The following is a 98,499-nucleotide window of genomic DNA, read 5'->3' as shown; positions in this document are numbered from 1 at the left end:
ATATAGAACCTCGCGCCGATCGATAACGTGGGTGTTCTGGCGTTCAGTTGTACAATCACCGCCGTCCACACGCGGCGGCCCTTGGCGGCAGACCACCGGCCGTGCTCTACTCACTGCAAATCGAAGTCACACAACCCGATCAGCAGGAGAAAAGAAGAGCTTAGAAAGCCCCAGATCATGTCCAAAGAATGGGGACCACCTCTAATACCACAGACGCGCTTGCCACGACCGCAGCTTACTTCAACCGCCCCGCACGCCCCCCGCGGCGTTTCGTGATCTGGCCTGCCCGCGCGGGCAGGTCCGCCATCACCGCAGACCGCGCCTCTGGCGTCATCCGCGACCAGGCACCGATTTCGTCGATGCTGCGCAAACAGCCGGTGCACAGGCGGCTTTCCGGCTGGATCACGCAGATTTTGATGCAGGGGCTTTCGATTTCGGCGCGGGCCCAGACATGATCGGTGTTTTCAGGTTTTGTCACGGGTTGTTCCTCAGATGCGCCAGCCGGTCCAGCATACCTTGCAAGATATAGCTGGCTGCGACGTGGTCGATGACCTCTGCGCGACGTTTGCGTGACGTATCCGCCTCTAGCAGGGCGCGTTCGGCGGCGACGGTGGACAGGCGTTCATCCCAATAGGTGATCGGCAGCGGCGTCAGCCGTTCCAGATTGCGCGCGAATGCGCGGGTCGCCTGACAGCGCGGCCCCTCTGATCCGTCCATATTGCGCGGCAGGCCCAGCACAAGGCCGGCGATCTGGCGCGCGCCGGTAATCTCAAACAGGCGGACGGCATCAAGGCCGAATTTCTTGCGTTTGATCGTCTCGAGCGGGGTTGCGACCGACCGCGTCAGGTCCGACACCGCCACACCGATGGTGACCGTCCCCAGATCCAGACCCGCCACCGCGCCAAATGCCGGAATGGCAGCGGCGAAATCCTGCGGTGTTTCGCAGATCATTCCAGCACGCCCGCCGATTCGGCCGCATCGGTCAGCGCGGCCATCGCGGCGGGATCGGCGCCAAAGACATCGGCCGCCTCGACCCAGACCGTACGCGCCGAAACCGTATCCCCCAAGACACCGTAAGCGGTGATCAGGCGCGCCCAATCGGACGCCGGGCCGCCTTCGTTGGCCAGCCGGTCCGCAAGGCCCGCGATCATATTGCCGATCATCGCCTGCCGGTCTTCGGGGGTCATGTCCTGGGCGTTTTCGATGTCTGCGGCCGATGGGCCGCGCAGCGGGGGCAGGCTGTATTCGATCCCGGCGCGGAACGCCGCATTCTCGATTTGCGCGCGCGCGGTGGTCACATGAAAATTCTGCGGATCGCCGTTTTCGACAATCGCACGCCACAGTCGAAACGCGAAGTCAGGCCGGTCCGTCTGGTCGTAAAGTGCGCCAAGGTAATAGCGGGCCGCGATATTGTTTTCGTCGCGGTTCAGCATGTCACGGATCACCAGTTCGGCCTCGGGGGACACAAATCCACCGGCGGCGATGACCATCAGGTCCAGTAGGCGGCGGCTGTCTTCGATCGTGGCGGCGTCACCCTTAAGCGCGATCACCCGTGCCTGCGCCTGCGACGCAGCACCAAAGTTGCGCAACTCTGATTCGTGAAAGGCCAGCAATTCCCATGCCTGCAAATCGTCGGGGCGGGTCGGGGCAATGGTGCGCAGCTGATCAATCGCGGTGGTATAGGTTTCAGGCGCGTCCACGGGCGGCGGCAGCGGTGCGGCCGTTTCCAACGCGGCCTGCGATGGCCGGTTCGCACGCGCTTGCGCGCTGGCGTCCAGCCGTGCCTGCAACGGCAGATCGCCATAGCCGGGCGCGCCAAGCTCCCGATAGACCGCAAAACTGACGCCCAGCACCACAACGCCAATAATCAGCGACAGCGCAATGGTATGCGCCCCCTTAGCGGTGGGCGTGTCGGTTATCTTGCTGGCGGCCAGCAGCCTGCGGGCGACTTCGGTGCGGGCTTGTGCGGCCTCTTCGGGGGGCAGCAGCTCGCGGGCGATATCGCGGTCGATCTCATCCAGTTGCGCGCGGTATAGCGCCACATCGGGATTCGCCATCGCCGGGGCCGCAGGGCGCAACAAGGGCGCGGCCAGCATGGCCGCCACCGCAAGGGTCAAAACAATACAAACCAGCCAGAACAACATGCGCAATCCATCTTACTTCTCCAGACCGACATAACCATCCCGGCCCCGGGTTGAAAGACCCTGCGACGACCTGCCATTTGCATCTGCACGGCCATGTCGTAAAAGACAGGCCAGACGCCGCTGGCAGTATCCACAGGCGATGGCAAAGGGTCCAGACAGGGCACCAAAGCCAAGACCATGACCAAACAGGGAATCGGGAACTGATGAAACGTTATTCCGCCTTTGCCGTCGCCCGCGAGGCCCTGCGCAATCACACCGGTTGGGACCGGGCATGGGCCAAAGCGGCGCCCAAGAAGAAATACGATGTGATCATCGTGGGGGCTGGCGGGCACGGGCTGGCCACAGCCTATTATCTGGGCAGGAATTTCGGGATTACCAATGTGGCGATTCTGGAAAAAGGCTGGCTGGGCGGCGGCAATACGGGCCGGAATACAACGATCATCCGCTCCAACTACCTGCAGGACCCGTCGGCGGCGATTTATGAAAAATCCCGCAGCTTGTATGAAACGATGTCGCAGGACCTGAACTATAACGTGATGTTCAGCCCCCGTGGCCTGATCATGCTGGCGCAGACCCAGCACGAAATGCGCGGCTATCAACGCACCGCACACGCCAATGCCCTGCAAGGTGTGCAGACCGAATGGATCGGCCCGGACCGGGTCAAGGAACTGTGCCCGATCATGAACATCGACGGGCCGCGCTATCCGGTGCTTGGCGGGTTGTATCAGGCGCGCGGCGGCACCGCCCGGCATGATGCGGTCGCGTGGGGCTATGCCCGCGCCTGTTCGGACATGGGCATGGACGTGATCCAGCAATGCGAAGTCACCGCCCTGCGGCAGGAAAGCGGCAAGGTGGTCGGTGTCACCACGACCAAGGGCGACATCGGTTGCGACAAGCTGGCGATGGTGGTTGCGGGACATTCCGGCGTGCTGGCCCAAATGGCCGGCTTTCGGCTGCCTATCGAATCGGTGGCCTTGCAGGCGCTGGTCAGCGAACCGATCAAACCCTGCATGGATGTGGTCGTGATGGCCAACACCGTCCACGGCTATATGTCGCAGTCAGACAAAGGCGAGATGGTCATCGGCGGCGGCACCGATGGCTATAACAACTACACCCAGCGCGGATCGTTCCACCACATCGAAGAAACAGTGCGCGCATTGGTCGAAACATTCCCGATGATTTCCCGGCTCAAGATGCTGCGCCAATGGGGCGGTATCGTGGATGTGACCGGCGATCGGTCCCCGATCTTGTCAAAAACCCCGGTCGAGGGTGTCTTTGTCAACTGCGGTTGGGGCACCGGCGGCTTCAAGGCGATTCCCGGCTCTGGTTGGGCGATGGCCGAACTGATGGCCAAAGGTCATTCCCCCCTGACCGAAGAATTCAGCATGTACCGCTTCCGCGAGGGTAAATTCATCGACGAAAGCGTGGCCGCCGGGGTGGCGCATTGATGCCTGCGCTTTCGGCCCGTTCCGTCCCGGCTGTCGGCCTAGCCGTGGTTGCCGTCGCCATGCGGGCTGGCGTGGTCATCGTCGCCGGGCCGCGTGGCGGTTTCATCGGTTTCCGCAAAAGGTCCGCTGCGGATACGTTGCACGATCATCGCAATGATCGCCGCGACCAGAACGCACCCGATGATGATCAGTATCAGCTCCATGGCGCGACACTAGCAACTCCGCGTGCGAATAATACCTCGGCGGGCGGTAGCGCATCAATAGTGGGGAAATTGGCTGCGATTGGCCCAAAATCGCCGGGGATTTCCGCTTATCTTCCACTGCAGGCTGAATCTGTTTTGATAGGTGCGTCTGCAAAGGAGGACAAACCATGGTTGACTACACATCACCCAAAACAGGCAGCGGTCGCGGAATCGGATGGCTCATTGCTGGTGCCGTCGTTGTTCTGGTCCTGCTCTACGCGCTTTTCGCCGGTGGCGGCGTCAGCACGACACAGGACGCAACTGGCGTCGGGACGGTTCAGGACACAGCGCCAGCCGCGCCTGTCGCACCTGAAACCGCGCCACCGCTCCCCGATCCGGGGCCTGCACTGCCGCAATGATACCACTCACGCTCTGACGACCAAAGGCGGGTGCCGCACAGCACCCGCCTTTGGCATGCGTCCATGCGCCGTACGTACGCGATCTGTACGCGCGCCATACGCCATAAATATCCCCGAAATTGAGGTGACCCCATGCTGATCCTGCACTGCCCCTATTGTGGCGTGGACGCCGATGAAACGGACCTGCACGCCGGTGGTCAGGCCCATCTCAAGCGCAAGGGCCCGGACTCGTCGGATGCCGATTTTGAAGATTATCTGTTCATGCGCGAGAATCCCAAGGGCGTTCATTTCGAACGCTGGCGCCACGTTTACGGCTGCGGTAAATGGTTTCTGGCCGCCCGCTGCACCAACACGCTTGAGGTGTTCGGGACCTATGCGGCACAAACAACCGCGCCCCCAAAGGACCTCCTCGACACGATTTCTGAAAAACGACCGGGCTGGTCATGGGGGATATCGAAATGAGTACCCGTTTGGTAGATCATGGTCGTTTGATAAATAAAAACAATGCTGTATCTTTTACATTTAATGGAAAACACTTGCGTGGATTCGCAGGTGATACGCTCGCATCCGCCTTGCTGGCCAATGATCAGTTGCTGGTGGGACGGTCGTTCAAATACCATCGGCCACGCGGCGTGATTGCCAGCGGTGCCGAGGAACCCAACGGGCTTGTCAATCTTGGCGCGGGGGCAACATTTGAACCCAATCAGCGCGTCACCACGACGGAGCTGTTCGACGGTCTGACCGCCACATCGCAAAATCACTGGCCCAGTCTTGAGTTCGATGTCGGTGCCATCAACACGCACCTGTCGCGGTTTTTGCCCGCTGGCTTCTACTACAAGACGTTCATGTACCCGCAGGCATTCTGGAAACACGTCTACGAACCCATCATCCGCCACTCCGCCGGCCTCGGCCGCGCCCCCAAAGCCCGCGACCAGGACACCTACGAACATTTCCATGCCCACGTCGATGTGCTGATCGTTGGCGGCGGTATCGCAGGCATTGCCGCAGCACAGGCCGCAGGCGCGCGTGGCGCGCGCGTAATGTTGATTGAACAGACCGCCGATTGGGGTGGTCGCGCCGTTGTTGACATGCCCGAAATTGATGGGTTGCCCGCGCAGGAATGGGTGAATAATGCTATTCAAGCACTTGAAAAAATGAATAATATTGACCTTCGTTTGCGTTGCATGGGCGCGGGTGTGTATGACCACGGCTATGCGCTGGCCTATGAACGTCTGACCGATCACGCGCCAGATCAGGACGGCCCGCGTCACCGGCTTTGGCGGGTGCGCGCCAAGCAGATTGTGACCGCGACTGGCGCGATCGAGCGGCCGTTGTCATTTGCCGGCAACGATGTGCCCGGCGTCCTGCTGGCCTCGGCGGTGCGCGATTACGTCGTGAATTTCGGCGTTTCGCTGGGTGACCGCACGGTGATCGTGACCAACAATGACGACGCGTATCGCACCGCGATCATTCTCAAACAGGCCGGTCTCGATATCCCGTGCATCGTCGATGCGCGGGCCGACGCGGACGGACCGTTGATTTATCAGGCGCGCGATCTGGGTATCCGCGTCGAACTCGGCAAGGGCATTGCAAAGGTCAAAGGCGGCAAACGGGTCACCGGCGTCGCGATTTGCGCCCAGGCGGGCGAGGGCGCGGTGCTGGAAGAACTGGCGTGTGATTGTGTCGCCATGTCGGGTGGCTGGTCGCCGGTGGTCCACCTGTGGTCCCATTGCGGCGGCAAGTTGATCTGGGACGCCGATCAGGTGATGTTCCGGCCCGATCATGCCAAGGCACCGACTGGCGCGGATGGTCAGCCCTTTGTGATCGCCGCAGGCACTGCGAACGGGCATTTGTTCACAGCCGAAACCGTCGGCGATGGTTGGGCGGCGGGACGCGCGGCTGCGCAGGCGGCAGGGTATGCCAAACGCGGTGGGCAGGCCCCGCTGGGTGCCGATACAGACGAAGGGCCAATCGCGCCGGTCTGGCTGATGCCGCAGGGCGCCAGTCAGGCGTTGCGCGCCAAGGCGTGGCTGGATTTCCAGAACGACGTCAAGGTCACAGATGTGCAACTGGCCGCGCAAGAAGGTTTCGAAAGCGTTGAGCATGCCAAGAGGTATACGACGCTTGGTATGGCGACGGATCAAGGTAAGTTGAGTAATATCAATGGTCTGGCGGTGCTTTCGCAAGCGTTGAACGCCGATATTCCAAATGTCGGCACGACGACGTTCCGCCCGCCTTATACACCGATTTCGATGGGCGCGATTGCTGGCGTGGCAAAAGACGCGCTGTTCCAGCCGATCCGCAAAACACCAATCTCGGACTGGCACAACGCCAATGGGGCCGACAATGAACCTGTGGGCCAGTGGCGCAGGCCCTATGCCTATGTGCGGTCCGGTGAAACGGTGCATGACGCCGTCAACCGCGAAGTGCGCAACGTGCGCGAGAACGTCGGGCTGCTGGATGCATCAACCCTTGGAAAGCTGATTGTCAAAGGGCCGGATGCGGGCAAGTTCCTTGATCTGATGTATACCAACATGATGTCGACCCTGCCCGTCGGCAAATGCCGCTACGGGCTGATGTGTTCCGAAAACGGGTTCTTGATGGACGATGGTGTTGTCGCCCGGATAGCTGAAGACACCTGGCTGTGCCACACGACGACAGGTGGCGCGGAACGCATCCATGCCCATATGGAAGACTGGCTGCAATGCGAATGGTGGGACATGCAGGTCTATGTCGCCAATGTGACCGAACAATATGCGCAGATCGCTGTTGTGGGTCCGAACGCGCGTCAGGTGCTGCAAACGCTGGGCGGCATGGACCTGTCCCGCGATGCGCTGCCGTTTATGCAATGGGCGGATGGCAAGATCGGCGATTTTGATGCGCGGGTGTTCCGGATCAGTTTTTCGGGTGAATTGAGCTATGAAGTTGCGGTGCCAGCAGGGCAGGGCCGCGCGTTCTGGGATGCGCTGCTGGTGGCGGGCGAGACGCTTGGCGTGATGCCTTATGGGACCGAGGCGCTGCATATCATGCGCGCTGAAAAGGGGTTCATCATGATCGGCGACGAAACCGACGGCACGGTAATCCCGCAAGACCTGAACCTGCAATGGGCGTTGTCCAAGAAGAAGGATGATTATCTTGGCAAGCGCGCCCATGACCGGTCACACATGGCCGATCCAGAGCGCTGGAAGCTGGTCGGGCTGGAGACGGTGGATGGTTCGGTCCTGCCTGACGGCTCCTATGCTATCGCGGCTGGCGTAAATCCCAACGGGCAGCGCAGCACGCAGGGCCGTGTGACATCGACATATTATTCGCCGACCCTGAACAAGGGGATCGCCATGGGGCTGGTTCACAACGGGCCCGACCGCACGGGCGAGGTGATCGCGTTCAACAAGGTTGATGGCACAACGGTAGATGCGAAAATCGTTGATCCGGTATTCTATGACAAAGCGGGGGAAAAGCAAAATGTCTAATTCTGTCAGCGCATTGCAAGGCAAAGTGGCCACCGCCAAGGTAATGGTCCGCGACGCAGGCTTGCGCGGGATGATCACCCTGCGCGGAGATATTACCAATACGAAACTCAAAGCAGCCTGCGCCGGGTTGACGGGCGTTGATTGGCCGGCTCCCGGTCAAGCGAACTGTGTTGGCGACAAAGGTCTGGCGTGGATGTCGCCGGATGAAATACTGTTGCTGGTCCCCTATGCGGAGGTTCCTGCCGCGCTCGGGTTGGTCGCAAAGGCGCTCAAGGGGCAGCACTATCTGGCCGAAAACGTGTCGGACGCACGCGCGCTGATACAGATCGAAGGGCCTTTTGCCGCCGAAGTATTGGCGAAACTGGCCCCCGTCGATCTGCACCCCGCCAACTTCAAGCCGGGCAATTTCCGCCGGACCCGGTTGGGGCAGGTAGCTGCGGCGTTTTGGATGCGTGATGTCGATACAATCGACGTGATCTGTTTCAGATCGGTTGCCGATTATACCTTTGATCTGTTGGCAACAAGCGCAGCGGCTGGCCCTGTCGGCTATTTCTAAACCCCGCGCTTTGCCCCGTTCATGCGGGCAGGCTGATACCAATCCCGCCTGATGAGGTCCGCCCACCTGAACAGTGGGCGGGCCTCATGCGTGTCAGCCATGCCCGGCAAGCACGGCAATCCGCACGGCCTCGGCATCTTGTGCCAAATCTTCGGCGGCATCGCCGACAATGGGATAGCCAAGGATCGTCGTGATGGCGATCACCGTATCGGTCGTGATCGGCACAGTCTTGTCTGACGCCACGCCAAGGAAGACCGCGAGCAATGTGTCAGAGTCATTGTTGATCGGCAGTTGACTGTCACCATCGGCCAGAATGTCTTTCATCAACGCAAGGTTCTGCAGCGGTGAATCGTAGATCGTCAGGTTGTCCCAGTTCAGGCTAAGCTCTGACAAGATGGTCGTCGTGTCCGGATCGGTGCTGTCCAATGGCAAGCTATAGAAATCCACCATTGCGTCTGTCCATGTGGCCAAGGCTTCGGCCAGTGAACGATCAAGAACCTGATCGGGTGAACGCGCCACGCTCAGGCGGCCAAGTTCGACCTCGGGGATGCCTTCTTTTGCCCAGACGGGGCGACCGCCGCCATCATTTGTGCTGGCTGGGCCACCAGCTTGCGGGCCTTTGGAGTCCGAATCTGGATCAGGGCCGCCCTGACCTGCGCCGGATCCGCCTTGGTTGCTCTGACCACCCTGTGACCCCTGAGAGCCTTCACCCTGACCACCTTGGTTGCCTTGGCCGCGATCCTGTCCACCGCTGCTGTCTTGCGCCCATGCGGTCCCGACCAAACCTGGGCTTGATGCAGAATTAATGCCGCCAACAAGGACAAGACTGAATGCGCAGGCGCAAACAGATGCGAGAAGGATCTTTCGCTGGACTGTAGATTTCTTTTGCATGGGATTCTCCATTTAACAAACACATTGCAATAACTGTATATGTTGTGGAGATCGTGTGCGATTGATCCTGATCAATTCGGCGCGTGACGCCTGATTGCATCGGTACCGCAGTCTGACGCCTTGCGGTTTGCAGCGACGCTGGGGTTGACGTTGCGACCCTATGTGACATGTATCGAAACATCCTTTCACAAACTCAGAAAGATATTAAAATGGCTTTTACACTTCCAGATCTTCCGTATGCGCATGATGCTCTTGCGGGCAAAGGCATGTCAGCTGAAACGCTCGAGTATCACCACGACCTGCACCACAATGCCTATGTGACCAACGGCAACAAGGCGATTGAGGGCACAGAGTGGGAAGGCAAATCTCTTGAAGAGATCATCAAGGGCACATACGACCCAAGCGCGGTTGCCCAGAACGGTATCTTCAACAACATCAGCCAGCTATGGAACCACAACCAGTTTTGGGAAATGATGTCGCCCGACGACAGCAAGATGCCAAGCGAGCTGGAAAGTGCGCTGAACATCAGCTTCGGCTCTGTTGAAAAGTTCAAAGACGCATTCAGCGCGGCAGGTGCGGGCCAGTTCGGTTCGGGCTGGGCGTGGTTGGTCAAAGACACCGACGGCAGCCTGCGCGTAACCAAGACTGAAAACGGCGTGAACCCGATCTGTTTTGGGCAAACTGCGCTGCTTGGCTGTGATGTGTGGGAACATTCCTACTACATCGACTTCCGCAATAAACGTCCGGCGTACCTGACGAACTTCCTTGATCATCTGGTCAATTGGGAAAACGTCGCCAGCCGTATGTAACACGATCAAGCGGCCCCTGATGGCATTGCCTTTGGTGGCCGCTTGCTTTTCTGTTCGACGTTGCGATGGTTTCCCGGGGGGTCGCGCAAATCATCGGATATCGACGGGCTTGCCCCCCCGATTGGGTCCAGGTTTTGATTTAAGCCTGCGTTTTCCAAGTATCCCGCACGGTGGCCATGCCCACGCAGCACCGCGCCACATTTGCATAGTAGACAAAACACCCCCAGCATGTGAAATGCGGCACAGCTATGGGATGGAGAGACGACTATGGTCGGACCGGAATTGCCGGAAATCGCTGCGGCTGCAGATGCGCTGCACGGGGCTATACTGCAGACGCCGATCTTGCCGCTGACCTCGGCACGATGGGACGGAATTCTGCCCGACTGTGCCAGCGTCACCGTCAAGCTAGAGCTGTTTCAGCAGGCAGGATCGTTCAAGGCCCGCGGTGTGCTGCTTGCGGTGCGCGCGTTATCTGCGGAACAGCGGGCGGCGGGGGTTGTCGCCGCCAGCGGTGGCAATCATGCGCTTGCCGTGTGCTGGGCGGCGAAAGAGGCGGGGGTCGATGCCCTGATCACCATGCCCCGCGCCGTTGACCCGGCCCGCATCGAAGGTTGCGAGGCGCTGGGCGCGACGGTGCGTCTTTATGATGATATGGCCGGGGCGTTTGCGGCGATGGACGCATTCGCGCAAGAAGGGCGCACGATGCTCCACCCGTTTGAAGGGCCGTCGATGACCCTTGGCGCGGCCACATGTGGCCGGGAATATCACCAGCAGGCACCGCAGATTGATACGTTCGTGGTGCCCGTGGGTGGCGGTGGCCTGATCAGTGGCATGGCCTGTGCGATCAGGCAATTGCGCCCCGATGCGACGGTGATCGGGGTCGAACCGTTTGGCGCCGACGGTCTGTATCGCAGCTTTGCCGCTGGCCATCCGGTACGTCTTGATCGGGTCGATACGATCGCCGACAGCCTGAGCGCGCCGCTGGCCATGCCGTATTCATTTGCCGTCGCACACGCGCACGTCGACCGGATTGTACGCATTGAAGACGCTGAAATGCTCAGGGCGATGGAACATTATCAGCGGGTTCTGCGTATCATGGCAGAACCTGCCTGTGCCGCGTCTTTGGCGGCCATTCTTGGACCGTTACGCGATGAATTGGCGGGGCGGCACGTGGGCATTATTGCCTGTGGTTCAAATATCAGCCTTGCCCGCTTCAGTCGCCTGATGCCATCATGACCGATGGGGCCAAGGGCGTGTTGGCGATGGTGCTGACCTGCACGGTTTGGGGCCTGTCACCGCTTTACTACGCGTTGCTGAAGCATGTGCCCCCCCTCGAGGTGCTGTCGTATCGTAGCCTTTGGTCGCTTGGGTTTTTTGCCGTCATTCTGACAGCGCAGGGTCGGTTGCACCTTGTTGGTCACGCCATTGCCCAGCGGCAGGTCTGGCTGATCGGTCTGGCTGCAGTGTTCATTTCGGCCAATTGGTTCGGCTTTATCTTTGCCATTCAGGCCGGACAGGGCATGGCGGCGTCGCTTGGATACTACATCTTTCCGCTGGTGGCGGTGGTGATGGGCCGGGTCTTATTTGGTGAAACGCTGGGCCGCGCACAATGGGTCGCGGTGCTGCTTGCCGGTTTGGCGGTGCTTGGCCTGACCGTTGGGCTGGGCGTGCCGCCGTGGATTGCATTGGCTTTGGCGGGCACGTTCGGGGCCTATGGGGTGATCAAAAAGCAACTGTCGCTTGGCCCGGTTGTCTCGGTCACGGCAGAGGTGGCATTGATGGCACCTTTGGCCATCTTTTGGCTGCTGTGGGCGGGAACCCAGGGTGATGCCACATGGCAGACCCATGCATTGCTGGCGCTGTCGGGACCGCTGACCGCGATGCCGTTGGTGCTGTTCAGCTATGCAGCGCGGCGTACGCGGATGTCGACCGTCGGGTTGTTGCAGTACATCAATCCGACACTGCAATTTGCCTGCGCGGTCTTTGCCTTTGGCGAACCGTTCACACAATGGCACGCGATTGCGTTCCCGCTGATCTGGATTGCCTTGGTGATCTATTCTATCGCTGCAATCCGTCAGGAAAGGGCATCGCGCAGGGCGGCCTCGAGCGTGGTGACATCCGTGGCCGTGGTGACGTAGGACAAGATATCATCGCCGGCAAAGCCTTGGTCAACGACGTGTTTCAGCAGGGCTGACAAGGGGTCCCAAAACCCATCAATATTGAGCAGGATGATCGGTTTGGCATGCAGGCCCAACTGTCGCCAGGTGAGGGCCTCAAAGAATTCATCCAGCGATCCCGCGCCGCCGGGCAGCACGACCACGGCGTCAGCGTTCATGAACATGACTTTCTTGCGTTCGTGCATCGTTTCGGTAATCACGAATTGGTTCAGGTCGCGTTTGCCGGCTTCGCGATCCAATAAATGCGTGGGGATAACACCGAACGTCTGGCCGCCTGCACCCTGAACTGCGCGCGCGACCTGGCCCATCAGCCCGACATCGCCCGCGCCATAGACCAACCGCCAGCCATTGGCCGCCAGCATTTGACCAGTTGCAAGGGCCGCCGCAGCGTAAACGGGGCGCGCGCCATCGCGAGAGCCGCAGTAGATGCAGACGGATTTGGGGAATGTGGACATGGGGCACCTTTTCATGAACCTTGGCTTTGACCGCTCATAGCGGCATTGCTATGCTGTCTCAACCGTATGCGGTTGGGCTTTTACCGCATACGGTGCCGCAAAGGGGACGAAACGTGTCTGAAGAAGCGAAATCGAACGTCGGGCGGATTGCCCTGGGCGCATTATGTGCGGTTTGTCTTGGCCTTGCGGTCTTGATGTTCCTGCCGCCTTCCAAACCGGCCCCAACGGCCCTGACTGCGGTGTTGGAGCCAGCGCCCATCATCGTGACCCAGGCACCAACGGTGCCAGAACCGGCCCCAGTGGTCGGGCCGCAGTTTGATACGTTTCGTGTAGAACCCAATGGCGTGATGGTGATTGCGGGGCGCGCCAAGCCGGGGCAGGTGGTCGATATTATTTTGGCAGGTGAGGCGATTGATCGTGTAACGGCGAACGGATCTGGCAGCTTTGTGGCTTTCCCGCTTGCGGGCCCATCGCAAGAGCCGCGCCGGCTGTCGCTTTTGGGTGACCCTGATGGCGCGGCGGTCGCTTCGGACACCAGTTATATGGTTGCGCCGATCGTTGTGGCGCAGGCAGGGGCGCCGGGGGGCGCGATAATTGCGCCGCTTCAGGCCGCCGCGACAACAGAGCCCATTGTGACCGCGCCTGCACCGCCGATATCGCCGGATGTCGATGCGGCCATCGGCCTTGCGCCGGCTGCCCCTGTTGCGCCCATGGTTCTGCAGGCGGATGCCGACGGTATCCGTGTGATCCAATCAGGGTCATCTGCGCCCCGGGTTGCGGCAAATGTAGCGCTTGATGCAATCACCTATGATCCTGCGGGTGAGGTTTTGCTTTCGGGGCGCGCGACGGCAAACGGAGCGGTGCGCATTTATCTTGATAACCGACCGATCACAACGTCACCTGTCCAGCAAGGTGGCGATTGGCGCGTTGATTTGCCGGGCGTCGATACCGGCGTTTACACGTTGCGCATTGATGAGGTGGACACCGACGGCACCGTTGTGTCCCGCATTGAGACGCCGTTCAAACGCGAGGAGGCGGGCGATGTTGCGGCCGTGCTGGCCGAGGAAACATCCCTTGACGGTTTCGAAGTCGCTGTCAAAACAGTGCAGCCGGGGGCAACGCTTTGGGCGATTGCGCAGGAAAACATGGGCAGCGGCGTTTTCTATGTTGAGGTGTTCGAGGCGAACCGCGATTTGATCAAGGACCCTGATCTGATCTATCCAGGCCAGATTTTTCGTATTCCGACACAAACGCAATAACACGCCGGGTCTGGTCATCTGCGGGTCGGCACCCTAATTAAAGGGGCCGTTACCCGGAGACATAAATGCGCCGCCTTGCCAAGACAGATGCTAATCTTGAAAATACCAAAGTGCAGGGCTGGACCGTCATCCAGCGCGTTGTGCCCTATTTGTGGCCCGAAGGGCAGACATGGGTCAAACGGCGCGTCGTTATCGCGCTTGCCGTGCTGTTGCTGTCCAAAGTAATCGCTGTCGGCACGCCGATCTTTTACAAACAGGCCGTCGATGCGTTGGCCCCCGACGGTGCGTCAGCGGCGACGGTGCTGGGTCTGGGCGCGGTTGGTTTGACACTTGCCTATGGCTTGGCCCGGCTTGCGACTGTCGCGTTTCAGCAACTGCGCGATGTGGTATTTACCCGCGTGGGCCAGCGCGCCCTGCGGCAACTGGCGCTTGAGACATTTACCCACATCCACCGCCTGTCCATGCGATATCACATCACCCGCAAGACCGGCGGGCTGAGCCGCGTGATCGAGCGCGGTGTGAAAGGCGTCGATTTTCTGCTGCGGTTCTTGTTGTTCTCAATGGGTCCGCTCGTTCTTGAACTGGCGATGATCTCGGTCATCTTGTTCTTCCTTTTTGATGTTTGGTATCTGGCCACCGTTGTGCTGACCATCGGGCTGTATGTCTGGTTCACGTTCACCGTGACAGAATGGCGCGTGAAAATCCGCAAGGAGATGAACGATCAGGACACGGACGCCAACCAAAAGGCGATCGACAGTCTGTTGAACTTTGAGACCGTCAAATATTTCGGCGCTGAAAAGTGGGAGGCCGACCGCTATGACAGCGCGATGGCACAATATGAAAATGCCGCGATTCGCACGAATTATTCATTGGCATTTCTGAACTTCGGCCAGTCTCTCTTGATCACGGGCGGTTTGGTCGCGGTGATGGTGATGGCCGCGATGGGCGTGCAGCGCGGTGACTTGACGGTCGGCGATTTTGTGATGGTCAATGCCTATATGATCCAGATTACGATGCCGCTTAATTTCCTAGGCACCGTCTACCGCGAAATTCGGCAGGCGCTGATCGACATGGGTGACATGTTTGACCTTCTGGGCCAGCCCGCAGAGGTGATGGACAAACCCAATGCGACCGGGTTGCAGGTCACGGGTGGTCAGGTCACGCTGGACAATGTGGCCTTTGGCTATGACGCGGCACGTCCGATCCTGAAGGGGATCAACCTAAAGGTGGAGCCGGGCCAGACCGTGGCGATCGTTGGCTCATCGGGGTCTGGGAAATCTACGATCGGGCGGCTGCTGTTTCGCTTTTATGATGTCAGCGGCGGCGCCTTGCGGATTGATGGGCAAGATGTCCGCGATGTGACTCAGGAAAGCCTGCATGCCCAAATTGGGGTGGTGCCGCAGGATACGGTGCTGTTCAACGACACCGTGCATTACAACATCGCCTATGGCCGCCCTGATGCGACCGAGGCGGATATCATCGCGGCAGCAAAGGCCGCCAAGATCCACGACTTCATCGTCAGCTTGCCAGACGGTTACAGCACCACGGTCGGCGAGCGCGGGTTAAAGTTGTCAGGTGGGGAAAAACAGCGGGTCGGGATTGCCCGGACGCTGCTGAAAAACCCGCCGATCTTGTTGCTGGACGAAGCGACCAGCGCGCTGGATACGCAGACCGAGCGCGAAATTCAGGCCGAACTCAAGGCGATGGGCGAGGGGCGCACCGTGATCACGATTGCGCATCGGCTTTCTACCATTGCCGATGCCGACCGGATCGTGGTGCTGGAAAATGGCGTGATCATAGAAGAGGGCAAGCATGATGATCTGCTGGCCAGCGAAGGGCGCTATGCGCATCTGTGGAACCGCCAGTCCGAAGAGGAAACGGTCTGAGCGGTGCCCGCGTCGGGTGATCATCACGCAGCTTGCTTTGGCCCGGACTTTAATGTGCGGTGTTTGTACCGGGCCTTCGCGTAGGTGCGATAAGACACTCCACTAAAACCATCTTGGCGCGTTGCCCGTCGCCCCGGATTGCGGACAGAGCACAACTGCGCGATCCATTGGTCGGTTACTCTGCCGCCTGCAACGGTGTCTTCAATTGCAACGGTGGCAGCGCATTGTCCTCTGTCCAGATGAACTCTGGCATTTTGATCCGGCGGGCCTGCCGTTGCAGCGCCCAATCGCGCGCGGCGCGGCTGCTACGGCCCATGGACAGCTTTGCCAAAAGCTGTGCGAACCACTGCACGTAGGTCACGAACCAGACCCGAAGCGCCAGCATGGATGGTGTAAAGATCAGTGTCAGGATCGTTGCAATGCCAAGGCCAAAGACCACGGCTGTCGCCAGTTGTTTCCACCAAAGCGCCGTCGGGCTGTCAACGGAGAAGCCGCCGTTCATGAAATCAAGGCTGAGGCCGAACATCATCGGGGCCAGACCGGCCATCGTGGTGATAGTGGTCAGCAGCACGGGGCGTATGCGATCCTCGGCGGTACGGGTGATCGCCTCTGATCTTGGCATATACTGGCTGTATTCCTGATAGGTGTCGATCAGGATGATATTGTTGTTCACCACGATCCCGGCAAGCGCCACGATCCCGGTGCCCGTCATGATGATCGAGAACGCCTGATCCATAACCAGCATACCAACCAGCGACCCGGCTGTGGACATGATCACAGCCATCAAAACAAGGATCGCGTTATAAAAGCTGTTAAACTGCGCCAACAGGATGATGAACATCAGGCCCAACGCACCGGCAAATGCCTTCATCAGGAAGGCGCCCGATTCGGCCTGGTCCTCTTGGTCGCCAGTCCATTCCCAATCAATCGACGCGGGCAGGGGGGCGGTGTTCAACCACGCGGTCAGCATTTCGATCCGCTCGTTTGCGTTAATGGGTGCAATTGTCGCGGTATCTTTGCTATCGTGTGCCAGCACGTCGTCACGCGACACACCGTCGGTCAGGGAAACGATCAGATAGGCGGTGTCGCCGATCATCAGCGTCTGTTCATCTGTCGGTGTCGTAACTTCACGCAGCACGGCCAGAGTGTTGCCGCTGTCAGTATCTGTCAGTCCAACGATATTTGCCTCCACGCCAGCCTTCACATCGAAGTAGCGCTTTTGATCAATCCGGTCGATCTGTGCGAGCTTTTCTACAGGCGTACGCGAAATGAAGTTCGAGAGCGGGATCAATCCCGATGACGTGCGCACCCGCAGACTGTCCAACGTAGACAAGACGCGGTCCTTCTCGGGCAGGCGCACCCGGATTTCAATTTCCTCGTCCGAACTGTCAACGCGCATGGTATCAAGCAGAATGCCGCGGGTCACCAACTGCACCATCGCACCGACTGCGGCCACGTTTGCGCCATAGCGGCCAGCCTTTTCGACATCGACGTCGATCTGCCAGTCGATACCGGGCAAGGGCAGCGAATCCTCGATAGTGATCAAACCTGCGGTCTGTTCAAAGTGGTTGCGCACGGTCGCCGTCGCGGCCAGCAATTCGTCCCAATTGTCACTTTTCAGGCGTAAATGCACCGGCTTGGCGGATGCGGGGCCACGTGCTTGCGCCAAAATTTCAGTACGGATTCCGGGGATTTTGTTCAGCTCGGCCTGAATCTGAGCAATCACAAGATCTCCGTCGAGTTCGGCAATGCCTGCACGCTCTTCCCATGGGATCGTTTCCAGTTGGATTTGCCCGATTGTGTCACCGGGCGTGCTGGTCCCGCTTGCATCGGTATTCAGGCCGCCGTCACCGGCAAACGAAAAGGCAGTTATCACACCGGGGTGGGCCAAAACGACAAGCTCGGCCTGACGGACAAGCGCATCCTTTTCCTGCAGTGACAGGTTGCCGCGCGCCTGCACGTAAACAATCGCCTGCTCGGGTTCGGATTCGACAAAGAACTCAACACCATTGTTGTTGGCGCCATAATAGCCGAATATCGAGACCACCAAAAACACGACACCCGCCACCGATACCAAGGGCATGATCGGATTGCCGGTAATGAAATGGATCACGCGCCCGAAAACTGTACGGCGATAGCCCGCCGTAATCTGTGTCGCCTTACGCTCGACCGTGGCCGCGCCGATGGAAATCGACAGGAGCATTGCACCCGCAAGGAACAAAATCATACCGGGCAGTGACGCGATCAAACCATCGGTTTGCACGGCATCGCCCGTCAGATAGCCGGGGTTCAGCGTCAGCATAGCACCGGCAAAAACAATCATAATCGCCGGTACTACAAGCACGGCGCGCACCGCCCATGGCAAATGGGCACGCAAAAAGTCCGATGTGTTGCCGAATACCCGGCTCATCCGGCCTGTCACACCGCCCATGACCGGCAGATAGATCAGCGCGACGACAAGCGATGCGCACAGCACGAAGATCAGCGTGACAGGCAGCATGCCCATGAATTGCCCCGGCACACCGGGCCAGAACAGCATTGGCAGAAACGCGCAAAGCGTGGTCGCGGTGGATGAAATGATCGGCCAGAACATCCGCTTTGCAGCTTCTGTATAGGCGTGCATCGGCCCAGAGCCTTCGCGGATTCGCTTGTCGGCATATTCAACGACGACAATGGCGCCATCCACCAACATCCCAACGGCAAGGATCAGGCCGAACATGACAATATTCGAAATTGTGATCTCCATGACGGCGAGCAATGCAAAGCACAGCAAGAATGACGTCGGGATCGCAAAACCGACCAGCAAGGCGGGCCGCGTCCCAAGTGCTGCAAGCACAACGATCATCACCAGTGCAATCGCCGTCAGAACCGAGCCTTCCAACTGGCTGACCATCGAGGCCACGTTGCGCGACTGGTCGTTGGATGTGCCAACCTGAATGGCGGCCTGCAACTCTGGCGACCAGCTGGCGCGTTCTTGTTCAACGACATCTTTGACCAAAGCGGTCGTGTCGATCAGGTTGTAACCTTTGCGTTTGACCACTTGCAGGGCGACTGTGTTCACCCCGTTAAAGCGCGCGGTCCCGGCGCGGTCCTCGAATGTCAGGCGGATCGTGGCCAGATCGCCCAGTGTAATGACACGGTCGCCGTTGGTCTTCACCGGCAGGCTATAGACGTCTTGTGGTTCATTGAATGATGACGGAATCTTGACCGAGAACGTACCTTGTGCTGTCTCTACTTCGCCCGCAGCAATCAGCAGGTTATTGTTGGTGACCACGCCGATCAGCTCGCCTGCGGTGACGTTGTACGCCTCAAGCCGCAAGGGATCGATCACGACTTCCAGCATCTCATCGCGCTGACCGGCCAGACCGGCCTCCAATACCGCATCAATACCTTCAATGCGATCCTGCAACTCCTTGGCGACGCGGATCAGAGTGCGTTCGGGGACGTCGCCAGTCAGGTTGACGATGATGATTGGGAATTCGGAAAAGTTGATTTCGTTGATAGAATATTGGTCAGCCCCATTGGGAAACTGCCCTTCGGCGTTGTTCATAGCCGAGCGGATGTCAGCGAGAATCTTGGTCTTGTCCCAGCCGAATTCGAATTCAAGCGCGACCCCGGCGTAGCCTTCGGCGGCGGTCGAAGACATAGATTTCAGACCATCCAGATCGGACAGTTCTGTTTCCATCGGCTTGACCAGCAATGTCTCGCTGTCCTCGGCTGAAATGCCCGGGAAGGGGACCGACACGAAAATCGCAGGGATTTCGATGTCCGGCTCGCCCTCTTTGGGAAGGCTGACATAGGCCATGCCCCCCGCCAAAAGCGAGAGGGCGATAAACGCCAGTACCATCCGGGCCCGAGAAGCGGCCCAGTCAACTAATCCGGTCATCCCTTGGCCTCTTGATACGTGGGCGCGACACGCACGCCGTCTATGACAAATTCCTGGCCGATTGTGATGATATCCACCATTTCTGGAAGATCGGACACCCAAACGCCCTGCGCTGTGTCGCGCAGCAGTGTGACGGGCATGAACGTCGCGATATTGTCTGCGTCGATGGTCCGCACACCCAATACGCCGTCGTCGTCCAACGTCAGCGTGGACTGCGCGATCAGATGTGCTGTGCGCCCCTCTGAGGCGACGACGATTTCCGCTGTTTGCCCGTCGCTGATCGACATGTCATCATTCGCGACGGTCACTTCGACGCGGAACGTGCGGGTCAGCTCATCTGCACTGCGCGACAGGAACGTCACCTGGCCTTGCACCTGCACGCCAGTCGCCAGACGGGCACCGGCGATTGCGCCCAGGCTGACCTTGCTGACGTCCGTTTCAGGCACGTAGCCCACCAGTTTGATGGGGTTCAGTTGAATGATCGTCGCACAGGGGCTGCCGGGCTGCATCAGCGAGCCAAGCTCTGCTGTGTCGGTTTCCAGCAGGCCAGCAAAGGGCGCCACAATCGAAAGCTGATCAATCTGACGTTCTGCGGTGGCCACGGCGGCCTGTGCTGCCTCGATCCCGGCTTGTGCAGACGACACGGCGGAATTGGCGCGTTGCACGCCAGCGGATGCAGAATCCATTGCGGCCTGCGCGCTGACCAGCCGGGTTTCAGAGGCGTATCCATCCTGCGACAATTGCCGCGCAACGTTCAGGTTGATTTCTGCCTCGCGGACCCGCGCAAGCGCTTCGGTGACGCTGGCTTGTGCCTCGGGGACGCGGCCCCGTGCTTCGGCCAGCCGGGCTTTGGTTTCGGCCAGTTGTGCCTGCCGTGCGCCGGGGTCAAGTTGGCAAAGCTGTTCACCTGCATTGACGTATCCGCCCTTGCGCAGTGGCTCGGAAATCATCAGACCGGATGTTTCCGCAGCGACGGTCACCTGACGGGCAGCCTCGGTGCGGCCACGCAAAATCACGGCGCTCTCAATTCTCTGCGAGACAGAGTGGATCGCGACAACACCGACGCCGCCCGATGTGGGAGCATCTTGGTCCACTACTGCGGCTTCGAGCGACGCCACGGTATCATCTGCTGGCGAGGATGATTGCGCGAAGTCCAACAGGCTGTCGCGTTCGAAAACCAGCAGATAAAGGAATGCTGACACCAAAATTGCGGTGATCACAGGAATGATTTTCATAACACGGCCTTTTGAGGGAATCACACCGATGTGATGCCGATTGACATAGATACTCATTTTTACGTTGCAACCAGCTAAACGGATCAGCCACTAACTAAACTGCTCAGTTCAGATTATACAATTTGCGGCAGTGCCGCAAGTTCACTTTTCTGCGTCGCCGCATGGGGCTTACAGCCAAAGGGCCGCAGGGGCCTTGTCCATCAGGCAAGCTTCGCGATATGAACGCGCTGATAGCGTTTCGCATCCTGCGAGTATTGGGGGCCAAAATGAGCAACTCGGACAGTTTCATCGAGGAAGTCACAGAGGAAGTGCGGCGCGAAAAGCTGTTTGGCTACCTGCAGCGGTATGGCTGGATTGCGGCGGTCGCTGTTGTGGCGCTTGTGGGTGGGGCGGCATTCAATGAATATCGCACGGCCCAGACCCGTGCCGCGGCCGAAGCGACTGGCGATGCGTTGCTTGCAGCACTTAACCAAGATGATCTCGCGGCGCGCGCAGACGCGATTGCGCAAGTGGATGCGGCCGGGTCCGCAGTTGCGGTCACGGGTCTTTTGACTGCAGCGACGCAGCAAGAAGCCGGTGACAACGCCGGTGCGGCTGCAACGCTCAATGCGCTGGCTGCAAATGGTGATATTCCACAAATGTACCGTGATATTGCAACGTTCAAGGCGGCGCTGCTGCCGACTGATGATTCCGCCGGTCGTCTGGCCGCGCTGGAACAGCTCGCGCAACCCGGTCAACCGTATCATCTTCTGGCGTTAGAACAGATGGCCTATGCGCTTTTGGAAATGGGCGATACAGATGCGGCCATCGTAACACTGCGTCGGATCGAAGAGGACGCGGCCGTGTCACGCGGCTTGCGAGAGCGGGCACAAACATTGATGGTGGCATTGGGCGAGCCGCTGCCTGAGCCCGTTACGCAATAACAGTCGGATTGGACCGGATTTTGACAGCCAGAATTTTCATCGTTTCGACTTGCCTGTTTAGCCTGTTAGCGGCCTGCGGCGAAAAAGACGTGATCCTGCCCGGCGACCGCTTTGATCTGCGTGATCGGCCGGTGATGGTGAACGAAGTCCGCGCGATCGATTTGCCTGCCGCGCGTGCGAACGCCGACTGGACACATCGCAACGGTGGGCCGACCCACCAAATCACGCATCCCGCCCTTGGCGCGACATTGCAGCCCGCTTTTGTGGCTGAAATTGGCGATGGTGACAGCCGCCGCGCCCGCATCACTGCCGACCCTGTTGTGGCGGGCGGTGTGATCTACACTTTGGACGCCCGTGCCACCGTAACGGCGACGACGACAGCCGGTCAGTTGCTGTGGTCGCGCGATATTACACCGCGCCGGGACAACCAAAATGATGCCTCTGGCGGCGGGGTATCGGTCAGCAGCGGGCAGGTCTATGTGACCACCGGCTTTGGTGAAATCACGGCACTGGATGCGGCATCGGGCCGGGTTGTGTGGGTGCAAGGCCTTGATGCGCCAGCGATTGCCGCGCCAACGGTGCTTGGCGATTTGGTTTATGTTGTGGCCCGCGACAGCACTGCCTGGGCGCTGGAGATTACCACGGGCCGTATGCGCTGGCAGCAAACCGGCACGCCATCGACCGCAAATTTCGCGAGCAGTGCCGCGCCAGCTGCATCGGATGACCTTGTGATATTTCCCTTCCCATCCGGCGAAGTTGTCGCCACATTTCCCGAGGGCGGCCTGCGCCGTTGGTCCAGCGTGGTGTCCGGTGACCGGTTGGGCCGTGCGGTATCGCTTGTGACTGATATCGGGGGCGATCCTGTCATTGACGGCAACCGCGTGTATGTCGGTAATCTCGGCGGGCGTGTCGTCGCGCTTGATATCATTAATGGCGAACGGTTGTGGACGGCCTCCGAAGGTGCGGTCAGCCCGGTATGGCCGGTTGGTGACGCAGTGTTCTTGATCAACGACCTGAACGAGCTTGTGCGGCTGAATGCCGACACGGGCGTTCCTGTTTGGCGGGTGGCCCTGCCGGTCTTCGGCGACAAACCCAGCGCGCGTCGAAAGGCGGTTTTCGCCCATCGCGGCCCGGTTTTGGCCGGTGGTCGTCTGATTGTGGCATCGTCCGACGGTTTAATCCGACAGTTTGATCCGGCATCTGGCGCGGCGCTGGCGACACTGGATATCCCCGGTGGCGCCGCCTCAAACCCTGTTGTTGCGGGCCAAACGTTGTATGTGGTCAGCAAGACCGGGCAATTGCACGCTTTCCGTTAGGCGATAATTGGTGTATTGGCGGATTTCAAATCCGTCAGGAGCCGTTTGATGACCTTTACCCTTGCCATTGTGGGGCGTCCCAATGTGGGCAAATCCACGCTGTTCAACCGTCTGGTTGGCAAAAAACTGGCGTTGGTCGATGACCAGCCCGGGGTCACGCGTGACCTGCGCGAAGGCGAGGGGCGGCTGGCTGACATTCGGTTTACCGTCATCGATTCGGCGGGCCTGGAAGAGGCGACCGATGACAGTTTACAGGGGCGCATGCGCCGCCTGACCGAACGCGCGGTGGAAATGGCCGATGTGTGCCTGTTTATGATTGACGCACGTGTCGGGGTTCTGCCTGCCGATCAAGTGTTTGCCGATATCCTGCGCAAGAAAAATGCCAATGTCATTCTGGCGGCCAACAAAGGCGAGGGCAAAGCGGCCGATGCCACGATCCTTGAGGCCTATGCCTTGGGTCTGGGTGAGCCGATCCGCATGTCCGCCGAACACGGTGAAGGCATGGGCGAGCTGATGGATGTGCTGCGCCCCATTGCGATCGAACACGAAGAACGCGCAGCACTGGACGCGCCCGAAGTCGACGTTGATGTCGGCGACGATGATGAAGACGCGCCGCGTATCCCGACCCTGTCCAAGCCTCTGCAAATCGCCGTTGTGGGCCGCCCCAATGCCGGTAAGTCCACGCTGATTAATAAGATCATCGGCGAAGAGCGTCTTTTGACTGGACCCGAGGCCGGGATCACCCGCGATGCGATTTCCGTCAAGCAGGTCTGGGATGGCGTGCCGATGCGGATTTTCGACACGGCAGGTATGCGCAGAAAAGCCAAGGTGCAGGAAAAGCTTGAAAAGCTGTCGGTATCGGATGGCCTGCGGGCTGTTAAATTTGCCGAAGTCGTGGTTGTTCTTCTTGATGTTGAAATCCCGTTTGAACAGCAGGACCTGCGCATCGCCGACCTGGCAGAGCGCGAAGGCCGCGCGGTCGTAATTGCCGTCAATAAATGGGATACCGAGGACGACAAGCAGGACAAGCTCAAAGAACTACGCGAATCGTTTGAACGCCTGTTGCCGCAGCTGCGGGGCGCGCCTTTGGTCACCGTATCGGCCAAGACCGGCAAGGGTCTGGATCGTTTGCAGCAGGCAATCATGCGGGCGCATGGCGTGTGGAACCGCCGTGTGACGACGGCCCAACTGAACCGTTGGCTGATCGGTATGCTCGAGCAGCACCCACCACCCGCACCGGGCGGCAAGCGGATCAAGATGCGCTATGCGACGCAGGTTAAAACGCGTCCGCCTGCGTTTGTTGTGATGACATCACACCCGGATTTGATGCCAGAAAGCTATAAACGCTATTTGGTCAACGGGTTGCGGCAAGATTTTGATATGCCCGGCACACCGATCAGGCTGTATCTGCGCGATCAGGGGGATAAAAACCCGTACAAGGACAAAAAGTCCTCGCAGCCGTCGCGCCTGTCAAAGCACCTCAAGAAGGGACCGTCGGACCGTTAGGTCGCAGGCTTAGTCCCAGCACCGCGATGATCCCGGCAGCCGCCAGACCGCTGACCCCGATTTGCGCGGTGCCATTTGCGATGATGATGCCAATCAGGGCCCAAATCACAGTCAGGCCGTAGGCCCGCGAACGGCTTTGCCAGATGACGAAAACAGCCATCAACAGTGCGCCGCTGATCCCGATATAGGCCCACCCAAGCGCGCCTGTGATGATCCCATATCCAGCCGCCGTACTGCCCAGTGATACAAACGATGCCGCCGTCAACCAGCCCGCATAAATGCCGACCGGCACAGCCAACAGCCAGCGGTCGGCAGCGGGCGCACGCAAGAGTGCCGCGACGGCACTGATGGCCATGACAAAGATCAGCACCGTTGCCCAAACCGCGCTGGCGTTGGCGACGGCCAGCCATGGTGTCCCCGCTGCCAGACTGATGATAAGCGGCACGCGGGCCTTGTCCCATCCGGGGTCAGCGCCACGTTTCCAGATGCCGAATAGCGCGGAAACCACGAGCCACCCGTAAATCAGCCCCCAAATCGCAAAGGCATAACCCGCTGGCTGAACCGGGGGATTGATCTGTGGGACGGGCAATTGGTCGGCCCGGAACCCGCTGAACGGATCGGTCAGGGCGGGGGACACGACAAATGTGACTGTGAAAAGAAGGGTAAAGGCTGCGCGTGAAATATTCATACCGATTGATTTAGCACGACGTGGCAAAGATCAACACAGAGTCTGGAAAAGCAGACTTGTCTGCGCGGCTTCTGTGGACCACCATAGCGTTATTTCAAGGGGGTTTTATATGAAGCGCATTGCTATCTGCATCGACGGGACATGGAATCGGCCTGATGCCGCAAATCCGACCAATGTGGTTCGCCTGTCGCGCTGTATCTTGCCCAATGATGTCGATGGTAACGTCCAGGAGGTGATCTATTGTCCGGGCGTTGGGTGCGGGCGGGGCAACAATTGGTTGAACCGGAGGCTGGACCGTCTGTTCGGTGGTGCGCTTGGCTGGGGGCTGACCGATATCATTGAGGAGGCCTATCGCAATTTGATCTTTGCCTATGAACCCGGTGATGAGATCTATATTTTCGGATTTTCGCGGGGCGGTTTTGCGGCCCGGTCACTGGCGGGGTTGATCCGCTGCTGCGGGATTCCGCCGCGCCGCTTTGTCGGGCGCATCCCCGAGGCGATGGCGCGCTATATCAGCCGTGATCCGTCAACCCACCCCGAGGACCCGTCCAGCTATCAGTTCCGTGAAGAATTTGCGCCTGACACAGCGACAAGCGGGAAAGATTTCAAATGGCGTATCGACCGGCAGGATACGCGGGCCATTCGGCTGACACTGGCGTATTTGGGCATTTGGGACACGGTGAAGGCATTGGGAATACCAGCCTTTTTACCCTATTCGGACCGTTTCAATATGCAGTACGTTTTCCATGATGCTGACCTGAGCTCATCTGTGACTGCTGCCCGGCATGCCATGGCAATTGATGAGCAGCGGATCACGTTTCCTGCGGCGCCGTGGGGCAATCTGGACAAGCTGAATGCCGATACCCCCGACGATCAGGTGCAGCCCTATGCGCAGCAATGGTTTCCCGGCAACCACGGATCGGTTGGCGGTGGCGGATCGCGCGAGGGGCTGTCGTCGGTCGCGCTGCATTGGATTACACAGGGCGCCGAACGGGCCGGTCTGGCGATATCTTGGGAGGAGTTCGACCGCGTCGCAGGACGTTTCGCGCCGCACAAAGACCCTTTGATCAATAAATTCGGGCCTGTCGGTCTATCGGGGGCATTTCTGAACACGATCAAAGCCCACCGTGATGGTCCAAAAGAGCTGGAAAACCTGTCGGTGGCGGCGCTTGACCGGGTTCAGCATGATCCGTCGTATCGGCCACAGACGTTGAACTTTGTTCTTGATGATTTGCGCGACAAACCCGCCAGTGAAATTGCTGCACTGCGTGACTGGCTTGTTGCGCGGGATGGGGGGGGGACGCATGAGGTTGATGGGACCTTGCGGCCGCGTGGCTGGGAACCGCCACGCGACGCGGCGGCGCACGGTGGGTTAAAACCCACCTTACGTCAGATCATCTGACCGGCTGCCGAAATCCGCGTTTTGCCGCGCAGATAGGGGTGCAGCGCGGCGGGCAAATCGACCGATCCATCCTGCGCCTGTCCATTCTCGACGACGGCAATCAAAGTCCGGCCAACCGCGAGGCCGGAGCCGTTGAGCGTGTGCACAAACGCGGGTTTGCCGCCTTCGGTGGGTTTGTAGCGCGCATTCATGCGCCGCGCCTGATAATCACCTGCAACCGAGACCGAACTGATCTCGCGGTAGGCGTTCTGACCGGGGAGCCAGACCTCGATATCGTGGGTCTTGCGCATCCCGGCACCAAGATCGCCGGTGCAAAGCACGACGGTCCGATAGGGCAGGCCCAATTTATCGAGGATCGCCTCGGCGCGTCTGGTCATTGCGTCATGTTCGGCGGCGCTGTCTTCGGGCCGCGTCACGCTGACCATTTCGACCTTTTCGAACTGGTGCTGGCGCAACATGCCAGAGGTGTCGCGCCCGGCTGATCCAGCTTCGGAGCGGAAACATAGCGTATGGGCGACATAGCGCAAAGGCAGGTTATTTTCGTCTAAAGTCAAGCCATTAACGATATTTGTCAATGTTACTTCCGCCGTCGGGATAAGCCACCAGCCGTTTGTTGTCTGGTAGCTGTCTTCGCCGAATTTGGGCAATTGGCCGGTGCCGTACATCATTTCTTCGCGCACCAGAACGGGCGTGATGGTTTCCGTCAGCCCGTGGTCTTCGACATGCACGTCGAGCATGAATTGCGCCAATGCGCGGTGCAGGCGGGCCACGGCGCCGGACAGCAGCACAAAGCGGCTGCCCGAGAGCTTTGCTGCGGTTTCAAAATCCATGCCGGGGCGGATGCCTGCGATCTCGAAATGCTCGACCGGGGTGAAGCTGAAAGCGCGCGGGGTGCCGTGGCGATGCAATTCGACATTATCAGTTTCGTCTGCACCATCGGGAATTGTGGGGTCGGGCAGGTTGGGAATAGCCAACAAGAGATCGTTCAGGGCCGCATCCTGTGCCTTGGCTTCGTCATTGAGGCGGGCGATTTCCGCTTTCTTTTCAGCAACTAAGGCGCGCAGGCGTTCGAATTCTGCATCGTCGCCGCCGGCCTTGGCGGCGCCCACTTCCCTGGCGGCCTTGTTGGCTTCGGCCTGAGCGGTTTCGGCGGCAAGAATTTTTGCGCGGCGCGCTTCGTCCATGGCCAGAATTTGCGGGGACATGGGCGCGATCCCACGACGCGACAGGGCCGCATCAAAGGCGGTGGGGTCGTCACGGATGGCGCGGATATCGTGCATGGGATCGGTCCTTATCGGCGTTTCAAGTGGGCGCAGATATGCCCGATTGTGCGGGGCAAGTGAACCGGAAAATGGGCGGCCGTCCGGGCGCGCGCGGTGCGGTGACAAAGCGTTAGGATCGCCCCTGCAAACATGGCCGTACCGCGCCGGAACCGTCGCTTTTCCACAGCTTGATTGCGTACAGACCGCGTACATAGCGCGTACGTACACCGTGCGGCGATGGTCCGCGCGGTTCAGACGGCCAGCGCCGGTGCCTCTTTTGCGCCGGTCATGAAGGCGACGGCATCGGACATGGTATAGTCTTTGGGGTCGATCACACACAGACGTTTGCCAAGGCGGTGGACGTGGATGCGGTCTGCGACCTCGAACACATGGGGCATGTTGTGGCTGATCAGGATGATCGGAATCCCCCGCGAGCGGACATCAAGGATCAGTTCCAGCACACGGCGGGATTCCTTGACGCCCAGAGCGGCGGTCGGTTCGTCGAGGATGATCACCTTGGAGCCGAAAGCGGCGGCACGGGCCACGGCGACACCCTGACGCTGACCACCCGAAAGGGTTTCGACGGCCTGATTGATGTTCTGAATGGTCATCAGCCCGAGTTCGGTCAGTTTGTCACGGGCCAATTGTTCCATCCGGGGACGGTCCAGCTGGCGCAGGAATTTGCCGCGAAATCCCGGTTTGCGCAGCTCGCGGCCCATGAACATATTGTCGGCAATCGACAGCGCGGGGGACATGGCGAGCGTTTGGTAGACGGTTTCGATACCTTCCTTGCGGGCGTCGGTGGGGGAGGTGAAATTGACCTTTTTACCTTCGAGGAACACATCGCCTTCGTCGGCGATGACAGCGCCCGACACGGCCTTGATCAGGGAGGATTTACCGGCACCGTTGTCGCCGATAACAGCCAGAATTTCGCCCGGATACAGATCAAAATCACAGTAGTCCAGTGCGGTGACTTTGCCGTAACGTTTGACAAGGCCGCGCCCTTTGAGAATGGGTTCCATTATGCCGATACCTTTCTGATCCATTGGTCCACGGCGACAGCGCCGATGATAAGTGCGCCGATCAACAAGAACGTCCATTGTGCGTCGGCCCCGGCAAGGCGCAGGCCCAGCGTAAACACGCCCACGATCAGCGCGCCGAACAGTGCGCCCAAGATCGAGCCACGCCCGCCAAACAGCGAGATGCCACCGATCACAACGGCTGTGATGCTTTCGATATTGGCCAGTTGCCCGGAGGTTGGCGAGACGGAACCGATCCGTCCAATCAAGGCCCAGCCCGCGAAGGCGCAAATCAGGCCGGACAGAACATAGACCGAAATCAGCACGCCCTTGACGTTGACACCTGACAGCTGTGCCGCCTCTGGGTCATCGCCCACCGCGTAGACGTGGCGGCCCCATGCCGTTTGTTTGAGAACGTAGGCCAGAAACAGCATCAGCGCGACCATGAAGACGACGCCGACGGTGAATACGGCCCCGCCAACGGTGAATTTGGTGGCGAAGAGTTGCAGCAGGGGGGCGTTTGCCTCGATCTCCTGGGCGCGGATGGTTTCATTGGCGGAGTAGAGGAAATTCGTGGCAAGCACGATTTGCCACATGCCGAGCGTGACAATGAAGGGCGGCAGTTTCATGACGGCAATCAGCCAGCCGTTGATAAAGCCGCAGAACATGCCGACGAGCAAGCCGCAGACAATCGCGATTTCGACGGGCATGCCGTAGCGGAAGGTGAATTGCCCCATAACCACCGATGACAGCACCATGATTGCGCCGACCGACAGGTCAATGCCGGCGGTCATGATCACGAGGCTTTGGGCGGCGGCGACGATGCCGACGATCTGGACCTGTTGCAGGATGAGCGTCAGGGCGAAGGGCGAGAAGAATTTGCTGCCCAGCAACAGCCCGAAGACGGTAATCGACGCCAAGAGAACAAACAGCGGGACGAGCGCGGGCTGGACGTGCAGCGCGTGTTGCAGGCGGGGTATGAAGCCCTTTTTATGTGCGGCGAACGCGGCAACGGCTTCGGTGTTCTTGGACTTTACGATGGCTTCAAAGTCGTCAGCATTGCCGGACATTTGGCGTTCCCCTTGGATTGTACGGATTGGATCACGTTACCAGATTTTAGCAAAGGGGCGGGAAAAACCCGCCCCGATCTGATGATGTGAGCGATCAGGCGAGGGTGATCAGCCCCAGCAGAGGTCAGTGCCTTCGGCGACCGAGATGCTGGTCACGCCATCGACAGGCTGGTCAGTGACCAGTGCGACGCCTGTGTCGAAGAAGCTCTTGCCGGGGGTGTTTTCCGGCAAGGAACCGTCAGCGGCATAGGCGGCGATGGCTTCGATACCCAATGCGGCCATGCGCAGCGGATACTGCTGCGACGTCGCACCAATCACGCCATCCGCGATGTTCTGAATGCCGGGGCAACCGCCGTCGACGGATACGATCAGAACGTCATTTTCACGGCCGATCGCTTTGAGTGCCTCGTAGGCACCGGCGGCTGCGGGCTCGTTGATGGTGTAGACCACGTTGATCATCGGATCGACAGCGAGAAGGTTTTCCATCGCCTTGCGGCCACCCTCTTCGTTGCCGGCTGTGACGTCGTGGCCGACGATGCGGGAGTCATCTTCGTCGCCCCATTTGTTTGGGTCGCCAAGTTCAATGCCAAAGCCCTGCAAGAAACCCTGATCGCGCAGCACGCCGACGGTCGGCTGGCTAACGGCAAGGTCCAGCATCGCGATGCGTGCGTTTGCAGCGTCATCGCCCAGCTTGGCTGCGGCCCACTGACCGATCAGCTCACCGGCAAGGAAGTTGTCGGTGGCGAATGTGGCGTCGGCGGCGTCAATCGGATCAAGCGGTGTGTCCAGGGCGATGACCAAAAGGCCCGCCTCGCGGGCCTGGGAGACGGCGCTGACGATGGACGATGTGTCCGATGCGGTCAGCAGGATGCCGGATGCACCGTCGGCGATGCATGTTTCAATCGCTGCAACCTGTGTTTCATGGTCGCCATCGACCCGTCCGGCGTAGGAGCGGAGTGTAATACCAGCGGCCTCGGCTGCGGCTTCGGCGCCTTCGCGCATCTTGACGAAGAAGGGGTTGGTGTCGGTTTTCGTGATCAAGCACGCCGATGGTGCATGGCTTTCAGCCATCGCCATGCCAGCGGTTGTGATGGCTGCAAGCGCAGTCCCGATAAGCAGTTTCTTCATGATATCCTCCCAGATAATCCGTGGGTCGGGGTCTTTGTCCCAACAATGCAACGGCCAGCTACAGCCTGCCGCTTGGCGATATGGAACTGCGATTCGGGGGCGGCTGTCAATTAATTAATTAACTTTCCTAATTAATTAAGTTCGCCTATGTATTACAGGCGAGGAGGCGGCTAGGTAGTGCGGGATGGATAACCGGTTAGTCAGATCAATCAGCACAGGGCTGAGTCAAAAAGGTGTGCGCGACCACAACGAGCGCCTGCTGCTGTCGCTTGTCCAGCGGCACGGCGCGCTGCCGGGCAGTGACCTTGCGCGGCTTGCGGGCTTGTCGGCGCCGACGGTGTCGGGGATATTGCGCCGCCTTGAAGCCGACGGGTTGCTGGTGCGCGGCGCCCCGGTACGCGGCAAGGTTGGCAAGCCGTCGATACCGATGCGTCTTGATCCGTGCGGGGTTTCGTCATTTGGCCTGAAAATCGGGCGCAGGTCGGCGGATTTGGTGTTGATGGATTTCACCGGCGGTATCCACGATCAATGCAAGATGACCTATGACTATCCGATCCCGACGGCGGTGCTGGCGTTTCTAAAAGACAGCATGGATCAGATGACGGCCAGCATGGCGGCACGCGATATCGCGCGGATTTGCGGCATCGGTGTTGCCGCCCCGTTCGAGCTGTGGAACTGGCACGATCTGGACGGTGCGCCAGCGCAGAATTTCTTGTCCTGGAAAGATCTGGATATCGCGATCGAGATCAAGCAGTTTTCCGATTTGCCGGTGCAGGTTCTGAATGACGCGACGGCGGCCTGTCAGGCAGAACACACTTACGGGCGCGGCAAAGAGTTTCGCGATTACGCCTATTTCTTCATTGGGGCGTTCATCGGGGGCGGGGTCGTCTTGAACAATTCAGTGTTCGAGGGGCGACAGGGTAACGCCGGTGCGCTGGGGTCATTGCGCAGTATCGGCCCCAATGGCGAAAGTATGCAACTGATTGATATGGCGTCCATTCATCAGCTTGAGGCGCGTCTGTTGGAGGTGGATATCGATCCGCGTCAACTGTGGGAAAATCCGCGATGTTGGATGGAGCTGCCGCGCTATGTCGATCCGTGGCTTGGCCAGACGGCACAGGAATTGGCAAAGGCCAGCCTTTCGATCTGTTCGGTGATAGATTTTGAAGCGGTTTTGATCGACGGGGCCTTTCCGGCTGAAATTCGTGATGAACTGGTCGAGCGGACCCGCCGCTATGTGGCGACGCAAGACACCCGTGGCCTGATCCCGCCGCAGATCGAAGCGGGCAGCATCGGCGCCAACGCGCGTGCGCTGGGCGCGGCATGTGGGCCGATCCGTGCGCAGTTTCTGTTAAATACGCATATCGGTGGAACCGACATGTGAGGCCTGCGATTTGTGCGGGGCAGGGAACGCGCCATTATCCGGCTTTGATTGCGCCCATACGGGTGCATTTACGCCCTTCGCAATTGCTTTCGGCAATTGCTGGCCCCATATGGCGCTAACGGGGGCGGTTGCGATCCATTATTCCGGGATGATCGCGGTTGCCATTCGTCCGGGCGGGACCTAATGTGCCGCGACTTTTATGCAGGGTTTTCCTGCAGTATAGATAAAGATAAGGGGCTACCATGCAGGGCGTGCAATCATTTATTCCACTGCTGTTGATCTTCGGCATCATGTATTTATTCCTGATCCGTCCACAGCAGACGAAGCTGAAAGAGCATCAAAAGATGCTGGGTGCATTGCGTCGCGGCGATCAGGTAATCACCCAAGGCGGCATCATGGGCAAGGTCACCAAGGTCAAGGACGACAATGAGGTGGAGGTCGAGATTGCATCCGGTGTGCAGGTCCGTCTGGTCAAATCGACGATCGTGACTGTTGTGAACAAGACAGAACCGGCGAAATCCTAAACCCGCCGAAGGGTCTTATCAAATGCTCAATATCTCTTTTGCCAAGCAGGTGATGATCTGGCTGACGGTCATCATTGGCCTGACGTTCGCGTTGCCGAATGGGTTCTATAGCCGGGTTGAGGCGCATAACGATGCGGTGGCGGTCATTGACGCCGGGCAAAGTGACGCGACGCTGGCCGCGGCGGCAGCGGGGTGGCCACGTTTTTTGCCATCGGGTCTGGTGAACCTTGGTCTTGATCTGCGCGGCGGTGCGCATCTGCTGGTCGAGGTGAAGGTTGAGGACGTGCATGCGTCTTTCCTCGAAGGGTTCTGGCCGGAGGTGCGCGATGTTCTGGCCGCCGAGCGGCAGACCGTTGGTTTTGTCACGCGCGAAGACAGCCCGGTGACCGCGCTGCGGGTGCGGATTTCTGAAAGCGCGGGTGCGGCCCGCGCGCTGGAGCTGGTGCGTGGTCTGGGCCGTCCGGTGACCACATTGACGGGGGCAGGGGCCAGCAACATTGATGTCAGCATTGACGGCACAGTTCTGACGATCACGCTGAGTGATGCGGAAAAGCTGGCGATGAATGATCGCACCATGTCGCAATCGCTTGAGATTATCCGCCGCCGGATCGACGAGGTGGGCACCCGTGAGCCAACGATCCAGCGGCAGGGTGCCGTGCGGATTTTGGTGCAGGTGCCCGGTGTGGGGTCTGCGGATGAGATCATTCAGCTATTGGGCACCACGGCGCAGTTGACGTTCAATCCGGTTGTGGGCCGCACGAGCGACCCCGCGCAATCGCCCGGCAGCGGGAACATGCTGGTGCCTGACGCAGAGCAGCCGGAGGTGTTTTACATCCTTGAGCGGCGTCCGGTTGTGACGGGCGAAGACCTTGAGAATGCTCAGCTGGATTTCGACCAAAACGGGCGACCTGCGGTGGCGTTCCGGTTCGACACCGCGGCGGCGCGGAAATTCGGCGACTATACGCTGGAAAACATCGGATCGCCGTTTGCGATCGTGTTGGACAGCAAAGTGATTTCGGCCCCCACGATCCAGAGTCACATTCCGGGCGGGTCGGGCATTATCACCGGCAATTTCACCACCGAAGAGGCGACCAATCTTGCGGTGCTGCTGCGCGCGGGCGCATTGCCTGCGGAGCTGACGTTTCTGGAAGAACGCACGATTGGCCCGGAGTTGGGCCAAGATAGCATCGACGCGGGCAAGGTGGCCTGTGTCGTCGCGGGGCTGGCCGTACTGATTTACATGGTGCTGAGTTATGGTTTGTTTGGCTTTTTTGCCAATATCGCGCTGACCGTCAATGTCGGGCTGATCTTTGGCCTTTTATCGATTGTGGGGGCCACGCTGACGCTGCCGGGGATCGCGGGGATCGTGCTGACCATCGGCATGGCGGTCGACGCCAATGTGATCATCTTTGAGCGGATCCGCGAAGAGTTGAAGACGGCCAAAGGGCCGGCGCGCGCGATCGAACTGGGGTATGAAAAGGCGATGTCGTCGATTGTAGACGCCAATATCACCACGTTCATGACGGCGGTGATTTTGTTCTTTGTCGGCTCTGGCCCGGTCAGCGGTTTTGCCGTGACCCTTGGGTTCGGCATCGCCACATCGGTTTTCACGGCGATTTTCGTCACACGTGCGTTGATTGCGATTTGGTTCGCGCGCACCCGTCCCAAAACGATTGAGGTTTAAGATGCGCCTGAGATTAGTCCGCGACGATACCAAGATCGACTTTTTCGCGCGCTCGCGCCTGTGGCTGGGGATATCGCTGGTCATGATGGTGGTGGCCTTTGGGTCATTCATGTTGCAGGGCCTGAATTATGGCATCGACTTTCAGGGCGGCACCAGCATTCGGACCCAATCGGAGGTGCCGGTTGATGTAGCGGCCTATCGCGATGTCCTGGCGCCGCTGAACCTTGGCGATGTGTCGATCGCAGAAGTGTTCGATCCATCATTCGACGCGAACCAGCATGTGGCCATGGTGCGGATTCAGGCACAGGAGGGCGACGAGCGGATTGCAACCGAAACAATCGACGCGATCCAGACCGCGCTGCAAACCATTGATCCGGCCATCACGTTTCCGTCGGTCGAATCGGTTGGCCCCAAGGTTTCCGGTGAGCTGATCAACACCGCCGTTCTGGCTGTTTCATTGGCTGTCTGCGCGATTTTGTTGTATGTCTGGATGCGGTTCGAGTGGCAGTTTGCCGTCGGTGCCGTGCTGGCGCTGCTGCATGACGTGCTGCTGACGATCGGCATCTTTTCGGAGCTTCAGATCAAGTTCGATCTGGCGATCATCGCGGCGCTGCTGACCATTGTGGGCTATTCGATCAACGATACCGTGATCGTGTTTGACCGGGTCCGAGAGAACCTGCGCAAGTACAAGCAGATGGACCTGAAAGAGGTTCTGAACTTGTCGATCAACGAAACCTTGAGCCGGACGTTGATGACATCGGGCACCACAATGCTGGCGCTTTTTGCGTTGTTCGTGCTGGGTGGTGATGTGATCCGGGGGTTTGTGTTTGCGATGATGTGGGGCGTCGTTATCGGGACCTATTCGTCAATCTTTGTCGCCTCTGCTATCCTGCTGGTGCTGGGGGTCAAACGCGACTGGTCCAAAAAGGACATCAACGCGGGCACACGCTATGGCCATTTGGACAGCTGACGGGGGACAGCAATGCGCCTGAACGAGATCAGATATAACGATTCGGTGCCGATTGACGGCTACGGCCCCGGATTTTTCCGTATTGGTGGCAAGCTGGTGCATGGGCCGGTTGCGGTGTTCCCATCTGGGGTGACCGCCTGGGGCGGATTTGACGATATTGACGTGATCCTTGCGCAGGCGGAAACGCTTGATGTGGTGTTCGTCGGCACCGGGGCCGAGATTGCGCACCCGCCTGCGGGCTTCCGTCAGGCGCTGGAAGATGCGGGTATCGGGGTGGAAACAATGGCGTCGCCTGCGGCCTGTCGCACCTATAATGTGCTTTTGTCCGAGGGGCGGCGGGTCGCCGTTGCCCTGATCCCGGTCTGAATGCTGCGGGTTCAAAACCTGACCTGCGCCCGCGGCGGTGTCCCGGTTCTGAGCGGGGTCAGTTTTGACGTGGCCGCCGGGCAGGCGCTGATCTTGCGCGGACCCAATGGGGTTGGCAAGACCACGCTGCTGCGCACGCTTGCGGGGTTACAGCCCGCGCTGGCCGGGGCGGCCGATTATCCTCAGGATCAGGGCGCATATGCCAGCCACGCCGATGGCATCAAAACCGCGCTGACCGTGACCGAGAACCTTGCGTTCTGGGCCGATGTGCATGGTACGATCCTGTCGGACGGGATTTTTGCGACCTTTGATCTGGTTGATTTGCGCGACCGCATGGCTGGCACGTTGTCGGCGGGACAAAAGCGCCGATTGGGGCTGGCCCGGTTGGGTGTGATTGGTCGCAAAGTGCTGTTTCTGGATGAGCCGACCGTGTCGCTGGACGGGTTTTCGGTCAGGCTGTTTGCGGATTGGTTGCAGAATACGCATCTGGCGGGGGGTGGCATTTCGGTGATCGCGACGCATATTGATCTGGGTCTGGCTGCACCTGAACTGGACCTGACACCGTTCAAGGCGGCGCCCGATGTGGGCGGCGGATCTGACGAGGCGTTCCTGTGATTGCCCTGCTGTTACGCGATCTGCGGCTGGCGGTGCGGGCCGGTGGGGGCTTTGGGCTTGGGCTGGCATTTTTTCTGATCGTGGTGGTGCTGGTGCCGTTTGGAGTTGGCCCCGAGACTGCGGTGCTGACGCGTATCGCGCCCGGAATTTTGTGGGTCGCGTCATTGCTGGCGGCGCTTTTGTCGCTGGATCGGATTTTTGCGCTGGATTTTGAGGATGGGTCCCTGGCGTTGCTGGCGACATCGCCGTTGCCATTGGAAGGTGCGGCATTGATGAAAGCGCTGGCGCATTGGATCACCACGGGGTTGCCGCTGACCATTGCTGCGCCCGCGCTGGGGTTTCTGCTGAGCCTCGCACCGGAGGCTTATGTTTATTTGCTGGTCTCGCTATTGCTGGGCACGCCCGCGCTGTCGATGATCGGGACCTTTGGTGCGGCGCTGACGGTGGGATTGCGCCGGGGCGGGCTGTTGTTGTCGCTGCTGGTGTTGCCGCTCTATGTTCCCACGTTGATTTTTGGCGCGGAGGCGGTGCGGCGCGGCGCCGATGGGTTGGACCCGACGGGCGCGCTTTTGTTGCTGGGCGCGATTACGGCGGGCACATTCGCCTTGCTGCCCTTTGCCACTGCGGCGACATTGCGCATCAACCTGCGGTGATGGGGGATTGAGGGTGGTCATGAGGCAGGGTAGGTAATGCGGATGTCGCTATGGGAATACGCCAATCCGAAACGGTTCATGGGATGGACAGCACCGGTGCTGCCCGTTGTCTTTGGGCTGGCAGGGGTGTGTCTGGTCGTCGGGCTGGTCTGGGGTTTCTTTTTCACGCCAGATGATTACCGCCAAGGATCGACCGTCAAGATCATCTATCTGCATGTGCCCGCCGCCCTGATGGCGATCAACGCGTGGATCATGATGTTGGTTGCCTCGTTGATCTGGATCGTGCGGCGACATCATGTTTCGGCGCTTGCGGCCAAGGCGGCGGCATCCGTGGGCCTGACGATGACGTTGATTGCGCTGTTTACCGGGGCTATCTGGGGCCAGCCGATGTGGGGCACCTATTGGGCCTGGGACCCGCGGCTGACATCGTTCCTGATCCTGTTCCTGTTCTATCTGGGCTACATCGCCCTGTGGGAAGCGATCGAGGACCCCGATACCGCCGCTGACCTGACATCGGTGTTGTGCATGGTGGGGTCAATTTTTGCGATCCTGTCGCGCTATGCGGTGTTGTTCTGGAATCAGGGGCTGCATCAAGGCGCGTCGCTGTCGCTGGACCCGGAAGAGAACGTGGCGGATGTGTTCTGGCTGCCGCTGGTGGTCTGCATCGCGGGGTTTGCGCTGCTTTTTATCGCGCTGGTCCTGCTGCGCACCCGTACTGAAATCCGTGCCCGCCGTATTCGGGCGCTAGAGGCGAGGGTGCGGCGTGCCTGATCTGGGACAATATGCAAACGCGGTTCTGGCCGCCTATGGGGTCAGCATCGTGTTGCTGGTCGTGCTTGTCGGGTTAAGCTGGTGGCGGTCGGCGCGCGTGCGTGCGGCATTGGAGCGGGTGGAAAAGAATGGCTAGGATATCGCCGCTAGTGATCATTCCGCCGGTGATTTTTGCGGCCCTTGCAGGGCTGTTTGCCGCCGGTATGTTGCGCGACAACGCCGATGAGCTGCCGTCGACCTTTGTGGGGCAACAGGCGCCACCGGTGCCGATTGAGGCGGTGCAAGGCACGCAGCAAATCACCGACGCGGACTTACGCAGTGGCGAGATCACGATTGTGAACTTCTGGGCCAGCTGGTGCCCGCCGTGCCGGGCCGAGCATCCCACCTTGCTTGCGCTTGCAGGGCAGGGGTATCGCATTGCGGGCGTGAATTTCCGCGATCAGCAGGCACAGGCCGTTGAATATCTGACCGACGAGGGCGATCCGTTCTTTGCCACCGGGTTCGATCTGCGGGGCAGGGTCGCGATTGACTGGGGTGTCACTGCGCCGCCCGAGACGTTCATCGTGGATGGCGACGGCACGGTGCTGTTCCGGTTTATCGGACCGCTGGTCGGGTCGGATTACGAGCAGCGGTTTTTGCCGGAGTTGGCAAAGGCGGTGGAGTGAACTTTCCGGGGTGCCGGGGTAAACCCCGGCCTACGATTGGTTGATATTTCAGGCGCGTGTCGAGCCCGGTCACTGTGACCGGGCTTTTTCGTTTTTTTGTCGGCTCAGGCAGATTTTGCCAAATTCCGCAGCACATAGTGCAGAACGCCACCGTTTTCGATGTATTCGATCTCGACTGCGGTATCTATCCGGCATTTGACGGTGATATCCTTCACCGTGCCATCGGCGTAGGTGATGTGCGCCGTCATGTCCTGCAGGGGCTTCACCGCGTCCAGACCGTTGATTGTCACGGTTTCTTCGCCGGTCAGGCCAAGCGTTTTGCGGGTATCGCCGCCGGTGAATTCAAACGGCACGACGCCCATGCCGACGAGGTTGGAGCGGTGGATACGTTCGAAGCTTTCAGCGATCACGGCTTTGACGCCCAGAAGTGCGGTGCCTTTGGCCGCCCAGTCGCGCGATGATCCGGCACCGTATTGTTCGCCGGCAAAGATCACCAGTGGCGTGCCCTGTTCCTGATAGGCCATCGCCGCGTCGAAGATCGAGGTCTGCGCCCCATCGGGGCCTTTGGTATAGCCGCCTTCGACGCCATCGAGCATTTCGTTCTTGATGCGGATGTTGGCAAAGGTGCCGCGCATCATGACTTCGTGGTTGCCGCGACGTGAGCCATAGCTGTTGAATTCGCGCACGGGCACCTGACGGTCGATCAGGTACTGACCGGCGGGGGTGGTGTCCTTGAACGAACCGGCGGGGCTGATGTGGTCGGTGGTCACGAAATCGCCCAGCACGGCCAGAACCTTGGCGTTGGTGACGTTTTGGATCGTGCCTGCATCCTTGGACATGCCGCGGAAGTAGGGCGGGTTCTGGACGTAGGTCGATGCGGCGGGCCAGTCGTAGGTTTCACTGTCGGTGGTTTCGACCGCCTGCCACTTTTCATCGCCTTTGAAGACGTCGGCGTATTTGCTGATGAACGCTTCGCGGGTCACTGTTTTTTCGACAAGCGCGTTGATTTCGGCGTTGGTGGGCCAGATGTCTTTGAGGAAGACATCGTTGCCGTTTTGATCCTGCCCAAGCGCGTCTTTGGCGATGTCGATGTTCATGTCACCGGCCAGCGCATAGGCCACGACCAGCGGCGGTGAGGCGAGGTAATTGGCGCGCACATCGGGGGAAATGCGCCCTTCGAAGTTGCGGTTGCCCGACAGCACCGATGTCGCGATCAGGTCGCCTTTGGTGATGGCGTCGGACAGTTCTTTTTGGATCGGGCCAGAGTTGCCGATGCAGGTCGTGCAGCCGTAGCCAACAAGGTTGAAGCCGATGGCGTCGAGATCTTCCTGCAGGCCTGCGGCCTCGAGGTATTCGGAGACGACCTGGCTGCCGGGGGCGAGCGATGTTTTCACCCAAGGTTTGCGGTTCAGACCCAGCGCGCGTGCCTTGCGGGCGACAAGGCCCGCGCCGATCATCACGTAGGGATTGGAGGTGTTGGTGCAGGACGTGATCGAGGCGATCACGATAGAACCGTCGTGCAGTTTATAGTCTTCGCCTGCGACCTGCTGGCTGTTGTGGTGGCCCTGATCACCGGGGATGTGATGGGGGGCGACGGGCCCCCCTTCGGCTGTCATCTGGGCTTTTTCGGCAGGGGTTGCGGATTTCTCGGGGCGCTGACCTTTGATGTATTGGCCAAAGGCCTCGGCCGCACCGGTCAGGGCGATGTAGTCCTGTGGGCGCTTGGGGCCGGAAATGGCCGGGACGATCGTGCCCATGTCGAGGTGCAGTTTGTCCGTGTAGATCGGGTTGTAGCCGGCGTCGCGCCAGAAGCCGTTTTCCTTGGCGTAGGCTTCGACCAAGGCGATGCGGTCTTCGTCGCGGCCGGTGTTGCGCAGGTAGCGCAGGGTCTCGCCGTCGATGGGGAAGAAGCCGCAGGTCGCGCCGTATTCTGGGGCCATGTTGGCAATGGTCGCCCGGTCGGCCAGTGGCAGGTGATCAAGGCCAGTGCCGAAGAATTCGACGAATTTACCCACAACGCCAAGTTTGCGCAGCATTTCCACGACTTTCAGCACAAGGTCGGTGCCGGTGGTGCCTTCCATCATGGCGCCTGTCAGCTCGAAACCCACCACTTCGGGGATCAGCATGGAGACAGGTTGGCCCAGCATTGCCGCCTCGGCCTCGATCCCGCCGACGCCCCAGCCCAGCACGGCAAGGCCGTTGACCATGGTGGTGTGGCTGTCGGTGCCGACGAGGGTATCGGGGTAGGCCACGACATCGCCGTTCTGGTCGGTGTCGGTCCACACGGTCTGGGACAGATATTCAAGGTTCACCTGATGGCAGATGCCGGTGCCCGGTGGCACCACGCGGAAGTTGTTAAACGCGCCCTGACCCCATTTGAGGAACTGGTAGCGTTCCATGTTGCGTTCGTATTCGCGGTCCACATTCATCTGGAATGCCCGTGGGTTGCCGAATTCGTCGATCATGACCGAATGGTCGATGACCAGATCGACAGGGTTCAGCGGGTTAATTTGCTGGGCGTCGCCGCCAAGCGCCACAATGCCATCACGCATCGCGGCGAGGTCAACGACGGCAGGCACGCCGGTGAAGTCCTGCATCAGTACGCGGGCCGGGCGGTAGGCGATTTCGCGGGGGTTCTTGCCGCCATTGTCGGCCCATTGGGAAAACGCCTTGATGTCATCGACCGAAACCGAGAAACCGCCGTCTTCAAACCGCAACAGGTTTTCCAGCACCACCTTGAGCGCGGCAGGCAGTTTGGAGAAATCGCCCAGACCCGCAGCTTCGGCAGCCGGGATAGAGTAATAGGCGACGGATTGGTCACCAACGGTAAGCGTTTTGCGGGTTTTGGCGGTGTCTTTGCCGACAGTGATTGTCATGGCGATCCCTTTCAAGGCTGATGCTGTGTAAGGCTATTGCCGTGGCTTTTGCCCCATGGCGCGTGGCCGTTCAAGGGGGGTAGCGCCATTTTTTGTATACCATTGCACACAATCACGATCAAATTGCGCGTGATCGCCCTGAAACATAGATGACGCGGCCATCGCAATTCGTTGATTGGTTATTTCAGGCAAATATCAATAGACCAAATGGACAGGACAAGATCAGGATACCCCATGCGCCCCATTTTTGCAGCACTTGCGTTTGCAGGCTTTTTCATGACGACGGAAGCGGTGGCGCAAGACGCACCTGTGGTAATTGAGCTTTATACGTCGCAGGGGTGTTCATCTTGCCCACCCGCCGATGCCATGTTGCATGATCTGGCCAAATACGACGACGTGATCGCATTGGCGCTGCATGTCGACTATTGGGATTACATTGGATGGGCCGATATTTTCGCCGATCCCGCCTATACGGCGCGCCAACATGCCTATGCCCGTGCGGCGCGTGCGACAACGGTTTACACCCCGCAAATGGTGATCAACGGGCAGGATCGCGTGGTTGGATCACGCCCGATGCAGGTCATGGATCTGGTGCAGGCGCATCGCGCAAAGGGGACGCCGATTGCTGTGTCGCTGGCACGCAATGGCAACCGGGTGCGGATCACCGCAGCGCCGGGGCATCGCGGTGATTATGTTGTTCAACTGGTCCGTTATACCCCCGAGGAAACCGTTTTGATCGGACGTGGTGAAAATGCGGGCCGCGAGGTGAGCTATGCCAATATCGTCAATTCGTGGACGGTCCTGAGCCGCTGGGATGGCACCACCGCGCTGGCGCTTGATGCGGATGCGAGCGGCAGTGATCCCGTCGTGGTGATCATACAGCAAATTCGCAGTGGTCCCATTGTGGGGGCCGCGCAGCTGCGCTAACTGCCGGTTCGGACCTTCCAGCGGCGGTGTACCCAGAACCATTGCGCGGGGTTGCGGGCGATCTGCGCCTCGAGCCGCCGGGTGATTTCGACCATCATGTCGCGGGGGTTTGCGGGGGTGATCGGTGCCTCTACCTCGACTGCGAAGGACATGCCGTCGGGCTGCCGGATTCCGAAATAGGGGATCACCAGCGCATTCAGGCGCAGTGCAATATCCGCGGCGGATGTGGCGGTATGGGCGGGCTGGCCCAAAAACGGGATGCTGATCCCGGGGGCCGAGACATCAAACAACAGCGTCCCCATGCCGCCCGATTTCAGATGCCGCGCAAAGCCCATTGTGCCGCGGCGGCCCTGTTCAAAAACCGGCCCGCCCCATGACGTCATGGTTTTGGCGTAATGGGCATTGAAATATGCGTTCTGCATCGGGCGATACAGCCCACCGATGGTATGCCCCAGACGGGTCAGGACCTGACGCGGGGCTTCGTGATTGCCAAAATGGGCGGTGACGAAAATGACCGGGCGCTTTGCCATTGCGGCCTTGGCCAAGGGCGCAAGCCCGGAGCCGGTGGGTATCGTTTCAGACAGCCGTCTGCCGAAGTCCTGCCAGGAATAATTCTCGATCAGGGTGCGGCCGAAGTTGTCGCAGCAGGCCCCGGCCAGCGCGCGCCGGTCTGGGGGCGGCATGTCGGGGTAAATGCGTGCCAGATTATCCTCGGCGCGTTTGCGATACCCTGCGAGCGGGCCAATGGCGTGGCGCAGGGCCGCGCCCATGATCGGCACGCGTGTGTCATAGGGCAGGCGCCGCACGGTTCCGATCAGCCCGCGCAGGGCGCGATCGGCAAGCCAGTCGGCGGTGGAACCGTCAAGAGGGGCGTTTGTGGTCATTGTGCGTTGTCTCAGACGGCGGGTCGCTTGGCCAGCCCCGTGCCGATCATACTGTCGCGGGTGACCAGTGGGGCCAGATCGCCTGCGGACCAGCCATCAGTGCCGCCGGGCCGGGCGGGAATCACGATGTAGCGCATGTCGGCGGTGCTGTCATGGACGCGCACGGTCGTGCGGTCGGGGAGGGTGACGCCGAATTCGGCCAACACATTGCGCGGTTCCTTGACGGTGCGCGAACGGTAGGCGCGCGATTTGTACCAATCGGGCGGCAGGCCCAGCAGATTGCGCGGATAACACGAACACAGGGTGCAGACGATGACGTTGTGCACGTCGGCGGTATTTTCGACCGCGATCAGGCGCATCGGGCCGATATCATAACCCATCGCGCGACTGGCGGCGCTGGCGTCGGCCAGCAGATCGGCGCGGAAGGCAGGATCGGTCCAGGCACGGGCGACAACGGCGGCGCCGTTGGCCGGGCTGCGGGCATCCATGGCGTTGATCTGGGCATTGATTTCGGCGGCAGTCGTCACGCCTTTTTCAATGAGCAGTTCACGAATCGCGATTTCCATCTGTTGCCAGTAGGTCAGGGGGCGGTCACCGTCGGGGCGGTAGGGGTGGCCCGACGGCGAGAGGTGGTCGTGGTGATCATGGGGCATGGGGGGCGTCTACCTTTTCCAGCCAATGCGCATAGATTTCTGCATCCAAAGTGTCATCGGGGTGTTCTGCCGCCGACCCCCAAAGTTCGGCCATGGTGAAGCGGATGCGCAGCAGGGGCAGGGGGTGCCCGTGATGGCCGTAGGCCAGTTCTTCGGGGTTGGGGAACGGACCGAGGGTGCGTTCGACCCAGCCGCATTTGCCGCGCAGGTAGGCGGGGGTGCGGACATGACCGGGGGGCATATCGGCGCGGACCCGCATGAATTGTCGGCTAGTCACTGGCCGCCTCGCCATATGTGGTGCCACGTGCGGCGACGGCGGTCATGCGGTTTGCCAGCTCTGCGGTGGTGTAAACCCCGGCTTCGACAAGGTTCTGGTTCACCGAGGCGATCCAGCGTTCGTAGTAGGACATCTGTTCGAACGATGCGGGCGGCATGTCTTCGAGCACGCGGCGCAGGCCGTCGACGGTGAAATACCCCTTGCCAGACGTAATCACCATGAGCGCGTCGACACGCTTTTCCCAAAGGGCGAAATCATGCTGGTCGGCGGGTACGGGCCCTGCGGCCGTGCCGCCCATGTCGTGCCAGCGGTGGCCGTGAAAAGGATCAGGTGTTTGCGTCATGCGCCAAGGTTAGTTCAGATCACGCGGGCCTGTCCATGCGCTATTGCGGGTCATCATCGGCTTCGTCAGGGTCGATCAAGGTGATCATGCCGGTATCAACCATTTCGCGGATCGCCTTGGTGATCTCGCCCATGGCGGCTTCGGCGTCGGCTTTGTTGACACGGCCCCGTTCGGCGGCATCGTCGCGCAGTTGGCCTGCCATCCGCTGTGATATGCTGCCGAGAATGAATTCGGCAGAGTTGACAAGCGCCGCGTCCCCCGAAAGAGCGGCTGCCATGGCGGTGAGCATGACGGTGCCATCGACCGAGCGGATGCAATTGGGAATGTCCGTGGGTTTGACGCGCAACGCGATGTCCTTGAAGGTGAAAATCGCCTTGCGCACATCGCTTGCAAAATCCGGATCTGCGGCACCCAACCCTTCGAGAACGTCTTCGCGGGTGTCTGTTGCGGTGGAGTTGAGGATCGCGCCAAGCCGCTGTACGGGCGCCTTTTCAAAGGCGAGGGGCAGGATCGTGCCGTAATCATGCGCCAGCGCGGCGCCTATTCGGCGCACGGCATCGGGCGCAATATCGGCGGTCTGCGACATGGCAAAGGTGATCCGCCGGGCGCGATCACCGGGGGTTTTCATCAATACGTCTGCCGCCTTGGCCACAGGAAGTTTCGACAAGGCCACTGCGCACACTTCGATGCTTTCGGACATCATGATCTTGACGATGCGATCAATGGGCAATGCGATGACGCGCGGCCAGTGGTCGCCATTGCGGACACTGGCGAGTTGCGTGCGCAATCGTTCTGCCAAATCTGGGCTGAGGTGATCGGCAAGGGCGCGTACCGCACCATCGTGGGTGCCGGGCGCCGCAAGGCCAATTGCCTCGAGTTCCGACACAAATTCGTCTGCGACAGCGGAGACCGTGTTGCGGTCCACCAGCCGGATAGCCCCCAATTCGCACGTTAGCAGTTCTTGCAGTGATTCGGGGAGTTGGGACAACGACAGGCTGCCTCCATCGCTGATCATCATCTGCACGATCATCGCGGCCTTGCGTCTGCGGCTAAGGGTCGGCGCCCCGGATATATGCGATTTAATTCCCATACCCCGTCATAACGGACCGTGTGTAAACGAACCGTTAGAAAACCGTGGTCAGCTGCCGGGATGCGTGACCATGACGGACATCTTCTTGAGTTGCTCGATGGTTTCATCCGACAATTGGGCCTGATCGGCGGTATTCGCATGCAAATCGTCAACGGCCGCTGTGATTGTTGATATTTCTAAGTCAGTGAATTCCCTGTCTTCGCGCGAAAAGCCACCGATACTCCGAGAACCGTCACTGTCGGATGCGCAGACGATACCGAATCGCATGCCGTACTCTGCTGCCTTGACCAGAACGCCGGCGGGATCCTGCAGTCCGGACCAGCGGCAAGCTCCAGCTTGCTCAAAACCCCATGCCACCATGGGATCAGACATGAGAAGCCCGTTCTGGGAGTAATACTCCAGCCATTCTTTTTTGTAGGTCTGAAACATGAACTTCGGTGTCGTGTACTGGATATGAAAACCAAGCGCATACCCGGCAGGCGCCAGCTTGTTTAACTCGCCTAACACTTGACTAATCTCTAGCTGCGACGTTGACATGTCTTTAACTCGCTTTCCGGTTGCCAAAGGCCGTTCGTTCGAAATACCATGGTACATGGCTTTGATGTTCGTCATTGTATGTGTAACTAAGCAAAGACGACAAGGCTTTTATATTCATGGATAGCCTAGAGGTTAGATAGATGTCGGGACTTCTGGGTCCAAAGGAGATTGAGCAGCTTGCTCCGTCGGGGCATTACATCGCCTTGCGGATCGGGTTCGCGTTTCCGATGGAAGAGGTCAATGCGCTTCCTGTGGAGTGGATTGAGCACTATACGAACAACCGATTTATGCTTTTTGATCCGGTGGTCAGGTGGGCCTATAGCCACGTGGGTGCCTGCCGTTGGAGTGCCTTGCCCATGGATGACCCCAAACGCATTATCGCACAGGCCCAAACTTTCGGTCTGAGATTTGGCGTGACGGTTTCCATCCTCAACACCGGAGCTGATACGCAGCGTTCGTTTGCATCATTTGCCCGGTCCGACCGCGAGTACACAGACCTTGAGGTGAAACTGCTTAGGGCGTTTTTGACCCGAAGGCACAACGAGACCGCGCCGCCGACCAATCTGACGCGCGCCGAGCTTGAGGCATTGGGTATGGTCAAGGAAGGCAAGCGACTGAAAGAAATCGCGCACGAGCTTGGTGTCAGCGAAGGCGCAGTCAAACAACGCCTGAAGAACGCCAAATTGAAGCTGGGGGCCAAGACCGGCACGCAGGCGGCCACCTTGGCCAGTCAATACGGGCTGATATAACACGCCATTTTAATTGATTTTCTCGTAAATTTTCGCGCTAATTTGAACTGTCGTGGTAAAGACGACAATCGACAGATGTAACGCGAGCTTCCGTTCGCCTCGAATTGGAGAATTAAAATTAAATGAACCATATTTCTTTCAACCTAGCACAACTTCACCAGTATGGATCGGCCTTCTATGACTTTCTGGGTCTAAGGAAACGGTTCTTTGTTGATCAACTTGGATGGGACATTCCCCACGATGATGATGTGGAAATGGACCAATATGACAACCCAACGGCCTTTTATTCACTTGTTCTGCGCAAGGGTCGGGTGATTGCGGGTATCCGCGCGATGCCGACAACCGCGACCTGGGGATCACATACCTATATGCTGCGCGATGCCGTTGCCGGCAAACTGGGTGGCATTCCATCGACGATTATCAACAAGGTCGCCGTATCGCCGAATGTCTGGGAAGCGACCCGTGTGGTAATTTCCGATGAAGTGACGACACAGGCCGATCGCTCGCTTTGCCTGTCACTGATTCTAGATGGGGTCGTTGACGAGGCAAAATCAAAAGGCGCAACCGAGATCATGGCGCTTTGCCCACCTTCCTTTGCGCGGACATTACGGCAAATCGGCTACGGTGCGCATCTGATCGGCGAGCCTTATGTCAATGCGCACGACGGACGCCGCTATGTCGCGATGAGCATGCCTGCCGAGCGCAAGATGCCTCTGGTCGCCAAAATTTCTGCAGTCGCAAAGGCGGCACATGCAGCCAAGGCCACGCACTTGTCGCAGCCCCAGCCCGTCCATGCGCCATCGGTGATTTGATGTCAGGGCGGTGACCGGTTGGCTGCAGAGCGCTGCCAATCGGTCACACCGCGCGCTTAGCTTGCGCCGAAAACCCGTGCGAAAATCGTATCAACATGCTTTGTGTGATAGCCAAGATCGAACTTTTCTTCGATTTCAGCAGCCGAAAGCGCCTTGAGGACATCATCGTCAGCCAGCAATTCGGTTTTGAAATCTGCACCCTTTTCCCAGACTTTCATCGCGTTGCGCTGCACCAGACGGTAGGCATCTTCGCGGCTGACGCCAGCCTGCGTCAGCGCCAGAAGCACGCGCTGCGACATCACCAGGCCACGGAATTTGTTCATGTTGGCCAGCATGTTGTCGGGATAGATCACGAGCTGTTCAACCACACCGGCAAGCCGGTGCAGGGCAAAATCCAACGTGACCGTGGTATCGGGGCCAATCGCGCGTTCGACGGACGAATGGCTGATATCGCGTTCATGCCAAAGCGCGACGTTTTCCATTGCGGGCACGACCGACATGCGGACCAGACGCGCGAGGCCGGTCAGGTTTTCGGTCAGTACCGGGTTACGCTTGTGCGGCATCGCCGAGCTGCCTTTTTGGCCGGGGCTAAAGAATTCTTCGGCCTCCAGCACTTCTGTGCGCTGCATATGGCGAAACTCGGTCGCTATGTTTTCGATGCTGGATGCGATGACGCCCAAGGTGGCAAAGAACATCGCATGGCGGTCGCGGGGAATCACCTGGGTGCTGATCGGTTCGGGTGTCAGGCCCAGTTGCGCGCAGACGTGTTCCTCGACGGAGGGGTCGATATTGGCGAATGTGCCAACCGCGCCGGAAATCGCGCCCGTGGCAATTTCGGCCCGTGCTGTCATCAAACGGGTGCGACCCCGGTCCATTTCGGCATAGAATCGGGCAAAGGTCAGACCCATCGTCGTGGGTTCGGCGTGAATACCGTGACTGCGACCGATGCGGACGGTGTCCTTGTGTTCAAAGGCGCGGGTCTTGAGGGCGGCCAGTACACGGTCCATGCCAGCCAGCAGCAGGTCAGCCGCACGGACCAGTTGCACGTTCAGCGTGGTGTCCAGCACGTCGGACGATGTCATGCCCTGATGCACGAACCGCGCATCATCGGACCCGATATGTTCGGCCAAATGGGTCAGAAAGGCGATGACGTCGTGTTTGGTGACCGCTTCGATTTCGTCAATCCGCGCCACGTCAAAAGTCACGTCCTTGGCTTTCCAGACGGCTTCGGCGTTTGCTTTGGGGATCACGCCGATGGCAGCCTGAGCGTCACAGGCGTGCGCTTCGATCTCGTACCAGATACGGAATTTTGTTTCAGGTGACCAGATGGCAACCATTTCGGGACGGGAATAACGCGGGATCATGGGCAAACCTTTATGAAGGGTGGGCAGCGGATTTCCCCTGCGTCATAAAGAGACAGGCCCCGAGCCTCAAGGGAGAGATGACATGAAGATCACTGTGCCGCATCGGACCTCTGGCGATTTTGCGGGTGGTTGGCAATTGCGGCGCATGATTGCGGACCGGCTGACGGGGCAGGACGGGCAGCTGACCGGTACCGCGCATTTTGCGGACGCAGGGCAGGGCCGCCTGAAGTACACCGAAACAGGCCAGCTGCGTCTGGGTCACGGTCCGGTGCTGGCCGCGACGCGCAGCTATTTTTGGCAGTTCGCCGATGACCGCGTTGCAGTGACCTTTGCCGATGGCGCCGCCTTTCACAGCTTTGCCCCGGCAGGCCATGCCGCAGGCACCGATCATCCATGTGGCGCAGATTTCTATACGGTGCGCTATGATTTTACACGCTGGCCGGAGTGGCAGGCAACCTGGGTGGTGACCGGACCGCGCAAGGATTATTCATCCGTGTCGGTTTATGCACCGTAAGGTGGGTTTTAACCCACCCTCCACGGGGCACGCCACACCATGTCACTTGCACCTGACCCCGGCTCGGGCAATAAAAGCACACGAAATTAATTAACAGGGGAGAGCGGCACATGGCCCTCGCACGAAACGACACAGTCCTGACCGAGGCTTTTGGCCCATCGCAAGGTACCGCCCTGCGCGTCAAGCAGGTAGCGATGGTGGTGCTTGGCATCGCCGCGCTGGCGGTTTTCGCCAAGATCAAGGTGCCGGTCCCCGGCAGCCCCGTCGCCATCAGCATGGGCACATTCGCCGTTCTTTCGATCGGGGCTGCCTATGGGCCGCGGTTGGGCCTGACCACGATTCTGGGCTACATGATTGTCGGGATGCTGGGCTTTGACATCTTTCAAAGCTCGACCGCCGATCTGAACGGTGTGAGCTATATGATGGGCAGCACCGGCGGTTATCTGCTGGGCTATGTTCTGGCCACGCTGGCGCTGGGCTGGGCGGCACGTGCCGGCTGGGACCGATCGGTCGTGATGATGGCGCTGGCGATGCTGATCGGCAATGCGCTGATTTATCTGCCGGGTCTGGCATGGCTGGGTGTGCTTTACGGTTGGGACAAGCCGCTTTTGGCATGGGGCCTGACACCATTCCTGCTTGGTGACCTGCTCAAGCTGGGCGTTGCGGCGCTGCTGGTGCCCGGTCTGTGGAAGCTGATCGGTGACGCCCGCAAATAAGCGATCCGCATCTTTTACGTAAAGGCGCCGCATTTAGCGGCGCTTTTTTTTTGTCGGCCTGACGGTTATGCCAATGTTGTCGTCACCTGCGATGTCCGCTCGAGCGTGCGGTGGACGGGGCATTTGTCTGCAATTTCCAGCAGCTTGGCGCGCTGTTCAGCGGTCAAATCCCCTGCTAGCCGGATCACGCGATCAAACTGGTCCACCTTGGCACCCGGATCGGCCGCGTCCATGGCGTGGGCTTTGGCGTGGGTGATATCGACGCTGACGCTGTCCAGGGGCCAGTCCTTGCGTCTGGCATACATGCGGATCGTCATCGACGTGCAGGCACCAAGCCCGGCCGAGACAAGCCCATAGGGCGACAGCCCCTTGTTGGTGCCGCCGTATTGTGTCGGCTCATCCGCGAGCAGGTGATGTGGGCCGGACTGGATGTCTTGCAAAAACCCCTTCGGGTCCGCCTCGGTGACGCGCATCACGCCTTCGGGGGCCGCTGCGGGCTTTTGGGGTTGTTCCAGCGCGAGATACCGTTTGGACCATGCGGCAATGACATCGGCGGCATATTCGGCATCCGCGGAGCGGGTGATAAGGTGATCGGCATCATCCAATGTCACAAAGCTTTTGGGGTGTTTGGCCGCCATGAAAATCTGCGAGGCATTTTCGATGCCGACGGTCGCATCGCGCGGTGCGTGCAGCACCAGCAAAGCCGCCCCCAGCCTTGCGATCGACGCGGTGAGGGCCGCACCCGAGATATCTTCGATAAAGCCTTTGCCAATCCGGAACGGCCGCCCGCCCAGCGATACTTCGGCAACGCCCTGATCAAGAATTTGCGGGATCGCATCGGTGAAATTATGCGTCACATGGCCGGGATCAAAGGGCGCGCCGATGGTTACCACGGCTTTGACCGATGGCATCTGTGGCACCGCCTTGAGAACGGCAGCCCCGCCCAGCGAATGACCGATGACCAACGCGGGCGCCATGCCGCGCGCGCCCAATGCGGCGCAGGCTGCCAGCAAATCTTCGACGTTGGATGAAAAGCTGGTATTCTCGAACTCGCCCTCGGAATGGCCCAGACCGGTGAAGTCGAACCGCAGCACCGCTATTCCCATGGACGCCAGACGCGCGGCGATCCTGCGCGCGGCGGTGATGTCTTTGGAGCAGGTGAAGCAATGGGCGAAAAGGGCTGTGGCCAGATGGGGACCAATCGGCAGATCAAGGCGCGCGGCAAGCGTGTCGCCTGCGTGGCCGATAAAGGTAAGTTTTTCAGTTGGCATTGGGGTCCCTTTGATTGCGTTTGCCCCGAAGGTTGCGCGGCTGGGTCGGGGTTGCAAGGGATGTGGCGAAAGAGTGATGGTCGTCGGACGCCCCGCGATGCAGGCCGCCGGGCACGACCCTGACGATCAGGCAGTGGGCGACGCTCTGGAAACCAAGCCAATCCCGCAGTCTGCGACAACGAGATCGTGCCGACCGTCTACTTTTGATTCCTGTGTCACGCATTGGCCGCTACTGAGGTTGGTGCCCTGATAAATGTGCTGATCGTGCTGCCAGAGCAGTATCCACTGACCGGTGTTGTGCCGCCTGATGCGGATAAAATGGGGTGGCGTCACCGTTGCTGATCATCCCGCGAATATCGAGATTGGGGTTCGCGGCGCTGCCCGAGGCCCAGAATGCGCCTCTTGCCGGTCTCGCTGTTAATAACGCTGATTTTTTGAGGTGTATGATTTTTGACCATGGTGATGGTCGTGATTTTGCAAGCCACTTCACACCTTTGAATGCGTCAAAGCGCCATGATGTGAGCAATCGAAATTCAATTCGCCGTTTTGGCGAATAAAGGGCTGCGATACGGTTTAAAAAAGAAGGGGCACCATTGCTGGCGCCCCTTGATAACTCAGCGTCTTTGGCGGCTTAGCAGCTGTAGTACATCTTGTATTCGATCGGGTGTGGTGTGTGCTCGTAGGCGTACACTTCTTCCCATTTCAGCTCCATGTAACCTTCGAGCTGGGATTTGGTGAACACGTCACCAGCCAGAAGGAATTCATGATCTGCTTCCAGCGCTTCCAACGCCTCGCGGAGCGAACCGCAGACCGTTGGGATTGCCGCCAGCTCTTCTGGTGGCAGATCGTACAGGTCCTTGTCGGATGACGGACCGGGGTCGATCTTGTTCTTGATGCCGTCAAGGCCAGCCATCAGCAGGGCTGCAAAGCACAGGTACGGGTTTGCAGCTGGATCGGGGAAGCGTGCCTCGACGCGCTTGGCCTTGGGGGATTCGGCCCATGGGATACGGACACAACCCGACCGGTTACGTGCAGAATATGCGCGCAGAACGGGGGCTTCGAAACCGGGGATCAGGCGTTTGTAGCTGTTGGTCGCTGGGTTCGTGATCGCGTTCAGCGCCTTGGCGTGCTTGAGGATGCCACCGATGAAATACAGCGCCTCTTGGCTCAGGTCGGCGTATTTGTCGCCGGAGAACAAAGGCTTGCCATCTTTCCAGATCGACATGTTCACGTGCATACCGGTGCCGTTGTCACCCGAGATCGGCTTTGGCATGAAAGTTGCGGATTTGCCGTAGGCCTGTGCGACGTTGTGGATCACATATTTGTACTTCTGGATCTCATCGGCCTGCTTTGTCAGCGTGCCGAAAATCAGGCCCAATTCGTGCTGGCAAGACGCCACTTCGTGGTGGTGCTTGTCGACCTTCATACCCATGCGCTTCATGGTGGAAAGCATTTCGCCGCGCATGTCTTGTGCATCGTCGATCGGGTTCACGGGGAAATAGCCGCCCTTGATACCGGGACGGTGGCCCGTGTTGCCCATTTCGTATTCGGTGTCGCTGTTCCACGCGCCGTCGATGGCATCAACCTGGAACGACACTTTGTTCATGGACACCTGAAAACGCACGTCATCGAAGACAAAGAATTCAGCTTCGGGGCCGAAATACGCGGTGTCACCAATGCCGGACGCCTTGAGGTATTCCTCGGCTTTGACGGCGGTGCCGCGCGGGTCACGGTCGTAGGGTTCCATCGTGTCCGGCTCGACCACGTTGCAGTGAATGCAGATGGTTTTTTCGGCATAAAACGGGTCGATATAAACGCTTGATGGATCTAGCATCAGCTTCATGTCGGACTGGTCGATGGATTTCCAGCCAGCGATGGACGAGCCATCAAACATAAAGCCTTCTTCGAGGAAATCTTCGTCGACAAGGTCAGACACGACAGTAACGTGCTGCAGTTTGCCGCGGGGGTCGGTAAAGCGGATGTCGACGTAATCGACGTCCTCGTCTTTGATCAGTTTTAGAACAGCTTGATTGTCCATATGGGATGTCCCTTTTTTAGCAAATTTTACGGATTAAAGCGCGTCGTCGCCGGACTCTCCGGTGCGGATGCGGATGGCTTGTTCGATGGTTGAGACAAAAATCTTGCCGTCGCCAATCTTGTCTGTTTTCGCGGCGCCAATGATCGCTTCGATAGCACGATCGACCTGATCGTCGGCCAGAACGACCTCGATTTTTACCTTGGGCAGGAAGTCGACGACATATTCTGCGCCACGATAGAGTTCTGTGTGGCCCTTTTGCCGGCCAAAGCCTTTGACCTCGATCACGGAAAGACCCTGCACGCCAACTTCTTGCAGTGCTTCTTTCACTTCGTCGAGTTTGAATGGTTTTATGATCGCTTCGATCTTTTTCATAGGCCCGCGACTCCCCCTGTGATGTTTCATCGCTGGTCAGACCATTTCTCTTGCATCGGGACAATTCGTGGCCGACCCTTAGGATGGGCTTGCAAGGGGAAAGCGCAGTGTTTGCCTAAATTTTGTGCATAATGGCGCTTTATCATGCGAATGGCGAACCTGAGGTGCTGAAACGATGACCGAACTGCTGACCGCTGCCCAAATGCGCGCCATCGAACAGGCTGCGATTGCGTCCGGTCAGGTGACCGGGCTGGAGTTGATGGAGCGGGCCGGGCGGGGCGTGGTCGATGCGATTTTCCGGGAATGGCCGGAGTTGACGGAGCAATCGCCGGGTTCGGATGCCGGACGCCGCCGGGCGGTGGTGCTGTGCGGGCCGGGGAACAATGGCGGCGACGGGTTTGTCGTGGCGCGGCTGTTGAAGCAGGCCGGGTGGGAGGTGGCGGTGTATCTTTATGGCGATGCCGGGAAGCTGCCGCCGGATGCGCGGGTGAATTATGAGCGGTGGGGTAATGCGGAACCCCTGACCGACGCTGCTATGGCGGCCGTAAGCGGGGCGTCCCTGATGGTGGACGCACTGTTCGGAACAGGCCTTTTTCGCCCGCCGGATGGATTGGGTCGCATGCTGCGAGAGCTGTGTGATTGCGTGGATGCTGGTGGTGGGTTGCCACTTGCGGACCGGCTACGGCAGAATAAGCCGCCGGTCGTCGCCGTCGATGTGCCGACTGGATTATGTGCGGACAGCGGCAGGCCATTGCAGGATGACGGGACGGATGTTGGTGCGATCCGGCGTGGTGGACCGGCTGCAATGGCTGCGGCGGATCTGACGGTGACGTTTCACCGGACCAAGCTGGGTCACTATCTGGACCAGGGTCCGCGCCACTGCGGTCGGCTGGCCATTGTTGATATCGGCCTGAATAACAACGCCAAGCAGCAGAATGAAGCGGCGCGTTTGGTTCAGTCGCATGCTGGCGTGAGCAAGTGGCAGGGCCACAAATATTCCCACGGTCACGCCCTCATCCTGTCGGGCGGTGTGGGCAAGGGCGGTGCCGCCCGTCTTGCGGCGCGGGGAACCTTGCGCGTTGGGGCAGGGGCTGTGACTGTCGGCTGCCCGCCTGCGGCGCTGATCGAAAATGCGGCGCAGTTGAATGCGATCATGTTGCGCAAGGTGAAGGGTGCGGATGACTTGGCAGAGGTGTTGGCGGACAAGCGGATCAATGCGCTTTGCCTTGGGCCGGGGTTGGGGACGGGTGAGCGGGAGGCGGCGTTGGTGGCCGCTGCCCTTGGCGGGGATGAACCCCGCCCTACGGTCCTTGATGCGGATGCGCTGACTTTGCTGGCGGGGGATGCGGCGCTGTTTGGGGCCTTGCATGACCGCTGCATCCTGACCCCCCATGCGGGGGAATTTGCGCGGCTGTTTCCTGATATCGCGGCAAAGCTGGACGCGCCTGCCACCAGCGGCCCCGCCTATTCCAAGGTGGATGCGACGCGGGACGCGGCGAAGCGGGCAGGGTGTACCGTTTTGTTCAAAGGCCCCGACACCGTGATCGCGGATACCGGTGGGCGCTGCCGCATCAATGCATCTGTATATGACCGAGCGGCCCCTTGGCTGGCGACGGCCGGATCAGGCGATGTTCTGGCGGGTTTCATCACCGGATTGCTGGCGCGGGGGTTTTCCCCGATGCAAGCCGCTGAAACCGGCGCATGGCTGCACACCGAATGTGCCCTTGGTTTCGGGCCGGGGTTGATCGCGGAGGATCTGCCCGAGGCATTGCCCAAAGTATTGCGCGGGCTTGGGGTTCAGGCCGCGGCCGCGACCAGTTCGACCCCATCGGCATAGATGATGTGGTCTGCGGGTAACGCGATGGCGTAGACGTGGATGAGGCGGGGCGGCAGGACTGTCATGAATTCCCCATCCACCAGACGCCGCGCGGCGATATTGACCGTGGGCGCGCCAAACATGACCTGCGCGCGCCAATCGCGCAGGTGGATGAGGGTATCCGGCGTCACCAGCATATCGCGGTTCGGGCGGGTGTAGCCCAGCGTGGACGCCCGGATGAGAATCGGCTGCACCACGGCGGGCCGGCTTGTCACATGCAGTAACACCGCGATGCCGCAGTCGCGCGTAATCAGCCGGTCGCCAGCGGTGAGATGTTCTATGGGAATTTCGCCATCGCGGGTCATGATGCGGGTGCCCGCGCAAATGCCGATGTCGGTTGTGACCTGCAAATTGGTTGGCGCGCACTGATTTTGTGCAGGTATCTGCATCACTTTGTCCCGCTTCGCGCCCCCACCTCTGATATGGCCGGTCAATCATGGCGAAAAAGAGTTAACGCCCTGCTTTTTCTGTGATGATTTTTCCTCTCGCATCCGGTCAATAGCTTTGCTAGACAGCGCCCAACCTAGGGGTTGGCCAACACCTTCCCCTTTTTATGATGCGGGTGTGGCGGAATTGGTAGACGCACCAGATTTAGGTTCTGGCGCCTATGGCGTGGGGGTTCGAGTCCCTTCACCCGCACCAAGTTTTGGAAGAAAGAAGGATATAAGATGCAGGTCACCGAGACCCTGAACGAAGGCCTCAAGCGCGGTTATGCGATTACAGTCACTGCGGCTGAACTTGACGCGAAAGTGGTTGAAAAGCTGAAAGAAGCGCAGCCAACCGTTGAAATGAAGGGCTTTCGCAAGGGCAAAGTCCCGATGGCTTTGCTGCGCAAGCAGTTCGGTCAGCGCCTGATGGGCGAAGCGATGCAGGAAGCCATCGACGGCGCACTGACATCACATCTGGACACAACTGGTGACCGGCCTGCCGCACAGCCAGAGATGAAGATGACCAACCCGGACTGGAAAGAGGGCGACGATGTTGCCGTCGACGTGTCCTATGAAAAATTGCCCGATATTCCTGAAACTGATTTCAGCGCGATTAAGCTGGAGCGCATGGTTGTCAAAGCCGACGACGAATCAGTGCAAGAGGCGCTGGATAACCTCGCGTCTTCGCCACAGGCCGTGACCTATGAGGCGAAAAAGACCCAAGCGAAGAAAGACGATCAAGTTGTGATCGACTTTGTCGGCAAGGTCGATGGCGAAGCGTTCGAAGGTGGTACGGCTCAGGATTATCCGCTTGTGCTTGGTTCCAACTCATTCATCCCCGGTTTTGAAGATGGTTTGCTGAAGGTCAAGGCTGGCGACGAAAAAGACGTCGAAGTCACTTTCCCCGAGGACTATCAGGCTGCGAATTTGGCCGGTAAGGTTGCAGTTTTTTCCTGCACCGTCAAAGAAGTGCGCGCGCCCAAAAAGCCCGAGATGGATGATGAGCTGGCCAAAAAGTTCGGGGCCGATGATCTGGCTGCGCTGAAGGGTCAGATCGCCGAGCGTCTGGAAGCAGAATACACCGGCGCGTCACGTGCGATTGCCAAGCGCGCCCTGCTGGATGCGCTTGACGTCGCAGTGTCGTTTGATTTGCCGCAAAGTCTGGTCGAAGCTGAAACAGGGCAGATTGCCCATCAGCTGTGGCATGAAGAAAATCCTGACGTACAAGGCCATGACCACCCCGAGGTGACCCCGACGGATGAGCATGTCAAACTGGCAGAGCGTCGCGTGAAGCTGGGCCTGCTTTTGGCGGATATCGGTCAGAAGGCCGAGATCAAAGTGACCGATCAGGAAATGACCCAGGCGATGATGAACCAGGCACGTCAGTACCCGGGTCAGGAACGCGAGTTCTTTGAATTTGTGCAGAAGAATGCGCAATATCGGCAGCAAATGCAGGCACCGATGTTCGAAGACAAGGTCGTTGACCTCATCTTTGAAAAGGCTGTCATGACTGACAAGGAAGTCAGCAAAGACGATTTGCAGAAAGCCGTTGAGAAGCTTGAAGAAGAGTAAATTCTAACGGATATGAATAGGAAAAGGCGCCTTTCAGGCGCCTTTTTTTGTCTAAAATGCGGATTTTTTCTGTGGTTCACACGGCATCGGGCAAAAATACGTTCTCCATTCATATCTTTGGGTTTAAGTTTAGATCACGAGAGTTTGATTTTGGAGATAATTATGAAGACGATCATGCTTGCAGCTTTGGTTGCTTTTGGACCTGCGACAGCTGCGATGGCCTGCCCTGATTACAGCATCACGCCCAGCGAATCCTATCGCACATCAGGGCCGGAACTGTACGAGCCGCGGACGTTCAATGTTGTTGCAGGTGGCGACAACTATGTCTGGAATTGCAGGCATATCCGACCGGGAACGGACACTGGCGCGGGGTATTTCCCATCGGCACCGGATTTTTCGTTCGAACTGTCCAAGATGTCCCGATATCAGCTGGTCGTCAGTCTGGAGAGCGAGTGTGATGCGGCTTTGCTGATCAACACGGCATCGACCAACTGGTTTTACGATGATGATGACAACGGAAACCTTGACCCGCGGATCGTGCTGACCCGACCGCTGGATGGACGTATCGACATCTGGGTCGGCACCTATGATGGCGAATATTGTGACGCGCAACTGACGATGGAAACATTTGACCGCTAGGCGCTGTGCATCAACTTTGCATCGTCAGCCGTTGATCGCGTTGCACAGAAAAAAGGCCGCCCCAGAAGGAGCGGCCTGATCTTTTCGCAATGTGCGATGCTTATTCTTCGTTAGAAGCTTTCGATCCGGCGTCATCGCCGAAATCGTCAGATGCAGCGCCGCCGATATCGTCGAAGAGCTCCTGAATTTCGAATTCAGCAGCGGCTTCTTCTTCTGCGGCCAGTTCGGCGATGGATTTGCCTGCGGCCTGAAGCTGTGCTTCTTCTGCGGAGCGCGCGACGTTCAGCGTGATTGTCGCGGTCACTTCGGGATGCAGGTTCACGATCACGTCGTGCAGGCCCAGCTCTTTGATAGCGCCGGTCAGAACGAGCTGACGCTTGTCAACGGTGAAACCTGCAACGGTTGCTGCATCGGCGGCGTCACGTGTGGTGACGGAGCCGTAAAGCGAACCCGCATCAGAGGCGGAGCGAATCACTACGAAAGTCTGGCCGTCCAGCGTAACCGCCAGTGCGTCTGCTTCTTTCTTCGTTTCAAGGTTCCGTGCTTCCATCTGGGCCTTTTCAGCCTCGAAGCGTGCGAGGTTGGCGGCATTGACGCGCAGTGCCTTGCGCTGTGGCAGCAGATAGTTGCGTGCATAACCGTCCTTGACGGAAACGACTTCACCCATCTGACCAAGCTTGGCTACGCGCTCAAGTAGAATGATATCCATGTGACTGGTTCCTTACTTAACAGCGTAGGGCAGCAGGGCGAGGAACCGGGCGCGTTTGATCGCACGAGCGAGCGCACGCTGGTTCTTTGCACCGACAGCGGTGATACGGGCGGGAACGATCTTGCCGCGCTCAGAGATGTAGCGCTGCAGGAGGCGGGTGTCTTTGTAGTCGATCTTGGGGGCGTTATCGCCCTCAAACGGATCAGACTTCCGACGGCGGAAAAATGGTTTTGTTGCCATGATTTATGGTCCTTTCCTGATCTAACTTAGCGACGTTCGCGGCGTTCGGGGCGTTCGGGGCGGTCGCCGCGATCACCACGGTCACCGCGCTCTTCGCGCTTTTGCATCTGAACGGACGGGCCATCTTCGTGGACGTCGACCTTGATTGTCAGCACGCGCATCACGTCTTCATGCAAGCCCATCAGGCGTTCCATTTCCTGCACGGCGGCGGCAGGTGCGTCAGAGCGCAGGTAGGCATAGTGGCCCTTGCGGTTCTTGTTGATCTTGTAGGCCATCGTCTTGACGCCCCAATATTCGTGATCCACCAGCTTGCCTTCGTTGTCAGCAAGGACGGTTCCGAAATGTTCGATGAGGCCTTCAGCTTGCGTGTTGGACAGATCCTGACGCGCAATCATGACATGCTCGTAAAGCGGCATGTTTACTCCAGTTCATATATCAGCGCATTTCAAAGCATGGGGCGACTATTCCTTCCGCACCCCACCCACGAGAGACTGCGCAGTTCAAATTACCGCGGAAGGATGCGGCCTTATAACGCTGATCGGTGCTGATGCAAGCCTTGCTTGGCGGTGGGCCCCGTTGCGCGACAAGATTGCCGTTTGCGCAAGGTTGCCTTGGCGTTGCCGTTTTATGGCCGCGATTACATGGCAGGCACAATCAAAGATTTGGGCAAGGAGTGGCACTGATGAGCGATTTTAATGCTTCCGGCGGCAACGGACAGATGCATTTTGCCAAAACATCCAGTTTTACCGTCGAAGATATCTATTGGGGGTATATGGTCCGGTCCGGGCTTGGCCCATCTATCGGGGTTGTGATCGCGCAGGCGGCTTCGTTCTTTTTGGGGGCGTGTTTGTTGACGGCGGCGATTGGCATTCTTGTTTTGCCGACCTTGATGTTTGACGGCGACATCGGCGTTATGCGCATGGGTGCCGCGACCCTTTTCGGTGCGATGGCCGCATATCTTTTGTGGTTTGCCAGCCGTGGGACACGGGCAGAGCTGCACGTTGACACCAGCGTCGGCGAAATCCGCGAGGTCATCTGTAACCGTGCAGGGCGGCCAACCACGGTAGGCTGCTATGGTTTTGATACGATTGGCGGCGTCTTTCTTGATGAGCGTGAAGATGAAAACTGGGCGACGCTGGTTTTGCGGTATCGCAACACTGCCCAGACGGTTTGTGTCGCGGAAGGTACCGAGGCGCAGTTGATGCCATTGCGGGACCGCTTGGGGCAGGACCTGATGGTGCAGGCAAAAACGACACGTTCGCGCGCGGCTTAATGCCGGACAGGGCGATGTCAGTTGGCGGTTAATCGCCGTATCTTTGTTATCGAACAGCTTTTGTTCGATTTTGCAGGATTGCTTTGAGTGGGTAAGCGCTATTTTAAGGCGACACATTCATTCAGTTTTGGAGCTACCAATGAGAAATATCCTGACAGCTACCGCTTTGATGGCCACACTTGCTACGACCAGCTTTGCGTCTTCCGAAAGCTACGTCCTTGATCCAAGCCACAGCCAGATCGTATTCAATTATAACCACCTGGGTTATTCTACGAGCTATGGCATGTTCTCGGGTTTCGAGGGCACAATTGATTTCAATCAGGCAGACCCTGCGGCGTCGTCCGTCAACGTATCGTTCCCGGCCCGGACGATGTTGACTGGTTGGGAAGCCCGGTTCGAGCATTTCATGAGCGGTGATTTCTTTGGCGCCGACGCAGACGAGATGGTTACTTTTACATCGACAGGCATCGAAGTGACCGGCGAAGGCACTGCGTTGATTACCGGTGACCTGACCCTGAACGGCATCACGAAAGCTGTCGTTTTGGACGCCAAGCTGAACCAAGCCAGCAACCACCCAATGGCCGAAAAGCCATGGGCCGGCTTTGATGCGACAACGACGCTGGTCCGGTCCGATTTTGAGCTGGGTGCATTTGCTCCGTTCATCAGCGACGAAGTGCAAGTGATGATTTCGGTCGAAGCGATGAAGGCCGAGTAAGCCGCATCTGTTATCGACGTCTTGGAAGGCCGCGCTTTGATCCAAGCGCGGCCTTTTTTGTTATTGTGCGCTGCGTGTGGCGCTGAGGGTCACGTTGACGCCGACGCCAAAGGCCAGATTTGTTTCGTCACTCATGCTTTGCCCGATTTCGAATGTGCGGCGATCAAGGTTCAGCGTCCCTGTCATTTCTGCCGTGTCGCCGACGATGGTCAGCGCAAAGGGCAGGGTAACGGGCACGGTATTTCCTTTGATCGACAAGGTGCCGTCCGCGACGTAGCCGTCCCCATCGGCGATGATATTTGCCGCGAAGGTGGCCGTGGGAAATGTTTCGGCGTCAAAGAAATCCGCCCCCATCGCCTGACTGGTCACAGACCCCAATTGCAGTGAACCAATGGCGATGGTCGTGGTCACATTGCCCATCACGCCGGTCGCATCCGGGTCAAAGCTGATGGCAGAGGTCCAGTCCGCGAATGTGCCGGTTACCGGGCTGCCGAACTGTGTGACCGTGATGGCGACCGCGCCGTCAGTGACCGCCCATTCCGAGGAGACGGCGGCCAAAGCGGGGCCAGCCGTTCGTGTTTCATGAGAGAAGAAGCCAGCGGCGGCGGCGGCGGCGGTCGCCAGAGCGAAAATGCCAAGGGCGGCGATTGGCGCAACAAGGCTGCCGCGGTGGGCGGGCAGTGCCGGTGCTTGAGTTTGGCCGAACCACATCCGGCGCAGGGTCGCATCTTTGTCGACGAACTGGTGTTTGAGTGCGCCGGCGATGTGCAACAGGATGGATGCGACCATGACCTTGCTCCAAATCCAATGCAGCGTGGCAAACACGTCGGCGAAGCCTTCGCTTTTGGGCACCAGCGGCAGGGATTGCCCGATGGGCAGCAGGATCGGGGCAAAGCCGGTGGTTGCCGCATGATGAATCCAGCCGGTCAGCGGCACCGCGACCAATGAGATGTAGAGTAGCCAGTGGACCACTTCGGCCAGCATCGTTTCAGCCTTGCGATCGGGGTGCAGGGCGCCGGGCTTGGTTTGCGTCAGCGCCCACAGGATACGGGCGAGAGCGACCGCAAAGATGATGACACCCAGCGTTTTATGGAATGAAAACAACTGTGCCTTAAACGCCAGTTGTGCGTTTGTTTCATAAGGCAGGTCGTTGGCGATCAGGCCCAGCGGAATGATCGTGATGATCAGCAGCGCGGTCAGCCAGTGGAAGGTCTTGGTCACGGTCCCGTAAAGGGTCGCGGTGTTTGAGGCGGGCATGGGGTTCTCCGTTTGGTTCGGTGCAAAGCTAGCACTGCCGTGCAGGCGGGCCTAGGGGGGCGTCTGTGTGCAGGGCATGTAACGCCTGTGCGTCGCTGCTCAGGTCCGAGGCTGCTTGTGCGCGCGGATTGGGCGGAGTAGGTCTGATCAACACAATGAACGACAGGGAGGGGCCGATGCGGGCATTTATATTTCCGGGCCAAGGCGCACAGACTATCGGGATGGGCAGAGCATTGGCTGATGCATATCCAGCGGCCAGAGCCGTTTTTGATGAAGTGAACGAGGCGCTTGGCGAGGATTTATCGGCACTGATCTGGGAGGGTGATATCGCAGATCTGACCCTGACCCGGAACGCGCAACCGGCCCTGATGGCCACATCGCTGGCCGCGATGCGTGCGCTGGAGGTGGAGGGCGTAACAATCACGGCGGCGTCCTTTGTGGCGGGGCATTCATTGGGCGAATATTCCGCGCTGGCGGCATCGGGGGCTTTGACGATTGCCGATACGGCACGTTTGCTACGCATTCGGGGCACAGCGATGCAAGAGGCGGTGCCTGTGGGTGTCGGCGCGATGGCGGCGCTGCTTGGTCTGGACTTTGCGGCGGTGCGTGCGATTGCGGAGGAGGCTGCGCAAGGCGAAGTGTGCGAGGCCGCCAATGACAACGATCCCGGACAGGTGGTCGTGTCGGGACACAAGGCCGCAGTGGAGCGGGCTGTGGTGATTGCGAAATCCAAGGGCGCAAAGCGCGCGCTTTTGCTGCCTGTCAGCGCACCGTTTCATTGCAGCCTGATGGCCCCTGCCGCACAGGTAATGGCCGATGCGTTGAATGATGTGGATATTGCGGCGCCTGCGGTGCCGCTGATCGCGAATGTCGTCGCACGCGAGGTCATGGACCCCGCCGAGATCAGATCGCTGTTGGTGGACCAAGTGACGGGGTCGGTGCGGTGGCGCGAGAGTGTCCTGTATATGGCCGCCCAAGGCGTGACCGAGGTGTTCGAGATCGGGGCCGGAAAAGCCCTGTCCGGGATGGTCAAGCGGATTGACCGGGCGATGATCAGCCATGCGGTTGGCACACCCGATGATGTTGCTGCCGCCGCCGCTGCAATTAATGCATGATAGATGAAAGAAGGCTGACAAATGTTTGATTTGAATGGGAAAAATGTTCTTATAACGGGTGCGTCCGGCGGGATCGGCGGTGCGATTGCAAAAACGCTGCATGGCGCGGGTGCGACGGTCGGCTTGTCGGGGACGCGGCTTGAGCCGTTGGAGGCATTGGCGGCCGCGCTGGGCGACCGGGCGCATGTGCTGCCCTGCAACCTGAGCGACGCCGACGCCGTAAATGCCCTGCCCAAACAGGCAGCCGAGGCGATGGGGTCGGTGGACATATTGGTGAACAACGCCGGCATCACCCGCGACAACCTGTTCATGCGGATGTCGGACGATGAGTGGTCATCGGTTCTGGAGGTCAATCTGACATCCACGATGCGGCTGTGCAAAGGTGTCATCCGGGGCATGATGAAGGCCCGCTGGGGGCGCATCGTGAATATCTCTTCCATCGTTGGGGCGACGGGCAATCCGGGGCAGGCGAATTATGCCGCGTCAAAGGCCGGCATGGTCGGTATGTCAAAGTCGATTGCCTATGAGGTGGCCAGCCGTGGCATCACGGTCAACTGTGTGGCACCGGGGTTTATCACCACGGCGATGACCGAAAAACTGACCGATGATCAAAAGTCGGGGATTTTGGCGCAGGTGCCGGCCGGGCGCATGGGCGACCCCGAAGAGATTGCGGCTGCGGTGCTGTATCTTGCAAGTCCGGAGGCCGGTTATGTCACCGGTACGACCTTGCATGTGAACGGCGGGATGGCCATGCTTTGACAACGGGCGGCATTGTGTTGCCCAAAACCGTTTGCCTAAGTGGATTTGTCTGTTATAGGCCACGCAGATTTGCCGTCAGGCGGAGGAGCTGCCCGTATTAGGGTGGGATCAATATGGGCTCAGGCCCAAAGGAAAACAGGGCACTTGCCCAGAAAGACATGAGGAATTGACATGAGCGACGTTGCTGACCGCGTACGCAAGATCGTTGTAGAGCATCTTGGTGTTGAAGAAGACAAAGTGACGGAAACGGCGTCCTTCATTGATGACCTGGGCGCTGACAGTCTGGATACAGTCGAATTGGTTATGGCTTTTGAAGAAGAGTTCGGTATCGAAATTCCTGATGATGCTGCTGAAACAATTCAGACTTTCGGTGATGCTGTGAAGTTTATTAACGGCGCCCAGTAAGCCATACTGATTTTGTTTGAAAACGGCGTCCCTTGGGGCGCCGTTTTTTTTATGTGGCTGTTTTCGGCGACGCATGGGGACCGGAGGCCATTGGCAGCGGCCGCGCGGCAATGGCATATGCAGCCCATCGCATCGCTATGCTGGCGCTGCGCCCTATCCGTGATGCGTTAATCGGGTGTGAACTGAATGCTATTCTCTGGCCCGAGATGCTGTGCTGCTCTTGCCCCTTTGTAGCAGGGTGGGGTATCAGTGTCGCAAATTACCCCAAAGGTGAGGGCAGGATATGCGTCGTGTTGTTGTAACGGGCTTGGGGTTGGTCACACCTCTTGCGGATGGTGTGGAAAACACATGGGAACGGCTTTTGGACTGTCAGTCGGGCGCTGGCACCATTAAGGGCTTTGATGCCAGTGGGTTGGCCACCACCTATGCCTGCGAAGTGCCTTTGGGTGACGGGTCTGACGGGACGTTCAACGCCAACAAATACATGGAGCCAAAAGAGCAGCGGAAGGTCGACACTTTCATTCTGTTCGGGATGGCTGCGGCACAGCAAGCGATCGAAGATTCCGGATGGATGCCGACAGAACGTGCAGATCAGGAACGCACGGGTGTTTTGATGGGGTCCGGGATTGGCGGCCTGAATTCGATCGCCAACACCGCGATCATGATGAAGGAAAAAGGCCCGCGCCGTGTGTCGCCGTTCTTTGTGCCCGGTGCGTTGATCAATCTGATTTCCGGGCAGGTGTCGATCCGGTATGGTTTCCGTGGCCCGAACCATGCGGTTGTGACGGCTTGTTCGACGGGCGCGCATGCCATCGGTGATGCGTCCCGTCTTATCCAGCATGGCGATGCAGACGTCATGGTCGCCGGCGGCGCCGAAGCGGCGATTTGCGAAATTGGGATTGCCGGTTTTAATGCCTGCAAGGCCCTGAGCACGCAGCATAATGATAACCCGCAAAAGGCCAGCCGGCCGTGGGATAAGGACCGTGATGGCTTTGTCATGGGCGAGGGGGCGGGGATGGTCGTGCTGGAAGAGTACGAGCATGCCAAGGCCCGTGGTGCCAGGATTTACGCAGAGGTGCTGGGTTATGGGTTGAGCGGCGACGCCTATCACATCACAGCCCCACCGCCGGATCATGAGGGTGCGGAACGGGCGATGCGGGCTGCATGCAAGAATGCAGGGATCGCACCAAGCGAGATTGATTATGTCAATGCGCACGGCACATCCACCATGGCAGACACGATCGAGCTGATGGCGGTTGAGCGGCTTGTTGGGGATGCGGCATCGAAGCTGACGATGTCGTCGACCAAATCGGCGACCGGGCATTTGCTGGGCGCGGCTGGCGCGATTGAGGCGATTTTCACCATCCTTGCGATTCGCGATCAAGTGGCACCGCCGACGATTAATTTGGACAATCCCGCCGTGGAAACCGTTGTTGACCTGTGCGCGAACAGTAAACGCGAACGCAAGATTGATATCGCGTTGTCGAATTCGTTTGGCTTTGGCGGCACAAATGCGAGCGTCGTCTTCGGGAAACTACGCTGATGTGGCGACACACTGCCTCCAATGCGCTGACATTTCTGATTGTTGCCCTGTTCTTGATGGTGGGCGCGGTCAGCTGGGGGGCGAAGCAATATCGTGTTGCGGGCCCTCTGGAGCAGGCAATTTGCCTGAAGGTTCCACGTGGTGGAAACATGGACAAATTGGCCGCTGATCTTGCCGAGAAAGGCGCGATCTCCTCTGAGTTCATCTTTGAGATAGGATCTGATTATTCGGGTAAATCGGACGCTTTGAAGTTCGGCAGTTACCGCATTCCAGAGCAATCCTCGATGGAAGCAATTGTCGATATCGTGACTCAAAGTGGTCGCAATAGCTGCGGCACCGAAGTGATCTATCGCATCGGTATAAACGCGGCTGACATTCAGGTGCGTGAACTTGATCCGGTGTCGAATGGTTATGAAGAAATTGCGCGTTTCGATCCCGTCGACGGCGATGTACCGCAAAATTATCAGGTTGTGCGTGACGCGTCCGATACCACGTTTCGTGTCACCGTGGCAGAGGGTGTGACCAGCTGGCAGGTTGCCACCGCGTTGGGAGCTTTTGACGTGCTGGAGGCGAATGTGGCCGAGACGCCGAGCGAAGGCAGTCTGGCGCCGAAAAGCTATGATGTGCGTCCGGGCGAGCTTGTGTCGGACGTTCTGGCGCGGATGCAGGCGGCACAGGCAGATATTTTGGCGCAGGCTTGGGCCGCGAGAGCCGACGGGCTGCCGATTGCTTCGCCGGAAGAGGCATTGATTCTGGCGAGTCTGGTCGAGAAAGAAACGGGCGTGCCCGAGGAACGGCGTCAGGTTGCGAGCGTCTTCGTGAACCGGTTGAATCAGGGGATGAGGCTGCAGACGGACCCGGCGGTCATTTACGGGATCACGCGGGGCGAGGGTATTTTGGGCCGTGGTTTGCGGCAGAGCGAATTGCGCGCCGAGACGCCGTGGAACACCTATGTCATTGACGCGCTGCCGCCGACGCCGATTGCGAACCCGGGGCGGGCCAGTATCGAGGCGGCGCTGAATCCTGACAGCACAGCGTATATCTTTTTCGTCGCTGATGGCACGGGTGGGCATGCGTTTGCGACCAACTTGGATGACCATAACCGCAATGTGGCCCGCTGGCGCGAAATCGAAGCAGAACGGGCAAAGAATGACGGGTAACCGTCTGTAAATCATCAATAGATCGTTAATGATGTGCGCGCATCGCAACCTGTGACTGATTGACTTTTGGGGTCACATCGGCGTAGTGTGATTTAGCTAGAAGGCAGGTTTGCGCAGCATGACCGCCTCTCGACTGTAACGGAAGCACCCTTACAGGCCACATTGCCATGAATGAATTGAACGATCCGGGCCCTGAGGGCCTGCAAAACGCGACGGCACGTGTCGCGGAAATTTCCAGATTATTTGAGAGTATCCGTCAGGTCCTGGATCAGATGATCCGCGTGATTGGCACCCCGGACGGGCGGACCCCGAAAGCCATTATTACGAAGTTGAATGAATTGCAGTCTGCCCACCTGAAGGTGCTGGCGGCAGAGGAGGTATTCCATGCGCAACACGGGCAATCGGCGAGCAGCGAAGACATTGACGTCGATGCAATTCGTGCTGACATCGGGGGCCAGCTTGATCGCCTCCGGGCCGCGATCACAGCAGAGGGACTTTCTGTCGCGCCTGAGCTGTGCGCAGCTTGCCGCGCTGCCCTTTCTGTTTGATTTCTGGGCGATGCCGCATCAGGTGCCGCCAGCGGGCGATTGGCGGACCTGGGTCATTCTGGGTGGACGTGGCGCGGGAAAAACCCGCGCCGGTGCAGAGTGGGTGCGGTCGATCGTCGAAGGTGCGCTGCCGCAATCATCAGGCAAGGCGCGTCGCGTTGCCATCATCGCCGAGACGATCGAGCAGGCGCGCGAGGTGATGGTGTTTGGGGAGAGCGGGATATTGGCGGTTTCCCCACCGGACCGCCGTCCAGCATGGGTTTCGGGGCGACGGTTGTTGGTTTGGCCCAATGGTGCCACCGCACAGTTGTTTTCGGCCCACGATCCAGAAAGCCTGCGCGGGCCGCAGTTCGATGCGGTTTGGGCAGATGAGTTGGCAAAATGGCGCCGTGGTGGTGACGCGTGGGATATGTTGCAGTTTGGCTTGCGCCTGGGGGAGCATCCGCGCGCCTGCGTGACGACGACGCCACGGCGTGCGGCCGTGCTGCGTGACTTGTTGGCAATGGACACCACGGTGGTCACGCATGCGCCGACACACGCGAACCGGGCGAACCTGGCCGCAAGCTTTTTGGCTGAAATCGAGGCACGCTATGGTGGGACGTCACTGGGTCGTCAAGAGATTGAAGGGACCATGTTGACGGACTTTGAAGGCGCGCTTTGGGGGTTGGCGCAGTTGGCGGACTGTCAGATTGCCGATGTGCCGGCGTTGACGCGTGTCGTTGTGGCGATCGACCCGCCGGGGACGTCGCATGCCGGGTCAGACGCGTGCGGGATCGTTGTGGCGGGCGTTGTCATGGACGGACCAATTCAGGATTGGCGGGCGTATGTGCTGGAGGATGCCACGGTGAGTGCGGCCCGGCCCACGGATTGGGCGAAGGCCGCGATTGCGGCGATGCAGCGGCATGGTGCGGACCGGCTGGTGGCTGAGGTAAATCAAGGTGGTGATATGGTCGAGGCTGTTGTGCGGCAGATAGATCCGCTTGTGTCGTATCGGTCGGTTCATGCGTCGAAAGGCAAGACGGCGCGCGCAGAGCCGATTGCGGCGTTGTACGAACAAGGGCGGGTGCTGCATGTGCGCGGCTTGGGCGTTCTTGAGGATCAGATGTGCCAGATGACCACGCAGGGTTTTGCGGGCAAAGGGTCGCCGGACCGTGTTGATGCGTTGGTCTGGGCCTTGCATGATTTGATGATTGAACCGGCTGCAAAGTGGCTAAACCCGCAGATTCGCGGGCTTTGACGGGTGTTGCGTGCGGCAACGTACGCAGCCTTGTCACCTTCCTCATGAATTAGGCGCAAATTGTTTTCATGGATCGCAGACGGTCATCAAGGAGTTTTGGATGTTTGAATTTTTGAACCGTGCGAAGCCAGTGACCGCTGAGGTCGAGGTGAAAGCCTCGGCTACGGGGCGTGTCATGGCGATGCAAGGTGCGGGGCGTGTGGCATGGAGCCCGCGTGATGTTGTGTCACTGACACGCACAGGCTTTACCGGTAATCCGATTGGGTTTCGCGTGGTCAAGATGATCGCCGAAGCTGCAGCGGCATTGCCATTGGTCGTGCAGGATGCCGAGCGGCGGTATGATACCCATCCGGTGCAGGCACTGATGGCGCGGCCCAATGGCGGGCAGGGCCGGGCAGAGCTGCTGGAGGCATTGTTCGGGCAGGTTCTGCTGACTGGCAACGGATATCTGGAGGCGGTTGCCGACGACGCGTTGCCGCTGGAGATGCACGTCCTGCGGTCGGATCGTATGTCAATTGTGCCGGGACCGGACGGCTGGCCTGTGGCGTATGAGTATAACGTCAGCGGGCGCAAACATCGGTTTGCGGTGACAGAGGCGTGCAGCCCGATTTGCCATATCAAGAGTTTCCACCCGCAAGATGATCATTACGGATTTTCGCCGTTGCAGGCGGCGGCGAGTGCGATTGATGTGCATAATTCGGCGTCGCGCTGGTCAAAAGCGCTGCTTGATAATGCGGCGCGTCCGTCGGGTGCGATTGTGTATCGCGGTGCAGATGGGCAAGCGACGTTAAGCGCGGATCAGTATGATCGGCTATTGAATGAGATGGAAACCCAGCATCAAGGTGCCCGCAATGCGGGGCGACCTATGTTGCTGGAAGGCGGGCTTGATTGGAAGCCGATGGGGTTTTCGCCCTCGGACATGGAGTTTCAGAAGACGAAGGAGGCGGCCGCGCGCGAGATCGCGATTGCCTTTGGCGTGCCGCCGATGCTGCTGGGGATACCTGGCGATGCGACTTATGCGAATTATCAAGAGGCTAACCGGGCGTTTTATCGCCTGACCGTATTGCCGCTGGCGACGCGGGTGACGAGTGCGATTGCGGATTGGCTATCGGATTTTTCGGGTGAGCGGATCGAGTTGCGGCCCGATTTGGATCAGATTTCGGCGCTGTCGACGGAGCGCGACGCGCAGTGGCGGCGGGTGAGTGAAGCGGCGTTTCTGACCGATGCGGAAAAGCGGTCGCTGCTGGGTTTGCCTGCCCTGGAGGTGGGAGATGGTCAATAAAGTTGTCGAGATGAATGGCAAGGTGCGTGTTGATACACAGCCGCCCGTGTCGGACTTTTGGTTTGCCCAAGTGGATGTGCGTCTGGGGCGGATTGAATTCATGGTGTCACGTTTGGAGTGGCAGATATGGATGATTGTCTGTGGCTGTGCAGGCCTGCTGATTTTCGAAATTGTGAAAGCGCTAAGCGGGAGAACGCTATGACTTTGGAACATAAATTCTGCCAGTTGGGCGCGGTGGTGACCGTGACCGATGGGGCGATCATTTCGGGCTACGCATCGCTGTTTGGCAGGTCTGATCAGGGTGGCGATACTGTCGAGATGGGTGCCTATAAGGCGTCGCTGGCCAAGGGCCGATCCATCAAGATGCTGTGGCAGCACGATCCGGCCCAGCCGATCGGTGTTTGGGATGAGGTCCGCGAGGATGCCAAGGGGCTTTGGGTCAAAGGCCGTTTGTTGACGGATGTGGCCAAGGGCCGAGAGGCCGCCGCATTGATCGAGGCTGGCGCGATTGATGGCCTGTCCATTGGCTATCGCACCGTCAAGGCCCGCAAGGACGACAAGGGCGGACGCCTTTTGTCAGAGCTGGAGCTGTGGGAGGTGTCTTTGGTCACGTTCCCCATGCTTCCTGATGCGCGTGTGGCGGCCAAAGGGGATGACCCTGCGGCTACCATGATGCGCGACTTGGCCGCTGCATTCCAGGATGCGCGCCGCACGATGGCACGGACCTAACCGGCGCCACACCACGATCTAAAGGAACGATTGATGAACAACACTGAGAGCGATTCTCGGGTCGGGGAAGATGTGTCTCTGGGCCAGGAACTGAAGACGGCAATTGCCGGGTTCATGAACGATTTCAAAGACTTTTCCCACGGCTTGAATGCCAAACTTCAAAAACAGGATGACCGGATGAATAAGCTGGATCGAAAGACAATGATGAATGCACGCCCTGTGCTGGCAATGGCTGCCACCCACGAGGCACCGCATCAGAAGGCCTTTGCGGCCTATCTGCGGTCGGGTGATGACGATGCACTGCGTGGCCTTGAGCTGGATGGCAAGGCGATGGGGACGTCGATTGCGGCAGACGGTGGGTATCTCGTGGACCCGCAGACCGCCGATACCATCAAGGGTACACTGAGTGCGACAGCGTCAATCCGTGCCGTGGCCAATGTCGTGAATGTGGATGCTACATCGTATGACGTGCTGGTTGATCACACGGAAATGGGCGCAGGTTGGGCAACCGAAAGCGGTGGTGTGTCCGAGACTGATACGCCGCAGATCGACCGGATTACCATCCCACTGCACGAGCTTTCCGCGCTGCCGAAAGCATCGCAGCGGCTGTTGGACGACAGTGCGTTTGACATTGAAGGCTGGCTGGCGGGCCGTATTGCCGACAAGTTCGCCCGCTCTGAGGCCGGGGCGTTCATCAATGGTGATGGCGTTGACAAGCCCAAGGGTGTGCTGACCTATCCAACGGTCGATAACGATGTCTGGGCCTGGGGCAATATTGGCTATGTGCCTACGGGCACGGCTGGTGGCATTGATGGCGGCGACGCGGTTGTTGATCTTGTCTATGCACTGGGGGCTGAGTACCGCGCGAATGGTACGTTTTTGCTGAACTCGAAAACGGCGGGCACGATCCGCAAGCTCAAGGACAATGATGGCCGTTTCCTGTGGTCTGATGGTCTGGCGGCGGGTGAGCCTGCACGGCTGATGGGCTATCCGGTTCTGATTGCGGAAGACATGCCCGATATCGCCCCTGACGCGATGGCAATTGCATTCGGTGATTTCGGCGCCGGTTATACCGTGGCCGAACGCCCTGATCTGCGGGTGCTGCGCGATCCGTTCTCGGCCAAGCCGCATGTGCTGTTCTATGCCACCAAGCGTGTGGGCGGGGCGGTCAGCGATTTTGGCGCGATCAAGCTTTTGAAGTTCGCGACCAGCTAAGCCGTTGGCGTGAAGGGGTGCTGCCTGACTAAGGCGGCACCTATCCCCGGACGCAACCTGGGCAATCCCGCATTGTCTAGCTGCTCCCTTCCGTCCGAGCAATGCGGGGGGTGTGCGTCCGGGCCCTAGGGGCCACATGGCCGGGACGATCAGTGATTTTTGGAGTAATTCCATGATGTTAGTCGAAGAGACCACCGTGCCGCAATCGGCGCTTCCGGTCGCACAATTCAAAGACCATATGCGCCTTGGTTCGGGTTTCGCCGATGATGGAGTGCAAGATCCGGTATTGGAAAGCTATCTGCGTGCCGCATTGGCCGCGATCGAGGCCCGCACGGGAAAGATCCTGATTGAACGCGAGTTCAGCTGGACCCTGACGGCGTGGCGGGACGGGCGGCGGCAGCCGCTTCCTGTGGCGCCGGTCAATGCGATCACGGGAGTGATGATGATAGATGTCAGCGGCAATGAGACGCTTGCCAGTGGTGCCGCATGGTATCTTGAACCTGACAGCCAGCGCCCGAGTTTGAATGCGGTGGGTGCATGTTTGCCGCTGGTGCCGTCGCACGGGCAGCTCAGGATCGGAATGCTGGCGGGCTTTGGTCCGGAGTGGGGCGATATTCCCGCCGATCTGGCGCAAGCCGTGATGATGCTGGGTGCCCATTTTTACGAGTATCGGCATGATATCAGCCGCAGCACACCGGCAATGCCATTTGGTGTTGCGGCGCTGATTGAGCGTCACCGCACCGTGCGGCTGTTCATGGGGGGCCGGGTATGAGGCTGCCGTATCTTAATCGGTCACTGGTTCTGGAAGCGCCTTTGCGGGTTGGCGATGGCGCGGGTGGTTATGTCCACGACTGGCAGTCGATGGGTGTTCTTTGGGCCGAAGTGAAGGCCGGATCTGGCCGTGAGACGGCAAGTTCTGCGACCACGGTGTCGCGCGTGCCCTACCGGATCACGGTGCGCGCGGCCCCTTTCGGCGCTGCATCACGTCCGGTTGCCGGTCAGCGGTTTCGCGCGGGTGCGCGGATTTTCAATATCAATGCCGTGGCGGAGCAGGATGCGCATGCGCAGTACCTTATGTGCCACGCAGAAGAGGAGACAGCGTCATGAGTTATGGTGTTTCTTCAGCACTTCAGGCCGCCGTTTATCAGCAATTGGTCAATGATCCGGGCCTGACCGCTTTGGTCGGTGCGTCGATTTTTGATGCTGTGCCATCTGGCACGTTGCCACCGCTTTACGTGGTGCTGGGTGCGGAGGATGTGCGCGATGCGTCAGACAAGACCGGTGGCGGGGCGCTGCACGAATTCACGGTGACAGTTATTACCGAGAGCGCCGGTTTTGCATCGGCCAAGGTGGCTGCGGCGGCGGTATCGGATGCGCTGGTTGATGCGGCTTTGACGCTGGTCCGCGGCGCGCTGGTATCGCTGCGTTTCTACAAGGCGAAGGCGGCCCGCGTCGGTACGGGCGATGTTCGCCAGATCAATCTGATCTTTCGTGCCCGCGTGGCCGATGACACGTAATCCCAAACATTTGAAGGAGTGATGGCAATGGTAGCCCAGAACGGCAAGGACCTTTTGGTCAAGATCGACATGACAGGTGACGGACTGTTTGAAACTGCGGCAGGTTTGCGTGCGACGCGGATCAGTTTCAATGCTGAGAGCGTTGATGTGACCAGTTTGGAAAGTTCGGGTGGGTGGCGCGAACTTTTGTCGGGGGCCGGGGTCAAGACTGCGTCCATTTCCGGATCTGGCGTGTTCAAGGACGAGGCGACAGATGAGCGGGCGCGGCAAATATTCTTTGACGGCGAGACGCCCGATTTTCAGGTGATCATTCCGGACTTTGGGACCGTCGAAGGGCCGTTTCAGATTACGTCTGTGGAGTATGCGGGATCGCACAATGGCGAGGCGACGTATGAGCTGTCGCTTGCTTCTGCCGGTGCGCTGACGTTCACGGCATCAATCTGATGGCGAACCCTTGGACGGGCGAGGTGGCGGTGCTGATTGATGGGCAAAGCCATGACTGCAAGCTGACGTTGGGTGCTTTGGCAGAGCTTGAGGGCGCATTGGGGGCGGGATCGTTGGTTGATCTGATCCGCCGGTTTGAGGGTGGTGTCTTTTCTGGTCGGGACGTGATGGCGGTTATTGTCGCAGGGCTGCGTGGCGGTGGGTGGACGGGTAAGTCCGCCGATCTGATCGCAGCCGAGATTGAGGGTGGCCCGGTGGGGGCTGCAAAGGTCGCGGCGACGCTTTTGGCGCGCGCCTTTGCAGCGCCACCATGATTGGGCTCGACTGGCCGGGATTGATGCGCGCGGGGTTGCATGGTTTGCGCCTGACCCCGCGTGAATTCTGGGCACTGACCCCGGCGGAGCTGCAAGTGATGCTGGGGTTGACGAAGGCGAACGCACCCATGGGGCGTGACCGTCTGGACGAGTTGCAGAGGTCGTTTCCCGACAAACCAAAGGACAATGAGTGATGGATGATTTGGACAAGCTGGACACGCTGGACAGCGATGTCAGCGCGCTTGAGCGGACGCTGGGCGATACAGCGGCAATGGCTGCGGCATTTGACGAGCAGCTGCGCGGTGTACAGGGGTCACTGACGGAAACGACACGCGATTTGGGCAACCTAGAGCGCGGTTTTTCCGGTGGGTTGCGGCGCGCGTTTGACGGGTTGCTTCTGGATGGGATGAAGCTGTCGGATGCATTGAGTGGGTTGGCGCAATCCATGATTGATACTGCCTATTCCGCAGCGATCCGGCCCGTGACCGATCACTTGGGTGGCGTTCTGGCAAGTGGTTTGAACGCCGCTGTGTCCAGCTTGATGCCCTATGCCGACGGTGCGTCATTTTCACAGGGGCGGGTCATGCCGTTCGCCAAGGGTGGTGTCGTCGGTGGCCCGATGACGTTTCCAATGCGCGGTGGCACCGGTTTGATGGGCGAGGCTGGGCCTGAGGCGATCATGCCGCTTGCGCGCGGTGCCGATGGCCGACTGGGTGTGCGCACGCAGGGTGGCGGCGCAGTGACCGTCAATATGAATATCAGGACGCCGGATGTGCAGGGTTTTCAGCGCAGTCAGGGGCAGATCGCAACACAGATGGCGCGGGCCTTGGGCCGCAGTCAGCGTAATCGGTAGAGGAGCAGGCAATGGCATTTCATGAGGTTAGATTTCCCGCTTCGCTGAGCTTTGGGTCGGTTGGCGGACCCGAACGGCGCACGGATATCGTGACACTGGCCAACGGGTTTGAAGAGCGCAATACGCCCTGGGCGCATGCACGCCGCCGCTACGACGCGGGGTTTGGGCTACGGTCGCTGGATGATGTTGAGACGCTGATCGCGTTTTTTGAGGCCAGACAGGGCCAGCTGATTGGATTTCGCTGGAAAGATTGGGGCGATTTCAAATCATGTTCGCCTTCGCGGGAAATATCGCCGATTGATCAACTGATAGCCGTGGGCGACGAGGTGACAGACGTTGTGCAGCTAACCAAGGCTTACAGATCTGGTGTCACGACCTATGCCCGACCTATTACAAAACCGGTTTCTGGTTCGGTACGTGTGGCCCTGGGTGGTGATCCCTTGCAAGAGGGTGTCGATTTTGAAGTCGATCATGAAACGGGCGCGGTCACGTTCACCCATCCGCCGGATTTGGATGCCGAGGTGCGTGCAGGTTTCGAATTTGACGTGCCAGTGCGGTTCGACACCGATGCAATCATGACGTCGATCTCTAACTTTCATGCGGGTGAGGCCCCTAATGTTCCGATTGTGGAGATCAGGGTATGAATGCCGCCGCGCTTGACGCGCATCTTGCAAGCGGCGCGACGCATGTGTGCACGTGTTGGTCTGTGGTCCGCCGGGATGGTTTCACGCTGGGGTTCACGGATCATGATCGCGCGATCAGTTTCGATGGCATTGCCTTTATGCCGGAAAGCGGGCTGACCGCGCGGGCGCTGGCAAGCACGACGGGCCTGTCGGTGAACAACACGGAAGCGATTGGAGTTCTGGCGGCGGACGCGATTAGCGAGGCGGATATCGAGGCCGGCCGCTATGATGGCGCGCAGGTGACGACGTGGTTGGTGCAGTGGGACAACCCCGAAGCACGGACGGTGCGGTTTGTCGGCACGATTGGCGAGATCACGCGTGCTTCGGGTGGTTTTCAGGCAGATCTGCGCGGGCTGACGGATACGTTGAACCAAGTCCAGGGGCGGTCGTACCTGACCACTTGCAGCGCAGTTCTGGGGGACACGCGGTGTGGGTTCGATACCAGCAGTCCCGCATTTTCAGTTGAGACCGCGATTAAGGACGTGTCCAAAGCGCAGGTTTTTCTGCTGGGAAGTGTCGGGGGCTACAATGACCATTGGTTTCAAAGCGGAGTTCTTGAGGTGCTGTCGGGGGCGGCGCAGGGGCTGCGCGGTGTCATCAAGCTTGATCGTGTCGCGGGTGATGCGCGCACCATAACGCTTTGGCAACCGATCCGGGCGTCGATTGTCGTTGGTGACATGCTGCGGCTGGTGGCAGGGTGTGACAAACGGGCCGAAACATGCCGGGAAAAATTCGCGAACCTGATCAACTTTCAGGGATTTCCGGATATTCCGGGTGAAGATTGGCTGGTCAGTATTCCACGCGCTGATGGTGGCAACACCGGATCGAGCCGTAGCCGATGAGCACGGTTTTAGTGCAGGCCGCGCGGCAATGGATCGGGACGCCGTATTTGCATCAAGCCTCGGTCAAGGGGGTTGGGTGTGACTGCCTTGGACTGGTACGCGGTGTCTGGCGTGAGGTTTTTGGGGCTGAGCCTGAAACCGTCCCGCGATATACCCCCGATTGGGCCGAGCCACAGGGCGAGGAAGTGCTGTTTGCCGCTGCCGCGCGACATATGCAGCGCGTCACCTGCAAAACGATTTTGCCCGGACAGATATTATTGTTTCGGATGCGCGATGGGGCCATTGCCAAACATCTGGGCGTCGTTTCGCGCGGCGTGCCGTCGCCACATTTCATCCACGCATACGCAGGGCATGGTGTGGTTGAAAGCCCGCTGTCTGACCCGTGGCGCAGGCGTGTCGCTGCCCGTTTTTCGTTTTCACAAGGATAAATCACATGGCCACTATCGTTCTTTCTGCGGCTGGTATGGCCATTGGCGGGTCTATTGGCGGCTCGGTTCTGGGGTTGTCGATGGCTGTGATTGGCCGGGCGGCCGGCGCCGCCATTGGCCAACGCATTGATCAGCAGCTTTTGGGGGCGGGCAGTGAACCGGTTGAAGCCGGGCGGATCGACCGTTTTCGGATGACGGGTGCCAGCGAAGGGGCTGACATGCAGCAGGTCTATGGCCGGATGCGTGTGCCGGGACAGGTGATCTGGGCGACGACGTTTCAGGAAAATCGTGCGACGACGGGTGGGGGCAAAGGGGCCGGGCCAGCGCCTGCGACGACGCAGTATTCTTACAGTGTGAGTATGGCGGTCGGGCTATGCGAGGGCGAGATTGGTCGTGTCGGGCGCATATGGGCCGATGGTGTGGAGGTATCGCGCGATGATCTCAATATGCGGGTATACTCGGGAACGGCGGATCAGTTGCCGGACCCAAAGATTGCGGCTGTTGAAGGCATCGAGAATGTGCCCGCGTATCGCGGCACGGCCTATGTCGTATTCGAGGACCTGTCGCTGGATCAATTCGGCAAACGGGTGCCACAGTTCACATTCGAGGTGATGCGCGCAGCACCAGCGGATGCAGATGCCAACGTCGCTGGCTTGACTGATCTGATAAGTGGTGTCGCGCTGATTCCGGGAACCGGAGAGTATGGATTAGCCACATCACATGTCTATCTGTCACCGGCTTACGGCGAGCAGGTCGCGGTAAATACGAACTCGCCTTTGGGGGGGACGGATTTTACCGTTGCACTGAATGCGTTGGAGGAAGAGCTACCGAAGTGCAAATCCGTTGTGGTCGTTGTGTCGTGGTTCGGGGATGATTTGCGCTGTGCGGAATGCACGATCGCGCCCAAGGTCGAGCAGCGCGAAGTCGATGCAACGGATATGCCCTGGCGTGTCGCGGGGCAATCACGCACCAATGCTGCGAATGTGCCATTGGTTGACGGACAACCGGTCTATGGCGGAACCCCGACGGATGCGGCCGTGGTAGAGGCGATCGTGGATTTGCGGGCACGCGGGCTGGAACCGGTGTTCTATCCGTTCATCCTGATGGAGCAATTGGCGCAGAACGCATTACCTGATCCGTGGAGCGGAACGGTGGGTCAGCCGGCGTTGCCGTGGCGGGGGCGGATTACTACTTCGCTTGCGCCAATGCAGGCGGGCACGCCCGATGGCACCGCCGCCGCACAGGCTGAGGTTGCGGCGTTTATGGGCACGGCTGCGCTGGGCGACTTTGCGATTTCCGGCACATCGGTTACCTATTCAGGGCCTGATGAATGGGGATATCGTCGGTTCATTCTACATTATGCGTCTCTTTGTGTGGCCGCAGGCGGGGTGACCGCGTTTTGCATCGGTTCAGAGATGCGCGGGCTGACGCAGATCAGAGGTGCGGGAAACACCTTTCCCGGTGTTGCCGCCCTCAGAGCGCTCGCGGCTGATGTGCGTGCGATACTGGGGACTGACTGCAAAATCAGCTATGCGGCGGACTGGTCGGAATACCACGGCTATCAACCCGCAGGGACCGCAGACAAGTTCTTTCATCTTGATCCGCTTTGGGCTGATTCAAACATCGATTTCATTGGCGTCGACAACTACATGCCGTTGGCAGATTGGCGCGACGGTGAAGATCATGCTGATATCGCAGCGGGCGCTATTTATAACCTTGATTACTTGCAGGCAAATGTGGCCGGTGGCGAGGGGTATGCGTGGTATTACCATTCTCCCGAGGCGCGTGATGCGCAGATCAGGACACCGATCACTGATGGTGCCGGGGAGCCGTGGGTGTGGCGGTACAAGGACTTTGCCGGGTGGTGGAGCAATCAGCACCATGACCGCATTGATGGTGTAAGGCAGGCCAGCCACACGGCGTGGGTGCCGCAGAGCAAACCGATCTGGTTTACCGAATTCGGCTGTGCGGCGATTGATAAGGGGGCCAATCAGCCCAACAAGTTTCTCGATCCGAAATCGTCGGAATCGCAGTTGCCCTACTATTCAAACGGCAACCGCGATGATTTTATGCAAATGGAATATCTGCGCGCAGTTTATGGGTACTTTGCGGATGAGGCGCATAATCCCAACTCGACCGAGTATGATGGACGCATGATTGCGACGGACCGAATGCATGTCTGGTCATGGGATGCGCGGCCTTATCCGTTCTTTCCGGGCAATCGGGCGTTGTGGTCTGACGGCGGCAATTATGCACGTGGGCATTGGCTGAACGGGCGTGCGTCAAACCGCACATTGGCCTGCGTTGTTGCAGAGATATGCGAACGGTCCGGATTGATCCGGTATGACGTGTCGCGCCTTTATGGCGTGGTGCGCGGCTATAGTACACGCGATATCACGTCAGCGCGCGCGGCGCTGCAGCCACTGATGCTGACCTACGGCTTTGAAGCAATGGAGCGCGGCGGCGTCTTGGTGTTTCAGAACCGCGATGGACGCGCTGATCACCTGATCACAGAGGATACTTTGGCGATTGACCCGGAAAAGGACCAATCTGTCGCTCTGACCCGCGCGCCTGCCGCAGAAATTGCCGGCCGTGTGCAACTGGGATATATTGATGCGGACGCCGACTATGAAGCCATCGCGGCTGAGGCCATTCATCCTGATGAGGTAAGTCTGGGCGTTACCAGAACCGAAGTGCCCATCGCGTTGACGCGCAGTGAAGGGCAAAATACTGTGTCACGCTGGATTCAAGAAGCACGCGTAGGGCGCGACACGGCCACATTTTCTTTGCCGCCATCGCAATTGAGCGTGGGGGCTGGGGATGTGGTCGCGTTGCAGACTGCGCAGCATAACGGCCTGTATCGCATTGATCGGATCGAAGACGCGGGATTGCGCCTCGCCGAAGCGACGCGGATTGATCCAGAAGTGTATCGTGCACAGACAACGCTGGATAATGGCACCGTTCTGCAGCCATTCGTCGGCCCTGTGCCGGTTGAGATGCTGTTTATGGACCTGCCGTTACTGACCGGGGACGAGGTGCCGCACGCACCGCATATTGCTGCGGCTGGGCGACCGTGGCCCGGCAGTATCGCGCTTTATGGTGCGGCGCAGGACAGCGGATATACCTTGCAGGAGATCATCAATGACGCTGCTGTCATCGGCGTGACGCAATCGGCACTGCCACGGGGGCCGGTGGGGATTTGGGACCGGCAGAGTGGGTTTGACGTGAGGCTGATAAACGGCGCGCTGGGCGCGGTTACGACGCAGGCTTTGCTATCGGGGGCCAACACCATTGCGATTGGTGATGGTTCAGCGGATCTTTGGGAAATTGTGCAATTTCGTGATGCGGTTCCGCTGGCGGACAGGACATTCGCGGTATCGGGACTGCTGCGCGGTCAGGCGGGTAGCCGCGGGGTTATGCCAGACATCTGGCCGGCGGGTTCGCGTGTTGTGGTGCTGAATGGTGTGCCCGCACAAATCACACTGCCGACTGCCACACGCGGCACCGCGCGCCATTTCCGCTATGGACCAGCAAAGCGCCCGATTGCCGACCCGAGCTTTCGGTATTCTGTATCTACATTCAAAGGCAATGGGTTGCGACCTTATCCGGTGGCCCATTTGCGGGCTGTTCCATCGGTTGCGGGACTGGACGTCAGTTGGATCAGGTGCAGTCGGATTGATGGCGATATATGGCCGGATGGCGATATTCCGCTGGGCGAGGAAAGCGAGAGTTACGTGGTGCGCATCATCCAGGACGGAGTTTTGCGGCGCGAGGAAACGCTATCAGCCACAACTTGGGCCTATGATGCTGCCACCCTCGCGGGAGAGGTCGGGTCGGCACCGTACAGGGTCGAGGTTGCTCAGGTGTCATCGCGGTTTGGTGCGGGGCCGTTTGTCGCGCAAACGCTGCAACCGTAAACAGCGCGATGCGTCCGGTTCAATTGGCCGACATCGAAGTGGCCGCGCGGGTGCTGATGCCAATTGACCCGCCCGCGCGTTTCCGGGTCATGACAGAGATTGTCGACAGGGCTGTGGCCGCAGACCGCTATCGAAAAACATGCGGCAGGGCCCACCCGGATTTCGGATGCGGCACGTTGATGTCGGCCGCTGAACGCTATGAAAAAATCGCCCGCCCAGTATCATGTGGGCGGGATTATCTGGCTTGCATCGTGATTGTTGCGAGCGTCTTGACGGACCGGCATAGCAATCAATTCTTGTGATTGAGCTACTCACAGCTTTGTTCTTGGCGAAGTGACCCTATCTGGACTAAACAAGGGCCAGTAATGAAGGATCGACGCCATGGCATATGCACAAACATCTTTGACAGAGCTTGACCCAGTTTGGCACCGTATCTGCGAAGAGGCTGAGGATGCGGTGGTGGCTGAGCCGTTGATGGGTGGATTGATCCACGCCAGCGTTCTGCACCACAAGAATTTTGAAGGTGCGCTTGCGTATCGGATTGCGATGAAACTCGCTTCGCCGGAAATGTCCGAGCAAATCCTGCGCGAGATTGCCGACGAGGCATATGCCATCGAGCCTGCGCTGACGTCTGATGCGCGGGCCGATCTGGTGGCGATTTATGATCGCGACCCTGCCTGCCACCGTTTCGTGCAACCACTTTTGTTTTTCAAGGGGTTCCAAGCTGTGCAGGCGTATCGGCTTGGTCATTGGCTTTGGCGGCAGGGGCGGCATGATCTGGCATATTTCGTTCAGATGCGCGGCAGCGAGATATTTGGTGTTGATATCCACCCGGCTGCACGTATTGGCAAAGGCATCATGATTGATCACGCCCATTCCATCGTGGTGGGCGAGACGGCGGTGGTTGGCGACAATGTATCAATGCTGCATTCGGTGACGCTGGGCGGCACCGGCAAAGAAGATGATGATCGCCACCCCAAGATCGGCAACGGCGTCCTGATCGGCGCTGGTGCGAAGGTGCTTGGCAACATCACTGTCGGGCAGTGCAGCAGAATTGCAGCGGGTTCAGTCGTGTTAGAAGACGTTCCGCCGATGAAAACTGTCGCAGGCGTCCCGGCAAGAATCGTCGGCGAGGCGGGATGTTCCCAGCCGTCGATGACAATGGATCATCTGCTTGATCACATGGATTGAACGCAAAACGCCGACCCGGTACCGGGTCGGCGTTTTCGTCATATAAAGCGACCTGATCAGGCCAGCATTGTCATTGGGTTTTCAAGGTTGTCCTTGATCGCCTGCATCAGGTTGGCACCCAGTGCACCGTCAATCACCCTGTGATCAACAGACAGCGTGACAGACATCACGGTACCAACAGTCAGTTCCCCGTCTGCACCAATGATCGGCTTTTTCGCGCCAGCACCGACAGCCAGAATGGCGGAATGCGGTGGGTTGATGATGGCATCAAAGTTGTCGATACCGAACATCCCAAGGTTTGAAACAGCAAAGCTGCCGCCTTGATATTCGTGCGGGGCAAGTTTGCGCGCACGTGCCCGCCCGGCGAGGTCTTTCATTTCGGCTGAAAGTGCCGAAAGCGATTTCATCTCGGCATCTCTGAGCACGGGGGTAAACAGTCCACCTTCGATGGCGACGGCAACCGCAACGTCAGATTTTTCGAACTTCAGCGTCCGGTCACCCGCCCAAACTGCATTCGCCTCTGGTACCTGTTGCAGCGCAAGCGCACAGGCCTTGATGACAAAGTCGTTGACCGACAGCTTCACACCGCGACCTTCCAACTGCTTGTTGAGTTGGCTGCGGAATTTCAGCAAGGCATCAAGGTTGATGTCCCGACGCAGATAGAAATGCGGGACCGATTGCTTGGCCTCGGTCAGGCGGGCCGCGATGGTTTTGCGCATTCCGTCCAGTTTCACCTCTTCAAACGGGCGATCCGCATAGGTCTTCAGGATCACATCGGTCGATGGACCTGCCGCCATCGCAGCAGCGGCGGGCGCTGCCGCTTTTGCTGCCGGTGGTGCAGATTTAGGCGCAGCGGTTGCACCTTCAACGTCTGCTTTGACAATGCGACCATGTGGGCCAGAGCCGGTGATTTGGCTTAGGTCCAGTCCTTTGTCAGCAGCGATCCGTCGGGCCAAGGGTGTCGCAAAGACGCGCGTACCGTCGGTTTTGGCGGGGGCCGCCGGGGCAGGCGCCGTCGCAGCGGGTGCCGCTGTTTCAGCCGCCGGTGCGGCCGCCGCCGCTTTGGGTGCAGGGGCGGTGCCAATATCATCCGCGCTCTCGCCCTCTTCAAGCAGAATGGCGATCACTTCGTTGACCTTCACACCTTCGGTGCCTGCCGCGATCAGGATCTTCCCGATAACGCCTTCGTCGACGGCCTCGAACTCCATCGTGGCTTTGTCGGTTTCGATTTCGGCCAGAAGATCACCGGACGACACGGTATCGCCCTCCTTGACCAACCATTTTGCCAGTGTGCCCTCCTCCATCGTGGGGGACAGGGCGGGCATCAGAATTTCTGTGGGCATCGCTGCGTCTCCTTACCGGTAAGTCACTTGTTTGCAGGCGGCGACGACTTCGTCGGCGGTCAGCAAAGCATGTTTTTCGAGGTTGGCTGCGTAGGGCATTGGTACGTCCTTGCCGGTGCAGTTGATCACTGGGGCGTCCAGATAATCAAACGCCTGCTGCATGATCACGTTGCTGATGTACCCGCCGACGCTGCCCTGCGGCCAGCCTTCCTCGACGGTGACACAGCGGTTTGTCTTGCGAACCGATGCCAAAATAGTTTCGGTGTCCATCGGGCGCAGGGTGCGCAGGTTGATGACTTCGGCATTGATGCCTTCTTCCGCCAGCTTTTCTGCGGCCGTCAGGGCATAGGTCACACCGATCCCGAAGCTAACGATTGTCACATCATCGCCCGCGCGTTCAATCTTGGCTTTGCCGAATGGAATGGTGAAATCATCCATGACAGGTACGTCAAAGGATTTGCCATAAAGAATTTCATTCTCAAGGAAGATGACCGGGTTGGGATCGCGGATCGCGGTCTTCATCAGCCCTTTGGCATCAGAGGCAGAGTAGGGCATGACAACTTTCAGGCCGGGGACCTGCATATACCATGCGGCGTAACATTGCGAGTGCTGTGCACCCACGCGGGCAGCGGCACCGTTGGGACCACGGAACACCATGGGCGCACCCATCTGACCGCCTGACATATACAGTGTCTTGGCTGCAGAGTTGATAATGTGATCAATGGCTTGCATCGCAAAGTTGAACGTCATGAATTCGACGATCGGCTTTAGTCCACCAAATGCGGCCCCCGTGGCGATACCTGCAAAACCATGTTCGGTAATCGGGGTATCAATCACGCGCTTGGCACCAAACTCATCCAGCAGACCCTGCGAGATTTTATAGGCGCCCTGGTATTCGGCAACCTCTTCGCCCATCAGGAATACGTCAGGATCGCGGCGCATTTCTTCGGCCATTGCGTCGCGCAGGGCTTCGCGAACGGTCGTTGGCTTGACCTCGACATCGGCACCCCAGTCGGGGGTCGTGTCAGTCACAGGCGCGGCGGCAGCCACTGTCGCTGGTGCCTTGGCTGGCGCGGTTTCCTGTGGGGCGTCCTGTTTTGCGGCTGGCGCTGCGGTATCGGCGGATGGGACGGCCTCGCCTTCTTCGACTAAAATTGCGATTGGCGTGTTCACTTTCACGCCTTCGGTGCCAGCTTCGATTAGAATCTTGCCAATGATGCCTTCATCAACGGCTTCAAATTCCATCGTCGCCTTGTCGGTTTCGATTTCGGCCATGATATCGCCTGATGATACGGTATCGCCCTCTTTCACCAGCCACTTGGCCAGCGTGCCTTCTTCCATTGTCGGCGACAGGGCGGGCATTAGGATTTCGATTGCCATGGCGTTAGCCCTCCACTTTCGCATAAATATCTGTCCAAAGTTCTTCCAGCGCGGGCTCCGGGCTTTCCTTGGAAAACTCTGCGGCCTCGTTCACGATGGCTTTGATGTCCTTGTCGATGGCTTTCAGGTCATCCTCGGACGCGTGTTTTCCGGTCAAAAGCATGTCGCGGATTTGTTCAATCGGGTCGCGTTCGTCGCGCATCTTCTGCACTTCTTCACGGGTGCGATATTTGGCAGGGTCCGACATGGAATGGCCGCGATAGCGATATGTTTTGACCTCAAGGATATAGGGGCCTTTGCCCGCACGGCAGTAGGCCACGGCGCGTTCGCCTGCGGCTTTGACCGCCAGAACGTCCATCCCGTCGACTTCCTCGCCTTCGATGCCATAGGCTGCCCCGCGCTCCCAAAGCGACGGCGATTTCGTGGACCGCACAACCGACGTGCCCATGGCATAGCCGTTATTCTCGATCACGAAAATCACTGGCAAATCCCAAAGCTCGGCCATGTTGTAAGTCTCGTAGACCTGACCCTGGTTGGCCGCACCGTCACCGAAATAGGCGAATGTCACGCGGTCATTGCCTTTGTACTTGTCAGAAAATGCCAGACCCGCACCCAGCGGCACCTGCGCACCAACGATGCCGTGGCCGCCATAGAAATGCTTCTCTTTCGAGAACATGTGCATGGAGCCGCCTTTGCCTTTTGAAAAGCCGCCCTCGCGGCCCGTCAGTTCGGCCATGATCCCTTTTGGGTCCATGCCGCAAGCTAGCATATGACCGTGATCGCGATACGAGGTGACACGTTTGTCGCCCTCATCGGCGGCGGCCTCAAGGCCAACAACAACGGCTTCTTGTCCGATATACAGGTGGCAAAATCCGCCGATCAGGCCCATGCCATATAACTGGCCCGCCTTTTCCTCAAATCGCCGGATCAGCAGCATTTCACGGTAATGTCCCAGCAATTCCTCGGCTGAGACGTTGGGCTTCGCGGCGGCCTTTTTCGGCGGCATGTGCAATCCTCCAGCGCTTAGATAATATAGTTTAGCATTAAACTATCTTTTAAAGCATGCGAATGAGAATTGCGAGGGGCAAAGTGACCTTCCGTCAGTGCGGTTCGTCAAAGCCGCATTGCGCCTAGCGAATAACGATTTCGTCGGACCGAATAAGGCCGAGGACATCGCGCGCTTGTTGATCGAGAAGATCAAGATCGAGAAAGGTGTCAGACAGGCGTCGGGTCAGGTTTTCCATTTCGGCAACCTGTGCGTCAAGCGTTGCCAGCTCTGTTGCAAGGGCCTGATGTTCTGCGGTGACTTCAATACGCTTGAAAAGCCCATAGTCGCCTTGCACTGCCGCAAACACAAAGTAGAGGCCAAGCATAAGGGCCCCCAGAAAGTAGAACAATGAACCCAACGCGGGGCGATAATTGCCGAACATGTGCGTGCCTCAACTGTTGCCTCTCGCGGACGACTGGCCAGCAGAGTCGCATAAACGAATCGCAATGTGAATCCCTTATTTTCCGAACCGGCGGAAAATAAGGGTTCTGCATCGTAAAAGCATTGGCGCGAGGTGTTATGCCTTGCCGCGGTAGATATCGACCAGTTTGGACAGCATCGCCAGCGCGTCTGCACGGTCGCGCTGGAATGAATTGCGACCGATGATCGACCCATTGCCACCGCCATCGCGGATCGCGCGGGCATCGTCATAGACCGCATCGGCGCCTTTGGCCGCGCCGCCCGAGAACACCATCAGACGGCGCCCGGCAAAGGCGCTGTCAACGCAGTGACGGACACGCGCCGCTTGGGTTGCGATGTCAATGTGCTGTGCCTCGTAGACCTTTTTGGCCTCGCTCAGACACAGATGATCGGTGCTGAGTTTTATTTTAATGATATGCGCCCCCAGCAGGGCCGCGATCTGGGCCGCATATGCAGCGATATCAATGGCTGTTTCGCCATCTTTGTCCAACGCCTCACCGCGTGGGTATGACCAGATGACGGTCGCCACCCCTTTGGCAGCCGCTTCTTTGCGCATTTCGGCGATATCGCTGAACATCTCGAGCGCGGCCGATGACCCCGGATAGATCGTGAAACCAATGGCCGAACAGCCCAGACGCAGCGCATCATCGACAGAGGCGGTGATCGCCTGCGTTTTTGGTGCCGCGTCGGGGATCAGTGAATTGGCCGAGTTCACTTTGAGAATGGTGGGAATCTGACCTGCAAAGGTATCAGCGCCCGCCTCGATCATGCCCAATGGGGCCGCATATGCGTTGAGACCGGCATCAATGGCTAGTTGGTAGTGGTAGTGGGGGTCATAGGCCGGTGGATTGGGCGCAAACGACCGGGCCGGGCCATGTTCAAAACCCTGATCGACCGGCAGGATGATCATCTTGCCGGTGCCGCCCAGTTTGCCGTTCATCATGATCCGGGCAAGGTTCGCTTTGACACCTGGCGTCTCGCCTTCGTAGTTGGAGAGGATCTTTTGAACGGTTCTGGTGGTTTTCATGCGGGGTCCCTCGGATTTACGAAACGCTTTGCATCTCCGATAGGCGGCGGTGAAGCCGGTTGCAATTGTGTTAGCGCAACCGGCCTCGATGTTATCGCTAACAACGGCGATCTAGTTCTGTGTCAGGTAGAGACTTGGCAAATCGGCGTTGATCCAGTCGGTCATCGCGCGCTGCTGCATCTCGGCGGCGACGCCCTGCCAGACACCTGCAACATCGGGTCCGCGCGCACCGAAGCGTGCTTCGATTTCCTCGCGCAGGGATGTGGCAGCAATATCGCCCGCGGCCTCGGCCAGCAGTGCATAGTAATAGGCGTAGGCATAGGATCGCGCTGCATCAGCGCCGGTAAAATGGGCCAATGCCAGGCGGCGCAAATCGCGTGGATCATCGCCGGACACCGCGTTGATCGGGTCCGGTGCATTGGTCTGTTCAAGGTATGCTGTCTGTGCGGCAAGCACATCCTGCGTCCGCATCTGCGCTTCCAGCCGGTCAAGCTGGGCTACGGCACCCGGCATGGCAGCACCCGCAGCGATCAGCGCGTAGCCGTATGCACGCGGTACGTCGTTGTCCTGCACGGCCCGCGCAAGCAGGGCTGCCGCCGGACCTGCCGTGTCGGGCTGATCCAGAAGCGGCACCAACAGGTCAGGCACCAGTGCCCCGCTGCGTGGCACACCGTTGCCGTCCAGCAGTGCAGTCGCAAGTTTGATGCGATCGGTCGCCGTCAGGTTTTCTGGGGACTGAAGCGCCGCCAGATCTGCAAGACTGATGATCTGCGTTCGGGCCAGCGGTGTGCTGCGCGCCTGCAAACCCAGCGCCGCAATCAGGATCTGCGGTGTGCCATACATGTCCGGTTCAATTACGATGCCGCCGGGTGGCAGGTCTGCCTGAATCGTGATCTCGCCCGGGTCTGCGACGAATACCTCGACCTCGCCCATCAGATCGCCGATGAAATTGCGCTCTACCGCGCCCAGTGGCCGCAAGCCGCCCTCGCTGAGGAATTGCGACACGGCTTCGGTGCCCAGTTCGCGGATCGTCACCGGATCGCGCAGATTTTCCGGCAACACCTGTGAGATGGCAGCCCAGCCACCATCATCCTTGAGCGTCGCGACAACGCGACTGACGCGGACAGCCGGGTCACCGGGATAGCCAGATACACCCAGCCGGGGCAGGATCGTGCCGCTGGCGGAATAGTCCAGCACCCCAAAGCCGTTGATGGCGATCGTGCTGTCGACCGCCGTTTCCCCGGTCGTATAGGCATAGCTGGCACGGATCTTGAACTGATCCAGCGGCAGGTCCTTGTAACCTGCCGTGCGCAAGGCCAGCGCGACATCGCGTTCAACACAGGCAAGGCTGGCCCTTGCGCCAACCAGATTAAGGTTCAGCTCTGCCGCGGTCTGGAATGGGTGGGCAAAGTCACTGCTCAGCGTCGCACGCTCGATCGTGATTTCGCACTGGCGGGCCTGATCATAAGGCAACAGGGGCCGTGCCACGATGCCCGAGATCGATACGATCCCGCGCATCGGGTCAGCCGAAAGATGGTCATATTGCAGTTCCATCCGCGTGCGCAGGCCGGAAATAGCCGTGTTGGCAAACGCCATCGCGATGCGGTCGGGGGTAAAAAATTCAGATAGCGTCGCCTGCGGGTCGCGGTCCTGCGCCATGACGGGCATTGCGGACATCAGGACAATGGCGGAACAGGCGGTCAGGGTTGTGACGGGTTTCATGGGCTTTCTCCTTTGAACAATACTCACATATGTGAACAGTGTTCATAATACAAGCCCGATTACAACTTCACAGGTTAAACCATCGCTGTCTGGAATACCCCAACCTAACCCAGCGCGGCCACGCCGGGCAGTTCCTTACCTTCCATCCATTCCAGAAATGCGCCGCCTGCCGTGGAAATATAGGTAAAGTCATCCGCGACACCTGCCTGATTAAGTGCCGCAACCGTGTCACCACCCCCGGCCACGGAAATCAGCTTTCCTGCCTTGGTCAGTTCCGCCGCCTTGACTGCGGCGGCATTGGTGGCCTTGTCGAACGGTTCAATCTCAAACGCGCCCAGCGGGCCGTTCCAAACCAAGGTTTTGGCTTGTTTCAACACTTCGCTGATATAGGCGACGGTGGCGGGACCGGCATCAAGGATCATCGCATCGGCAGGGCAGGCATCGGGCGCGCATATTTCGCTGGCAGCACCAGCCTTGAATGCGCGCGCCACGACAATATCATGCGGCAGAATAATTTCGCAGCCTGCCGCCGCAGCTTTGGCCAAAATGTCGCGGGCGGTATCGGCCAGATCATGCTCGCAAAGTGATTTGCCCACATTGATGCCCTGTGCGGCAAGGAATGTATTGGCCATGCCGCCCCCGATCACCAAATGATCGACCTTGCCGACAAGGTTGCCCAGCAGATCAAGCTTGGTCGATACTTTGGCCCCGCCCACCACGGCGACCACTGGCCGTTCGGGCGTGCCAAGCGCCTTTTCAAGCGCGCCCAGCTCTTCGGCCATCAGACGGCCCGCGCATGACGGCAACAGATGGGCGATCGCTTCGGTGCTTGCGTGCGCGCGATGCGCAGCGGAAAACGCATCATTCACATAGATATCCCCAAGGCTGGCCAGGCGGGCGGCAAACGCGGGGTCGTTCTTTTCTTCGCCGGGGTTGAAGCGCAGGTTTTCCAGCAACAGCACCTCGTCGCCGGCCATCTCGGCCACCGCATCGGCATAGTCGGAATTGACCCAGGTCACCGGCAGGCCCAGCACATTGGCCACGGTTGGCGCGATATGTTCCAGCGACATTTCGGGCACGACCTGACCTTTGGGGCGGTCAAAATGTGCCATCAGGACGACCTTGCCACCTTTTTCCTGAATATCGTCCACGGTTGGGATGATCCGTTCAATACGGGTCGTATCCGTCACGACACCGTTTTCAATCGGCACGTTGATATCCACCCGCACAAGGGCAGTTTTTCCGGCAAAATCCATATCGTCGAGTGTTTTCCAGGCCATCGGTCCATCCTTGTGTTCGGGTTCACCGCTTTGTTGCGGCAATGGGCCGCCCGCGTCAACCGGACCGGGTTGGCAATTGCGTCTGCGCACCATATGTCAGGGCGCAATATGTAGACTAAGGAGCGCCCAATGGCCGAAATCAAAGATCCCGAAAACACAATCATCATGACACTGACAGGCGGCGACGTGGTCATTGCACTGTTGCCCGATGTTGCCCCGGCGCATACTGCCCGGATGAAGGAACTGGCGCGCGCCGGTGCGTATGACAACGTGTGCTTTCACCGCGTTATCGACGGTTTCATGGCCCAGACGGGCGATGTGGCCAATGGCAATATGGAAAAAGATTTCAATATCGGTCGCGCTGGTACGGGCGCGTCCGAACTGCCTGATCTGCCAGCCGAGTTTTCCAAGATCCCACATGCGCGTGGGTCACTGGGTGCGGCACGTTCCGCCAACCCCAATTCGGCGAACAGCCAGTTTTTCATCAACTTCAAGGATAATGATTTCCTGAACGGGCAGTATACTGTCTATGGTCAGGTCATTTCCGGGATGGAACATGTGGATGCCATCGTCAAAGGCGAGCCGCCAAAGAACCCGGACCGGATGATCAGCGTCAAGGTCGCCGCAGATGTTTAGGGCCGCCGCAGTTTTTGCCGTTCTGGCCAGCCCGGCGTTCAGTGCCGGCCTTGAAATCGACATCGCGGGCGAGGCGAACGGCACGATTGTCATCGACCTGTTCGAAGATGTTGCACCGCTGCACGTGGCGCAAATCACCGCTATCGCTGAAACGGGTGCCTATGATGGCGTGGTTTTTCACCGCGTGATTGATGGCTTTATGGCGCAGACCGGTGATGTGCAAAACGGCGTTGACGGTGGTGATCTGTCGCGTGCGGGAACGGGTGGATCCGATCTGCCTGATATTCCTGCCGAGTTTTCGGACAAGCCGTTTGAACGCGGCGTGATCGGCATGGCGCGGTCGCAAAACCCCAATTCGGCCAATAGCCAGTTCTTTATCATGTTCGAACCCGGTTATTTCCTGAACGGCCAGTATACAGTTGTCGGAGAGGTCGCGTCTGGCATGGAGATTGTCGACGCAATCAAACGCGGGACTGGTCCCAACGGGTCTGTTGTCGGTGCGCCCGACATCATGCAGGCCGTCCGGGTGACCGAGTAACAAAAAGTCTGGCCCCCTCACGTTGCCAAGAAGGGGCCAGACGTGGCCGAACATGTTGCGCGCGCTGATATCTGTCAAGAATCGGAGGCAACATGCGCGTTACCCCATTCCCGCTGCATTTTGCGGTGTCGCATCAAATGCGCGTTCCGGCCCGGACTTCTGGGTGCACGAATGGCCCGCACGGATTTTGAAAATACCCTCCGTTGGTCCGTGCCGGTGTGACCGCGCATGGCCGCTGACCCGGCTCGTCGCGGCCGGGGCGGGATATCGCGGGTGCTGGGTGACCAAGGCGGCTTGACACCGATCATCCCAGCGCATCAGTTGCGCGGATGGAACGCAAAACGCAGATTGATCTTTTTGGTGCGACCGCCCTGACGGGTTTTGCGTTGCTGTTGGCATTCAATCAGGTGGTGATCAAAGTGACCAACGGCGGTTTGCAGCCGGTGTTCTTTGCCGGTGTGCGGTCTGCGGGAGCTGTGCTGTGCATCTGGATGTGGCTGCGATGGCGCGGCATCCCCCTGCGGTTCGCGCCGGGCACGCGATTGGCGGGTGTGATCACCGGAACGGTGTTTGCGCTAGAGTTTCTGTGCCTGTTTGTCGCGCTTGATTTGACGACGGTGGGGCGATCCGGCGTCATCTTTTATTCCATGCCGGTCTGGCTGGCGTTCATTGCACATTTCGTGATGCCCGATGACCGGATTACGGCGATCAAGGCGTTGGGGCTGGCATTCGCGTTGGCAGGGGTCGCATGGGCGCTGCTTAATCGGTCTGATGGTGCGGGCAGTTTTTGGGGTGACATGGCGGCGTTGGGTGCGGCCGTGGGCTGGGCTGTGACGGCGATGATGGCCAAAGCCTCGCCTTTGCGGCTGGTGCGCCCCGAAATTCAGCTGTTCTGGCAGGTCGGTGTATCGGCCCCTATTTTGCTGGTTGCGGCCTTGTTTTACGGACCATTCATCCGCGAATTGGCCCCTATTCATATTGCGGGTTTGTTGTTTCAGATCGTGGTGGTTGTCAGCGCAGGCTTCATCTTTTGGCTTTGGCTTTTGTCGATCTATCCGGCATCCGGCGTGGCCTCTTTCAGCTTTCTTTCACCGGTGCTGAGCGTGGGTCTGGGATGGTTTTTGCTGGGCGAGCAGGTCGGCCCCGACCTGATCGGGGCTTTGGTTCTTGTGGCCATTGGGATCATCTTGATCAATCGTCCCGTCAGGTCCCGCAAAACGTCCGTGTGACCCGCTCATTGGGCAACGGCGCCTGCGCGAATTTGGCGGTGTCATTTGTAAGGGGCGCAAAGGGTTCGGTGACGGCCTGCAAAAGGGCATGAAACGGCGCGAGATCGCCCGCGCGACCCGCGACAATCGCCTCTTCGACGCGGTGATTGCGGGGGATGATTTTTGGATTACTGGCAGCCATGATGGCATGTGAATCATTGGATTTGCGCGCCGTCCAGCGGATGGACCATGCATCGAAAGCATCACGATCAAGGAATTGGTCGCGCGTGGCGTCCGTGCCCAATGCCGCAAAGACGTTTGTAAAATCTGCATCGTCCGTCGCCATCAAACCCAGCAGATCGGTGATCAGCGGGCGGTCGTTTTCGGTGGTGTCGGTGATCCCAAGTTTGGCAGCAAAGACAGCAAGCCAAGCCGTTTCGTAAACTTGGGCAAAGCCGTTGACAGCCTGTGTAAAGCTTTCAATCGCCGCATCCCTGTCGGGCATCAGCGGGATAAGCGCCGTGGCGAATTGCGCCATGTTCCATGCACCGATCCCGGGCTGGTTAGAATAGGCATAGCGGCCATATTGATCAATCGCGCTAAAGACAGAGTCGGGATGAAAGTTGTCCATGAACGCGCAGGGGCCATAGTCGATCGTTTCCCCCGCGATTGACACATTGTCGGTATTCATCACGCCGTGGATGAACCCAAGCCCCATCCATTTCGCGATCAGTTTGGCATATTTTTCGATCACCATATCCAGCAGGGCCGCTGTCCCGTCCGCGTCAGGGTAGTGGCGCGCGATCACGTGATCGGCCAATGCCTGCAGCGCCATCATATCCCCGCGCGCAGCAAAAAACTGGAACGTGCCCACGCGGATATGGCTTTGGGCGACGCGGGTGATGATGGCACCGGGCAGCATTTCTTCGCGGTAAACGGGTTCGCCGGTGGTCACGGCGGCCAGCGCCCGCGTGGTCGGCACGCCCATGGCATGCATCGCCTCGCTGACCAGATATTCGCGCATGACCGGTCCAAGCCATGCGCGCCCGTCGCCGCGGCGTGAATAGGGGGTAGGGCCGGCACCCTTAAGCTGGATATCGCGGCGGACGCCGTCGGTGGCCACGACCTCGCCCAGCAGAATCGCGCGGCCATCGCCTAATTGCGGGTTCCAGTTGCCGAATTGGTGGCCAGCATAGGCCTGCGCAAGCGGGGCCGCGCCATCTGGGATTTCATTGCCGGCAAATACGTTTGCGGCATCCAGTTCCGCAGGGTCGATACCTAATAGCGTAGCGAGTGACGCATTTGTCGCAATGATCTGTGGTGCCTGCACCGGGGTTGGCAATTGGGCGGTGAACATCTGGGATGGCAGCGTGGCATAGCTGTTATCAAAGGGAATTTTCATCACAAGATATCCGTCATCACGCGCAGAGTTCGATCGTGGCCAAAGCCGACCTTGGCACAGAACCGTGCGATTGGGTTGTCGCCATCGGGTACATTGGCATGTAGAGCCCGCAAATTGGCCTGCCCAAGGGTGCGCGCAACGCCGTGTAGCACCTCTGTTCCGATACCCCGTTTGCGCACGCTGGGGCGGATAAAGATATCTTCGACCCAGCCGATCAGGCCGCCCAGATCAACCGACCACCCAAAGGTGATCATCACATACCCCAGCGGCGCGCGTGCCGGACCGATCAGCCAGACAGCGCCCAACGGACTGCCATCCAGCAACGGCAAGATGGTAGCGGCACGGTGGGCGTCATCATGGGGCAGGCCACGTTCTTCGTGACTGCGTTGTATCAGCGCCAGAACACGATCGCCGTCATCCGGCCCGGCAAGGTGGATCGCTGTGGTCATAGCCGTGCCAACCGACCGGCGAGCAGCGCGTAAAAGCCAGCCGCATCTATTTCGTTCATGAACGTCGCGTTTTTCGGCCGGTCCGTGACCCGCCACCAATCGGTGACTGTCATGCCCATGGTCAGTTCCGACTGGGTTTCAATCTCGATATTCACATGGCGGCCTTTAAATAGCTGTGGCTCGATCAGATATGCAATGGTGCAGGGGTCGTGCAGCGGCGCCCCCTCAGAGCCATATTTCTCCATATCGAACCGTTCGAAAAAGTCGGTCCATGCGGCGACCATATCACCGACCTTTGTGCCCATGGCGCGAAACGCGTCGATGCGGGGTCTTGTGGTCAGGGCCTGATGCGTGACGTCCAGCGGCATGACCGTCAGCGGCACCCGCGCGCCAAAGACAATTTTGGCGGCTTCGGGATCGACATAGATGTTGAACTCTGCGGTAGGGGTAATGTTGCCAACCGTGAAATACGCACCGCCCATCAGCACGATTTCATGGATGCGGGGGATGATATCGGGGGCTTTTTCAAATGCGGTGGCGATGTTGGTCAGGGGGCCAATTGGGCACAGGGTAACTGTGCCAGACGGCTCGCGCCGCAGCGTTTCGATAATGAAATCAACGCCGTGCTGATCCTGCAGCGGCATTGTAGGGTCGGCCATTTGCGGGCCGTCAAGGCCGGTCTTGCCATGCACATGTTCCGCCGTGACCAGCGCGCGTTGCATCGGCGCATCGCACCCGGCAAAAACCATCATATCGGGTCGCCCTGCCAGTTCGCACACGATCCGGGTGTTCCTTTGGGTCAGCGGCAGGGGCACATTTCCCGCCACTGCGGTGATCCCCAGCACCGTGATATCCTCGGGGGAGGCGAGGGCAAGCAGGATCGCAACGGCGTCGTCCTGTCCGGGGTCTGTGTCGATAATAATCTTGCGGGGGGCCATGTCTGGGTCCTGTTCTTGGGTCAGGTGCAGAGTGTCCTGCCCGGCGCACGGGGGCAAGGGGTCAGACGCGTCCGTGCGCCTTCAGGCGACGATAGAGCGCATCGGCGGCGGCATCACCGGTTTCCAACGCAAAGATATAGGCGTGGGTCAGATAAAAGCAAGCAGCGTCCGTTTCCGCCGCCTGATCCGCCGCTTGGGTATAAAGCGCGACAAGCGCGTGGCGATCACCGTGCGCATGCGCGGCAAGCAGTCTGTCCTGCAATGTCATACACGGCGGTGGGTTGCGATCTTGGCTGCGACCCAATCGTGAAAACAATGGGTTGGCCCGTCCATCGCAGGGCTGAAGCGGCCACCGTCGAAATAGGGGGCATGGCGCCCTTTTTGCATGCCTTCGACCACAAAGATGTCTTCCTCGAACACCGCGCGCCACCGGGTGGCGTTCTTGGCGCGCAGGGCTGCGTCGGTTTGGGCCGTGGCGTAGTAGAGGTGAATATGTTCGCGCGTCGCCGCGAGCGATTGCGGCTCCAGCACGATCACAAAGGCATGGTCACGCTGCACCCCCAACAGGACATTGGGATAGACGGCCATGTATTCGCCGCCGGTGATCCAATTATCGCTGAGGCCCGGAAAGTCGGGAAAGGTCTGACCGTCATCGCCCGACAACTGGCGATAGACCAATGTGCCCTGACCCGAGTATTGGCCAGGCTCTGCAATGTTATAGTGATCTTCGAGCCGGGAATAGCTGCTCAGGCCGGGATGCACCCATGGCAGGTGATAGCTTTCACAGTAGTTTTCGACCGCAAGTTTCCAGTTTGTTTTGAGATCAAGGGCAAAGCGGCTGTCGGGCCCTCCATGATGCATCGGCTGATCGAACGCGGCCCAGCGGGCGATCAGGTCGGCGTGTACCTGTTGAAATGGGGCGGCAGTCCCGTCGATATTGATGAAAACGGTATCGAACCAGATGTGGCTGCGGATTTCGGTCAGGCCCAGTGTCGTTTTGTCGATCGCGTCATGGGTGTTGTGTCCGGGGCCGCCGACGTGCGGCGTTGACACCAGTTTGCCATCAGTCGCATAGCACCATGAATGATAGGGGCAGCGGATCGCGCCTTCGATCTTTTTGGGTTCCGACACCAATATCATGCCGCGGTGTCGGCAGATGTTCTCAAACACACGGACCAGACCGGCGCGGTCGCGGATCAAGAGCAGTGGCATGCCAAGGAAGGTAACAGGCTTGGCGTCGCCGTTTTCAGGCACATCCGCCGTGACGGCAAGGCCGGTCCAGTTTGCCCAAAGCACCGCATGTTTCTCTTGCTCAAACGTCGCGGGGTCGATGTAATGCGCGTTGGGCAGGCCCTTGGCGGTTTCAATCGGCTGACGAACGGCATCGAGAGGGTCTTGGACCATATTGGGTGTCCTTTGTCACCGATATATTAACATGCGGTGCGCTGACGTCGGAGCGTCAGCCGCGACAGCACGTTTGACCAAAGCGACATCGCCCCGACAGCGGTCTGGCCAGAATTCGCCCAAAGTCCTCGGTGCCGTAGGACAAGGATCGCCGGTTGCCCGACCGCGCGGATTTCCAAGCGCGCTTTTGCGCATCAGTCACATGATATGTGGCGCAAGGACGCCGTTTTTCTTTTGTTTTAAAGGGACCCATGGCAATGTGATGCGATAGCGCACATATGTATTAGCGAAGGTGACAATCCTTCTTCATGTCCTGATAGGAGAACGAAAATGATCCGTATGACACAGCTGCTGACACCTCTTGCTGTTCTGACTGTGCTGGCTTTTCCAGCTTTTGCGCAGGATGATGCAATCGATATTAACGGCGATGGGATGTATAGCTTTCCTGAGTTGCAGGCCGTGATACCTGAGATGACAGAAGATGAGTTCACCAGCATGGACACCTCTGGCGATGGCCTGCTGGATGCAGATGAAATCGCCGCGGCCACGCAGGCAGGGCTGCTGCCAGGCTGACGCCGGCACGGGCAATTGTGGGGTTTGATGGTTTGTTCGGGGCTGTTCAGAGGG

General features: G+C 59.1%; 102 protein-coding genes and 1 tRNA gene. 62 read left to right on the top strand and 41 right to left on the bottom strand.

Annotated elements, in window-relative coordinates; genetic code table 11:
* Nucleotides 1–235 precede the first annotated feature (235 nt).
* From QZ196_RS04280 to ccmI, 3 genes are read right to left on the bottom strand one after another with little or no spacing between them, the layout of a single operon-like run.
* The gene (locus QZ196_RS04280) at nucleotides 236–478 is read right to left on the bottom strand and encodes a DUF1289 domain-containing protein (RefSeq protein WP_296424263.1); all 243 of its coding nucleotides are present in this window, start codon (nucleotides 476–478) and stop codon (nucleotides 236–238) included.
* Nucleotides 475–951: a Holliday junction resolvase RuvX gene (gene ruvX / locus QZ196_RS04275; protein ID WP_296424261.1), complete on the bottom strand. Its 477-nt coding sequence runs from the start codon at nucleotides 949–951 to the stop codon at nucleotides 475–477. The genes QZ196_RS04280 and ruvX overlap by 4 nt, the downstream gene beginning before the upstream one ends.
* Entirely contained in the window at nucleotides 948–2,144 is a 1,197-nt protein-coding gene (gene ccmI, locus QZ196_RS04270) for a c-type cytochrome biogenesis protein CcmI (RefSeq protein ID WP_296424259.1), read from the bottom strand. The genes ruvX and ccmI overlap by 4 nt, the downstream gene beginning before the upstream one ends.
* Nucleotides 2,145–2,347: 203 nt before the next feature.
* Here ccmI and QZ196_RS04265 point away from each other — a divergent pair, with 203 nt between their 5' ends.
* Complete coding sequence (locus QZ196_RS04265; RefSeq protein ID WP_296424257.1) at nucleotides 2,348–3,592, top strand: sarcosine oxidase subunit beta family protein; 1,245 nt, start codon at nucleotides 2,348–2,350, stop codon at nucleotides 3,590–3,592.
* Nucleotides 3,593–3,630: 38 nt separating this feature from the next.
* Here the strand turns inward: QZ196_RS04265 and QZ196_RS04260 are convergent, their stop codons facing one another.
* Nucleotides 3,631–3,795 (bottom strand): hypothetical protein, encoded by a 165-nt coding sequence (locus tag QZ196_RS04260; protein WP_296424255.1) that lies wholly within the window; start codon nucleotides 3,793–3,795, stop codon nucleotides 3,631–3,633.
* 167 nt (nucleotides 3,796–3,962) lie between these two features.
* On the opposite strand from QZ196_RS04260, the gene QZ196_RS04255 reads away from it, so the two are divergent.
* The 4 genes from QZ196_RS04255 (at nucleotide 3,963) to QZ196_RS04240 (ending at nucleotide 8,219) form a co-directional block, all read left to right on the top strand.
* Nucleotides 3,963–4,193 carry a hypothetical protein gene (locus QZ196_RS04255; RefSeq protein ID WP_296424253.1) on the top strand — a complete coding sequence of 77 codons (231 nt, stop codon included), beginning with the start codon at nucleotides 3,963–3,965 and terminating at the stop codon, nucleotides 4,191–4,193.
* A gap of 132 nt (nucleotides 4,194–4,325) precedes the next feature.
* Nucleotides 4,326–4,655, top strand: coding sequence for a sarcosine oxidase subunit delta (locus QZ196_RS04250; RefSeq protein ID WP_296424251.1), 330 nt, complete (start codon nucleotides 4,326–4,328; stop codon nucleotides 4,653–4,655).
* Complete coding sequence (locus QZ196_RS04245; RefSeq protein WP_296424249.1) at nucleotides 4,652–7,663, top strand: sarcosine oxidase subunit alpha family protein; 3,012 nt, start codon at nucleotides 4,652–4,654, stop codon at nucleotides 7,661–7,663. The genes QZ196_RS04250 and QZ196_RS04245 overlap by 4 nt, the downstream gene beginning before the upstream one ends.
* Entirely contained in the window at nucleotides 7,656–8,219 is a 564-nt protein-coding gene (locus QZ196_RS04240) for a sarcosine oxidase subunit gamma family protein (RefSeq protein WP_296424248.1), read from the top strand. The genes QZ196_RS04245 and QZ196_RS04240 overlap by 8 nt, the downstream gene beginning before the upstream one ends.
* Before the next feature lie 93 nt (nucleotides 8,220–8,312).
* On the opposite strand, the gene QZ196_RS04235 is transcribed toward QZ196_RS04240, so the two are convergent.
* Nucleotides 8,313–9,110: a hypothetical protein gene (locus tag QZ196_RS04235; protein ID WP_296424246.1), complete on the bottom strand. Its 798-nt coding sequence runs from the start codon at nucleotides 9,108–9,110 to the stop codon at nucleotides 8,313–8,315.
* Between the two features lie 209 nt (nucleotides 9,111–9,319).
* Here QZ196_RS04235 and QZ196_RS04230 point away from each other — a divergent pair, with 209 nt between their 5' ends.
* From QZ196_RS04230 to rarD, 3 genes are all read left to right on the top strand, one after another.
* The gene (locus tag QZ196_RS04230; RefSeq protein WP_296424244.1) at nucleotides 9,320–9,919 is read left to right on the top strand and encodes a superoxide dismutase; all 600 of its coding nucleotides are present in this window, start codon (nucleotides 9,320–9,322) and stop codon (nucleotides 9,917–9,919) included.
* Nucleotides 9,920–10,186: 267 nt separating this feature from the next.
* Nucleotides 10,187–11,155 carry a threonine/serine dehydratase gene (locus tag QZ196_RS04225; RefSeq protein WP_296424242.1) on the top strand — a complete coding sequence of 323 codons (969 nt, stop codon included), beginning with the start codon at nucleotides 10,187–10,189 and terminating at the stop codon, nucleotides 11,153–11,155.
* Nucleotides 11,152–12,057, top strand: coding sequence for an EamA family transporter RarD (rarD, locus tag QZ196_RS04220; protein WP_296424240.1), 906 nt, complete (start codon nucleotides 11,152–11,154; stop codon nucleotides 12,055–12,057). The genes QZ196_RS04225 and rarD overlap by 4 nt, the downstream gene beginning before the upstream one ends.
* Here rarD and QZ196_RS04215 read toward each other — a convergent pair.
* Nucleotides 11,994–12,551 carry a TIGR00730 family Rossman fold protein gene (locus QZ196_RS04215; RefSeq protein ID WP_296424238.1) on the bottom strand — a complete coding sequence of 186 codons (558 nt, stop codon included), beginning with the start codon at nucleotides 12,549–12,551 and terminating at the stop codon, nucleotides 11,994–11,996. The two genes, rarD and QZ196_RS04215, sit on opposite strands and share 64 nt — an antisense overlap.
* A gap of 113 nt (nucleotides 12,552–12,664) precedes the next feature.
* Here QZ196_RS04215 and QZ196_RS04210 point away from each other — a divergent pair, with 113 nt between their 5' ends.
* Complete coding sequence (locus QZ196_RS04210; RefSeq protein ID WP_296424236.1) at nucleotides 12,665–13,810, top strand: LysM peptidoglycan-binding domain-containing protein; 1,146 nt, start codon at nucleotides 12,665–12,667, stop codon at nucleotides 13,808–13,810.
* A 65-nt stretch (nucleotides 13,811–13,875) separates the two neighbouring features.
* Nucleotides 13,876–15,696 (top strand): ABC transporter ATP-binding protein/permease, encoded by a 1,821-nt coding sequence (locus QZ196_RS04205; protein ID WP_296424235.1) that lies wholly within the window; start codon nucleotides 13,876–13,878, stop codon nucleotides 15,694–15,696.
* A 175-nt stretch (nucleotides 15,697–15,871) separates the two neighbouring features.
* Here QZ196_RS04205 and QZ196_RS04200 read toward each other — a convergent pair whose 3' ends face one another.
* Together QZ196_RS04200 and QZ196_RS04195 are read right to left on the bottom strand one after the other, a co-directional pair.
* Complete coding sequence (locus tag QZ196_RS04200) at nucleotides 15,872–19,582, bottom strand: efflux RND transporter permease subunit (RefSeq protein ID WP_296424233.1); 3,711 nt, start codon at nucleotides 19,580–19,582, stop codon at nucleotides 15,872–15,874.
* Entirely contained in the window at nucleotides 19,579–20,817 is a 1,239-nt protein-coding gene (locus QZ196_RS04195) for an efflux RND transporter periplasmic adaptor subunit (protein ID WP_296424231.1), read from the bottom strand. Before QZ196_RS04195 ends, QZ196_RS04200 begins: the two co-directional genes overlap by 4 nt.
* 218 nt (nucleotides 20,818–21,035) lie before the next feature.
* On the opposite strand from QZ196_RS04195, the gene QZ196_RS04190 reads away from it, so the two are divergent.
* The 3 genes from QZ196_RS04190 to der are packed head-to-tail and all read left to right on the top strand — an operon-like array spanning nucleotide 21,036 to nucleotide 24,562.
* A complete protein-coding gene (locus QZ196_RS04190) occupies nucleotides 21,036–21,740 on the top strand; it encodes a hypothetical protein (protein WP_296424229.1) in 705 nt (234 codons plus the stop codon).
* 20 nt (nucleotides 21,741–21,760) lie between these two features.
* The gene (locus QZ196_RS04185) at nucleotides 21,761–23,056 is read left to right on the top strand and encodes a PQQ-binding-like beta-propeller repeat protein (protein WP_296424227.1); all 1,296 of its coding nucleotides are present in this window, start codon (nucleotides 21,761–21,763) and stop codon (nucleotides 23,054–23,056) included.
* 48 nt (nucleotides 23,057–23,104) lie between these two features.
* Nucleotides 23,105–24,562 carry a ribosome biogenesis GTPase Der gene (gene der, locus QZ196_RS04180; protein WP_296424225.1) on the top strand — a complete coding sequence of 486 codons (1,458 nt, stop codon included), beginning with the start codon at nucleotides 23,105–23,107 and terminating at the stop codon, nucleotides 24,560–24,562.
* On the opposite strand, the gene QZ196_RS04175 is transcribed toward der, so the two are convergent.
* Entirely contained in the window at nucleotides 24,537–25,250 is a 714-nt protein-coding gene (locus QZ196_RS04175) for a hypothetical protein (RefSeq protein ID WP_296424224.1), read from the bottom strand. The genes der and QZ196_RS04175 overlap by 26 nt on opposite strands.
* 109 nt (nucleotides 25,251–25,359) lie before the next feature.
* On the opposite strand from QZ196_RS04175, the gene QZ196_RS04170 reads away from it, so the two are divergent.
* Complete coding sequence (locus QZ196_RS04170; protein WP_296424221.1) at nucleotides 25,360–26,652, top strand: DUF2235 domain-containing protein; 1,293 nt, start codon at nucleotides 25,360–25,362, stop codon at nucleotides 26,650–26,652.
* Here QZ196_RS04170 and serS read toward each other — a convergent pair.
* The 4 genes from serS to QZ196_RS04150 form a co-directional block, all read right to left on the bottom strand.
* Nucleotides 26,640–27,932, bottom strand: coding sequence for a serine--tRNA ligase (gene serS, locus QZ196_RS04165; RefSeq protein ID WP_296424219.1), 1,293 nt, complete (start codon nucleotides 27,930–27,932; stop codon nucleotides 26,640–26,642). The genes QZ196_RS04170 and serS overlap by 13 nt on opposite strands.
* Nucleotides 27,933–28,165: 233 nt before the next feature.
* Nucleotides 28,166–28,936 (bottom strand): ATP-binding cassette domain-containing protein, encoded by a 771-nt coding sequence (locus QZ196_RS04160; RefSeq protein WP_296424218.1) that lies wholly within the window; start codon nucleotides 28,934–28,936, stop codon nucleotides 28,166–28,168.
* On the bottom strand, nucleotides 28,936–30,003 hold the full coding sequence (locus QZ196_RS04155) for an ABC transporter permease (RefSeq protein WP_296424216.1): 1,068 nt from the start codon (nucleotides 30,001–30,003) through the stop codon (nucleotides 28,936–28,938). Before QZ196_RS04155 ends, QZ196_RS04160 begins: the two co-directional genes overlap by 1 nt.
* A 108-nt stretch (nucleotides 30,004–30,111) precedes the next feature.
* Nucleotides 30,112–31,131 carry a sugar ABC transporter substrate-binding protein gene (locus QZ196_RS04150; protein WP_296424214.1) on the bottom strand — a complete coding sequence of 340 codons (1,020 nt, stop codon included), beginning with the start codon at nucleotides 31,129–31,131 and terminating at the stop codon, nucleotides 30,112–30,114.
* Nucleotides 31,132–31,315: 184 nt separating this feature from the next.
* On the opposite strand from QZ196_RS04150, the gene QZ196_RS04145 reads away from it, so the two are divergent.
* The 10 genes from QZ196_RS04145 (at nucleotide 31,316) to QZ196_RS04100 (ending at nucleotide 38,763) form a co-directional block, all read left to right on the top strand.
* Entirely contained in the window at nucleotides 31,316–32,515 is a 1,200-nt protein-coding gene (locus QZ196_RS04145) for an ROK family transcriptional regulator (RefSeq protein WP_296424213.1), read from the top strand.
* A gap of 242 nt (nucleotides 32,516–32,757) precedes the next feature.
* Complete coding sequence (gene yajC, locus QZ196_RS04140; RefSeq protein ID WP_296424211.1) at nucleotides 32,758–33,039, top strand: preprotein translocase subunit YajC; 282 nt, start codon at nucleotides 32,758–32,760, stop codon at nucleotides 33,037–33,039.
* Nucleotides 33,040–33,061: 22 nt separating this feature from the next.
* A complete protein-coding gene (secD, locus tag QZ196_RS04135) occupies nucleotides 33,062–34,723 on the top strand; it encodes a protein translocase subunit SecD (RefSeq protein WP_296424208.1) in 1,662 nt (553 codons plus the stop codon).
* Nucleotide 34,724: 1 nt separating this feature from the next.
* On the top strand, nucleotides 34,725–35,693 hold the full coding sequence (secF, locus tag QZ196_RS04130; protein WP_296424206.1) for a protein translocase subunit SecF: 969 nt from the start codon (nucleotides 34,725–34,727) through the stop codon (nucleotides 35,691–35,693).
* 12 nt (nucleotides 35,694–35,705) lie between these two features.
* Nucleotides 35,706–36,059 carry an Mth938-like domain-containing protein gene (locus QZ196_RS04125; RefSeq protein ID WP_296424204.1) on the top strand — a complete coding sequence of 118 codons (354 nt, stop codon included), beginning with the start codon at nucleotides 35,706–35,708 and terminating at the stop codon, nucleotides 36,057–36,059.
* Nucleotides 36,060–36,674, top strand: a complete 615-nt coding sequence (gene ccmA, locus QZ196_RS04120; RefSeq protein ID WP_296424203.1) for a heme ABC exporter ATP-binding protein CcmA — start codon at nucleotides 36,060–36,062, stop codon at nucleotides 36,672–36,674. It abuts the gene before it with no gap.
* Nucleotides 36,671–37,327 (top strand): heme exporter protein CcmB, encoded by a 657-nt coding sequence (ccmB, locus tag QZ196_RS04115; RefSeq protein WP_296424202.1) that lies wholly within the window; start codon nucleotides 36,671–36,673, stop codon nucleotides 37,325–37,327. The genes ccmA and ccmB overlap by 4 nt, the downstream gene beginning before the upstream one ends.
* A 42-nt stretch (nucleotides 37,328–37,369) precedes the next feature.
* Nucleotides 37,370–38,098 carry a heme ABC transporter permease gene (locus QZ196_RS04110; protein ID WP_296424200.1) on the top strand — a complete coding sequence of 243 codons (729 nt, stop codon included), beginning with the start codon at nucleotides 37,370–37,372 and terminating at the stop codon, nucleotides 38,096–38,098.
* Complete coding sequence (ccmD, locus tag QZ196_RS04105; protein WP_296424198.1) at nucleotides 38,091–38,234, top strand: heme exporter protein CcmD; 144 nt, start codon at nucleotides 38,091–38,093, stop codon at nucleotides 38,232–38,234. The genes QZ196_RS04110 and ccmD overlap by 8 nt, the downstream gene beginning before the upstream one ends.
* Nucleotides 38,227–38,763, top strand: a complete 537-nt coding sequence (locus tag QZ196_RS04100; protein ID WP_296424196.1) for a DsbE family thiol:disulfide interchange protein — start codon at nucleotides 38,227–38,229, stop codon at nucleotides 38,761–38,763. Before ccmD ends, QZ196_RS04100 begins: the two co-directional genes overlap by 8 nt.
* A gap of 104 nt (nucleotides 38,764–38,867) precedes the next feature.
* Here the strand turns inward: QZ196_RS04100 and acnA are convergent, their stop codons facing one another.
* On the bottom strand, nucleotides 38,868–41,639 hold the full coding sequence (gene acnA, locus QZ196_RS04095; RefSeq protein WP_296424194.1) for an aconitate hydratase AcnA: 2,772 nt from the start codon (nucleotides 41,637–41,639) through the stop codon (nucleotides 38,868–38,870).
* Nucleotides 41,640–41,873: 234 nt separating this feature from the next.
* On the opposite strand from acnA, the gene QZ196_RS04090 reads away from it, so the two are divergent.
* The gene (locus QZ196_RS04090; RefSeq protein ID WP_296424192.1) at nucleotides 41,874–42,566 is read left to right on the top strand and encodes a thioredoxin family protein; all 693 of its coding nucleotides are present in this window, start codon (nucleotides 41,874–41,876) and stop codon (nucleotides 42,564–42,566) included.
* Here the strand turns inward: QZ196_RS04090 and QZ196_RS04085 are convergent.
* Genes QZ196_RS04085 through QZ196_RS04060 form a run of 6 tightly spaced genes read right to left on the bottom strand, consistent with a single transcriptional unit; the run spans nucleotide 42,563 to nucleotide 46,425 of the window.
* The gene (locus QZ196_RS04085; protein WP_296424189.1) at nucleotides 42,563–43,450 is read right to left on the bottom strand and encodes a lysophospholipid acyltransferase family protein; all 888 of its coding nucleotides are present in this window, start codon (nucleotides 43,448–43,450) and stop codon (nucleotides 42,563–42,565) included. The genes QZ196_RS04090 and QZ196_RS04085 overlap by 4 nt on opposite strands.
* 11 nt (nucleotides 43,451–43,461) lie before the next feature.
* Entirely contained in the window at nucleotides 43,462–44,103 is a 642-nt protein-coding gene (gene nthA / locus QZ196_RS04080) for a nitrile hydratase subunit alpha (RefSeq protein ID WP_296424188.1), read from the bottom strand.
* Nucleotides 44,093–44,395, bottom strand: a complete 303-nt coding sequence (locus QZ196_RS04075; protein ID WP_296424185.1) for an SH3-like domain-containing protein — start codon at nucleotides 44,393–44,395, stop codon at nucleotides 44,093–44,095. The genes nthA and QZ196_RS04075 overlap by 11 nt, the downstream gene beginning before the upstream one ends.
* Nucleotides 44,373–44,723 carry an SH3-like domain-containing protein gene (locus tag QZ196_RS04070; protein ID WP_296424182.1) on the bottom strand — a complete coding sequence of 117 codons (351 nt, stop codon included), beginning with the start codon at nucleotides 44,721–44,723 and terminating at the stop codon, nucleotides 44,373–44,375. The genes QZ196_RS04075 and QZ196_RS04070 overlap by 23 nt, the downstream gene beginning before the upstream one ends.
* 40 nt (nucleotides 44,724–44,763) lie before the next feature.
* Nucleotides 44,764–45,813, bottom strand: a complete 1,050-nt coding sequence (locus QZ196_RS04065; protein WP_296424181.1) for a FliG C-terminal domain-containing protein — start codon at nucleotides 45,811–45,813, stop codon at nucleotides 44,764–44,766.
* 48 nt (nucleotides 45,814–45,861) lie between these two features.
* A complete protein-coding gene (locus QZ196_RS04060; RefSeq protein ID WP_296424179.1) occupies nucleotides 45,862–46,425 on the bottom strand; it encodes an autoinducer binding domain-containing protein in 564 nt (187 codons plus the stop codon).
* A gap of 65 nt (nucleotides 46,426–46,490) precedes the next feature.
* Here QZ196_RS04060 and QZ196_RS04055 point away from each other — a divergent pair, with 65 nt between their 5' ends.
* Both QZ196_RS04055 and QZ196_RS04050 read left to right on the top strand, forming a co-directional pair.
* Nucleotides 46,491–47,099 (top strand): autoinducer binding domain-containing protein, encoded by a 609-nt coding sequence (locus tag QZ196_RS04055; protein WP_296424177.1) that lies wholly within the window; start codon nucleotides 46,491–46,493, stop codon nucleotides 47,097–47,099.
* Between the two features lie 122 nt (nucleotides 47,100–47,221).
* On the top strand, nucleotides 47,222–47,911 hold the full coding sequence (locus QZ196_RS04050; RefSeq protein WP_296424175.1) for an acyl-homoserine-lactone synthase: 690 nt from the start codon (nucleotides 47,222–47,224) through the stop codon (nucleotides 47,909–47,911).
* 56 nt (nucleotides 47,912–47,967) lie between these two features.
* Here QZ196_RS04050 and purB read toward each other — a convergent pair whose 3' ends face one another.
* Nucleotides 47,968–49,275, bottom strand: coding sequence for an adenylosuccinate lyase (gene purB / locus QZ196_RS04045; protein ID WP_296424172.1), 1,308 nt, complete (start codon nucleotides 49,273–49,275; stop codon nucleotides 47,968–47,970).
* Between the two features lie 82 nt (nucleotides 49,276–49,357).
* Here purB and QZ196_RS04040 point away from each other — a divergent pair, with 82 nt between their 5' ends.
* Nucleotides 49,358–49,789 (top strand): DUF6314 family protein, encoded by a 432-nt coding sequence (locus QZ196_RS04040; protein WP_296424170.1) that lies wholly within the window; start codon nucleotides 49,358–49,360, stop codon nucleotides 49,787–49,789.
* A 110-nt stretch (nucleotides 49,790–49,899) separates the two neighbouring features.
* The gene (locus QZ196_RS04035) at nucleotides 49,900–50,505 is read left to right on the top strand and encodes a biotin transporter BioY (protein ID WP_296424168.1); all 606 of its coding nucleotides are present in this window, start codon (nucleotides 49,900–49,902) and stop codon (nucleotides 50,503–50,505) included.
* A gap of 65 nt (nucleotides 50,506–50,570) precedes the next feature.
* Here the strand turns inward: QZ196_RS04035 and QZ196_RS04030 are convergent, their stop codons facing one another.
* The 3 genes from QZ196_RS04030 to QZ196_RS04020 all read right to left on the bottom strand — a co-directional run bounded on the left by QZ196_RS04030 (nucleotide 50,571) and on the right by QZ196_RS04020 (nucleotide 54,186).
* The gene (locus QZ196_RS04030; protein WP_296424167.1) at nucleotides 50,571–51,776 is read right to left on the bottom strand and encodes a bifunctional alpha/beta hydrolase/OsmC family protein; all 1,206 of its coding nucleotides are present in this window, start codon (nucleotides 51,774–51,776) and stop codon (nucleotides 50,571–50,573) included.
* Between the two features lie 631 nt (nucleotides 51,777–52,407).
* Nucleotides 52,408–53,814, bottom strand: coding sequence for a type I glutamate--ammonia ligase (gene glnA / locus QZ196_RS04025; RefSeq protein WP_296424165.1), 1,407 nt, complete (start codon nucleotides 53,812–53,814; stop codon nucleotides 52,408–52,410).
* A gap of 33 nt (nucleotides 53,815–53,847) precedes the next feature.
* Nucleotides 53,848–54,186, bottom strand: coding sequence for a P-II family nitrogen regulator (locus tag QZ196_RS04020; protein ID WP_296424163.1), 339 nt, complete (start codon nucleotides 54,184–54,186; stop codon nucleotides 53,848–53,850).
* Between the two features lie 175 nt (nucleotides 54,187–54,361).
* Between QZ196_RS04020 and QZ196_RS04015 the strand changes: the two genes are divergently transcribed.
* Entirely contained in the window at nucleotides 54,362–56,023 is a 1,662-nt protein-coding gene (locus tag QZ196_RS04015) for an NAD(P)H-hydrate dehydratase (RefSeq protein WP_296424161.1), read from the top strand.
* Here QZ196_RS04015 and QZ196_RS04010 read toward each other — a convergent pair.
* Nucleotides 55,984–56,451 carry a Hint domain-containing protein gene (locus tag QZ196_RS04010; protein WP_296424159.1) on the bottom strand — a complete coding sequence of 156 codons (468 nt, stop codon included), beginning with the start codon at nucleotides 56,449–56,451 and terminating at the stop codon, nucleotides 55,984–55,986. The genes QZ196_RS04015 and QZ196_RS04010 overlap by 40 nt on opposite strands.
* 169 nt (nucleotides 56,452–56,620) lie before the next feature.
* On the opposite strand from QZ196_RS04010, the gene QZ196_RS04005 reads away from it, so the two are divergent.
* The 3 genes from QZ196_RS04005 (at nucleotide 56,621) to QZ196_RS03995 (ending at nucleotide 58,701) form a co-directional block, all read left to right on the top strand.
* Nucleotides 56,621–56,704 (top strand) — tRNA-Leu (locus tag QZ196_RS04005).
* A gap of 26 nt (nucleotides 56,705–56,730) precedes the next feature.
* Entirely contained in the window at nucleotides 56,731–58,062 is a 1,332-nt protein-coding gene (gene tig / locus QZ196_RS04000; protein WP_296424157.1) for a trigger factor, read from the top strand.
* A 162-nt stretch (nucleotides 58,063–58,224) separates the two neighbouring features.
* A complete protein-coding gene (locus QZ196_RS03995) occupies nucleotides 58,225–58,701 on the top strand; it encodes a hypothetical protein (RefSeq protein WP_296424154.1) in 477 nt (158 codons plus the stop codon).
* A gap of 100 nt (nucleotides 58,702–58,801) precedes the next feature.
* On the opposite strand, the gene rplI is transcribed toward QZ196_RS03995, so the two are convergent.
* From rplI to rpsF, 3 genes are read right to left on the bottom strand one after another with little or no spacing between them, the layout of a single operon-like run.
* A complete protein-coding gene (rplI, locus tag QZ196_RS03990; RefSeq protein ID WP_296424152.1) occupies nucleotides 58,802–59,410 on the bottom strand; it encodes a 50S ribosomal protein L9 in 609 nt (202 codons plus the stop codon).
* A gap of 12 nt (nucleotides 59,411–59,422) precedes the next feature.
* Entirely contained in the window at nucleotides 59,423–59,650 is a 228-nt protein-coding gene (gene rpsR, locus QZ196_RS03985) for a 30S ribosomal protein S18 (protein WP_008235217.1), read from the bottom strand.
* Between the two features lie 26 nt (nucleotides 59,651–59,676).
* Entirely contained in the window at nucleotides 59,677–60,066 is a 390-nt protein-coding gene (gene rpsF / locus QZ196_RS03980) for a 30S ribosomal protein S6 (protein WP_296424146.1), read from the bottom strand.
* Between the two features lie 266 nt (nucleotides 60,067–60,332).
* On the opposite strand from rpsF, the gene QZ196_RS03975 reads away from it, so the two are divergent.
* Together QZ196_RS03975 and QZ196_RS03970 are read left to right on the top strand one after the other, a co-directional pair.
* A complete protein-coding gene (locus QZ196_RS03975; RefSeq protein WP_296424144.1) occupies nucleotides 60,333–60,923 on the top strand; it encodes a hypothetical protein in 591 nt (196 codons plus the stop codon).
* Nucleotides 60,924–61,062: 139 nt separating this feature from the next.
* Nucleotides 61,063–61,638, top strand: a complete 576-nt coding sequence (locus tag QZ196_RS03970) for a YceI family protein (RefSeq protein ID WP_296424142.1) — start codon at nucleotides 61,063–61,065, stop codon at nucleotides 61,636–61,638.
* A 60-nt stretch (nucleotides 61,639–61,698) separates the two neighbouring features.
* Here QZ196_RS03970 and QZ196_RS03965 read toward each other — a convergent pair whose 3' ends face one another.
* Nucleotides 61,699–62,895 (bottom strand): cytochrome b/b6 domain-containing protein, encoded by a 1,197-nt coding sequence (locus tag QZ196_RS03965; RefSeq protein WP_296424140.1) that lies wholly within the window; start codon nucleotides 62,893–62,895, stop codon nucleotides 61,699–61,701.
* Between the two features lie 176 nt (nucleotides 62,896–63,071).
* On the opposite strand from QZ196_RS03965, the gene fabD reads away from it, so the two are divergent.
* From fabD to cysE, 23 genes are all read left to right on the top strand, one after another.
* Complete coding sequence (gene fabD, locus QZ196_RS03960; RefSeq protein WP_296424138.1) at nucleotides 63,072–64,010, top strand: ACP S-malonyltransferase; 939 nt, start codon at nucleotides 63,072–63,074, stop codon at nucleotides 64,008–64,010.
* A gap of 21 nt (nucleotides 64,011–64,031) precedes the next feature.
* Entirely contained in the window at nucleotides 64,032–64,769 is a 738-nt protein-coding gene (fabG, locus tag QZ196_RS03955) for a 3-oxoacyl-[acyl-carrier-protein] reductase (RefSeq protein WP_296424136.1), read from the top strand.
* Between the two features lie 171 nt (nucleotides 64,770–64,940).
* Complete coding sequence (locus QZ196_RS03950) at nucleotides 64,941–65,174, top strand: acyl carrier protein (RefSeq protein ID WP_045996352.1); 234 nt, start codon at nucleotides 64,941–64,943, stop codon at nucleotides 65,172–65,174.
* Nucleotides 65,175–65,457: 283 nt separating this feature from the next.
* Nucleotides 65,458–66,717 carry a beta-ketoacyl-ACP synthase II gene (gene fabF / locus QZ196_RS03945; RefSeq protein WP_296424131.1) on the top strand — a complete coding sequence of 420 codons (1,260 nt, stop codon included), beginning with the start codon at nucleotides 65,458–65,460 and terminating at the stop codon, nucleotides 66,715–66,717.
* Nucleotides 66,717–67,877, top strand: a complete 1,161-nt coding sequence (gene mltG / locus QZ196_RS03940; protein WP_296424129.1) for an endolytic transglycosylase MltG — start codon at nucleotides 66,717–66,719, stop codon at nucleotides 67,875–67,877. The genes fabF and mltG overlap by 1 nt, the downstream gene beginning before the upstream one ends.
* Before the next feature lie 167 nt (nucleotides 67,878–68,044).
* The gene (locus QZ196_RS03935) at nucleotides 68,045–68,425 is read left to right on the top strand and encodes a hypothetical protein (protein ID WP_296424128.1); all 381 of its coding nucleotides are present in this window, start codon (nucleotides 68,045–68,047) and stop codon (nucleotides 68,423–68,425) included.
* A 10-nt stretch (nucleotides 68,426–68,435) separates the two neighbouring features.
* A complete protein-coding gene (locus QZ196_RS03930) occupies nucleotides 68,436–69,662 on the top strand; it encodes a terminase family protein (RefSeq protein WP_366510945.1) in 1,227 nt (408 codons plus the stop codon).
* Nucleotides 69,663–69,762: 100 nt separating this feature from the next.
* A complete protein-coding gene (locus QZ196_RS03925) occupies nucleotides 69,763–70,944 on the top strand; it encodes a phage portal protein (protein ID WP_296424123.1) in 1,182 nt (393 codons plus the stop codon).
* On the top strand, nucleotides 70,934–71,146 hold the full coding sequence (locus tag QZ196_RS03920) for a hypothetical protein (RefSeq protein ID WP_296424121.1): 213 nt from the start codon (nucleotides 70,934–70,936) through the stop codon (nucleotides 71,144–71,146). The genes QZ196_RS03925 and QZ196_RS03920 overlap by 11 nt, the downstream gene beginning before the upstream one ends.
* Nucleotides 71,143–71,673 (top strand): HK97 family phage prohead protease, encoded by a 531-nt coding sequence (locus QZ196_RS03915; protein ID WP_296424119.1) that lies wholly within the window; start codon nucleotides 71,143–71,145, stop codon nucleotides 71,671–71,673. The genes QZ196_RS03920 and QZ196_RS03915 overlap by 4 nt, the downstream gene beginning before the upstream one ends.
* Before the next feature lie 33 nt (nucleotides 71,674–71,706).
* On the top strand, nucleotides 71,707–72,888 hold the full coding sequence (locus tag QZ196_RS03910) for a phage major capsid protein (RefSeq protein WP_296424117.1): 1,182 nt from the start codon (nucleotides 71,707–71,709) through the stop codon (nucleotides 72,886–72,888).
* A gap of 172 nt (nucleotides 72,889–73,060) precedes the next feature.
* The gene (locus tag QZ196_RS03905; RefSeq protein WP_296424115.1) at nucleotides 73,061–73,660 is read left to right on the top strand and encodes a hypothetical protein; all 600 of its coding nucleotides are present in this window, start codon (nucleotides 73,061–73,063) and stop codon (nucleotides 73,658–73,660) included.
* Nucleotides 73,657–73,995, top strand: a complete 339-nt coding sequence (locus QZ196_RS03900; protein ID WP_296424113.1) for a head-tail adaptor protein — start codon at nucleotides 73,657–73,659, stop codon at nucleotides 73,993–73,995. The genes QZ196_RS03905 and QZ196_RS03900 overlap by 4 nt, the downstream gene beginning before the upstream one ends.
* Nucleotides 73,992–74,405 (top strand): DUF3168 domain-containing protein, encoded by a 414-nt coding sequence (locus tag QZ196_RS03895; protein WP_296424111.1) that lies wholly within the window; start codon nucleotides 73,992–73,994, stop codon nucleotides 74,403–74,405. Before QZ196_RS03900 ends, QZ196_RS03895 begins: the two co-directional genes overlap by 4 nt.
* A 27-nt stretch (nucleotides 74,406–74,432) precedes the next feature.
* On the top strand, nucleotides 74,433–74,849 hold the full coding sequence (locus tag QZ196_RS03890) for a phage major tail protein, TP901-1 family (RefSeq protein ID WP_296424109.1): 417 nt from the start codon (nucleotides 74,433–74,435) through the stop codon (nucleotides 74,847–74,849).
* Entirely contained in the window at nucleotides 74,849–75,163 is a 315-nt protein-coding gene (locus QZ196_RS03885; protein WP_296424107.1) for a gene transfer agent family protein, read from the top strand. Before QZ196_RS03890 ends, QZ196_RS03885 begins: the two co-directional genes overlap by 1 nt.
* Nucleotides 75,160–75,357 (top strand): rcc01693 family protein, encoded by a 198-nt coding sequence (locus tag QZ196_RS03880; protein ID WP_296424105.1) that lies wholly within the window; start codon nucleotides 75,160–75,162, stop codon nucleotides 75,355–75,357. The genes QZ196_RS03885 and QZ196_RS03880 overlap by 4 nt, the downstream gene beginning before the upstream one ends.
* The gene (locus QZ196_RS03875) at nucleotides 75,357–76,016 is read left to right on the top strand and encodes a phage tail tape measure protein (protein WP_296424103.1); all 660 of its coding nucleotides are present in this window, start codon (nucleotides 75,357–75,359) and stop codon (nucleotides 76,014–76,016) included. Before QZ196_RS03880 ends, QZ196_RS03875 begins: the two co-directional genes overlap by 1 nt.
* Nucleotides 76,017–76,027: 11 nt before the next feature.
* Complete coding sequence (locus QZ196_RS03870; protein WP_296424101.1) at nucleotides 76,028–76,660, top strand: DUF2460 domain-containing protein; 633 nt, start codon at nucleotides 76,028–76,030, stop codon at nucleotides 76,658–76,660.
* Nucleotides 76,657–77,541, top strand: coding sequence for a DUF2163 domain-containing protein (locus QZ196_RS03865; protein WP_296424097.1), 885 nt, complete (start codon nucleotides 76,657–76,659; stop codon nucleotides 77,539–77,541). Before QZ196_RS03870 ends, QZ196_RS03865 begins: the two co-directional genes overlap by 4 nt.
* Nucleotides 77,538–77,969 carry an NlpC/P60 family protein gene (locus QZ196_RS03860; RefSeq protein ID WP_296424095.1) on the top strand — a complete coding sequence of 144 codons (432 nt, stop codon included), beginning with the start codon at nucleotides 77,538–77,540 and terminating at the stop codon, nucleotides 77,967–77,969. Before QZ196_RS03865 ends, QZ196_RS03860 begins: the two co-directional genes overlap by 4 nt.
* A gap of 5 nt (nucleotides 77,970–77,974) precedes the next feature.
* Nucleotides 77,975–81,886, top strand: coding sequence for a glycoside hydrolase TIM-barrel-like domain-containing protein (locus tag QZ196_RS03855; protein WP_296424093.1), 3,912 nt, complete (start codon nucleotides 77,975–77,977; stop codon nucleotides 81,884–81,886).
* Between the two features lie 381 nt (nucleotides 81,887–82,267).
* The gene (cysE, locus tag QZ196_RS03850; RefSeq protein WP_296424091.1) at nucleotides 82,268–83,077 is read left to right on the top strand and encodes a serine O-acetyltransferase; all 810 of its coding nucleotides are present in this window, start codon (nucleotides 82,268–82,270) and stop codon (nucleotides 83,075–83,077) included.
* 56 nt (nucleotides 83,078–83,133) lie between these two features.
* On the opposite strand, the gene QZ196_RS03845 is transcribed toward cysE, so the two are convergent.
* From QZ196_RS03845 to QZ196_RS03815, 7 genes are all read right to left on the bottom strand, one after another.
* Entirely contained in the window at nucleotides 83,134–84,420 is a 1,287-nt protein-coding gene (locus QZ196_RS03845; RefSeq protein ID WP_296424089.1) for a pyruvate dehydrogenase complex dihydrolipoamide acetyltransferase, read from the bottom strand.
* A 12-nt stretch (nucleotides 84,421–84,432) separates the two neighbouring features.
* A complete protein-coding gene (locus tag QZ196_RS03840) occupies nucleotides 84,433–85,800 on the bottom strand; it encodes a pyruvate dehydrogenase complex E1 component subunit beta (protein ID WP_296424087.1) in 1,368 nt (455 codons plus the stop codon).
* A gap of 4 nt (nucleotides 85,801–85,804) precedes the next feature.
* A complete protein-coding gene (pdhA, locus tag QZ196_RS03835) occupies nucleotides 85,805–86,806 on the bottom strand; it encodes a pyruvate dehydrogenase (acetyl-transferring) E1 component subunit alpha (RefSeq protein WP_296424085.1) in 1,002 nt (333 codons plus the stop codon).
* A gap of 124 nt (nucleotides 86,807–86,930) precedes the next feature.
* Nucleotides 86,931–87,230 carry a septum formation initiator family protein gene (locus QZ196_RS03830; protein ID WP_296424083.1) on the bottom strand — a complete coding sequence of 100 codons (300 nt, stop codon included), beginning with the start codon at nucleotides 87,228–87,230 and terminating at the stop codon, nucleotides 86,931–86,933.
* A gap of 135 nt (nucleotides 87,231–87,365) precedes the next feature.
* Entirely contained in the window at nucleotides 87,366–88,295 is a 930-nt protein-coding gene (locus tag QZ196_RS03825; RefSeq protein WP_296424081.1) for a class I fructose-bisphosphate aldolase, read from the bottom strand.
* A gap of 111 nt (nucleotides 88,296–88,406) precedes the next feature.
* On the bottom strand, nucleotides 88,407–90,017 hold the full coding sequence (locus QZ196_RS03820) for a hypothetical protein (RefSeq protein ID WP_296424079.1): 1,611 nt from the start codon (nucleotides 90,015–90,017) through the stop codon (nucleotides 88,407–88,409).
* Nucleotides 90,018–90,121: 104 nt separating this feature from the next.
* Entirely contained in the window at nucleotides 90,122–91,297 is a 1,176-nt protein-coding gene (locus QZ196_RS03815) for a phosphoglycerate kinase (protein ID WP_296424077.1), read from the bottom strand.
* Between the two features lie 129 nt (nucleotides 91,298–91,426).
* Here QZ196_RS03815 and QZ196_RS03810 point away from each other — a divergent pair, with 129 nt between their 5' ends.
* The 3 genes from QZ196_RS03810 to QZ196_RS03800 all read left to right on the top strand — a co-directional run bounded on the left by QZ196_RS03810 (nucleotide 91,427) and on the right by QZ196_RS03800 (nucleotide 93,700).
* Entirely contained in the window at nucleotides 91,427–91,933 is a 507-nt protein-coding gene (locus tag QZ196_RS03810) for a peptidylprolyl isomerase (RefSeq protein ID WP_296424075.1), read from the top strand.
* Nucleotides 91,926–92,471, top strand: coding sequence for a peptidylprolyl isomerase (locus QZ196_RS03805; RefSeq protein ID WP_296424073.1), 546 nt, complete (start codon nucleotides 91,926–91,928; stop codon nucleotides 92,469–92,471). The genes QZ196_RS03810 and QZ196_RS03805 overlap by 8 nt, the downstream gene beginning before the upstream one ends.
* 329 nt (nucleotides 92,472–92,800) lie before the next feature.
* A complete protein-coding gene (locus QZ196_RS03800) occupies nucleotides 92,801–93,700 on the top strand; it encodes a DMT family transporter (protein WP_296424071.1) in 900 nt (299 codons plus the stop codon).
* Here the strand turns inward: QZ196_RS03800 and QZ196_RS03795 are convergent.
* The 5 genes from QZ196_RS03795 to QZ196_RS03775 form a co-directional block, all read right to left on the bottom strand.
* Nucleotides 93,675–95,081 carry a protein adenylyltransferase SelO gene (locus QZ196_RS03795; RefSeq protein WP_296424069.1) on the bottom strand — a complete coding sequence of 469 codons (1,407 nt, stop codon included), beginning with the start codon at nucleotides 95,079–95,081 and terminating at the stop codon, nucleotides 93,675–93,677. The two genes, QZ196_RS03800 and QZ196_RS03795, sit on opposite strands and share 26 nt — an antisense overlap.
* Entirely contained in the window at nucleotides 95,081–95,530 is a 450-nt protein-coding gene (locus tag QZ196_RS03790; protein ID WP_296424067.1) for a GNAT family N-acetyltransferase, read from the bottom strand. Before QZ196_RS03790 ends, QZ196_RS03795 begins: the two co-directional genes overlap by 1 nt.
* Nucleotides 95,527–96,468: a nucleoside hydrolase gene (locus QZ196_RS03785; RefSeq protein WP_296424065.1), complete on the bottom strand. Its 942-nt coding sequence runs from the start codon at nucleotides 96,466–96,468 to the stop codon at nucleotides 95,527–95,529. Before QZ196_RS03785 ends, QZ196_RS03790 begins: the two co-directional genes overlap by 4 nt.
* Before the next feature lie 61 nt (nucleotides 96,469–96,529).
* On the bottom strand, nucleotides 96,530–96,736 hold the full coding sequence (locus QZ196_RS03780) for a hypothetical protein (RefSeq protein WP_296424063.1): 207 nt from the start codon (nucleotides 96,734–96,736) through the stop codon (nucleotides 96,530–96,532).
* Nucleotides 96,733–97,872: an aromatic ring-hydroxylating dioxygenase subunit alpha gene (locus tag QZ196_RS03775; RefSeq protein WP_296424060.1), complete on the bottom strand. Its 1,140-nt coding sequence runs from the start codon at nucleotides 97,870–97,872 to the stop codon at nucleotides 96,733–96,735. Before QZ196_RS03775 ends, QZ196_RS03780 begins: the two co-directional genes overlap by 4 nt.
* Nucleotides 97,873–98,202: 330 nt before the next feature.
* On the opposite strand from QZ196_RS03775, the gene QZ196_RS03770 reads away from it, so the two are divergent.
* Nucleotides 98,203–98,445: a hypothetical protein gene (locus QZ196_RS03770; RefSeq protein WP_296424058.1), complete on the top strand. Its 243-nt coding sequence runs from the start codon at nucleotides 98,203–98,205 to the stop codon at nucleotides 98,443–98,445.
* The last annotated feature ends 54 nt before the right edge of the window (nucleotides 98,446–98,499 follow it).

The sequence above is a fragment of the Yoonia sp. genome (assembly GCF_017854565.1).
In the GTDB taxonomy this organism is placed as follows: domain Bacteria; phylum Pseudomonadota; class Alphaproteobacteria; order Rhodobacterales; family Rhodobacteraceae; genus Yoonia.
The sequence above is the reverse complement of the archived record's forward strand: the minus strand, read 5'-3'. Positions and strand labels throughout refer to the sequence as shown.

Excerpts from the sequence above, each read along its gene's own strand:
- ruvX (WP_296424261.1), bottom strand. The coding sequence starts at position 951 with ATGATCTGCGAAACACCGCAGGATTTCGCCGCTGCCATTCCGGCATTT.
- ccmI (WP_296424259.1), bottom strand. The coding sequence starts at position 2,144 with ATGTTGTTCTGGCTGGTTTGTATTGTTTTGACCCTTGCGGTGGCGGCC.
- QZ196_RS04265 (WP_296424257.1), top strand. The coding sequence starts at position 2,348 with ATGAAACGTTATTCCGCCTTTGCCGTCGCCCGCGAGGCCCTGCGCAAT.
- QZ196_RS04260 (WP_296424255.1), bottom strand. The coding sequence starts at position 3,795 with ATGGAGCTGATACTGATCATCATCGGGTGCGTTCTGGTCGCGGCGATC.
- QZ196_RS04255 (WP_296424253.1), top strand. The coding sequence starts at position 3,963 with ATGGTTGACTACACATCACCCAAAACAGGCAGCGGTCGCGGAATCGGA.
- QZ196_RS04250 (WP_296424251.1), top strand. The coding sequence starts at position 4,326 with ATGCTGATCCTGCACTGCCCCTATTGTGGCGTGGACGCCGATGAAACG.
- QZ196_RS04245 (WP_296424249.1), top strand. The coding sequence starts at position 4,652 with ATGAGTACCCGTTTGGTAGATCATGGTCGTTTGATAAATAAAAACAAT.
- QZ196_RS04240 (WP_296424248.1), top strand. The coding sequence starts at position 7,656 with ATGTCTAATTCTGTCAGCGCATTGCAAGGCAAAGTGGCCACCGCCAAG.
- QZ196_RS04235 (WP_296424246.1), bottom strand. The coding sequence starts at position 9,110 with ATGCAAAAGAAATCTACAGTCCAGCGAAAGATCCTTCTCGCATCTGTT.
- QZ196_RS04230 (WP_296424244.1), top strand. The coding sequence starts at position 9,320 with ATGGCTTTTACACTTCCAGATCTTCCGTATGCGCATGATGCTCTTGCG.
- QZ196_RS04225 (WP_296424242.1), top strand. The coding sequence starts at position 10,187 with ATGGTCGGACCGGAATTGCCGGAAATCGCTGCGGCTGCAGATGCGCTG.
- rarD (WP_296424240.1), top strand. The coding sequence starts at position 11,152 with ATGACCGATGGGGCCAAGGGCGTGTTGGCGATGGTGCTGACCTGCACG.
- QZ196_RS04215 (WP_296424238.1), bottom strand. The coding sequence starts at position 12,551 with ATGTCCACATTCCCCAAATCCGTCTGCATCTACTGCGGCTCTCGCGAT.
- QZ196_RS04205 (WP_296424235.1), top strand. The coding sequence starts at position 13,876 with ATGCGCCGCCTTGCCAAGACAGATGCTAATCTTGAAAATACCAAAGTG.
- QZ196_RS04200 (WP_296424233.1), bottom strand. The coding sequence starts at position 19,582 with ATGACCGGATTAGTTGACTGGGCCGCTTCTCGGGCCCGGATGGTACTG.
- QZ196_RS04195 (WP_296424231.1), bottom strand. The coding sequence starts at position 20,817 with ATGAAAATCATTCCTGTGATCACCGCAATTTTGGTGTCAGCATTCCTT.
- QZ196_RS04190 (WP_296424229.1), top strand. The coding sequence starts at position 21,036 with ATGAACGCGCTGATAGCGTTTCGCATCCTGCGAGTATTGGGGGCCAAA.
- der (WP_296424225.1), top strand. The coding sequence starts at position 23,105 with ATGACCTTTACCCTTGCCATTGTGGGGCGTCCCAATGTGGGCAAATCC.
- QZ196_RS04175 (WP_296424224.1), bottom strand. The coding sequence starts at position 25,250 with ATGAATATTTCACGCGCAGCCTTTACCCTTCTTTTCACAGTCACATTT.
- QZ196_RS04170 (WP_296424221.1), top strand. The coding sequence starts at position 25,360 with ATGAAGCGCATTGCTATCTGCATCGACGGGACATGGAATCGGCCTGAT.
- serS (WP_296424219.1), bottom strand. The coding sequence starts at position 27,932 with ATGCACGATATCCGCGCCATCCGTGACGACCCCACCGCCTTTGATGCG.
- QZ196_RS04160 (WP_296424218.1), bottom strand. The coding sequence starts at position 28,936 with ATGGAACCCATTCTCAAAGGGCGCGGCCTTGTCAAACGTTACGGCAAA.
- QZ196_RS04155 (WP_296424216.1), bottom strand. The coding sequence starts at position 30,003 with ATGTCCGGCAATGCTGACGACTTTGAAGCCATCGTAAAGTCCAAGAAC.
- QZ196_RS04150 (WP_296424214.1), bottom strand. The coding sequence starts at position 31,131 with ATGAAGAAACTGCTTATCGGGACTGCGCTTGCAGCCATCACAACCGCT.
- QZ196_RS04145 (WP_296424213.1), top strand. The coding sequence starts at position 31,316 with ATGGATAACCGGTTAGTCAGATCAATCAGCACAGGGCTGAGTCAAAAA.
- yajC (WP_296424211.1), top strand. The coding sequence starts at position 32,758 with ATGCAGGGCGTGCAATCATTTATTCCACTGCTGTTGATCTTCGGCATC.
- secD (WP_296424208.1), top strand. The coding sequence starts at position 33,062 with ATGCTCAATATCTCTTTTGCCAAGCAGGTGATGATCTGGCTGACGGTC.
- secF (WP_296424206.1), top strand. The coding sequence starts at position 34,725 with ATGCGCCTGAGATTAGTCCGCGACGATACCAAGATCGACTTTTTCGCG.
- QZ196_RS04125 (WP_296424204.1), top strand. The coding sequence starts at position 35,706 with ATGCGCCTGAACGAGATCAGATATAACGATTCGGTGCCGATTGACGGC.
- ccmA (WP_296424203.1), top strand. The coding sequence starts at position 36,060 with ATGCTGCGGGTTCAAAACCTGACCTGCGCCCGCGGCGGTGTCCCGGTT.
- QZ196_RS04110 (WP_296424200.1), top strand. The coding sequence starts at position 37,370 with ATGTCGCTATGGGAATACGCCAATCCGAAACGGTTCATGGGATGGACA.
- QZ196_RS04100 (WP_296424196.1), top strand. The coding sequence starts at position 38,227 with ATGGCTAGGATATCGCCGCTAGTGATCATTCCGCCGGTGATTTTTGCG.
- acnA (WP_296424194.1), bottom strand. The coding sequence starts at position 41,639 with ATGACAATCACTGTCGGCAAAGACACCGCCAAAACCCGCAAAACGCTT.
- QZ196_RS04090 (WP_296424192.1), top strand. The coding sequence starts at position 41,874 with ATGCGCCCCATTTTTGCAGCACTTGCGTTTGCAGGCTTTTTCATGACG.
- QZ196_RS04085 (WP_296424189.1), bottom strand. The coding sequence starts at position 43,450 with ATGACCACAAACGCCCCTCTTGACGGTTCCACCGCCGACTGGCTTGCC.
- nthA (WP_296424188.1), bottom strand. The coding sequence starts at position 44,103 with ATGCCCCATGATCACCACGACCACCTCTCGCCGTCGGGCCACCCCTAC.
- QZ196_RS04075 (WP_296424185.1), bottom strand. The coding sequence starts at position 44,395 with ATGGCGAGGCGGCCAGTGACTAGCCGACAATTCATGCGGGTCCGCGCC.
- QZ196_RS04070 (WP_296424182.1), bottom strand. The coding sequence starts at position 44,723 with ATGACGCAAACACCTGATCCTTTTCACGGCCACCGCTGGCACGACATG.
- QZ196_RS04065 (WP_296424181.1), bottom strand. The coding sequence starts at position 45,813 with ATGGGAATTAAATCGCATATATCCGGGGCGCCGACCCTTAGCCGCAGA.
- QZ196_RS04060 (WP_296424179.1), bottom strand. The coding sequence starts at position 46,425 with ATGACGAACATCAAAGCCATGTACCATGGTATTTCGAACGAACGGCCT.
- QZ196_RS04055 (WP_296424177.1), top strand. The coding sequence starts at position 46,491 with ATGTCGGGACTTCTGGGTCCAAAGGAGATTGAGCAGCTTGCTCCGTCG.
- QZ196_RS04050 (WP_296424175.1), top strand. The coding sequence starts at position 47,222 with ATGAACCATATTTCTTTCAACCTAGCACAACTTCACCAGTATGGATCG.
- purB (WP_296424172.1), bottom strand. The coding sequence starts at position 49,275 with ATGATCCCGCGTTATTCCCGTCCCGAAATGGTTGCCATCTGGTCACCT.
- QZ196_RS04040 (WP_296424170.1), top strand. The coding sequence starts at position 49,358 with ATGAAGATCACTGTGCCGCATCGGACCTCTGGCGATTTTGCGGGTGGT.
- QZ196_RS04035 (WP_296424168.1), top strand. The coding sequence starts at position 49,900 with ATGGCCCTCGCACGAAACGACACAGTCCTGACCGAGGCTTTTGGCCCA.
- QZ196_RS04030 (WP_296424167.1), bottom strand. The coding sequence starts at position 51,776 with ATGCCAACTGAAAAACTTACCTTTATCGGCCACGCAGGCGACACGCTT.
- glnA (WP_296424165.1), bottom strand. The coding sequence starts at position 53,814 with ATGGACAATCAAGCTGTTCTAAAACTGATCAAAGACGAGGACGTCGAT.
- QZ196_RS04020 (WP_296424163.1), bottom strand. The coding sequence starts at position 54,186 with ATGAAAAAGATCGAAGCGATCATAAAACCATTCAAACTCGACGAAGTG.
- QZ196_RS04015 (WP_296424161.1), top strand. The coding sequence starts at position 54,362 with ATGACCGAACTGCTGACCGCTGCCCAAATGCGCGCCATCGAACAGGCT.
- QZ196_RS04010 (WP_296424159.1), bottom strand. The coding sequence starts at position 56,451 with ATGCAGATACCTGCACAAAATCAGTGCGCGCCAACCAATTTGCAGGTC.
- tig (WP_296424157.1), top strand. The coding sequence starts at position 56,731 with ATGCAGGTCACCGAGACCCTGAACGAAGGCCTCAAGCGCGGTTATGCG.
- QZ196_RS03995 (WP_296424154.1), top strand. The coding sequence starts at position 58,225 with ATGAAGACGATCATGCTTGCAGCTTTGGTTGCTTTTGGACCTGCGACA.
- rplI (WP_296424152.1), bottom strand. The coding sequence starts at position 59,410 with ATGGATATCATTCTACTTGAGCGCGTAGCCAAGCTTGGTCAGATGGGT.
- rpsR (WP_008235217.1), bottom strand. The coding sequence starts at position 59,650 with ATGGCAACAAAACCATTTTTCCGCCGTCGGAAGTCTGATCCGTTTGAG.
- rpsF (WP_296424146.1), bottom strand. The coding sequence starts at position 60,066 with ATGCCGCTTTACGAGCATGTCATGATTGCGCGTCAGGATCTGTCCAAC.
- QZ196_RS03975 (WP_296424144.1), top strand. The coding sequence starts at position 60,333 with ATGAGCGATTTTAATGCTTCCGGCGGCAACGGACAGATGCATTTTGCC.
- QZ196_RS03970 (WP_296424142.1), top strand. The coding sequence starts at position 61,063 with ATGAGAAATATCCTGACAGCTACCGCTTTGATGGCCACACTTGCTACG.
- QZ196_RS03965 (WP_296424140.1), bottom strand. The coding sequence starts at position 62,895 with ATGCCCGCCTCAAACACCGCGACCCTTTACGGGACCGTGACCAAGACC.
- fabD (WP_296424138.1), top strand. The coding sequence starts at position 63,072 with ATGCGGGCATTTATATTTCCGGGCCAAGGCGCACAGACTATCGGGATG.
- fabG (WP_296424136.1), top strand. The coding sequence starts at position 64,032 with ATGTTTGATTTGAATGGGAAAAATGTTCTTATAACGGGTGCGTCCGGC.
- QZ196_RS03950 (WP_045996352.1), top strand. The coding sequence starts at position 64,941 with ATGAGCGACGTTGCTGACCGCGTACGCAAGATCGTTGTAGAGCATCTT.
- fabF (WP_296424131.1), top strand. The coding sequence starts at position 65,458 with ATGCGTCGTGTTGTTGTAACGGGCTTGGGGTTGGTCACACCTCTTGCG.
- mltG (WP_296424129.1), top strand. The coding sequence starts at position 66,717 with ATGTGGCGACACACTGCCTCCAATGCGCTGACATTTCTGATTGTTGCC.
- QZ196_RS03935 (WP_296424128.1), top strand. The coding sequence starts at position 68,045 with ATGAATGAATTGAACGATCCGGGCCCTGAGGGCCTGCAAAACGCGACG.
- QZ196_RS03930 (WP_366510945.1), top strand. The coding sequence starts at position 68,436 with ATGCCGCATCAGGTGCCGCCAGCGGGCGATTGGCGGACCTGGGTCATT.
- QZ196_RS03925 (WP_296424123.1), top strand. The coding sequence starts at position 69,763 with ATGTTTGAATTTTTGAACCGTGCGAAGCCAGTGACCGCTGAGGTCGAG.
- QZ196_RS03920 (WP_296424121.1), top strand. The coding sequence starts at position 70,934 with ATGGTCAATAAAGTTGTCGAGATGAATGGCAAGGTGCGTGTTGATACA.
- QZ196_RS03915 (WP_296424119.1), top strand. The coding sequence starts at position 71,143 with ATGACTTTGGAACATAAATTCTGCCAGTTGGGCGCGGTGGTGACCGTG.
- QZ196_RS03910 (WP_296424117.1), top strand. The coding sequence starts at position 71,707 with ATGAACAACACTGAGAGCGATTCTCGGGTCGGGGAAGATGTGTCTCTG.
- QZ196_RS03905 (WP_296424115.1), top strand. The coding sequence starts at position 73,061 with ATGATGTTAGTCGAAGAGACCACCGTGCCGCAATCGGCGCTTCCGGTC.
- QZ196_RS03900 (WP_296424113.1), top strand. The coding sequence starts at position 73,657 with ATGAGGCTGCCGTATCTTAATCGGTCACTGGTTCTGGAAGCGCCTTTG.
- QZ196_RS03895 (WP_296424111.1), top strand. The coding sequence starts at position 73,992 with ATGAGTTATGGTGTTTCTTCAGCACTTCAGGCCGCCGTTTATCAGCAA.
- QZ196_RS03890 (WP_296424109.1), top strand. The coding sequence starts at position 74,433 with ATGGTAGCCCAGAACGGCAAGGACCTTTTGGTCAAGATCGACATGACA.
- QZ196_RS03885 (WP_296424107.1), top strand. The coding sequence starts at position 74,849 with ATGGCGAACCCTTGGACGGGCGAGGTGGCGGTGCTGATTGATGGGCAA.
- QZ196_RS03880 (WP_296424105.1), top strand. The coding sequence starts at position 75,160 with ATGATTGGGCTCGACTGGCCGGGATTGATGCGCGCGGGGTTGCATGGT.
- QZ196_RS03875 (WP_296424103.1), top strand. The coding sequence starts at position 75,357 with ATGGATGATTTGGACAAGCTGGACACGCTGGACAGCGATGTCAGCGCG.
- QZ196_RS03870 (WP_296424101.1), top strand. The coding sequence starts at position 76,028 with ATGGCATTTCATGAGGTTAGATTTCCCGCTTCGCTGAGCTTTGGGTCG.
- QZ196_RS03865 (WP_296424097.1), top strand. The coding sequence starts at position 76,657 with ATGAATGCCGCCGCGCTTGACGCGCATCTTGCAAGCGGCGCGACGCAT.
- QZ196_RS03860 (WP_296424095.1), top strand. The coding sequence starts at position 77,538 with ATGAGCACGGTTTTAGTGCAGGCCGCGCGGCAATGGATCGGGACGCCG.
- QZ196_RS03855 (WP_296424093.1), top strand. The coding sequence starts at position 77,975 with ATGGCCACTATCGTTCTTTCTGCGGCTGGTATGGCCATTGGCGGGTCT.
- cysE (WP_296424091.1), top strand. The coding sequence starts at position 82,268 with ATGGCATATGCACAAACATCTTTGACAGAGCTTGACCCAGTTTGGCAC.
- QZ196_RS03845 (WP_296424089.1), bottom strand. The coding sequence starts at position 84,420 with ATGCCCACAGAAATTCTGATGCCCGCCCTGTCCCCCACGATGGAGGAG.
- QZ196_RS03840 (WP_296424087.1), bottom strand. The coding sequence starts at position 85,800 with ATGGCAATCGAAATCCTAATGCCCGCCCTGTCGCCGACAATGGAAGAA.
- pdhA (WP_296424085.1), bottom strand. The coding sequence starts at position 86,806 with ATGCCGCCGAAAAAGGCCGCCGCGAAGCCCAACGTCTCAGCCGAGGAA.
- QZ196_RS03830 (WP_296424083.1), bottom strand. The coding sequence starts at position 87,230 with ATGTTCGGCAATTATCGCCCCGCGTTGGGTTCATTGTTCTACTTTCTG.
- QZ196_RS03825 (WP_296424081.1), bottom strand. The coding sequence starts at position 88,295 with ATGAAAACCACCAGAACCGTTCAAAAGATCCTCTCCAACTACGAAGGC.
- QZ196_RS03820 (WP_296424079.1), bottom strand. The coding sequence starts at position 90,017 with ATGAAACCCGTCACAACCCTGACCGCCTGTTCCGCCATTGTCCTGATG.
- QZ196_RS03815 (WP_296424077.1), bottom strand. The coding sequence starts at position 91,297 with ATGGCCTGGAAAACACTCGACGATATGGATTTTGCCGGAAAAACTGCC.
- QZ196_RS03810 (WP_296424075.1), top strand. The coding sequence starts at position 91,427 with ATGGCCGAAATCAAAGATCCCGAAAACACAATCATCATGACACTGACA.
- QZ196_RS03805 (WP_296424073.1), top strand. The coding sequence starts at position 91,926 with ATGTTTAGGGCCGCCGCAGTTTTTGCCGTTCTGGCCAGCCCGGCGTTC.
- QZ196_RS03800 (WP_296424071.1), top strand. The coding sequence starts at position 92,801 with ATGGAACGCAAAACGCAGATTGATCTTTTTGGTGCGACCGCCCTGACG.
- QZ196_RS03795 (WP_296424069.1), bottom strand. The coding sequence starts at position 95,081 with ATGAAAATTCCCTTTGATAACAGCTATGCCACGCTGCCATCCCAGATG.
- QZ196_RS03790 (WP_296424067.1), bottom strand. The coding sequence starts at position 95,530 with ATGACCACAGCGATCCACCTTGCCGGGCCGGATGACGGCGATCGTGTT.
- QZ196_RS03785 (WP_296424065.1), bottom strand. The coding sequence starts at position 96,468 with ATGGCCCCCCGCAAGATTATTATCGACACAGACCCCGGACAGGACGAC.
- QZ196_RS03780 (WP_296424063.1), bottom strand. The coding sequence starts at position 96,736 with ATGACATTGCAGGACAGACTGCTTGCCGCGCATGCGCACGGTGATCGC.
- QZ196_RS03775 (WP_296424060.1), bottom strand. The coding sequence starts at position 97,872 with ATGGTCCAAGACCCTCTCGATGCCGTTCGTCAGCCGATTGAAACCGCC.
- QZ196_RS03770 (WP_296424058.1), top strand. The coding sequence starts at position 98,203 with ATGATCCGTATGACACAGCTGCTGACACCTCTTGCTGTTCTGACTGTG.